The sequence below is a fragment of the Microbulbifer hydrolyticus genome (assembly GCF_009931115.1).
Classification (GTDB): domain Bacteria; phylum Pseudomonadota; class Gammaproteobacteria; order Pseudomonadales; family Cellvibrionaceae; genus Microbulbifer; species Microbulbifer hydrolyticus.
Window position 1 is genome coordinate 1,250,686 of the sequence record NZ_CP047491.1, and the last position, 115,343, is coordinate 1,366,028.

Annotated in this window: 99 protein-coding genes and 1 other RNA gene (2 of these 100 only partly in view); 71 read left to right on the forward strand and 29 right to left on the reverse strand. The window is 56.5% G+C overall.

Features of this window, described 5'->3' with window-relative positions; genetic code table 11:
- On the reverse strand, positions 1 to 1,512 hold the 5' portion of the coding sequence (locus GTQ55_RS05250) for a BCCT family transporter (protein WP_161857790.1). It extends 483 nt beyond the left edge of the window; only the first 1,512 of its 1,995 coding nucleotides appear in the window; the start codon lies at positions 1,510 to 1,512; the stop codon falls past the left edge of the window.
- A 115-nt stretch (positions 1,513 to 1,627) separates the two neighbouring features.
- On the opposite strand from GTQ55_RS05250, the gene arfB reads away from it, so the two are divergent.
- From arfB to GTQ55_RS05275, 5 genes are all read left to right on the forward strand, one after another.
- A complete protein-coding gene (gene arfB, locus GTQ55_RS05255; protein ID WP_161857791.1) occupies positions 1,628 to 2,044 on the forward strand; it encodes an alternative ribosome rescue aminoacyl-tRNA hydrolase ArfB in 417 nt (138 codons plus the stop codon).
- Positions 2,045 to 2,100: 56 nt separating this feature from the next.
- Positions 2,101 to 3,153 carry an Ldh family oxidoreductase gene (locus tag GTQ55_RS05260; RefSeq protein WP_161857792.1) on the forward strand — a complete coding sequence of 351 codons (1,053 nt, stop codon included), beginning with the start codon at positions 2,101 to 2,103 and terminating at the stop codon, positions 3,151 to 3,153.
- A 222-nt stretch (positions 3,154 to 3,375) separates the two neighbouring features.
- Positions 3,376 to 4,830, forward strand: coding sequence for an amidase (locus GTQ55_RS05265; RefSeq protein WP_161857793.1), 1,455 nt, complete (start codon positions 3,376 to 3,378; stop codon positions 4,828 to 4,830).
- Entirely contained in the window at positions 4,827 to 6,026 is a 1,200-nt protein-coding gene (locus GTQ55_RS05270) for a pyridoxal phosphate-dependent aminotransferase (RefSeq protein ID WP_161857794.1), read from the forward strand. Before GTQ55_RS05265 ends, GTQ55_RS05270 begins: the two co-directional genes overlap by 4 nt.
- Positions 6,027 to 6,366: 340 nt before the next feature.
- Entirely contained in the window at positions 6,367 to 8,970 is a 2,604-nt protein-coding gene (locus GTQ55_RS05275) for a TonB-dependent receptor plug domain-containing protein (RefSeq protein WP_161857795.1), read from the forward strand.
- A gap of 51 nt (positions 8,971 to 9,021) precedes the next feature.
- Here the strand turns inward: GTQ55_RS05275 and GTQ55_RS05280 are convergent, their stop codons facing one another.
- From GTQ55_RS05280 to imuA, 3 genes are read right to left on the reverse strand one after another with little or no spacing between them, the layout of a single operon-like run.
- Entirely contained in the window at positions 9,022 to 12,144 is a 3,123-nt protein-coding gene (locus tag GTQ55_RS05280; protein WP_161857796.1) for an error-prone DNA polymerase, read from the reverse strand.
- Between the two features lie 37 nt (positions 12,145 to 12,181).
- On the reverse strand, positions 12,182 to 13,702 hold the full coding sequence (locus GTQ55_RS05285) for a Y-family DNA polymerase (protein ID WP_161857797.1): 1,521 nt from the start codon (positions 13,700 to 13,702) through the stop codon (positions 12,182 to 12,184).
- A gap of 18 nt (positions 13,703 to 13,720) precedes the next feature.
- The gene (imuA, locus tag GTQ55_RS05290) at positions 13,721 to 14,479 is read right to left on the reverse strand and encodes a translesion DNA synthesis-associated protein ImuA (protein WP_221296345.1); all 759 of its coding nucleotides are present in this window, start codon (positions 14,477 to 14,479) and stop codon (positions 13,721 to 13,723) included.
- A gap of 156 nt (positions 14,480 to 14,635) precedes the next feature.
- Here imuA and dcd point away from each other — a divergent pair, with 156 nt between their 5' ends.
- The 3 genes from dcd to GTQ55_RS05305 are packed head-to-tail and all read left to right on the forward strand — an operon-like array spanning position 14,636 to position 16,634.
- Positions 14,636 to 15,205, forward strand: a complete 570-nt coding sequence (gene dcd, locus GTQ55_RS05295) for a dCTP deaminase (RefSeq protein WP_161857798.1) — start codon at positions 14,636 to 14,638, stop codon at positions 15,203 to 15,205.
- Between the two features lie 26 nt (positions 15,206 to 15,231).
- On the forward strand, positions 15,232 to 16,437 hold the full coding sequence (locus tag GTQ55_RS05300) for a BaiN/RdsA family NAD(P)/FAD-dependent oxidoreductase (protein ID WP_161857799.1): 1,206 nt from the start codon (positions 15,232 to 15,234) through the stop codon (positions 16,435 to 16,437).
- Between the two features lie 11 nt (positions 16,438 to 16,448).
- Positions 16,449 to 16,634, forward strand: a complete 186-nt coding sequence (locus tag GTQ55_RS05305; protein WP_161857800.1) for a hypothetical protein — start codon at positions 16,449 to 16,451, stop codon at positions 16,632 to 16,634.
- A gap of 91 nt (positions 16,635 to 16,725) precedes the next feature.
- Here GTQ55_RS05305 and GTQ55_RS05310 read toward each other — a convergent pair whose 3' ends face one another.
- Together GTQ55_RS05310 and GTQ55_RS05315 are read right to left on the reverse strand one after the other, a co-directional pair.
- On the reverse strand, positions 16,726 to 16,923 hold the full coding sequence (locus GTQ55_RS05310) for a hypothetical protein (protein WP_161857801.1): 198 nt from the start codon (positions 16,921 to 16,923) through the stop codon (positions 16,726 to 16,728).
- A gap of 257 nt (positions 16,924 to 17,180) precedes the next feature.
- On the reverse strand, positions 17,181 to 19,514 hold the full coding sequence (locus GTQ55_RS05315; protein WP_237567836.1) for a S46 family peptidase: 2,334 nt from the start codon (positions 19,512 to 19,514) through the stop codon (positions 17,181 to 17,183).
- Between the two features lie 248 nt (positions 19,515 to 19,762).
- Here GTQ55_RS05315 and GTQ55_RS05320 point away from each other — a divergent pair, with 248 nt between their 5' ends.
- Positions 19,763 to 19,981 (forward strand): DUF3820 family protein, encoded by a 219-nt coding sequence (locus tag GTQ55_RS05320; RefSeq protein ID WP_375791548.1) that lies wholly within the window; start codon positions 19,763 to 19,765, stop codon positions 19,979 to 19,981.
- A gap of 38 nt (positions 19,982 to 20,019) precedes the next feature.
- Here the strand turns inward: GTQ55_RS05320 and GTQ55_RS05325 are convergent, their stop codons facing one another.
- Positions 20,020 to 20,286, reverse strand: a complete 267-nt coding sequence (locus tag GTQ55_RS05325) for a hypothetical protein (protein WP_161857802.1) — start codon at positions 20,284 to 20,286, stop codon at positions 20,020 to 20,022.
- A 741-nt stretch (positions 20,287 to 21,027) separates the two neighbouring features.
- On the opposite strand from GTQ55_RS05325, the gene GTQ55_RS05330 reads away from it, so the two are divergent.
- Positions 21,028 to 23,901, forward strand: a complete 2,874-nt coding sequence (locus GTQ55_RS05330; protein ID WP_161857803.1) for a glycosyl hydrolase family 18 protein — start codon at positions 21,028 to 21,030, stop codon at positions 23,899 to 23,901.
- 281 nt (positions 23,902 to 24,182) lie between these two features.
- On the opposite strand, the gene GTQ55_RS17895 is transcribed toward GTQ55_RS05330, so the two are convergent.
- Positions 24,183 to 24,359, reverse strand: a complete 177-nt coding sequence (locus GTQ55_RS17895) for a hypothetical protein (RefSeq protein ID WP_237567837.1) — start codon at positions 24,357 to 24,359, stop codon at positions 24,183 to 24,185.
- Here GTQ55_RS17895 and GTQ55_RS05335 point away from each other — a divergent pair.
- A complete protein-coding gene (locus GTQ55_RS05335; protein WP_237567838.1) occupies positions 24,340 to 25,575 on the forward strand; it encodes a chitinase in 1,236 nt (411 codons plus the stop codon). The genes GTQ55_RS17895 and GTQ55_RS05335 overlap by 20 nt on opposite strands.
- A gap of 131 nt (positions 25,576 to 25,706) precedes the next feature.
- On the opposite strand, the gene gltA is transcribed toward GTQ55_RS05335, so the two are convergent.
- Positions 25,707 to 26,996, reverse strand: coding sequence for a citrate synthase (gene gltA, locus GTQ55_RS05340; protein ID WP_161857805.1), 1,290 nt, complete (start codon positions 26,994 to 26,996; stop codon positions 25,707 to 25,709).
- Between the two features lie 647 nt (positions 26,997 to 27,643).
- Here gltA and sdhC point away from each other — a divergent pair.
- The 10 genes from sdhC to GTQ55_RS05390 all read left to right on the forward strand — a co-directional run bounded on the left by sdhC (position 27,644) and on the right by GTQ55_RS05390 (position 39,962).
- A complete protein-coding gene (sdhC, locus tag GTQ55_RS05345) occupies positions 27,644 to 28,018 on the forward strand; it encodes a succinate dehydrogenase, cytochrome b556 subunit (protein WP_161860024.1) in 375 nt (124 codons plus the stop codon).
- Entirely contained in the window at positions 28,012 to 28,380 is a 369-nt protein-coding gene (sdhD, locus tag GTQ55_RS05350; protein ID WP_161857806.1) for a succinate dehydrogenase, hydrophobic membrane anchor protein, read from the forward strand. Before sdhC ends, sdhD begins: the two co-directional genes overlap by 7 nt.
- A gap of 3 nt (positions 28,381 to 28,383) precedes the next feature.
- Positions 28,384 to 30,156, forward strand: coding sequence for a succinate dehydrogenase flavoprotein subunit (sdhA, locus tag GTQ55_RS05355; RefSeq protein WP_161857807.1), 1,773 nt, complete (start codon positions 28,384 to 28,386; stop codon positions 30,154 to 30,156).
- Positions 30,157 to 30,174: 18 nt separating this feature from the next.
- Positions 30,175 to 30,879 carry a succinate dehydrogenase iron-sulfur subunit gene (locus GTQ55_RS05360; protein WP_161857808.1) on the forward strand — a complete coding sequence of 235 codons (705 nt, stop codon included), beginning with the start codon at positions 30,175 to 30,177 and terminating at the stop codon, positions 30,877 to 30,879.
- Between the two features lie 188 nt (positions 30,880 to 31,067).
- Positions 31,068 to 33,893, forward strand: a complete 2,826-nt coding sequence (locus GTQ55_RS05365) for a 2-oxoglutarate dehydrogenase E1 component (RefSeq protein ID WP_161857809.1) — start codon at positions 31,068 to 31,070, stop codon at positions 33,891 to 33,893.
- Between the two features lie 41 nt (positions 33,894 to 33,934).
- The gene (gene odhB, locus GTQ55_RS05370; protein ID WP_161857810.1) at positions 33,935 to 35,137 is read left to right on the forward strand and encodes a 2-oxoglutarate dehydrogenase complex dihydrolipoyllysine-residue succinyltransferase; all 1,203 of its coding nucleotides are present in this window, start codon (positions 33,935 to 33,937) and stop codon (positions 35,135 to 35,137) included.
- Positions 35,138 to 35,318: 181 nt separating this feature from the next.
- On the forward strand, positions 35,319 to 36,761 hold the full coding sequence (lpdA, locus tag GTQ55_RS05375) for a dihydrolipoyl dehydrogenase (protein ID WP_161857811.1): 1,443 nt from the start codon (positions 35,319 to 35,321) through the stop codon (positions 36,759 to 36,761).
- A gap of 152 nt (positions 36,762 to 36,913) precedes the next feature.
- Positions 36,914 to 38,080, forward strand: a complete 1,167-nt coding sequence (sucC, locus tag GTQ55_RS05380; protein WP_161857812.1) for an ADP-forming succinate--CoA ligase subunit beta — start codon at positions 36,914 to 36,916, stop codon at positions 38,078 to 38,080.
- Positions 38,081 to 38,082: 2 nt separating this feature from the next.
- A complete protein-coding gene (sucD, locus tag GTQ55_RS05385) occupies positions 38,083 to 38,955 on the forward strand; it encodes a succinate--CoA ligase subunit alpha (RefSeq protein WP_161857813.1) in 873 nt (290 codons plus the stop codon).
- Between the two features lie 368 nt (positions 38,956 to 39,323).
- Positions 39,324 to 39,962, forward strand: coding sequence for a sulfotransferase family protein (locus GTQ55_RS05390; protein WP_161857814.1), 639 nt, complete (start codon positions 39,324 to 39,326; stop codon positions 39,960 to 39,962).
- A gap of 102 nt (positions 39,963 to 40,064) precedes the next feature.
- Here the strand turns inward: GTQ55_RS05390 and GTQ55_RS05395 are convergent, their stop codons facing one another.
- Positions 40,065 to 41,066 (reverse strand): integron integrase, encoded by a 1,002-nt coding sequence (locus tag GTQ55_RS05395; RefSeq protein ID WP_161857815.1) that lies wholly within the window; start codon positions 41,064 to 41,066, stop codon positions 40,065 to 40,067.
- A 357-nt stretch (positions 41,067 to 41,423) separates the two neighbouring features.
- Between GTQ55_RS05395 and GTQ55_RS05400 the strand changes: the two genes are divergently transcribed.
- The 23 genes from GTQ55_RS05400 (at position 41,424) to GTQ55_RS18040 (ending at position 55,579) form a co-directional block, all read left to right on the forward strand.
- The gene (locus GTQ55_RS05400) at positions 41,424 to 41,735 is read left to right on the forward strand and encodes a hypothetical protein (RefSeq protein ID WP_161857816.1); all 312 of its coding nucleotides are present in this window, start codon (positions 41,424 to 41,426) and stop codon (positions 41,733 to 41,735) included.
- Between the two features lie 148 nt (positions 41,736 to 41,883).
- The gene (locus GTQ55_RS05405) at positions 41,884 to 42,336 is read left to right on the forward strand and encodes a hypothetical protein (RefSeq protein WP_161857817.1); all 453 of its coding nucleotides are present in this window, start codon (positions 41,884 to 41,886) and stop codon (positions 42,334 to 42,336) included.
- A gap of 125 nt (positions 42,337 to 42,461) precedes the next feature.
- Positions 42,462 to 42,884: a hypothetical protein gene (locus GTQ55_RS05410; protein WP_161857818.1), complete on the forward strand. Its 423-nt coding sequence runs from the start codon at positions 42,462 to 42,464 to the stop codon at positions 42,882 to 42,884.
- Positions 42,885 to 43,024: 140 nt separating this feature from the next.
- Entirely contained in the window at positions 43,025 to 43,435 is a 411-nt protein-coding gene (locus GTQ55_RS05415) for a hypothetical protein (RefSeq protein ID WP_161857819.1), read from the forward strand.
- A 145-nt stretch (positions 43,436 to 43,580) separates the two neighbouring features.
- On the forward strand, positions 43,581 to 43,997 hold the full coding sequence (locus tag GTQ55_RS05420) for a hypothetical protein (RefSeq protein WP_161857820.1): 417 nt from the start codon (positions 43,581 to 43,583) through the stop codon (positions 43,995 to 43,997).
- A gap of 961 nt (positions 43,998 to 44,958) precedes the next feature.
- Positions 44,959 to 45,303, forward strand: coding sequence for a hypothetical protein (locus GTQ55_RS05425; protein ID WP_161857821.1), 345 nt, complete (start codon positions 44,959 to 44,961; stop codon positions 45,301 to 45,303).
- Between the two features lie 206 nt (positions 45,304 to 45,509).
- A complete protein-coding gene (locus GTQ55_RS05430; protein ID WP_161857822.1) occupies positions 45,510 to 45,917 on the forward strand; it encodes a DMP19 family protein in 408 nt (135 codons plus the stop codon).
- Between the two features lie 64 nt (positions 45,918 to 45,981).
- Entirely contained in the window at positions 45,982 to 46,455 is a 474-nt protein-coding gene (locus tag GTQ55_RS05435) for a L,D-transpeptidase family protein (protein WP_161857823.1), read from the forward strand.
- A gap of 642 nt (positions 46,456 to 47,097) precedes the next feature.
- Entirely contained in the window at positions 47,098 to 47,508 is a 411-nt protein-coding gene (locus GTQ55_RS05440; RefSeq protein ID WP_161857824.1) for a hypothetical protein, read from the forward strand.
- Between the two features lie 146 nt (positions 47,509 to 47,654).
- Positions 47,655 to 48,137: a hypothetical protein gene (locus tag GTQ55_RS05445; protein ID WP_161857825.1), complete on the forward strand. Its 483-nt coding sequence runs from the start codon at positions 47,655 to 47,657 to the stop codon at positions 48,135 to 48,137.
- Positions 48,138 to 48,160: 23 nt separating this feature from the next.
- Positions 48,161 to 48,466: a hypothetical protein gene (locus GTQ55_RS05450; protein ID WP_161857826.1), complete on the forward strand. Its 306-nt coding sequence runs from the start codon at positions 48,161 to 48,163 to the stop codon at positions 48,464 to 48,466.
- Positions 48,467 to 48,616: 150 nt separating this feature from the next.
- Entirely contained in the window at positions 48,617 to 49,000 is a 384-nt protein-coding gene (locus GTQ55_RS05455) for a hypothetical protein (RefSeq protein ID WP_161857827.1), read from the forward strand.
- 82 nt (positions 49,001 to 49,082) lie between these two features.
- Entirely contained in the window at positions 49,083 to 49,604 is a 522-nt protein-coding gene (locus GTQ55_RS05460) for a hypothetical protein (protein WP_161857828.1), read from the forward strand.
- A gap of 560 nt (positions 49,605 to 50,164) precedes the next feature.
- Positions 50,165 to 50,524 (forward strand): DUF805 domain-containing protein, encoded by a 360-nt coding sequence (locus GTQ55_RS05465; RefSeq protein WP_161857829.1) that lies wholly within the window; start codon positions 50,165 to 50,167, stop codon positions 50,522 to 50,524.
- 164 nt (positions 50,525 to 50,688) lie between these two features.
- Positions 50,689 to 51,216, forward strand: coding sequence for a hypothetical protein (locus tag GTQ55_RS05470; protein ID WP_161857830.1), 528 nt, complete (start codon positions 50,689 to 50,691; stop codon positions 51,214 to 51,216).
- Positions 51,217 to 51,370: 154 nt separating this feature from the next.
- The gene (locus GTQ55_RS05475; RefSeq protein ID WP_161857831.1) at positions 51,371 to 51,793 is read left to right on the forward strand and encodes a hypothetical protein; all 423 of its coding nucleotides are present in this window, start codon (positions 51,371 to 51,373) and stop codon (positions 51,791 to 51,793) included.
- Between the two features lie 571 nt (positions 51,794 to 52,364).
- A complete protein-coding gene (locus GTQ55_RS05480; RefSeq protein ID WP_161857832.1) occupies positions 52,365 to 52,742 on the forward strand; it encodes a hypothetical protein in 378 nt (125 codons plus the stop codon).
- Positions 52,743 to 52,914: 172 nt separating this feature from the next.
- Positions 52,915 to 53,244 carry a hypothetical protein gene (locus GTQ55_RS05485; RefSeq protein ID WP_161857833.1) on the forward strand — a complete coding sequence of 110 codons (330 nt, stop codon included), beginning with the start codon at positions 52,915 to 52,917 and terminating at the stop codon, positions 53,242 to 53,244.
- A 125-nt stretch (positions 53,245 to 53,369) separates the two neighbouring features.
- Positions 53,370 to 53,660, forward strand: a complete 291-nt coding sequence (locus tag GTQ55_RS05490; RefSeq protein ID WP_237567839.1) for a hypothetical protein — start codon at positions 53,370 to 53,372, stop codon at positions 53,658 to 53,660.
- Between the two features lie 153 nt (positions 53,661 to 53,813).
- A complete protein-coding gene (locus GTQ55_RS05495; protein WP_161857834.1) occupies positions 53,814 to 54,239 on the forward strand; it encodes an SRPBCC domain-containing protein in 426 nt (141 codons plus the stop codon).
- An 89-nt stretch (positions 54,240 to 54,328) separates the two neighbouring features.
- Positions 54,329 to 54,688 carry a hypothetical protein gene (locus GTQ55_RS05500; protein WP_161857835.1) on the forward strand — a complete coding sequence of 120 codons (360 nt, stop codon included), beginning with the start codon at positions 54,329 to 54,331 and terminating at the stop codon, positions 54,686 to 54,688.
- Between the two features lie 165 nt (positions 54,689 to 54,853).
- Positions 54,854 to 55,354 (forward strand): DinB family protein, encoded by a 501-nt coding sequence (locus tag GTQ55_RS05505; protein ID WP_161857836.1) that lies wholly within the window; start codon positions 54,854 to 54,856, stop codon positions 55,352 to 55,354.
- Positions 55,355 to 55,447: 93 nt separating this feature from the next.
- Complete coding sequence (locus tag GTQ55_RS18040) at positions 55,448 to 55,579, forward strand: hypothetical protein (protein ID WP_260182314.1); 132 nt, start codon at positions 55,448 to 55,450, stop codon at positions 55,577 to 55,579.
- Between the two features lie 395 nt (positions 55,580 to 55,974).
- On the opposite strand, the gene phnE is transcribed toward GTQ55_RS18040, so the two are convergent.
- From phnE to selD, 6 genes are all read right to left on the reverse strand, one after another.
- On the reverse strand, positions 55,975 to 56,763 hold the full coding sequence (gene phnE, locus GTQ55_RS05510) for a phosphonate ABC transporter, permease protein PhnE (RefSeq protein WP_161857837.1): 789 nt from the start codon (positions 56,761 to 56,763) through the stop codon (positions 55,975 to 55,977).
- On the reverse strand, positions 56,760 to 57,620 hold the full coding sequence (locus GTQ55_RS05515) for a PhnE/PtxC family ABC transporter permease (RefSeq protein ID WP_161857838.1): 861 nt from the start codon (positions 57,618 to 57,620) through the stop codon (positions 56,760 to 56,762). Before GTQ55_RS05515 ends, phnE begins: the two co-directional genes overlap by 4 nt.
- Before the next feature lie 43 nt (positions 57,621 to 57,663).
- Entirely contained in the window at positions 57,664 to 58,485 is an 822-nt protein-coding gene (locus GTQ55_RS05520) for a phosphonate ABC transporter ATP-binding protein (RefSeq protein ID WP_161857839.1), read from the reverse strand.
- A 2-nt stretch (positions 58,486 to 58,487) separates the two neighbouring features.
- A complete protein-coding gene (locus GTQ55_RS05525; RefSeq protein ID WP_161857840.1) occupies positions 58,488 to 59,387 on the reverse strand; it encodes a putative selenate ABC transporter substrate-binding protein in 900 nt (299 codons plus the stop codon).
- Between the two features lie 112 nt (positions 59,388 to 59,499).
- Positions 59,500 to 60,609 carry a tRNA 2-selenouridine(34) synthase MnmH gene (gene mnmH / locus GTQ55_RS05530; RefSeq protein WP_161857841.1) on the reverse strand — a complete coding sequence of 370 codons (1,110 nt, stop codon included), beginning with the start codon at positions 60,607 to 60,609 and terminating at the stop codon, positions 59,500 to 59,502.
- Complete coding sequence (gene selD, locus GTQ55_RS05535; protein WP_161857842.1) at positions 60,606 to 61,670, reverse strand: selenide, water dikinase SelD; 1,065 nt, start codon at positions 61,668 to 61,670, stop codon at positions 60,606 to 60,608. The genes mnmH and selD overlap by 4 nt, the downstream gene beginning before the upstream one ends.
- A 152-nt stretch (positions 61,671 to 61,822) precedes the next feature.
- On the opposite strand from selD, the gene GTQ55_RS05540 reads away from it, so the two are divergent.
- The 3 genes from GTQ55_RS05540 to GTQ55_RS05550 all read left to right on the forward strand — a co-directional run bounded on the left by GTQ55_RS05540 (position 61,823) and on the right by GTQ55_RS05550 (position 66,210).
- Entirely contained in the window at positions 61,823 to 63,268 is a 1,446-nt protein-coding gene (locus GTQ55_RS05540) for a catalase (protein WP_161857843.1), read from the forward strand.
- Between the two features lie 200 nt (positions 63,269 to 63,468).
- On the forward strand, positions 63,469 to 65,547 hold the full coding sequence (locus GTQ55_RS05545; protein ID WP_161857844.1) for a protein-disulfide reductase DsbD family protein: 2,079 nt from the start codon (positions 63,469 to 63,471) through the stop codon (positions 65,545 to 65,547).
- 30 nt (positions 65,548 to 65,577) lie between these two features.
- Positions 65,578 to 66,210 carry a thioredoxin family protein gene (locus tag GTQ55_RS05550; RefSeq protein ID WP_237567840.1) on the forward strand — a complete coding sequence of 211 codons (633 nt, stop codon included), beginning with the start codon at positions 65,578 to 65,580 and terminating at the stop codon, positions 66,208 to 66,210.
- 79 nt (positions 66,211 to 66,289) lie between these two features.
- Here the strand turns inward: GTQ55_RS05550 and GTQ55_RS05555 are convergent, their stop codons facing one another.
- From GTQ55_RS05555 to GTQ55_RS05575, 5 genes are all read right to left on the reverse strand, one after another.
- Positions 66,290 to 66,526 carry a cellulose binding domain-containing protein gene (locus tag GTQ55_RS05555; protein WP_237567841.1) on the reverse strand — a complete coding sequence of 79 codons (237 nt, stop codon included), beginning with the start codon at positions 66,524 to 66,526 and terminating at the stop codon, positions 66,290 to 66,292.
- A 378-nt stretch (positions 66,527 to 66,904) separates the two neighbouring features.
- The gene (locus GTQ55_RS05560; RefSeq protein WP_161857846.1) at positions 66,905 to 69,730 is read right to left on the reverse strand and encodes a glycoside hydrolase family 9 protein; all 2,826 of its coding nucleotides are present in this window, start codon (positions 69,728 to 69,730) and stop codon (positions 66,905 to 66,907) included.
- A 146-nt stretch (positions 69,731 to 69,876) separates the two neighbouring features.
- On the reverse strand, positions 69,877 to 71,148 hold the full coding sequence (gene bioA, locus GTQ55_RS05565) for an adenosylmethionine--8-amino-7-oxononanoate transaminase (RefSeq protein ID WP_161857847.1): 1,272 nt from the start codon (positions 71,146 to 71,148) through the stop codon (positions 69,877 to 69,879).
- 245 nt (positions 71,149 to 71,393) lie between these two features.
- Positions 71,394 to 73,847, reverse strand: a complete 2,454-nt coding sequence (locus tag GTQ55_RS05570) for an ABC transporter permease (protein WP_161857848.1) — start codon at positions 73,845 to 73,847, stop codon at positions 71,394 to 71,396.
- Positions 73,847 to 74,575: an ABC transporter ATP-binding protein gene (locus GTQ55_RS05575; RefSeq protein ID WP_161857849.1), complete on the reverse strand. Its 729-nt coding sequence runs from the start codon at positions 74,573 to 74,575 to the stop codon at positions 73,847 to 73,849. The genes GTQ55_RS05570 and GTQ55_RS05575 overlap by 1 nt, the downstream gene beginning before the upstream one ends.
- 57 nt (positions 74,576 to 74,632) lie before the next feature.
- Here GTQ55_RS05575 and GTQ55_RS05580 point away from each other — a divergent pair, with 57 nt between their 5' ends.
- The 5 genes from GTQ55_RS05580 (at position 74,633) to GTQ55_RS05600 (ending at position 80,217) form a co-directional block, all read left to right on the forward strand.
- The gene (locus tag GTQ55_RS05580) at positions 74,633 to 75,355 is read left to right on the forward strand and encodes an arylesterase (RefSeq protein WP_161857850.1); all 723 of its coding nucleotides are present in this window, start codon (positions 74,633 to 74,635) and stop codon (positions 75,353 to 75,355) included.
- Positions 75,356 to 75,609: 254 nt separating this feature from the next.
- A complete protein-coding gene (gene ttcA, locus GTQ55_RS05585; RefSeq protein WP_161857851.1) occupies positions 75,610 to 76,542 on the forward strand; it encodes a tRNA 2-thiocytidine(32) synthetase TtcA in 933 nt (310 codons plus the stop codon).
- Positions 76,543 to 77,335: 793 nt separating this feature from the next.
- Positions 77,336 to 78,811 (forward strand): sodium/proline symporter PutP, encoded by a 1,476-nt coding sequence (gene putP, locus GTQ55_RS05590; protein ID WP_161857852.1) that lies wholly within the window; start codon positions 77,336 to 77,338, stop codon positions 78,809 to 78,811.
- Between the two features lie 65 nt (positions 78,812 to 78,876).
- Positions 78,877 to 79,389, forward strand: coding sequence for an O-acetyl-ADP-ribose deacetylase (locus tag GTQ55_RS05595; RefSeq protein ID WP_161857853.1), 513 nt, complete (start codon positions 78,877 to 78,879; stop codon positions 79,387 to 79,389).
- A 363-nt stretch (positions 79,390 to 79,752) separates the two neighbouring features.
- Complete coding sequence (locus GTQ55_RS05600; RefSeq protein WP_161857854.1) at positions 79,753 to 80,217, forward strand: Mpo1 family 2-hydroxy fatty acid dioxygenase; 465 nt, start codon at positions 79,753 to 79,755, stop codon at positions 80,215 to 80,217.
- Positions 80,218 to 80,272: 55 nt separating this feature from the next.
- Here the strand turns inward: GTQ55_RS05600 and GTQ55_RS05605 are convergent, their stop codons facing one another.
- The 3 genes from GTQ55_RS05605 to GTQ55_RS05615 form a co-directional block, all read right to left on the reverse strand.
- Entirely contained in the window at positions 80,273 to 83,449 is a 3,177-nt protein-coding gene (locus GTQ55_RS05605; protein WP_161857855.1) for an efflux RND transporter permease subunit, read from the reverse strand.
- Positions 83,450 to 83,465: 16 nt separating this feature from the next.
- The gene (locus GTQ55_RS05610) at positions 83,466 to 84,779 is read right to left on the reverse strand and encodes an efflux RND transporter periplasmic adaptor subunit (RefSeq protein WP_161857856.1); all 1,314 of its coding nucleotides are present in this window, start codon (positions 84,777 to 84,779) and stop codon (positions 83,466 to 83,468) included.
- Between the two features lie 116 nt (positions 84,780 to 84,895).
- Positions 84,896 to 85,381, reverse strand: coding sequence for an Lrp/AsnC ligand binding domain-containing protein (locus GTQ55_RS05615; RefSeq protein ID WP_078084911.1), 486 nt, complete (start codon positions 85,379 to 85,381; stop codon positions 84,896 to 84,898).
- Positions 85,382 to 85,669: 288 nt separating this feature from the next.
- Here GTQ55_RS05615 and ald point away from each other — a divergent pair, with 288 nt between their 5' ends.
- Positions 85,670 to 86,815, forward strand: a complete 1,146-nt coding sequence (gene ald / locus GTQ55_RS05620) for an alanine dehydrogenase (protein WP_161857857.1) — start codon at positions 85,670 to 85,672, stop codon at positions 86,813 to 86,815.
- Positions 86,816 to 86,980: 165 nt separating this feature from the next.
- Here ald and GTQ55_RS05625 read toward each other — a convergent pair whose 3' ends face one another.
- Both GTQ55_RS05625 and GTQ55_RS05630 read right to left on the reverse strand, forming a co-directional pair.
- A complete protein-coding gene (locus GTQ55_RS05625) occupies positions 86,981 to 87,724 on the reverse strand; it encodes a 16S rRNA (uracil(1498)-N(3))-methyltransferase (RefSeq protein WP_161857858.1) in 744 nt (247 codons plus the stop codon).
- A 6-nt stretch (positions 87,725 to 87,730) separates the two neighbouring features.
- Positions 87,731 to 88,573 (reverse strand): 6-carboxytetrahydropterin synthase, encoded by an 843-nt coding sequence (locus tag GTQ55_RS05630; protein ID WP_161857859.1) that lies wholly within the window; start codon positions 88,571 to 88,573, stop codon positions 87,731 to 87,733.
- A 300-nt stretch (positions 88,574 to 88,873) separates the two neighbouring features.
- On the opposite strand from GTQ55_RS05630, the gene ffs reads away from it, so the two are divergent.
- The 5 genes from ffs to GTQ55_RS05655 all read left to right on the forward strand — a co-directional run bounded on the left by ffs (position 88,874) and on the right by GTQ55_RS05655 (position 93,644).
- An RNA gene (gene ffs, locus GTQ55_RS05635) (signal recognition particle sRNA small type) lies at positions 88,874 to 88,970 on the forward strand.
- Between the two features lie 348 nt (positions 88,971 to 89,318).
- Entirely contained in the window at positions 89,319 to 91,262 is a 1,944-nt protein-coding gene (locus tag GTQ55_RS05640) for a M2 family metallopeptidase (RefSeq protein ID WP_183946721.1), read from the forward strand.
- A 290-nt stretch (positions 91,263 to 91,552) separates the two neighbouring features.
- Positions 91,553 to 92,023: a Dps family protein gene (locus GTQ55_RS05645; protein ID WP_161857860.1), complete on the forward strand. Its 471-nt coding sequence runs from the start codon at positions 91,553 to 91,555 to the stop codon at positions 92,021 to 92,023.
- A 278-nt stretch (positions 92,024 to 92,301) separates the two neighbouring features.
- On the forward strand, positions 92,302 to 92,634 hold the full coding sequence (locus tag GTQ55_RS05650; protein ID WP_161857861.1) for a PadR family transcriptional regulator: 333 nt from the start codon (positions 92,302 to 92,304) through the stop codon (positions 92,632 to 92,634).
- Between the two features lie 29 nt (positions 92,635 to 92,663).
- Positions 92,664 to 93,644, forward strand: coding sequence for a hypothetical protein (locus tag GTQ55_RS05655; RefSeq protein ID WP_161857862.1), 981 nt, complete (start codon positions 92,664 to 92,666; stop codon positions 93,642 to 93,644).
- A gap of 32 nt (positions 93,645 to 93,676) precedes the next feature.
- On the opposite strand, the gene GTQ55_RS05660 is transcribed toward GTQ55_RS05655, so the two are convergent.
- Positions 93,677 to 94,567: a LysR family transcriptional regulator gene (locus GTQ55_RS05660; protein ID WP_161857863.1), complete on the reverse strand. Its 891-nt coding sequence runs from the start codon at positions 94,565 to 94,567 to the stop codon at positions 93,677 to 93,679.
- A 365-nt stretch (positions 94,568 to 94,932) separates the two neighbouring features.
- Here GTQ55_RS05660 and GTQ55_RS05665 point away from each other — a divergent pair, with 365 nt between their 5' ends.
- Positions 94,933 to 96,846, forward strand: coding sequence for an acetoacetate--CoA ligase (locus tag GTQ55_RS05665; RefSeq protein WP_237567910.1), 1,914 nt, complete (start codon positions 94,933 to 94,935; stop codon positions 96,844 to 96,846).
- 132 nt (positions 96,847 to 96,978) lie between these two features.
- Here the strand turns inward: GTQ55_RS05665 and GTQ55_RS05670 are convergent, their stop codons facing one another.
- Positions 96,979 to 97,152, reverse strand: a complete 174-nt coding sequence (locus GTQ55_RS05670) for a DUF3149 domain-containing protein (protein WP_183946720.1) — start codon at positions 97,150 to 97,152, stop codon at positions 96,979 to 96,981.
- A 325-nt stretch (positions 97,153 to 97,477) separates the two neighbouring features.
- Between GTQ55_RS05670 and GTQ55_RS05675 the strand changes: the two genes are divergently transcribed.
- The 4 genes from GTQ55_RS05675 to GTQ55_RS05690 all read left to right on the forward strand — a co-directional run bounded on the left by GTQ55_RS05675 (position 97,478) and on the right by GTQ55_RS05690 (position 104,504).
- Positions 97,478 to 97,858 carry a hypothetical protein gene (locus tag GTQ55_RS05675; RefSeq protein ID WP_161857865.1) on the forward strand — a complete coding sequence of 127 codons (381 nt, stop codon included), beginning with the start codon at positions 97,478 to 97,480 and terminating at the stop codon, positions 97,856 to 97,858.
- A 177-nt stretch (positions 97,859 to 98,035) separates the two neighbouring features.
- Entirely contained in the window at positions 98,036 to 99,817 is a 1,782-nt protein-coding gene (locus tag GTQ55_RS05680; protein ID WP_161857866.1) for an autotransporter assembly complex protein TamA, read from the forward strand.
- 2 nt (positions 99,818 to 99,819) lie between these two features.
- On the forward strand, positions 99,820 to 103,791 hold the full coding sequence (locus GTQ55_RS05685) for a translocation/assembly module TamB domain-containing protein (RefSeq protein ID WP_161857867.1): 3,972 nt from the start codon (positions 99,820 to 99,822) through the stop codon (positions 103,789 to 103,791).
- A gap of 47 nt (positions 103,792 to 103,838) precedes the next feature.
- The gene (locus GTQ55_RS05690; protein WP_161857868.1) at positions 103,839 to 104,504 is read left to right on the forward strand and encodes a nucleotidyltransferase family protein; all 666 of its coding nucleotides are present in this window, start codon (positions 103,839 to 103,841) and stop codon (positions 104,502 to 104,504) included.
- Here the strand turns inward: GTQ55_RS05690 and GTQ55_RS05695 are convergent.
- A complete protein-coding gene (locus tag GTQ55_RS05695) occupies positions 104,395 to 105,282 on the reverse strand; it encodes a M90 family metallopeptidase (RefSeq protein ID WP_161857869.1) in 888 nt (295 codons plus the stop codon). The two genes, GTQ55_RS05690 and GTQ55_RS05695, sit on opposite strands and share 110 nt — an antisense overlap.
- 257 nt (positions 105,283 to 105,539) lie before the next feature.
- On the opposite strand from GTQ55_RS05695, the gene GTQ55_RS05700 reads away from it, so the two are divergent.
- The 8 genes from GTQ55_RS05700 to glpK all read left to right on the forward strand — a co-directional run.
- Positions 105,540 to 107,027 carry a metallophosphoesterase family protein gene (locus GTQ55_RS05700; RefSeq protein WP_161857870.1) on the forward strand — a complete coding sequence of 496 codons (1,488 nt, stop codon included), beginning with the start codon at positions 105,540 to 105,542 and terminating at the stop codon, positions 107,025 to 107,027.
- Positions 107,024 to 108,394: an SLC13 family permease gene (locus GTQ55_RS05705; RefSeq protein ID WP_221296393.1), complete on the forward strand. Its 1,371-nt coding sequence runs from the start codon at positions 107,024 to 107,026 to the stop codon at positions 108,392 to 108,394. Before GTQ55_RS05700 ends, GTQ55_RS05705 begins: the two co-directional genes overlap by 4 nt.
- A gap of 259 nt (positions 108,395 to 108,653) precedes the next feature.
- Positions 108,654 to 110,756 carry a prolyl oligopeptidase family serine peptidase gene (locus GTQ55_RS05710; protein WP_237567842.1) on the forward strand — a complete coding sequence of 701 codons (2,103 nt, stop codon included), beginning with the start codon at positions 108,654 to 108,656 and terminating at the stop codon, positions 110,754 to 110,756.
- A gap of 183 nt (positions 110,757 to 110,939) precedes the next feature.
- Positions 110,940 to 111,836 carry a MaoC family dehydratase gene (locus tag GTQ55_RS05715; RefSeq protein WP_161857872.1) on the forward strand — a complete coding sequence of 299 codons (897 nt, stop codon included), beginning with the start codon at positions 110,940 to 110,942 and terminating at the stop codon, positions 111,834 to 111,836.
- Between the two features lie 82 nt (positions 111,837 to 111,918).
- The gene (locus GTQ55_RS05720; protein WP_161857873.1) at positions 111,919 to 112,431 is read left to right on the forward strand and encodes a CinA family protein; all 513 of its coding nucleotides are present in this window, start codon (positions 111,919 to 111,921) and stop codon (positions 112,429 to 112,431) included.
- A gap of 149 nt (positions 112,432 to 112,580) precedes the next feature.
- Positions 112,581 to 113,624: a recombinase RecA gene (gene recA / locus GTQ55_RS05725; protein WP_161857874.1), complete on the forward strand. Its 1,044-nt coding sequence runs from the start codon at positions 112,581 to 112,583 to the stop codon at positions 113,622 to 113,624.
- A gap of 2 nt (positions 113,625 to 113,626) precedes the next feature.
- The gene (locus GTQ55_RS05730; protein ID WP_237567843.1) at positions 113,627 to 114,268 is read left to right on the forward strand and encodes a regulatory protein RecX; all 642 of its coding nucleotides are present in this window, start codon (positions 113,627 to 113,629) and stop codon (positions 114,266 to 114,268) included.
- Positions 114,269 to 114,331: 63 nt separating this feature from the next.
- On the forward strand, positions 114,332 to 115,343 hold the 5' portion of the coding sequence (gene glpK / locus GTQ55_RS05735) for a glycerol kinase GlpK (protein ID WP_161857875.1). It continues 476 nt past the right edge of the window; 1,012 of the gene's 1,488 nt are visible here — the first part of the coding sequence; it begins with the start codon at positions 114,332 to 114,334; its stop codon lies off the right edge, out of view.

Here is a 115,343-nt window from a genome sequence, read left to right on the forward strand (position 1 = left end):
GGTGGTATCCGTGCGCAACGCCTTGACCAGCCCGTACATGGAAATCAGCAAAATCGCAGAAAAGGGCAGCGCGCTGGCAATGACCGCGGTTTGCAATGAGCCGAGGCCACCGGCAAGCAACAGCGCAACGGCAACCGTGCCAATCAGGAAACACCAGAAGATCCGTTGCCATAATGGCGTGTCATCGCGGCCGTGGGACGAGAGCATGTTGACCACCAGGGCACCGGAATCCGCCGACGTCACAAAAAAGACAATCACCATGAGCACTGCCACAAAGGAGAACACTGACGAGAAGGGGAATTGCTCCAGAAACTGGAACAGAGCCACCGACTGGTCTTTGGCGACGATTTCACCGAGTTCCGTCAATCCCTGGTCGAGGATCATATGGATGGCGGAGTTTCCAAAAAATGTCATCCACAGCATGGTTACCAGCGCGGGAACCAGCATGGCGCCAACCACAAATTCCCGAATGGTTCTGCCGCGGGAAATTCTTGCAATAAACAGCCCCACAAACGGCGACCAGGACATCCACCAGCCCCAGTACAGAATGGTCCAGCCCCCCAGCCAGTCGGTAGGTGCGTAAGCGAAAAGGTCAAAGGTTTTGTCGACGATTTGGGAAAGGTAAGTCCCGAAGTTTTGCACAAAGGCCTGCAGCAGGTATATCGTACTTCCCAGTAGCAGCACCATGATCAGAAGGATCGCGGCGAGCGTCATGTTGAGCTGGGACAGACGCTTGATTCCCGCGTCCAGGCCCAGCACCACCGAAATCGTGGCAAGAATGGTGGTAACAATGATCAGGACAACCTGGACGGTCGGCCCCACCGGTAGTCCGAACAGGTGATTGAGCCCGGAGTTGATCTGCAATACGCCGTAGCCCAGCGTGGTTGCGACACCGCACACCGTGCCGACAATCGCAAATACATCGACGGCATGCCCGATCGGGCCATAAATTCGCTCGCCGATCATCGGGTAGAGTGCCGAGCGCAACGTCAGGGGCAACTTATGCCGGTAGCTGAAGTACGCGAGTATCAGTGCAACAATCGCGTAAATTGCCCAGGCATGAAACCCCCAGTGAAAAAATGTCAGTACCATAGCCTCTTCTGCGGCGTACACGGTCCCGGTTTCACCCACCGGTGGCTCGAGGTAGTGCATCACCGGTTCGGCTACACCAAAGAACAGCAGGCCGATGCCCATGCCGGCTGAAAACAACATGGCAAACCAGGATACAAAATCGTAGTCGGGCTCCGCGTGTTCCGGGCCCATTTTGATCTCGCCAAAGCTCGACATGGCGATGGCGATGGTGCCGATCAGGATGATTGCCACGGTCAGTACGTAGTACCAGCTCATGTGTGTAACGACCCATTCCTGTAGAGACTGGAACGTTGAAGTGGCATTGTCGGGAGCGAGCACCGCATAGGCGACCATCAATAACAGCACGGCTGTTGCCGAGTAAAAAACCGGGGGATTGAAATGCGCCGGCTGCTGGTTACTGTTGTCGCTAGAGTCAGTCATGTTCCGGGTACCCTGAGTGCTGTATTCGCTGAGGATGGTATGATTTTGCGCCTTTTGCTCAAAGCATAGACGAAAGTGCAACTTATAAACGCAGCAAATAAGGCTGCCCTTTAATATGTTGAAAATTTCTAGAAGTATCGAAATTCCTCTCGAAGAAATCGAAATGCACGCGATGCGCGCTGGCGGTGCTGGTGGCCAGAACGTCAACAAGGTGTCCACAGCGATTCACCTGCGTTTCGATATTCAGTCCTCCTGCCTCCCTCCGTATATAAAGGAGCGCCTGCTAGGCTTACGTGACCAGCGCATTACTGCTGACGGGGTAGTGGTAATCAAGGGACAGAGATTCCGCACCCAGGAAAAAAACCGCGCAGATGTGCTGGAGCGGTTACGAGAGTTGATTTCCAGTGTAGTGAAAACCCCGAAGGCGCGGGTCCCGACCAAACCCACCCGGGGTTCCAAAGAGCGCCGGCTTAAACACAAGACTCGTCGGGGGCAGATCAAGTCCCTGCGCGGAAAGGTTTCCGATCACTGACCGTATTTCTCGATATTCACACTGTCCCCCGCACCTCAATCAGGAAAGGAGTACCCATGCCGACCCGATATCGCGCCCAGGACCTCAAGCAATTTGCCAGCGATCTATTCGCTTCCTCTGGACTTGCCCGCGAGCGCGCGGACGTGATGGCCGAAACATTTCTGCAGGCGGACCTGATGGGGTTCACCACCCACGGCCTGCACCGCGTTGCCAGCAATCTGCACTGGCTGAAAAGCGGTGCTTCACGTATGTCCGGGGAGCACAATGTGCTGTCGGACCGGGAAAGCTGCTTTAACTGGGATGCTGATTTTCTACCCGGCCCCTGGGTCGTCAATCAGGCCATCGACCAGGCGCTGGCCCGCGTTGGCGAGCAGGGTGTGGTGACCGGTGTTATTCGTCGCAGCCAGCATATTGCGTGTCTTGCCGCCTACCTTCCCAAAATTGTGGAGCGCAACTGCGTGGGTATTCTCGCCTGTTCCACTCCCGCGGAGCGGACCGTTTCCCCTCAGGGATGCAAAACGCCCCTGTTCTCGGCCAACCCCATCGCCTTCTGTGCGCCCGCCGCAGATTATCCGCTGTTGTTTGATATCAGTATGTCGGTCACCGCCGGCGGTTATGTGGCGAGGGCCGAGCGCGAGGGCAAAAGACTGCCAGAGAAATATCTTAAAGACCGCGACGGCAACCTTTCCGACGACCCGGCAGCATTCGCTAATGGAGGCAGTATTCTGCCGGTCGGCGCTGCGGATCACGGCTACAAGGGCGCGGCTCTGTCGGCCATGCTGGAGGTGCTCTCCATGGGGCTCGGCGGTTACGGTCGTGCGGACCAGGTGGCGGAGGATGATGAGGCCAATTCGGTTTTCCTGCAGATCATCGACCCGAAAGCGTTCGGCAGTGAGCAGAACTTCCTGCGACAGACCGCCGCGCTCACTCACCTGTGGGAGTCCTGTGAAACGGACGATGGCGATTCGGTGCGGGTTCCCGGGAAGCGGGCATGGAATTTGCGTGAGGATCAAATGGCGAATGGTGTTTCCCTGTATCCGACCATTGTAGAAGACTTGAATCAGCTGGCTGAAGCTCATGCCAAGGCTTTTCCTGAGCCGATTGGTTGAGCTGCTGACTTGTTGAGTGAGGATGAATTCGGGGCGGGCTGTTCGACGCGTGTTTCACCGAATCGGCGCCAATTCGGTCTACATTAGGGGGTAGCGTCACAAAAGCACCGTAATTTAACACGACCTGATTTTCCCCAAGTCCCTGATCCCTCGATTCAGGGGCGTTCAGGGCCTTGGGACCACAGGACCTTAGTCGATCGCACAAAACGGAGAATAACGCCGATGAACGACTTTATTCGACTGTCTGCAATTGAATTGCTGAAAGGCTACCAGGACAAGCAGTTTTCGCCGGTCGAGGCGACAGAGGCCATGCTTGCGCAGATAGCACGATGTAACCCTGTGGTGAATGCGTACAATCTGGTGGATGAGGAAACCACACTGGCGTTTGCCCGGGAGTCAGAGCAGCGTTACCAGCAGGGCAATCCCAAAGGGTTGCTCGACGGTGTCCCGGTCGCCATCAAGGATGTCTTTCTTACACCCCAGTGGCCTACCATCAAGGGCTCCAAAACCATTGATCCCAAGTCCACTCTGGGCAAAGAAGCCCCCAGTGTTGCAGCACTCAACCGCAATGGCGCGGTGCCCCTGGGGAAAACCACCACGCCCGAGTTTGGCTGGAAAGGGGTGACCGACAACCCGGTAGACGGGGTTACCCGCAATCCGTGGAACCCGGACAAAACCGCAGGAGGCTCCAGCGGCGGCAGTGCCGCCGCGGTACCTCTCGGAATGGGCCCGCTGGCCCTGGGCACCGATGCCGGGGGGTCCATCCGTATTCCCGCGGGCTTCAGTGGCCTTGTGGGGCTGAAGCCCAGTTTTGGTGAAGTGCCACACTGGCCAGCGAGTCCTTTCGGTACACTGGCACATGCCGGACCAATGACCTGGACGGTGCCGGACTGCGCATTGTTGATGAATGTCCTCGCAGAGGCGGATAGTCGGGATACCAACGCCATTCCCCGCCGTAACATCGATTATCTCGCTGCACTGGAAGGCGAGCCGGAGGAGTTGTTGCGCGGAGTGCATATCGCCTTTAGCGCAACCCTTGGCTATGTGCAGGTCGAGCGCGAGGTGGAAGAATCGGTACGTGCTGCGGCCAAACTGCTGCAGTCGCTGGGTGCGGAAGTCACCGAAGTGGCGCCGGGGTTTGACGACCCGCTGGCGGCATTCGGACACCTGTTTTATGGGGGTGCCGCCAATGCGCTGCGCAATATCAGCAAAAAGCAGCGCATGCTTATGGACCCGCAGCTGGTGGCGGTTTCAGAAAAAGCCGCACAGCTTTCCATGCTGGATTATCTGGAGGCTGCCAACGAGCGCGCGGCACTGTGTGAGCGCATGGCGGCCTTCCACAAAAAGTACGACCTGCTGCTTACCCCGACGCTGCCGATTACTGCATTTACTGCTGGCCGCGAAGTACCGGAAGACTGGCCCAGCACTCGCTGGCCCTCGTGGACGCCATTTACCTATCCGTTCAACATGACCGGGCAACCGGCCATTTCCGTACCCTGTGGCTTTGACAGTGCCGGGCTGCCCATCGGCCTGCAGCTGGTGGGCGCGCGTTTTGACGACCGCGCGGTGTTGCGCGCGGCCCAGGCTTATCAGCTGGCGGCACCACTGACCGACAAGCGCCCGGATCTTTTTTTTGAAAGTTCGGATGAGGGCGCCACTGTGGGGGCGGGATTATGAGCCGGCTGGATTTTGATTTTTACGAATCCGAAGATCCGGTCTGGAATCCTGCACTGCTCACTATTCCGGTACCGGGTATCCGCAAGATGGTCAATATGGCCGCTTCCATGGAAGACGTTATTCATCTGTCCATCGGCCAGCCGGATGCGCCGACGCCACCCCATGTAGTGCAGGCGACCGTGGACGCGCTGAACGCCGGGCAGACCGGCTACACCATGGATGCGGGGCTGCCGGAATTGCTGGATGCACTGGCGGAGTATTACGGTGAGCGCTCCGGGCGCCCGATCAGCCCGGAGAATATCCTCATCACCACCGGCGCGACGGAAGCCATTTACCTGGCATTGACCGCGGTGTCGGCACCGGGGCGTGAATTTATTGTGCCCGACCCCTCGTTTATGTTGTACGCGCCGCTGATCCGGATGAATGGTGGCGAGGTAAAACATATCCCGACGCGGGCGGAAAACAATCATCAGCTGGATCCGCAGGAAGTCATCGACGCGATCGATACCAACACCCACGCGATCATTCTCAACTCGCCCAGCAATCCGACCGGCACTGTGTATCCGCGGGAAACCGTGGAGACCATTGTGCAGGAAGCGGCGTATCGCGGGATCTATGTGATCAGCGATGAGGTGTACGACCATCTGATTTATGACGACCGGGATTACGCCAGCGTATTGTCCTGCTGCTCGGACCTGGATCATGTGATGGTCATGAGCAGTTTTTCCAAAACCTTCAGCATGGCGGGTATGCGGGTTGGCTGGCTGATCGCGAGCCAGGGCGCGATTCGCAAGCTGCGCCGCTACCATATGTTCACCACCACCGTGGCGAATACCCCCTGCCAGTGGGGTGGGGTTGCCGCACTCAAGGGCGACCGCAGCTTTGTAAAGGATACGGTGGATATCTACCGGAAGCGCCGCAACCGCTTGGTACAGCTGGTGGACGAAACCCCGTTTCTGGAGGGCTACGTTCCGGAAGGTGCCTTCTATATGTTCCCCGCACTGCCGGAGGGCGTAAACGGCAACAATGTTGCGTTGCGGCTGTTGCGGGAAACCGGTGTGTGTACCATTGCCGGTGATACTTTCGGGGAAAGCAGCCGCAACGCCTTGCGGTTTAGCTACGCTACCTCTATCGAGAATATCGAGCGTGCTTTTGACCGCATCATCCCATGGATGAAAAAGCAGGACTTTGGCTGATTGTCCTGGGTTGATTGTCTTGCGACAGTTGATAGGTTCTTACTAACCCGGAAAGCAATCTTGTACAGTGCCCGCAGTTTGTAAGATGGTTGTTTTCCATTTCCGCCACTTTTCGACATCCTGTCTCCGCATCGCCGCTCTGTCGTGATCAACTTGGCTATTTTTTGGCGCGTAATTCATTTTGTGCGCTGTGTATTGCTGCTCCTTTCGAATTGCCCTAATCTGGTGCTGTTTCAATATCGCAAACAATAATGATAATTGGGTCACGATAGTCTTTCGTGACGGCGCCATATAGCGAGCTATCGTTCCCGATTTCATAAAAATAATAGGACGGGTAATTATGCGAGCATTCAAAATCAATGCATTGACTCTGGCCATCGCCGCCGCGACTGCGCTGCCAGCATCACTGGCATTCTCCCAGCAGGATACGGAAGCAGCGCCCGCCAGTGATCAAGGGGTGATGGAAGAGGTCATCACTACCGGCACCCGCAAAGAGGGCGTGTCGCCCACGGAAACCCTGTCTCCGGTTGATGTTCTCGGAGGGAGCAAGTTTTCCGACCAGGGCAGCTTCGATCTGACCGAGTCCCTGGCCAAGGTGGCTCCTTCGTTCAATACGCAGCGCTTTCCGATCGCGGACGGCACCGCATTTATCCGCCCGGTCACCCTGCGCAATCTGTCACCGGATCAGACCCTGGTTCTGGTCAACGGCACCCGGCGGCACCGTTCGGCGCTGGTAAACCTGCAGCTGGCACCTCTGGGGACCACCAACCAGGGGGCGCAAGCGGTGGACTTCGCGGCACTGCCTTCTCTGGCTATCGAGCGTGTTGAGGTGCTGCGTGACGGTGCTTCCGCACAGTACGGCTCCGATGCCATTGCGGGTGTGGTGAACGTGATCCTCAAAGACGATGCCGAGGGCTTCAGCCTGTCTGCCCAGACCGGCGAATACTTCGATGGCGACGGTGCCCGCACCACCCTGGCGGCGAATGGAGGCTTTGCCCTCGGTGATCAGGGTTTTGTTAACGCGACGGTGGAACATTCCTCCGCGGATAAAACCTGGCGCGGCGCAGCGCGTCCGGATGCGGAGTTTGTCGGCAGTGTCGTGGGCGAAGAGAATGTTCCACTCGATGGTCTCGGGCAGCGCTGGGGTGACCCGGAAGTGGAAGCGCTCAAGCTCTTCGTCAACACCGGCTACTCCCTGAATGACACTACTGAGCTGTACGGCAATCTGGGCTACTCGAAAAACGAAACCATTTCCGATTTCTTCTACCGCGGCCCGGTTCTGGATCCCTCCGCAGAGTTCACCGCCCGTGAAACCCTGCAGCAGGATGCGGATGGGGACTTTATGCCCGATGCGGCGCCCCAATCCCTGGTGGACGATATTCTTGCTCAGGGCCTTAACCCCGCCGATTACCTGATGGCCGATAGCAGCAGCGCCAGCGGTTTTGTTCTGCGCAACCCCATCTATACCCAGTTCCCCGGCGGCTACAATCCGGCCTTTGGTGCAGACATCACCGATTTTTCCGTAGTGGCCGGTGCCCGCGGTGAGTGGGCGAATGGCATCAGCTGGGACCTGCGCGCGCGCAGTGCGGAAAACGAAGTTACCTATGTGCTGCAAAATTCCATCAACCCGAGCCTGGGTATCAACTCGCCGCTGAGCTTCAATCCTGGCACGCTGACCCAGGCGGAAACCAGCATCAACGCGGACTTCGTCAAACCGATTGACGTTGCGGCATTCGCGACACCGCTGAACCTGGCATTCGGTATGGAGTGGCGGGATGAGACCTACAAGATCGGCGCGGGAGATGAGGCGTCTATCGCCGTTGGCCCTACCGCAGCGGTCTTCGGTGTGGGCTCGGACGGTTTCCAGGGCTTCCCGGTGGAAGCGGCCGGAGAGTACAGCAGTACAAGTACGGCCGCCTATGTGGACCTGGAGGCGGATGTAACCGACAAACTGTTGCTGGGAGCCGCGCTGCGTTTTGAAAACTTCGAAGAGTTCGGCTCAACGTTCGACTGGAAGCTTTCCGCTCGTTACGACTTCACCGAAAACTTTGCGCTGCGCGGTACCGCCAATACCGGTTTCCGGGCGCCAACGCCGGGGCAGGTCAACACGCTCAATGTCACCACCACTTCGGACTCCGATGGCAACCTGATCCCGAATGGCACCTACCCGGTGAATCATCCGGTGGCGATGGTATTGGGGGCACGGGAGCTGACGCCGGAAGAATCTACCAGCTTTACCCTGGGCGCGGTGTGGAATCCGCTGGATAACACCAGTGTAACCATCGATTACTACAACATCGAAATCAAAGACCGCCTGGCGCTGCGCAATAACACCATTGGCGCTGCGGAAGTTGCGCTGCTGGAGGATGCGGGTGTAGGCAATGCCGCATTGTTGGAGAACAGTAACGCCAACTACTTCGTCAATGCGTTTGACTCTGATGTGTCCGGTATTGATCTGGCCGTTACCAGCGATTTTGATGTTGCCGGTGGCCTGTTGACGATGGATCTACGCCACAACCACAATCAGCAGAAGGTGGATAAAGTTGCACCGAATACCATCAATGCATCCCGTGTATTTGATCTGGAAAACCAGGTGCCCAGCGATCGTACTACCCTGACCTTCGACTACGATTCCGGCGACCTGTTCAATGGCTATCTGCGCTTCAACCGCTATAGCGGCTGGGAGAGCACCTTCGGGCTGTTCGGTCCCGGGGATGCTACCGATGCTTCCGCCTACGGCAGTGAAATTCTGGTAGACATTGAAACCACGATCACGCTCAAGGAGAACTACAAGCTCTCTCTTGGCGGTGAGAACATTTTCGATGTTCGCCCGGATGATGAAGCTGACCCCACGCTGCAGTTCCTTGGGGTTCGCCAGTCACTGACGTCACCGTTTGGTTTCAATGGTGGTTTCTGGTATCTGCGCGCAAGTGCAGAGTTCTGATCGCTACCCACCGAATAAAAGGCCTCCTCCGGGAGGCCTTTTTTCTATGGGTTAGTGAAAACTCCTGACCGGCTGGATTTCCTTCCAGGTAATACCTTCGAGTCTTTTCCCGATCAGGTGGATTACGGCCAACGCCTGTTCTTTCGCATCGCGGCTAATCTGCAGGTTCCCCTCGATCAATAAAATTTTTCCGCTGAGGATTTCTTTGCGGTAGCGCTCCTGTACCTGTTTCCAGACCACCACATTGACCACCCCGGACTCATCCTCCAGCGTCAGAAACAGAACGCCGGCGGCGGTGCCCGGGCGCTGGCGGCAGGTCACCAGGCCGAGCACTCTGACCCTCTCGCCATCCCTGTGGTCTTGCAGGTCGCAGGCGCGGGTCAGGGCGGTAAAACGCCGTTGCTGCCGCAGTACACTCACCGGGTGTTCCTGCAGGGTCAGGCCGGTGCTCTGATAGTCGCTGAAGATGTTGTCTTCCTGGTTTACTTCCGGCTGGTGTTGCAGCGGGGTGGATTGCTCGAGCTGACTGTTCAATAGCTGCCAGGTGCTGTGGTAGCGGCTCTCCGCAATACTGTAAAAGCAGTTGGCGCGGGCGAGGGTGGCGCTTTGCCTGGAGGGTATGTCGACCCGCTGGCTGAAGTCTGTCAGTGACAGGAACCTGTCCTGCAGTCTTGCGGTCTCGACTGCTTCAACGGTTTCCTCCGCGAGCCCCTTGATCAGTCGCATACCGAGGCGGATGGCCGGAGCCTGCAGTTCACTCTTGAAGTCACTCTTCAGCTCAATCTGCTGGTGTGTATCCCCCGGGCGGTTGGGCAGTGCGAGGCTGTGGTGCCAGCTGCTGTGGTTGATATCCAGTGGCAGAATTTTCACATTGTGGCGCTGGGCGTCGTACACCAGTTGCGCGGGCGCGTAAAAACCCATGGGCTGGCTGTTGAGCAGACCGCAGTAAAAGGCGGCCGGGTGATGGCGCTTGATCCATGCAGAGAAGTACGCGAGCAGGCCGAAACTGGCGGAGTGGGACTCCGGGAAGCCATAGGAACCGAAGCCTTTCATCTGCTCGAAAAGCTGCTCCGCCAGGCTGTGCTGGTAACCGTTGGCAAGCATGCCGTTGATCAGCTTTTCGCGAAACTGTAACAGGTTGCCATTCTTCCCCCAGCTGGCCATTGCGCGGCGCAGGGCATCTGCCTCGCCGCCGCTGAAGCCTGCAGCCACCATCGACAGCTTGATGACCTGCTCCTGGAATATGGGCACGCCCAGGGTGCGCTCCAGCACCGGTCGCAGGTTTTCATGGGGATAGTTGACGGGTTCCAGCTTCTGCTTGCGGCGCAGGTAGGGGTGCACCATCCCCCCCTGGATCGGACCCGGGCGGACAATGGCGATTTCAATGACCAGTTCATAAAAATTGCGTGGTTGCAGGCGCGGCAGCATGCTCATCTGTGCGCGGGATTCAATCTGGAAAACCCCCACGGTATCCGCGCGGCTTATCATTTCATAGACGGCCGGGTCGTCCGCAGGGATATCCTGTAGCCGCATTCTCTTTCCATACAGGGCCATATAGGTGAGCGACTTGCGCAGCGCGGTGAGCATACCCAGGGCGAGAATATCGACCTTCATCAATTTCAGGTCTTCGATATCTTCCTTGTCCCATTGCACGATGGTGCGATCTTCCATCGCGGCGTTCTCAATGGGGACCAGCTGACTGAGCGGTAGCTCGGTAATAACAAATCCTCCCACGTGCTGTGAAAGGTGCCGGGGGAAGCCATAGATCTGCTCAAGCAGTGTGGGCAGTATTCTGCCGGCGATACTGTCGGTGGGGATGCCGGCTTGCTGCATTTGCTGTGGAAAGTCTTCCAGCGTATCCCACCAGGCGCGCCCGGCCTGAATACGCTCTATGGTGGCTGGCCCAAGGCCGAGCGCTTTTCCAATGTCCCGCAACGCGCTCTTGAAACGGTAAGTGATTTTGGTGGCGGCGAGGCCGGCCCGTTCGCGGCCGTATTTTCTGTATATGTACTGGATGATTTCCTCGCGCCGTTCATGCTCGAAGTCCACATCGATATCTGGTGGCTCGTTGCGCTCGCGGGAAATAAAACGCTCGAACAACAGGCCGATCTTGTGCGGGTCTATCTCGGTTATGAACAGGCAGTAGCACACAACAGAGTTGGCAGCGGAACCACGGCCCTGATACAGAATGTGTTGACTGCGTGCGAACTGCACGATGTCGTAAATAGTAAGAAAGTAGTACTCGTATTTCAGTTCGGCGATCAACGTCAGTTCGTATTCGATCTGCGCATGAATGCGTTGCTCCGGTCCATTGGGCCAGCGTATAGGGATGCCGGCTTCTACCAGTTCACGCAGGTGATCGCGGGCGGTTTTACCGGGCGCGAGGACTTCAGACGGGTACTGATACTGCAGTTCCTTCAGGCTGAAGCTACAGCGGTTGGCAATCCTGATTGTGTTCTCTACGGCACTCCGGGGATAGAGTGCTGCAATTTCCTCGCGTGTACGCAGGTAGCGCTCTGCGTTCTGTTCCAGGCGGTAGCCGAGTTGATCCAGCGTACAGTTGTGGTAATTCGCGTTGAGTACATCCTGCAGGGGCTTGCGGCTGCGGTTATGCATCAGCACGGCATTGGTAGCCACTACCGGCAGTTGCTGGGACTCGGCAAAGGCAAGCAGTTTCTGAAGCTGCAGGTTTTCACCGGGTAGCAGCCGGTGGTTGAGAGCGATGTAGAGGCGTTCATCGAATTGCTGCCTGAGCGCAGTGGGCAATTCCAACGATGCACCAGTAGGCAGCCACAGACACAGCACATGCTTGCAGAGGTCCAGGATGTCCTGAAGAAAGGTCTGGTAATGACCCTTTTCGGCGCGCAGGCGGGAGGTGGAAATCAGCTGGCATATTTCGCTGTAGGCGAGTTTGTCTGGTGCGAGTAAAACCAGCTCCTGTCGCTCTTCCGGCAGGCGGAAGAAACTGCCGCAAATCAGCTTCAGCTGGCGGCCTTCGGTATCGAGCTTTTCCACTTCGGTATAGGCACGTACCACGCCGGCCATGGAACACTCATCGGTAATCGCGATGGCGCTATAACCGAGCTTGTGGGCGGTCGCAATCAGTTCCTGCGGATGGGAGGCACCCTGAAGAAAGGAAAAGTTACTCTGACAGAAAAGTTCTGCGTACTGCATGCAAGATATGTGGAGTCAGGTATTTGTCGCGGTGAACTCAGGAGTACACGCCGTGTAGGAACCAGTTTTCCGAAGTCAGGTCCTGGAACACCCAGTACAGGCTGCCCTGTTCTCCGCGGGCAATGTAGTAGTCGCGGGCATGGCGGCGGTGTTGCCACCAGTAGCCGTCGATACGCTCCGGGCCCTGCAGCAGTTGCAGTTCACCGTCGTAAAACAGTTTGTGATCCCGCTGCTGGATTCTGTCCGGCCTGGGCAGCAGCCAGCTTGGGCGGGGGGCATTGATGGGGCTTAGCTGGTGGCCTTGGGGTTTGCTTTGCAGGCTGAGGCTATCTGCGCTGGTCCAGGCCTGTTCCGGCAGGTAGCTCTCCTTCAGCGTGACACCGGACAGGGCCTGGTGACCGAGACGGGCTTTAAGCTTGTCGATCAGCTGGTAGCTGTCGTGCAGTTTGCTGCCTTCATCAAAAAGGTCTTCGCGCAGGCTGTGCGCTTCCAGCGAGCGCAGCTGCTCGCATTTGAGCGTTAGTGCCTGTATGGGCTCCGGTAATTCCACCCGTTCCAGTTGCAGCTTGGTGAGGGCAATCAGCCGCTGCGGATCCAGCAGTGGACGGGAAATTTCCACGTTCACCTCCTGGCTGCCACGGCTGCCAAAATCGAGAATCCAGCACAGCCGCTGGCTGTAGAGCTGGCGACGCTGCAGCTGCCGGCAGAGCTCGCGCACCAGACGCCCGGCGGGAAACAGCAACTGCTCGCTGTTATCCAGGGGGCTGGGGAAAAAGAGCGCACTGTGGAACTCCGGGGGCGGCTCGTAGCTGGGAACCGGGTCCGGGCGGGTGCCATTGAGGCGCGCGAGATACTCGATAAAACCGCGGCCGAAACGGTTGCCGACTTCGGACAGCGGAATCGCCAGCAACTGGCTCACCCGTTTGATCCCACAGGCATAGAGCTTGGCAATGGCCTTGTTGCTGCAGTCCAGCAGCTTGCTGGGGGCGAAGCTGATCCACTGGCGCCACTGCTGTGGTGTGGGTGCAGCCTTGGCCTCCGCCAGCCACTGGCGATGTTCCGGCAGCTGGCTGAGCAGGTGCGCCGCGCTGGGGCTGTGGCCCAGCCCCATAACATGACCGATGCGCATTTTGTGCAGCTCTTTACGCAGTTGCTGCAGGAGCGGGGCCAGTCCACCGCTGGCCTTGAGGCTGCCACTCAGTTCCAGAAACAGGCAGGCGGTATCGTCATCCGGTGCCTGCCGGGTTTTGCTGCCCTTGCCGGGTACACTACTGCGGGGGGAGACGACCGGGGTAAAGCTGTAGCCCCACTGGGCCAGCTGTTGCAGCAGCTGGGCTTCCCGTTCCAGGTCCCGCTCGAGCAACGTCAGTGCCGGGCAGTAGGCACAGGCGGTGGGAATGGTGAGGCCCGCGCAGACATTGTGTGTGCGGGCGATGGCATTAGCGGCCTGTATCAGGTTGCCCTGGGAAACAGCAAGCGGGGTCTGGTCCCCGGCGCGGTGCGCGCGGGTCAGTGCTTCCAGGGGTAGCTGCGGGAACTGGATACAAAGCCAGAGCATAGCGGGCTCCTGTGGGGATCAGTGCAGCGGCTGGTCACGGCGGACCAGATCCGGGCTGCGGGCCAGGTGTAGGCGCTGGCCGGATTTGCCATTGAGCTGCTTGAGCAGCTGTAGCGCCAGCTGCTCGCCATCGCTCTGCAGTTTCAGCCGGAGACTGGCGGGGGAGGGGCTGTCGGCGACCGAACCGGGGCGGAAGTGGAAGTGCAGGCAGTCGCCGTCGCGGGCGGCAATCTGCAGCCGGCGCAGGTCCTTGTCTGCCGGCATTTCCCGTCCCTGCCAGTTCACCAGCGCTCCGCAGGCGCCGGATTGCAGAGACTGCTCCGCCGCCCATAACTGATCGCGCTGCCCCCTGGGGTGCAGGATCAGCAGTTTTTCCAGCTGTACACCGGCCTGTACCAGTGCCGGTGCGTAGGGGATATGGGGCGGATTGACCAGAATCACCATGCGGTTCTGGCGGGTCATTTCCGCGAGTGCGGTCAGGATCAGGGACATCTCCCCGATACCCGCCTTGTCGACCAGCAATTCTGTCGTGGCTCCCCGGGGCCAGCCGCGGCTGGCGAGCAGGGCATCGAAGCCGCGATAGCCGGTGGTGATACCGGTGCGGAGCTGACGCTGGCGATTGGCCAGTTGCCAGATGTCGGGCCGGGTCAGCAACTGTTGTAGCGGCTGGCTGTCGGCCTGTTCACTTAACTGCTTGTTTTGCATGAAGTTTTCGGCGCTGTTCACGATCGGCTTGCTCCGCACGGGCTTTTGAAACGGGTTTAACTGGATGTGCATACAGTATCTACTGTCAATTTATACAGTAGTCATCCAGTGGCGGCAAGCCCGTACCAGATAGAGTGGCACTTTTTTGCACAGGGCAAACCGGCTATGATTCGGCCTCTTTAAGTGACCGCCAGAATTGAACCGATACCAGGTAAGTGAGGAGACAGGGTGAGCATCAAATCCGATAAGTGGATTCGCCGTATGGCAGAGAGCGAGGGCATGATCGAGCCCTTCGAGCCGGGCCAGGTACGTCACGGTCTATCGGGCGATCGCCTGATTTCCTACGGCACTTCCAGTTACGGCTACGATGTGCGCTGTGCCAGTGAGTTCAAGATCTTCACCAACGTGCATTCCGCCACCGTGGACCCGAAGGCGTTCGATGAAGACAGCTTCGTGGATGTGCAGGGCGATTACTGCGTCATCCCCCCCAACTCCTTTGCCCTGGCGCGCACCGTGGAATATTTCCGCATCCCGCGCTCGGTTCTGACCATCTGCCTCGGCAAGTCCACCTACGCTCGCTGCGGTATCATCGTGAATGTGACGCCGCTGGAGCCGGAGTGGGAAGGGCACGTAACCCTGGAGTTCTCCAATACCACCAACCTGCCGGCGAAGATCTACGCGAATGAAGGTGTGGCACAGATGCTGTTCTTCGAATCCGATGAGATCTGCGATGTGTCCTACAAGGATCGCGGCGGCAAATACCAGGGCCAGCGCGGCGTCACCCTGCCCAAGACCTGATCGCCCAACCTGACAAATACACTGCCATGACAGACTTTCCCGCCCAGGCCGATGTACTGATCATCGGCGCCGGCGCCGCCGGCCTGATGTGCGCGGCGGTGGCGGGCAAGCGTGGCCGCAGTGTGCTGGTGCTGGACCACGCCAACAAGGTCGGCAAGAAAATCCTGATGTCCGGTGGCGGCCGCTGCAATTTCACCAATCTGTACACGGCGCCGGACAACTTCTACAGCGAAAACCCCCATTTCTGTAAATCCGCCCTGGCCCGCTACACCCAGTGGGACTTTATTGCCCTGGTGGAAAAGCACGGCATTCCCTACCACGAGAAAACCCTGGGCCAGCTGTTCTGCGACAACAAGTCCCGGGATATCGTCGATCTGCTACTGGCGGAATGCCGCGAGGCAAAGGTACAGATCCGCACCCGCTGCGAGATCCAGCGTATCGAGCCCATCGCGGGGGAAGGAAAAAAAGGGTTTGAGGTACATACCGCCCTCGGCCGGGTGGTCTGTGAATCCCTTGTGATCGCCACCGGAGGCCTGTCGATTCCCACCATGGGTGCGACCGGTTTTGGCTACGAAGTTGCCCGTCAATTTGGTCACAATATCATTCCTACCCGAGCGGCACTGGTGCCCTTTACCCTGAACAAGCGCGCACTGGCGCGGCAGCAGGAGTTGCCCGGGACTTCCCTGGCGGTAAACGCCAGCTGTGATCAGGGACACTTTCACGAACAGATGCTGTTTACCCACAAGGGGTTGAGTGGTCCTGCGGTGCTGCAGATTTCCAGTTACTGGCGCGAGGGAAAGCCGGTCGAATTTGACCTGGCCCCGGGGGTTGATCTGCCGGAGTGGCTCAGTGAGCAGCGCGGAAAAAAACCGGAAAGTTTCCTGCACACGGTGCTGGCGGAAATCTGGAGCAAAAAGCTGGTGCAGTTTTTTCTGCAGAGAAATGGACTGGAAAGCAAGCCCCTGAAACAGTACAGCGACAATGCCTTGCAGGATGTGGGGGCCAAACTTCAGACTTGGACACTGGTGCCCGAGGGCACCGAAGGCTACCGCACTGCGGAAGTGACTCTCGGTGGGGTGGATACCAATGAGGTTTCGTCCCGCAGTATGGAAAGCCAGAAACAGTCAGGGCTGTATTTCATCGGTGAAGTACTGGACGTGACCGGCTGGCTGGGTGGCTTCAATTTTCAGTGGGCTTGGGCTTCTGCCCATGCCGCCGGTGGTGAGGCCTGAAGGGGAAAAATATGGGTGATGTTCTGCCGTTCGAGCGCAAGACCGTGTGGGAAAAACACAAGGGTAGCAGCCTGTGCCGCGATGGGTTCCACAAGTGGGTGGTAGTGACAGAGCGCAAGTTTGATGTGAAGCAGGGAAAGCTGGTGACGGAGTACCGCTGTCAGCGCTGCGGAAAGATCAAAACCAAGTTGTTGTAATTGGTTGCATCAATGTCGTCGCGCTTTGTGGTCACCAGCTGACCCGGGTGAACATTCTGGTGCACCCGAACCAGCGATGACGCATTACGATTTAGCAGTCCTGATCCTCTGCACCGGCTTCTTCTTTCATCTCTTCACAGGTGTCTTCCACCGCATTGCCAACATCGGTGATGGTTTCATCAATGGTTTCGCCAACTTCTTCCGCTCCGGATTCTTGTTCACAGGCTGTGATCCCCGTTACCAACAGCGCGGCAAGTCCGACAATGCTTAATTTTTTCAAGGTTTCCATAAGGGAGCTCCTTTTTGGTCTGGTGGATTCTGTATTTCCTGCGACACAGGTCAGCAAGCTTCGTTCCCTATACGACATGCGAGCGTAATGTTTTATTTCAAGGTGTGCGCCGTTGGCTATGCCTGTTTTGTCGGTGAGAATCGTTAAGTTGGTCACATAATTAAAGTGATCCGGCGGTTTATTAGGCAAAATATGCCAGTAGAAATAAAAAAAGCCGGCGGATGCCGGCTTCTTTTTTACGGGTTGGAAACGGGCAGTCAGTCGTTGGTTTTGTCTGCCACGCCCATTTCTTTCAGCAGATTATCGGCGTGATCCACTTTCTCCATGACCCACAGCATATATTCCACATCCACGTGAATCGCGCGGGTATTGTCGTTGAAGTCCCAGTCGGCATTGATACTGTCATAGGTGCCGTCGAACACCAGACCGATGAATTCACCTTTACCGTTCATGGTGGCTGAGCCTGAATTACCGCCGGTGATATCCACGGTGGTCAGGAAGTTGACCGGAACGGAATCCAGCTTTTCATCGTAGAAGCGACCGTAGTCCTTGTTCTTGATGGCATCCAACAGTGCCTGAGGTGCATCGAACGGGTCTTCGCCGGTGTACTTGGCCTCGATACCACGCAGAGTGGTGAAGGGCACAAAGCCATCTTTACCGTCATTGCCATCGGCGGGACCTTTGATGGTACCGGCGGGCGGCGTGTAGCCTTTCACCAGGCCGTAGGTCAGGCGCAAGGAGCTGTTCGCATCCGGGTAAACGGGCTTGCCCTGTTCGTTGTAGTAGGCAATCAGCAGATCCATGTATTGCGGACGCAACTCGGCAAACTGGCCGGCCATGGCCTTATCATGTTGCTCAAGAGCGTAGCGGTCGTCGTAGGTGGCCACGGCCAGCTGGATGAAAGGATCTTCGCTGTTGCGGAAGTCTTCCGGGGTTTTATCCATCCACGCAAGGCGGGTTTCGGTTTTGGTGAGGCCGGTTTTGTCGTACATCGTGTCCAGCTTCTGCTGCAACGCATCACCACTCAGATTACCGCCAAAGAAGTTGTCGAAACTTTCCAGATGCTGGTCTTCCGGCAAGGCGTTGTAACGCTCGATGAAGTAAGTCCAGATGGCCTGGTCTACAGACGGCTCGAAGTTACGCTCGATACGCTTCATGCTCTCGGTGAAACGGGTCAGGTCGCGCTCCTGGTAGCCGGGCTCGCGCTCCATATTTGGTTTTTGTTTTTCCAGGCTCAGGCGGTAAAGGCGCTGTGCTGAACTGAGCATCGCGGAGCGGCCCATGTACCGCATTAGCATGTCACGCTCTTGGGTAGACTGCTGCTCGTTAATCAGCTGCTGTAGATCGCTGATTACAGAAGCGTATTTCTTCTTCGATTCCGGGTTGGCTTCGATCCACGCTTGCAGGTCTTCTTCCAGCTGCTGTTTGCGCTGAAGCAGGTCACTGCGGTTGTATCCCTCCATCATGCCGGTGAAGTTTTTCGAGTAGTTGTTCAGACCGGCTACCTGGCTTGCGTACTTGAGCGCGGCGTCCTTGTTGTTCTCGGTGGCTTTACCGATCACTTCCGACCACTCTGCAAGCACCTTCTGCATAGTGGGGTAGTACCAGGTGAAGTTGTTACTGACCTCTTCTGCAGTGCGGTAGCGGTTGGTGCGGCCGGGGTAACCGGCAACCATAACGTAGTCGCCCACTTCAGGGCCCTTGGTGGCGACCTTCAGGTGATGCTTGGGCTTGTAGGGAACATTGTCTTTGGAGAAGTCTGCAGGCTTGCCATCCGGGCCGACGTAGGCGCGCAGGAAAGAGTAGTCACCGGTGTGACGTGGCCACATCCAGTTGTCGATATCACCGCCGAATTTGCCGATGGAGGCGGCAGGGGCGTGTACCAGGCGCACGTCGCGAATCGCCAGTTGTTTGATCAGGTAGTAGCTGGCACCACCGTAGTAGCTGTAGACCTCGCAGCGGTGGCCGGGGTCGGATTCACAGTCTGCAACCAGCGTTTTTTCTGCGTCTTCAATCGCCTTGAAGCGGGTGGCACCGTCCATGTCATCGCTGAGCTTGCTTTTCACCTGATCGGTGACTTCCTGCATGTCCACGGTGACGTAGATACGTGAGCCGGGCGCTGCAGGCACTTCTTCATCCAGGGTCTTGGCGAGAAAACCGTTGGCTAGCAGGTCATTGTCTTCGGTGGAGTTGTAGGAAATAGAACCGTAGGCGCAGTGGTGGTTGGTGGCAACCAGCCCTTTGGGGGAGACAAAAGACGCCGAGCAACCACCGAGGCTGACCACGGCATTCATTGGGAACTGGGTCAGGTCGGTCATGGTTTTCGGGTCCAGTTCCAGGCCCAGGTCTTTCAGTTTGTTGCCGATTTCCGGCAGCTGGCGGGGCATCCACATCCCTTCGGTGGAGACACTGTCGGTCGTATTGCCTGCGGGTACGTCTTCTGCGGTTGCCACGGCGGCGCTGTCGTTGGCAGTCGGCGCGGGCCCTGCGGTGCGGTCATCTGCAGGTTTGCCGCAGGCGGTCAGCAGGGCAATCGCAAGGGAAAGACCCAGGGGTAACCCCAGGCTGTGGGGAAACTTCTTATCGTTCACTGTAAATCCTTATGCAGTCGCGTCGGAGTATGCGACGGTTGAAAAATAGACGGCCGCAGGAGCGGCCATGTGACCAGATGCTGCCATAGAATCCGTGGCGTCAGAATCTATTCTGCGGTCAGTGGTTCTGTGGCTGGGATAAGTTACCCACAGTGTAGAATGTGGGTTGGAAGTTGCTGACGACGCAGCTGTATCCACCCTCGCGACTCCAGGGCCATGGTGGAACCCCTGAAAGCAGTACAGGAAATATGATGTTGGAAAAACAGGATCTTGTAGATATTGCCCGCACCGAGATGCCATTCGGCAAGTACGCCGGTCGGCCATTGATCGACCTGCCGGAAGAGTACCTGCTCTGGTTCGCCAAGAAGGAGTTTCCCAAAGGGCGGCTGGGACACCTGATGGCGATTACCCTGGAAATAAAAATTGAAGGGCTGGAGGGGCTGGTTAAACCACTCAAAAAACAATGAGCCCCGTGAAGGGGCTCATGTTGTAGCGCATAGCTTACTTAGCGATAGACACGGCGACCATAGCGGTCGTAGCGATAGTGCCGTTTCTTGCTGCGGTCATACAGCCAGCCACTGGCACCACCTATGGCTGCACCAACAGCTGCACCACCTACATCGCCGGTTACCAGGGCGCCGGTGACCGCGCCGATACCGATACCGGTACCCACACGGCGGTCTGAATTACTCATATTGGCACAGCCTGCGGTGGCGAGAGTCAGTGCCAGAGCGGACACCATGCCGGTACGTTTGAGAGTTTGGAATCGCATATAAACTCCGCTTGCGTTTGCTAGGGACATCACGGCAGGAGTGTATGGTGGGCAGCCGGAGCTCCCAATAGCGCGTCACCTGGAAAGCCCGCGTGCGGAAAAAATGAGAAAAAAGTTTGGGGTAGGGCGACGCGACCCTACACTGGTAACAGTCCCGGGAAGACTCCCCCATCGCGAGACGAGGTGGAGTGCCAAGAAGAAGCGGTCCGTAACGGAGACTGAACATGACCGTAAATAGGCCCACAGCGGGTGACCACTGATCTGAAATTGATTGATTTCAGCGAGTGAACGAGCGGGAAGTTTCAGTCAGCTTGATTGGGTAAATGGGGCAGAGCGGTCGATATTTCATCGGCCGCTTTTCGTTTTTAAGCCCGGAACACCCGTACCGCTTGTCGCTTTTGGTTGTTTTAGGCGCCAAAAACTCATTATCCGGTGTGACTAACCTCTCAGGTCTGTCTCTGGGGGCTGGTCAAATCCTTAGCGACAAGAGTATTGTGAAAGCGTAATGACACCGCTGTCATATTCCCATTAAAAATGACAGCGGTGTCATTTGCCCGGGCCACAGACGGGCTCTCAGAGGTACCTGTTCGCAGTAGCAGACAAGAAGTACCGGCATAAAGATGTAGTTGAATGCCGTTCAATCGGGGGCAGCGTTGCCCGTTGAGGTATGACGGATACAGCACACCGCTGCTCTCATTGATAGATCCTGACCCATAAAAGATAACGACAAGGTGAAAATCAATGAAAGGGCTCACACCAAGCCACTGGCGTCGCGCATTGCTAGCGCTCGGCCTTGCCAGTTCCTCCGCCATCGCCGCACCCGGCGCTCCTACCATTGAATGGATGGAAACCAGTTTTGCCATCATCGAGGTGGATGAAGCGGCCACTGCCTACGAGCAGCTGGTTACCATCAATGACTATGCGGAAGTTCCGGTAGCCTGGTCCAAGTGGTCCGGCGATCCGGCCACCACCGCTCAGTACCTGCTGAATGGTGAAGTCGTACTGGAACAATCCGTTTCCGGGACCGGTACCCAGACCGGCACAGCAACACTACAGGTAGCCGAGGGCGGCCAGTACTCCCTGCAGGTTGCACTGTGCAACGACGATGGATGTGCAACCTCTGAGGCCAAAGACATCGTGGTGGCCGATACAGATGGCAGCCACCTGGATCCGATCACCGTAACCGCCGGTGAAAATAACCAGCCATACCAGAACACCAGTAACTCCGTGGTGGGCACTTACTTTGTGGAGTGGGGTGTTTACGGTCGTAAATTCTCCGTCGACATGATGCCCTCCTATAACCTGACCCACCTGATTTACGGGTTTATCCCCATCTGTGGTGGTGACGGCATCAACGACAGCCTGAAAGAAATCGAAGGCTCTTTCCAGGCCCTGCAGCGTTCCTGCTCCGGTCGTGAGGACTTCAAGGTTTCCCTGCACGATCCGTTTGCGGCCGTACAGAAATCCCAGGCAGACCAGACTTTCTCCGATCCCTACAAGGGCAACTTCGGCCAGTTGATGGCCCTGAAGCAGGCCTATCCGGACCTGAAAATCCTGCCCTCCATCGGCGGTTGGACCCTGTCCGATCCGTTCTACTTCTTTGACGATGCCGCCAAGCGCAAAACCTTCGTGGACTCGGTTGAAGAATTCATGCGCACCTGGAAGTTCTTTGACGGTGTGGATATCGACTGGGAATACCCAGGCGGGCAGGGTGCGAATGCCAGCCTCGGCGATCCGGCCATCGACGGTGAAACCTATCGCCTGCTGATGCGCGACCTGCGCGCCATGCTTGATGGCCTGGAGCAGGAAACCGGCCGCGAGTATCAACTCACTTCTGCGATTGGTGCCGGCGCCGACAAGATCGAAGATGTGGATTATCTCGATGTACAGCAGTACATGGATTACTTCTTCGTGATGACCTACGACTACTACGGTGGCTGGAGCAACGAGGTGCTGGGTCACCAGACCGCGCTGTATGCCCCGAGCTGGCGTCCGGACACCGATTACACCACCCACAATGGTATTCAGAACCTGTTGGGCCTGGGGGTTGATCCCGGCAAGCTGGTTGTCGGCGCTGCCATGTACGGCCGCGGTTGGACCGGTGTTTCCGGCTGGACTGGCAACGATCACATGACCGGTACTGCGACCGGTATGGTGAGCGGAACCTGGGAAGATGGCGTTGTCGATTACCGCGATATCGTCGGCCGTCTTGCCACCGGTGAGTGGGAAGAGTACTACGACGAGACCGCTGAAGCGCCGTACATCTTTAAGCCAAGCACCGGCGACCTGATCACCTATGACAACCATCGCTCCGTCATGGCTAAGGGCGCTTACGTACAGTCCAACAACCTGGCCGGTCTGTTCTCCTGGGAAATTGACGCAGACAACGGCGACATCATGAATGCCATGCATGAAAGCCTCGGTCACGGCGATGGTCTGGATAACCGTACCCCGACTGCCCGTGCCGGTGGTGATCAATCCGTGGACAGTGGTGCCAGTGTCACCCTCGACGGCAGCACTTCCAGTGACCTGGACAACGACCCGCTGACCTACAGCTGGATACAGGTTTCCGGACCCAGTGTCACCCTGCAAAATGCCAACAGCGTTTCTGCAAGCTTCACTGCACCGACCGTTAGTGCGGACGAAGAGCTGGTGTTTGAGTTGACGGTTACCGACGACAGCGATGCCAGCGGTTCCGATCAGGTGTCTGTCACCGTTCTCGCGGACCAGCCGAACCAGGCCCCCAGTGCCAATGCGGGTGCAGACCAGATCGTGGTTACCCCGGCCACCGTGTCCCTGAATGGCACCGGCTCCAGCGATCCCGATGGCGATGTACTGACTTACGCCTGGACTCAGGTTTCCGGTGCCAGCGTAAGTCTGAGCGATGCCACTGCTGCTAGCCCGAGCTTCTCCGCGGCGGAAGTCACTGCGGAACAGGAGCTGGTATTCGAGCTGACGGTCAGCGACGGCACCCTCAGCGACGACACACCGGATCAGGTCAGCATCTTCCTGCTGCCGCCGGATGCCAACACCGCGCCGGAAGTCTCCGCTCCATCTCAGGTCACCATTCAGGAAGGTGCCAGTGATTCCATCACCGCCACCGGTACCGATGCCGACGGTGATGCTCTGACTTATACCTGGAGTGGTATGGCCAACGGTTCCGGTGACACCATCACCATCACTGCACCGCAGGTAGAAGCCGATACCGAGTTCTCCCTCACTGTTACTGTCAGCGATGGTATCGACAGCGCAAGTGCGACGGTCACCGTGGTCGTGACAAACGCAGGTGGCGGCGGTAGCTGTGTCCTCACCGATCCGAATGCGGGTAATTTCCCGGCGTGGCAGTCTGGCAGCACCTACCTCGGTGGTGATCAGGTGAGCTTTGACCAGCTGGTATGGGAAGCCAAGTACTGGACCCAACAGCAGCCGGGCTTCAGTGCGGATGCGTGGAAGCTCATCAGCGATGTCGAGGTGCCCTGGAATTCCAGCACGGCCTACAACGGTGGTGATGAGGTGAACCACAACGGCCTGCGTTACCGGGCCAAGTGGTGGACCCAGAGCGAGCCGGGCGTTTCTTCCGACTGGGAAGAGATCGGCGAAGCGACGTGTAACTAAGTACTAAAGCACTAAACAGAGGGCGCCATCGCGCCCTCTGTTCTTTGTGTTGTTACAAAAAATTCAACAAGGTACACAAGCATGAAAAGGCTAATATTGAGCGTGATCGCTCTCGGGCTTTTTTCCGCCAATGCAGCGGCGGTGGATTGCAGTGCGCGTCCCACATGGGAAAGCAGCGCTATCTATCTCGGTGGTAATTCCGTACAGCACCTGGGAAACGCTTACACAGCGAATTACTGGACCCAGAACAATAACCCGGCTACCAATTCCGGCACCTGGGATTACTGGAAATACGACGGTGCCTGTGACGGCAGTTCCTCTTCAGGGGGCTCCAGCTCTTCGTCATCCAGCTCGAGCTCTTCCTCCTCGTCATCGAGTTCCTCGTCTTCCAGTTCTTCGTCCAGCTCGGGAGGCTCCGGCGGCGGTTCCTGTACCTCCATGCAGTATGTGGCGGGCACCAGCTATGCCGCGGGCGAGTTGGTGCAGAACGTGGGTCTGGAGTTCCAGTGCAATATTGCCGGCTGGTGTTCCTCCGCGGCAGCCTGGGCGTATGAGCCGGGTGTCGGCATGCACTGGGAGGATGCCTGGAGCCAGGCAGGGGATTGCGGCAGTTCGTCCTCCAGCAGCTCTTCCAGTGGCGGCTCCAGCTCTTCCTCAAGCAGCTCCGGTTCGTCGAGCTCTGGCGGCTCATCGGGTGGGAGCTCGTCCGGTGGTAATAGTGGCCTGTTGCCAAAACACGCGCTGGTCGGCTACTGGCACAACTTCGACAACGGTTCCGGCTTGTACCGTATCAGTGAGGTTTCCGATGTGTGGGATGTGATTGTGGTGGCCTTCGTGGATGACGCGGGCAACGGCAATATTGCGTTCAACCTGGACCCGGGCCTCGACAAGCAGCAGTTTATCGACGACATCGCTGCCAAGCGCGCCGCGGGTAAAATTGTGGTCGCTTCCTACGGTGGCGAGAAGGGCACGGTAACGCTGAACACCGAGGAGAACGTCACCAACTTCGTCAACAGTACCGCGGCAATGATCGACGAGTACGGGTTTGACGGGATCGATATCGACCTGGAGTCCGGCGCCGGCGTAATGCACGGTGCACCGGTGATCCAGAATATGGTGAATGCGGTCAAGCAGTTGAAGCAGCGCTACCCGGGCATGTACCTGTCGATGGCACCGGAGCACCCTTACGTACAGGGTGGCTACGTCTCCTATACCGGTATCTGGGGCGCCTACCTGCCGATGATCGACCAGCTGCGCGATGAGCTGGACCTGTTGCATGTGCAGCTCTACAACAATGGCGGCCTCGCCACGCCATACCAAGGGCCGGCATATGCAGCAGGCTCCGTGGACATGATGGTGTCTTCAGCCCTGATGCTGATTGAGGGCTTCCCGCTGGGTTACGGCAACGCAGGTTTCTTTGACGGGTTGCGCCCCGACCAGGTCGGTCTCGCACTGCCGTCTGGCCCCAGCGCCGCCGGCAGCGGCTTTGCCACTACCGCGGATATCAATCGCGCGCTGGACTGTCTCACGCAGCAGCTGAACTGTGACACGCTGACGCCGTCGCAGGCGTACCCGACGTTCAACGGCGTGATGACCTGGTCCATCAACTGGGACATGAACGACGGTGGTATTTTCTCCGGACCGGTAGGTAGCCATGTGCATAACCTGCCGTGATCTTCCGATGAGCACGTAAAATGAGAAGGGGCGCTGAAAAGCGCCCTTTTTTATGTCTGGAATAGATCCCGGATCTGCCACGCATAAAAAAACCCGGCGAAAGCCGGGTTTTTTGTTTTCGGAATCGCCGCTTAGCGGTCTTCCGCAGCGACGTAGTCGCGCGCAGTGTGGCCGGTGTACAGCTGACGCGGACGACCAATCTTGTACGGGTTGGAAATCATCTCGTTCCAGTGTGCGATCCAGCCGGCGGTACGGCCAGTAGCAAAGATCACGGTGAACATGTCGGTGGGGATGCCGATGGCCTTCATGATGATGCCGGAGTAGAAGTCCACGTTCGGGTAGAGTTTCTTCTCTACGAAGTACTCGTCTTCCAGGGCAATCTTTTCCAGCTTCTTGGCGATGCGCAGCAGCGGGTCGTTCTCGGCACCCATAGCGCCCAGAACCTCGTCACAGATGCCCTGCATGACGCGAGAGCGCGGGTCGAAGTTCTTGTATACGCGGTGGCCGAAGCCCATCAGGCGGAACGGATCGTTTTTGTCTTTGGCTTTTGCAACATACTCGTCGATACGGCTCTCGTCGCCGATCTCTTCCAGCATGTTCAGTACCGCTTCGTTGGCGCCACCGTGTGCCGGGCCCCACAGGGTCGCAATACCGGAGGAGATACAGGCGAAGGGGTTGGCACCGGAGGAGCCGGCCAGACGTACGGTAGAGGTCGAGGCATTCTGCTCATGGTCTGCGTGCAGCAGGAAGATCACGTCCATGGCCTTGGCCACAACCGGGTCGATCTTGCTCGGTTCACAGGGGTTGCCGAACATCATGTGCAGGAAGTTCTCGGAGTAGCTGAGGCTGTTGTCCGGATACATGAACGGCTGGCCCTTGCTGTGCTTGTAGCACATGGCAGCCAGGGTCGGCATCTTCGCGATCAGGCGATCAGCGGAGATCTTGCGGTGTTCGGGGTCGGTGATGTCGAGGGAGTCATGGTAGAAGGAGGCCAGGGCGCCCACAACGCCGCACATCATCGCCATCGGGTGGGCATCGTAGCGGAAGCCCTTGAAGAAGTTGACCAGAGACTCATGCACCATGGTGTGGTTCATGATGCTGTTGACGTATTCCTTCTTCTGCGCAACGGATGGCAATTCGCCATTCATCAGCAGGTAGCAGGTTTCCAGGTAGTCAGATTTCTCTGCCAGCTGCTCGATCGGGTAGCCGCGGTGCAGCAGTACACCCTTGGCACCATCGATATAGGTGATCTTGGATTCGCAGGAGGCGGTGGACATGAAGCCCGGGTCGTAGGTAAACAGGCCTTTGCTCGCCAGGCTGCTGACGTCTACAACGTCGGGGCCGGCAGTGCCGGAGTAGACCGGCAGGTCGAATGGGGCGTCGATACCGTCGACCGTGAGTTGAGCTTTCTTGTCGGACATTGTGGACTCCTAAAAACTATTCTTTTGCCAGCTTTCTTATTTCCACACAAATCACTGAATCGATTCAGCGATTCTACGGCCCAGGTAGGGGCGCGCTCCGCGCTCACCTGTGATCACCTTTTTATGGGAAAGGTTGATTCAGGCGGTTTTATGCACATGCGAAACCCGGGAAGTGCCGGATTCTGCGGGCTCGGAGGGCCTTCATTGGCTGCATCCGGACGCGGATATGGGGCTAGCGGGCTTTTGAGCGCGGCCAAACTTAAGTGCCGCGCCCCAAATTGTCAAACCAAATTGGAATGTCTGACCGGTTCTGTACCCGCAGGATCTTCCGTGTGGGGCGCGGGTGGCAGGGATTTTGCCTGTTGGAGTGGGGAATCTGGCGCGGAAATTTGGGTTGGTTGAAACAGGCGCTTCATACCTTGGTCTGGTATGTGGCGCGGTTTCCAACTGCTACAAAGCCGCCAACAACGGACTGCGGTTCGTTGTGTTTTGAAATTTGAATGCCTATAATCCGCGCGGCTTGCGCCTTGGTAAGGCCACTTTGTACAAGACCTCTACAGGTTGTGTGAATAGTGATCGGCAAGCTCGCCCGGGATACAGAAAATATTCGGGCGCCCCGTCTTTCAGGGCAACAAGGTGTTATTCCTGTGAACAAGAACAGACCTGTCAATTTAGACATTTCTACTATCAAGCTCCCTGCGCCAGCGTTGGTTTCCATTCTGCATCGGGTTTCCGGTGTGGTGCTCTTCGCCGTGGTTGCGCTTTTATTGTGTATGCTGGATTCCAGCCTGGAATCAGAGCAGGGTTTCCAAAAAGTAGCCGACTTTTTTACCAGTGTCCCGGCCAAGCTGGTCTTGTGGGCATCTCTGGCTGCGCTCATTTACCACTTGATCGCGGGTGTGCGTCACCTGCTGATGGATTTGGGCTTGGGTGAAAGTCTCGAAGGTGGTCGTCGCGGCGCCGTCATCGTACTGGTGCTTTCCGTTGTACTCATTCTGCTGGCGGGGGTTCTGGTATGGTAAAGGCAGTTACTGGTTTCGGTCGTAGCGGTCTGTACGACTGGTTCATTCAGCGGGTCAGTGCCGTAGTGCTGGTCGCTTACACCCTCTTTATAGTGGGTTTTATTTTTCTCTCCAAAGATTTTGGCTACGCCAGCTGGTCCGCGCTGTTTGAACAGCGTTGGGTGCGCGTATTCAGCCTGGTTGCCCTGTTCTCCACCATTGCTCATGCCTGGATCGGTCTCTGGTCTGTGGTGACCGACTACCTCACCAACCGAATGATGGGCGGCAAAGCGACCGTTCTGCGTATTCTGGTTGAAGTACTGCTGGGCGCAGTCGCCGTGTTCTACGCGGTGTGGGGCATTGAAATTCTGTGGGGTGTGTAAGTCATGTCGAATATGCGAACAATAACCTTTGACGGTATCGTAATTGGCGGCGGCGGCGCGGGTATGCGCGCGGCGCTGCAGATGGCCCAGTCCGGTTTCAAGACTGCGGTAATCACCAAAGTATTCCCGACCCGTTCGCACACGGTTTCCGCCCAGGGCGGTATCACCTGTGCGATTGCCAGCGATGACCCCAATGACGATTGGCGCTGGCACATGTACGACACCGTCAAAGGCTCCGACTATATCGGTGACCAGGACGCGATCGAGTACATGTGTTCCGTAGGTCCGGAAGCCGTGTTCGAACTGGAGCACATGGGGCTGCCGTTCTCCCGTACTAAAGAAGGACGCATCTATCAGCGTCCGTTTGGTGGCCAGTCCAAGGACTACGGCCGCGGTGGTCAGGCGGCGCGTACCTGTGCGGCAGCTGACCGTACCGGCCACGCCCTGCTGCACACGCTGTACCAGAACAACGTCAAGCACAATACCGTATTCCTGAACGAGTGGTTCGCGGTAGACCTGGTCAAGAACCAGGATGGCGCTGTTGTCGGTGTGATCGCGATCTGTATCGAAGACGGTGAAGTGGTTTTCATCAAGTCCAAGGCGACTGTATTTGCGACCGGTGGTGCCGGCCGTATCTTCGCTTCCACCACCAATGCGCACATCAACACCGGCGACGGTGTGGGTATGGCCCTGCGCGCCGGTATGCCGGTGCAGGACATCGAGATGTGGCAGTTCCACCCGACCGGTATTGCCGGCGCTGGGGTACTGGTTACTGAAGGCTGTCGTGGTGAGGGCGGCTACCTGATCAACAAGGACGGCGAGCGCTTTATGGAGCGTTACGCGCCCAACGCCAAAGACCTGGCTTCCCGCGATGTGGTGGCCCGCTCCATGGTACTGGAGATCCTCGACGGCCGTGGTGCCGGCGAGAATGGCGACCACGTATTCCTGAAGCTGGATCACCTGGGTGAAGAGCTGCTGCACAGCCGTTTGCCGGGTATCTGTGAACTGGCGAAGACCTTTGCCCACGCCGACCCGGTCAAAGAGCCGATCCCGGTTGTCCCGACCTGTCACTACATGATGGGCGGTATCCCGACCAACGTTCACGGCCAGGCCCTGACTCAGGACGCCTCCGGCAATGACCATGTGATCGACGGTTTCTACGCCTGTGGCGAGGTTGCCTGTGTATCCGTACACGGTGCCAACCGTCTCGGTGGCAACTCGCTGCTGGACCTGGTGGTATTCGGTCGCGCATCCGGCCTGTTCATCGAAAAAGCCCTGCGCGAAGGTATTGAGAACCGCGAAGCATCCGAGTCGGATATCGAAGCGGCCATGGCGCGCCTGAACCGCCTCGAAACCACCAACGACGGCGAATCAGCCGCGGACCTGCGCACCGAGCTGCAGGGTGTCATGCAGAACCACTTCGGTGTATTCCGTCGCGGCGATTACATGGCCGAAGGTGTCAAGAAGCTGGAAGGTCTACGCGAACGTATCGCGAACGTCCGTCTGGATGACAAGTCCCGCGCATTCAACACTGCACGTATCGAAGCGCTGGAGCTGCAAAACCTGCTGGAAGTAGCCGAAGCGACTGCCATCGCTGCGGAAGTCCGTACCGAGAGCCGTGGTGCTCATGCCCGCGAAGACTTCCAGGAGCGCGACGACGAGAACTGGCTGTGCCACTCCATGTACTTCCCTGCGGAAAAGCGTGTTGGCAAGCGTGCGGTTAACTTCACGCCCAGCACCGTGGAAGCTTTCGAGCCGAAAGCGCGTACTTATTAATTCGGGAGCGGAAAGACCATGTTGAAAGTAAGCATCTACCGTTACAACCCGGACACCGATTCTGCGCCGTACATGCAGGATTACGATCTCGATACCCAGGGCAAGGACCTGATGGTGTTGGACGTACTGGAACTGCTGAAGGCTCAGGACCCGAGCCTGGCGTTCCGCCGCTCCTGCCGTGAGGGCGTATGCGGCTCCGACGGCATGAATATTTCAGGCAAGAACGGTCTTGCCTGTATCATGCCGATCTCTGAAGCGGCGCCGAAAGGCAAGCTGGTACTGCGCCCGCTGCCCGGTCTGCCGGTCATTCGTGACCTGGTGGTGGACATGGAGCAGTTCTACACCCAGTACAAGAAAATCGAACCTTACCTGCAGAACGATTCACCGGCCCCGGCCATCGAACGCCTGCAGTCCCCGGAAGAGCGCGAAAAGCTGGATGGCCTCTACGAGTGTATTCTCTGTGCCTGTTGTTCCACCGCTTGCCCGTCCTTCTGGTGGAACCCCGACAAGTTCATCGGCCCGGCAGGCCTGCTGCAGGCATACCGCTTCCTGGCGGACAGCCGCGACGAAGCTACCGATGAGCGCCTCGGGAAACTGGACGACCCGTTCAGCGTATTCCGCTGCCACGGGATCCAGAACTGTGTGAACGTATGTCCCAAGGGCTTGAACCCCACTCGGGCCATCGGTCATATCCGCAATATGCTGATAACCCGCGCCGTGTAGGGAGTCCACTCCCGGGGGAACGCGGGTTCCCACCAAAAATAATCACAATTAGGCCGACAGCAAAGCAGGTGTCAGGCTTATACGAAAAAGGGGAGGTGTCTTTTTAGCGCCTCCCCTTTTGTGAGTGAAAGACAGGAAAGAGCGGCGTGAAATTCAAGGGTGCGCGCCGTCAACTGAGGTAGGCATTAATGCACGAAAGTACAATGGAGGAGCTCTGGCGTACTTCGCATATCTCTGGTGGCAACGCCGGATACGTGGAGGAGCTGTACGAGACCTATCTGCACGACCCAAGCGGTGTGCCGGAAGAATGGCGCAGTTATTTTGACAGCCTCCCGCGTGTCAATGGCGGTGATGTCTCACATGCCGCTATTCGTCAGCACTTCGAGCTGTTGGCGAAAAACCGTACCCGTCCTCTCGCCGCTCCCGGCGCCGGCTCTGTCAATGTGGAGCACGAGCGCAAGCAGATCAAAGTTCTGCAACTGATCAATTCCTACCGTCACCGCGGTCACAAAAAAGCCACCCTGGACCCGTTGGGTATCATGGCGCGCGAACAGGTGCCGGATCTGCAGCTAAACTACCATGGCCTCACGGAAGGGGATTTCGATACCACCTTCCAGACCGGCGATCTGTTTTTCGGCAACGGCGAAGCGACGCTGCGTGAAATTGTCGAAGGCCTCGAGAATACCTATTGCGGCAATCTCGGTGCAGAGATCATGCACCTGTCCAATCTGGACGAGCAGCAGTGGTTCCAGCAGCGCCTTGAGCGCAGCCAGTCGAAGCCTACCTTCGGCAACGATGTCCGCACCGAAATCCTGCAGCGTTTGTCTGCCGCTGAAGGTCTTGAGCGCCACCTGGATTCCAAATACCCGGGAACCAAACGCTTTGGCGTGGAAGGCGGCGAGAGCCTGATTCCGCTGATGGATGCACTGATCCGACGCTCCGGTACCTACAGCGTCAAAGAAATCGTGATCGGCATGGCGCACCGCGGCCGTCTGAACACGCTGGTCAACATCCTGGGTAAAAACCCGGCGGACCTGTTCGAAGAATTCGAGGGCAAGAAAACCCTGGATACTTCCGGCGACGTGAAATATCACCAGGGCTTCTCTTCCAACGTGATGACCCCCGGCGGCGAAGTGCATCTGGCACTGGCATTCAACCCCTCGCACCTCGAGATCTGTGCGCCGGTGGTTGTCGGTTCCGTGCGCGCTCGTCAGGACCGTCGTGGCGACAGCGCCGGCGAGAAAGTGATGCCGATCAATATCCACGGTGATGCGGCGTTCGCCGGCCAGGGCGTGGTGCAGGAAACCCTGCAGATGTCCCAGACCCGGGGCTACTACACCGGCGGCAGTATTCACCTGGTGCTGAACAACCAGGTGGGCTTCACTACCAGCAAACGCGAAGACGCCCGCTCCACCGAGTACTGTACCGATGTCGCGAAGATGATCGACGCTCCGGTACTGCACGTAAATGGTGATGATCCGGAAGCGGTTGTGCTCGCGGGCTTGCTCGCCGTGGACTACCGCTACGAGTTCAAGAAAGACATCGTCATCGACCTGGTGTGTTACCGCCGTCGCGGCCACAACGAGACCGATGATCCGTCTGGTACCCAGCCGCTGATGTACCAGACCATCCGCAAGCACAAGACCACGCGTACCCTCTATGCCGAAAAGCTGATCGCTGAGGGCGTGGTAAGCAAGGCGGAAGCCGACAAGCTGGCCAATGACTACCGGGACAAGCTGGACCGCGGTGAAGATGTGGCCACCGGTCTGGTGAAAAAGCCTGACGAGTCCATGTTCGTCGACTGGCGCCCCTACCTGAACCACGAGTGGACCGCGGAAGGCGACACCAGCTTCGAGCTGACAAAGCTGAAAGATGTGGCCACCCGTATGACGACCGTTCCCGACGGCATCGTGATGCAGCGTCAGGTGTCCAAGATTTATGAAGACCGCCGCAAGATGGCCGGTGGGGCGCTGCCCCTGAACTGGGGCATGGCGGAAACCCTGGCCTACGGAACGCTGCTGGAAGAGGGCTTTATGGTCCGCTTTGCCGGTGAGGACGTTGGTCGCGGTACCTTCTCCCACCGCCACGCGGTGATTCACAGCCAGAAAGATGGGCAGAGCTACGTACCCCTGCAGCATATGTTTGAAGGCCAGCCGCGTTTCGACATCTACGATTCGCTGCTGTCCGAGGAAGCGGTACTGGCCTTCGAATACGGCTACGCCACGACCACCCCGAAATCCCTGGTGGTGTGGGAAGCGCAGTTTGGTGACTTCGCCAACGGTGCCCAGGTCGTCATCGACCAGTTCATCACTTCCGGTGAGCACAAGTGGGGCCGCATGTGTGGCCTGGTGATGTTGCTGCCGCACGGCTATGAAGGTCAGGGACCAGAGCACTCCTCTGCGCGCCTTGAGCGCTTCATGCAGCTGTGCGCCGAGCACAATATCCAGGTGTGTAATGCCACCACCCCGGCACAGATTTTCCACCTGCTGCGCCGCCAGGCCGTGCGCCCGATGCGCCGTCCGCTGGTGATCATGAGCCCGAAGTGGATCCTGCGCCACAAACTGGCCACCTCCACCTTGGACGAGCTGGCCGAAGGACAATTCCACAACGTGATCGGCGACCAGGGCGTAGACCCGGCCAAGGTCAAGCGCCTGGTACTTTGCTCCGGGAAGGTTTACTACCACTTGCTGGAAGCGCGAATGGAGCGTGAGCAGGAAGATGTGGCACTGGTGCGCATCGAGCAGCTCTATCCGTTCCCGGACGACGAGTTCCTGGCTGCGGTATCCGCATTCAAGAACATCAAGAGCGTCGCCTGGTGTCAGGAAGAGCCGATGAACCAGGGGGCCTGGTACTCCAGTCAGCACCACCTGCGTCGTCTGCTGAACGAAGCACATCCAAAACTGGAGCTGGAATATGTCGGCCGCGCGGCTTCTGCTGCACCGGCGGCGGGCTATATGTCCACGCACCTGGAAGAACAGAATACGTTCATCAATGAGGCGCTGACTGTCAAATAAGGCAGCAGTACAACGAAGAGCAATCTCAGGAAACAGGAACAATGACCATCGAGATTAAAGCGCCAACTTTCCCGGAATCCGTTCAGGACGGCACTGTTGCCACCTGGCACAAACAACCGGGTGAAGCCGTGTCCCGCGATGAACTGATCGTGGATATTGAAACCGACAAAGTGGTGCTGGAAGTTGTTGCACCCGCAGACGGCGCCATCAGCGAAATTATCAAGGGAGAGGGCGACACCGTTCTCTCCAACGAAGTGATCGCCAAGTTCGAGGAAGGTGCCGGCGGCAGCGCTGGTGACTCTTCCGAAGCGGCACCTGCTGCAGAAGAAAAGGCGGAGGCTCCGGCTCCCGCTGGCGGCGAGAAAATCGCCATGCCTTCCGCGAAAAAAATGGCCGCGGAAAAGGGCGTCGACATTGCGGGTGTTGAAGGAACCGGCAAAGGTGGTCGCGTTCTGAAAGAAGACGTGATGAAAGCGGGCTCTGCACCGGCCGCCGCTGCTGCTCCGGCCGCTGCCGCCGAGGTCGCCGTTGCACCGGGTGAGCGCGTTGAGAAGCGTGTACCGATGACGCGCATGCGCAAGCGCATCGCCGAGCGCCTGCTGGATGCATCCCAGTCCACTGCCATGCTCACTACGTTCAACGAAGTGAACATGAAGCCGATCATGGACTTGCGTAAAAACTACAAAGACCTGTTCGAGAAGACCCACAATGGCACCCGCCTGGGCTTTATGGGCTTCTTCGTAAAAGCGGCCACTGAAGCGCTGAAGCGTTACACCGCCGTGAATGCCTCCATCGACGGCAACGATATCGTGTATCACGGTTACCAGGACATCGGTGTAGCGGTTTCCTCGCCGAAAGGCCTGGTGGTGCCGGTACTGCGCAATGCCGAGCACATGGGTCTTGCGGACATCGAAAACAACATCCGCGACATGGGCCTGCGCGCGCGTGACGGCAAGCTGACCATCGAAGAAATGACCGGCGGCACCTTTACCATCACCAACGGTGGTGTATTCGGTTCCCTGCTGTCCACCCCGATCCTGAACCCGCCGCAGACCGCAATTCTGGGCATGCACAAAATTCAGGAGCGCCCGATGGCGGTCGACGGAAAAGTAGAAATCCTGCCGATGATGTACCTGGCACTGTCTTACGATCACCGACTGATCGACGGCAAGGAAGCGGTTGGCTTCCTGGTTGCGATCAAGGAAATGATCGAAGATCCGGCGCGCATCCTGCTGGAAGTCTAAGCCGTCCGATTTTTGGAGATAGGGCGGTTAGCCGGTGTCCGGTGATCGCCCGAAACATATGAGCCTGTTTTTGATGCAGGCATCAGCGGCACCAAGACCGCCTCAGGGAATGCCGGGAAGATCCCCGGCCATGCGGATTCAAGTCCGCATACGTTGAATCCACACAAATTTGGAACAGACCATGTCAGAAAAATTTGACGTAATAGTAATCGGCTCTGGCCCCGGTGGTTATGTAGCCGCGATTCGCGCAGCGCAGTTGGGTCTGAAAACTGCCTGTGTTGAAAAATGGACCAATAAAGAAGGCAAGGTCGTCAACGGCGGTACCTGCCTGAACGTGGGTTGTATCCCTTCCAAGGCGCTGCTGGACAGCTCCTGGAAATACCACGAAGCGAAAGACGCTCTCGACGTACACGGCATCGATACCGGCAAGGTAAAGATTGACGTCAAGAAAATGATCGAGCGCAAAGCAGGTGTTGTGAAGCAGATGTCCGGTGGCATCTCCGGCCTGTTCATGGCCAACAAGGTCACTTCTATCCAGGGCACCGGCAAGCTGCTGTCTGGCAAGAAAGTGGAAGTTACCGACAAAGACGGTAAATCCACGACCTACGAAGCTGAAAACGTAATTCTGGCTTCCGGTTCTGTACCTGTGAACATTCCGCCGGCCCCGGTAGATGACAAGTTCATCGTTGACTCCACTGGTGCACTGGAATTCACCGAAGTACCCAAGCGTCTGGGCGTGATCGGTGCCGGTGTTATCGGTCTGGAGCTGGGCTCCGTATGGAGTCGTCTGGGTTCCGACGTTGTTGTTCTGGAAGCCCTCGACAGCTTCCTCGCCATCATGGATCAGCAGATCGCCAAAGAGTCGCAGAAGATCTTCAAGAAGCAGGGCCTGGACATTCGCCTGTCCTGCCGCGTGACGGGCAGTGAAGTAAAAGGCAAGGAAGTCGTTGTTACCTATGAAGACAAAGACGGCAAAGAGCACAAGGAAACCTTCGACAAGCTGATCGTGTGTGTGGGCCGTCGTCCGTACACCGAAGGCCTACTGTCTGAAGATGCCGGTGTGAAGATGGACGAGCGCGGTTTCATCTACGTCAACGACCTGTGCATGACTTCTGCGCCGGGCGTATGGGCTGTCGGTGACGTGGTGCGCGGACCTATGCTGGCGCACAAGGCATCTGAGGAAGGCGTTGTGGTTGCTGAGCGTATCGCCGGTCAGAAACCCATGATGAACTACGACGTGATCCCGAACGTGATCTACACTCACCCGGAAATCGCTGCGGTAGGTCGTACCGAAGAGCAGGTAAAAGCCGATGGTGAGCCCTACAATGTCGGTGTTTTCCCGTTTGTTGCTTCCGGCCGCGCCGTGGCCGCGAACGATACCAGCGGCATGGTAAAAATCATCGCCCACGCAGAGACTGATCGCGTACTCGGCGCCCACATTGTTGGCCCGTCTGCCGCCGATCTGGTGCAGCAGGTGGCGATTGCGATGGAGTTTGGCTCCAGCGCAGAAGACATCGGCATGACTGTATTCGGTCATCCGACCCTGTCTGAAACCGTGAAGGAAGCCGCGCTGGCGGTGAACGGCCACGCGATTCATATCGCCAACCGTAAAAAGCGCAAGTAAGCGACTCGCAGTTTCGGGGCGGTAACCCGGTTATCGTCCCGGTTTCATTTCAGAGTTCTGGTACTGCAAAGAAGCAAACCAGAAATTCTGTCTAAAGGTGCAGAGCAATCTGCAATTGGTAAACACATTTCAAATGTGAATTGGTATTGACTATGAACTTGCATGAGTATCAGGGCAAACAACTGTTTGCAGCATACGGATTGCCGGTTTCCAAAGGCATCGCAGCGGAAACCCCGGCAGCAGCAGCAGCGGCAGCAGACGAAATCGGCGGAGACAAGTGGGTTGTTAAAGCCCAGGTACACGCCGGCGGCCGCGGTAAAGCGGGCGGCGTGAAGCTGGTGGACTCCAAAGCGGAAATTGAAGAATTCGCCAAAAAGTGGCTGGGTAACAATCTGGTAACTTACCAGACAGACGAAAACGGCCAGCCGGTTTCCCGCATTCTGGTAGAAACCTGCACCGACATCGACCAGGAACTGTACCTGGGCGCGGTCGTTGACCGTTCCACCCGTCGCATCGTTTTTATGGCCTCCACCGAAGGCGGTGTTGAGATCGAGAAGGTTGCGGAAGAGACCCCGGAAAAAATCCTGAAAGCCACCATCGACCCGCTGGTAGGCGCTCAGCCTTACCAGGCGCGCGAGCTGGCATTCCAGCTGGGCCTGGAAGGCGACCAGATCAAGCAGTTCACCAAGATCTTCCTGGGCCTCGCCAAGATGTTCGAAGAGAAAGATCTGGCCCTGCTGGAAATCAACCCGCTGGTAATCACCCCAGAGAAAAACCTGCACTGCCTCGACGCCAAGATCGTGATCGACAGCAACGCGCTGTATCGTCACCCGGATCTGCGTGAAATGCACGACCCGTCTCAGGAAGACGAGCGTGAAGCACACGCTGCCAGGTGGGACCTGAACTACGTAGCGCTGGATGGCAACATCGGCTGCATGGTAAACGGTGCCGGCCTGGCCATGGGTACCATGGATATCGTGAACCTGCACGGCGGCAAGCCGGCCAACTTCCTGGACGTTGGTGGTGGTGCGACCAAAGAGCGCGTGGTTGAAGCGTTCAAGATCATCCTGTCTGACGAAAACGTGAAGGCAGTACTGATCAACATCTTCGGCGGCATCGTTCGCTGCGACATGATTGCAGAAGGCGTTATCGGCGCAGTTAAAGAGGTTGGCGTTAAGATTCCGGTTGTTGTTCGCCTTGAAGGTAACAACGCAGACCTGGGCGCCAAAGTACTGAGCGACAGCGGTCTGAATATTATCGCGGCCACCAGCCTGACCGACGCGGCAGAGCAAGTGGTTAAAGCTGCGGAGGGTAAATAATCATGTCAGTACTGATTAACAAAGATACCAAAGTAATCTGTCAGGGCTTCACTGGCTCCCAGGGTACTTTCCACTCCGAGCAAGCCATCGAGTACGGTACAAAAATGGTCGGCGGTGTAACCCCGGGCAAGGGCGGCCAGACTCACCTGGGCCTGCCGGTGTTCAACACCGTGAAAGAAGCTGTAGAAGCTACCGGCGCAGAAGCGTCTGTGATCTACGTACCGGCGCCGTTCTGTAAGGACTCCATCCTGGAAGCGGCGAACGGCGGTATCAAGCTGATCGTATGCATCACCGAAGGCATTCCTACCATGGATATGCTGGATGCCAAGGTTAAATGTGACGAGCTGGGCGTACGCCTGATCGGCCCGAACTGCCCGGGCGTGATTACTCCGGGTGAGTGCAAGATCGGCATCATGCCGGGTCACATCCACAAGCCGGGTAAAGTGGGCATCGTTTCCCGCTCTGGCACCCTGACCTATGAAGCGGTCAAGCAGACTACCGACCACGGCTTCGGCCAGTCCACCTGCGTGGGCATCGGTGGCGACCCCATCCCGGGCTCCAACTTCATCGACATTCTGGAAATGTTCCAGAACGACCCGCAGACCGAAGCGATCGTAATGATCGGCGAGATCGGTGGTTCTGCTGAAGAAGAAGCGGCTGCTTACATCAAGGCAAACGTCACCAAGCCGGTGGTTTCCTACATCGCTGGTGTAACCGCTCCTCCTGGCAAGCGCATGGGCCACGCTGGTGCGATCATCTCCGGTGGTAAAGGCACCGCGGACGAGAAGTTCGCAGCGCTGGAAGACGCTGGTGTTAAAACCGTCCGCTCCCTGGCGGAAATCGGTAATGCTCTGAAGGAAATCACTGGCTGGTAATCAGCTATTGCTTCTGATGCATAAAAAAAGCTGCCTTCGGGCAGCTTTTTTTATGCCTGTAGCTCGAATTCCTGGTTAATCCTGCTGTCTCTCCTGGTGGCGGGAATCCTTGCCTCCCAGGCAGTTTGTTGGTAACTTCGAAAGCCCAATGCGCCAATGTTTGCCACGCCAATTCAGGAACAATTACGTTTCAGGGCATTTCTGGGTAATCGTCGTAACGGCTGCTAGGCCGAGGAAGTGGCTTCACATAGCAAATTGGCAAGGCTATGTGGTCGACTTGAATGGAAAGTCAAAATATTCAAAAGGGAGTTTTAAGTGTGAGAACAGTGCCTGGTAAACCGACTCGGTTAGACGTCCAGAGTATCTCTATGCAACTTTTGTATAGAGGCTTTTCGAAGATGCCGTTGATACCGACGAGCGCGCGATACAACATTACTCTGTCTCATAGCCAGAAGTTTGTATGGTATCGCGTTGCGAAAGTTGGTACGCGAACTATTTTTAATCACCTGAAAGATAGTGGCGTTCCTCTTGATGTGGAGCACGCAAGTTGGCTCCATTACCCTGTGAAATCTTTTGAAGACTATTTCAAGTTTGCGTTCGTACGCAATCCCTGGGATAGGGTCGTCTCCTGTTGGCGCAACAAGGTTTCGAAGAGCGCCAACAAGAATTTCTTTCAGCTACCGGAGTCGAAGGCTAAAACTCTTCAAACCTTTGAAGGGTTTGTGGACTTCCTGTCTACCGTTGATATAAAAAACTGCGACCGTCATATACGCGCGCAGTCGGCACTGATTGATCTAAACTCGGTTGATTATATTGGCCGAATGGAGACGTTTAATGACGATGTTGATTATGTCTTCAAGAAGCTGAAGTTGCCTGAAAAGGAAATGGTCAGCCGAAATGTGACGTCGTCGGAAACATCCTACAAGCAATATTATTCGGACGACTTGGCCAGCAAGGTTGCCAAAATCTACCGCAAAGATATTCAGGTATTCGGGTACGAATTTTAACGTTGTTTTACTTTTGATTTTTTCTGCGTATACGTCCGCACTCAGAAGCTGCTCCCGGGCAGCTTTTTTGTGCCTACGCAAGCTTGCCTATCGCTGTTTTCACTAGCTAATGCCGTGTTCTGCGGCTAGCCGATCCAAAGGACTGAGAGTATCGTTTGCATGTTCTCCTATGACATGGGTATAGATCATCGTTGTCTTGACGTCACTGTGTCCCAGTAATTCCTGGATAGTACGAATATCCGTACCAGCAGCGAGCAAGTGCGTGGCAAATGAATGCCGAAAAGTATGGCAGCTGGCCGCCTTCCGGATCTCTGCCTTGCCAATCGCACGAGCCACGGCGCGCCGTACCTGTTGTTCGCGTATATGATGCCGGCGCATCACTTGCATGCTAGGGCAGAATGCAGGCCCATCAGCAGGGAAGACATACAGCAAGGCCGTTTTATCGTGCTTCGCACTAACAGAGTTGGCCTCTGGTCGATAAATAGCCCCAACCCCTTCTTCACAGTCCCTGCGATGCAATGCCATCGCCATCTCAACCTGAGCCTGCAGCGGCGCAACCAGTGCCGCAGGCAACAGCGTACGGCGTGCCTTATTACCCTTGGCCTCGTTCACTGTTATTGCTTGCTGCTCAAAATCAAAATCCTGTATTCGTAGACGTACGGCTTCCATTACACGCAATCCGGAGCCGTACATCAGCGATGCGACGAGCCAGCTTTCTCCCTTTAGGAAAGAAAGTATCCTCATCGCTTCATCTTGACTGAATACAACAGGCAGCTTTCTCCCTTTATTGGCACGGGTAAAATTCAAAGTTCCAATATCGAGGCGCAGAAACTGCCGATAGAGAAAGACCACAGCATTGAGCGCCGTTTTCTGGGTATTGATTGATACCGATCGATCACAAGCAAGGTGACGGAGCCAATCGTCGATGTGCTCTCCATTGAGGTGCTCCGGCCTCTGCATACCATGAAACCGGATGTAGCCTCGAATCCAACGGCAGTAAGTTTCTTCCGTCCTGAATGCTAGTCGCTTTGCGCGCATGAATGCTCGTAAGCGATCCATAAACTTAACTGGGGGAGAGGGTAGAGGGCGAGGTACGTCTTCCATGTTTGACCCCTTAGACAAATGAAATGTATGAATATACAGTATTTTGTCTATTTTCTGTCCCTCGTCAATTACAATCGATTACACTGCCCTATATCTACCGAGAGTTACCAGTCCCCAGAAAAAAATCTATATATATCAGAGAGTTAATTTAGCTTTGTGGAGTTGAGATAGTGGGCAGCATGATCAATTTTGTGCTCCCCAGTGGACCGGGCGAATGGCCGGAAACCTTGACGCCGCAAGGGCTAGCGCGCATTCTTGTCGTAAATAATCACGGTGGATAGCGGGCGGCAGAATATGGCGCACATCGCCCACGATATAACTGTTAACTGCAATTAGTCGGCAAAGTCCGGATAGATAATGAAAATAAGTATTATCAAAGATCATGTTATCGGCGGGGTATCGTACTTCGTTTTATGTATGGCGATAGCCATGCTTTTTCTGAATACTCTGTCCACTGATGATGAAATTATTCGCTTACTCGGCAAGAGCTTCCTATTGGCGTTGGGTTACTATGCCGCAGTTGCAGGTCCTTTAGTAGCGTATGGCAAGGGCTGTCAAAAGCAGGATGGTAAAGGCTGGCGAGCCACGTTTGCAGTCGTGTACGTAATTTACTCGCTTCTTTTCATCGGTATCGTCAGCTTGGTGGCCTACGTTGCATTCAGCAGTTAACAAAGCCAGGCAGGATGCTCCGGGCCTTCGGCCCTCCGCGGGACAGCTTACCTTGTGCACTTTTTGCGCGGGTCGCTGCGCTCCCATTTTCGCGCAAAACGCGCACAAGGTAAGCTGCCCCTGCTGGCGGCGTTATGCATAAAATCACATGAAGTTCGCAATTGAATACAAGCTTGAAGATCACGGATGGGCGACTGTCGTACTAACTGACGGGAAAAAATCATGCGACTCGGCAGTTTCATATCTGCATGATAGTCTCGGTGAACTTGCTCAAATGGCTGTTGACTTAAAAAACGGAGTTAAAGAATCGAAAGTTGTGTTTATGGATGAGCCAGGTGAATTACAGTTTTTAGTTTCGGTAGAAAACGAAGTGGCATCTTACGAAGCTCGTTGGTTTAGTGATTGGGCGAGCTGGAATATGCATCCGGAATCAGATTACAAATCGGTTCTATCTGGCAAATGCAAAACGCAGAGAATTATTCAACAAATATCAACGGTACTGTGGAATATTCATCAAAATATAGGTCCAGAACAATATAAGGAGCGTTGGGTGGAGCACGATTTTCCTTTAAAACAGTTTAGAGAGCTAGCAAATGCATAACAAACCGCTGCACTCTGACACATACTGCTACGCTCGTTTTTGTGTGTGTCGCTGCGCTCCATTTTCACACAAAAACGCTCTCCGCAGTATGTGCAGGTGAGCGGGGCGTTAGTGAGCAATTAGAGATGAGAGCATTATTCCTAATATTTTTTGCTTTTATAGTCGTCTCATGCTCTAGAGAAGTTTACCCTGCAATAGCCGGGTTTCATTTTTCAGCAGGAAACATAAGAAAAGCTGAGCTCTTGCCGGCTTTAGATGAGTACGCCAAAGAGCATGGCTTTAAAAAGCTGCAGGAAGGTGGCGGGAATATGAAGCCGGAGGTTAAAGAAAACTTCCTTTTCGCAATATACATAAATAGCCAAAGCTATGAGTTTTCTGTCAACAACGTTTTAGATAGATCTTGCTTTACAGTAGCAACATATGACAAAGCAAGAACAGGTGACGCACCTGCAATTGAACTGGCAGAATCACTTAAGAGCTGGCTATCCAAAAATTACCAGGGCTCATTTGTTGAGCACGGAGACCAGTACTGTGGTCAAACTCACTAACAAACGCAGGCAGTTTGCTACGGCCCTTCGGGCCTCCGCGGGACGGCTTACCTTGTGCACATTTTGCGCAGGTCGCTACACTCCCATTTTCGCGCCAAATGCGCACAAGATAAGCCGCCCCTGCTGCGGGCGTTAACGTCATGAAGCTTATAGAAGATCAGTCTCCGCCAGCTGCAACAACAAGGCAGTTTGTGGCTTGGGAAACTGCATACAAAGTAGAGATGCCGAGTGATTTGCTAGGATTGCTACAAATGGCAGATGGTCCATTGTATGAATGGCCAGATAAAAAATTTAGGATTAAAATTTTTGGTTGCCAACAGTCCTGCGGTATTGCAGATTCTTACCATGTTTCGGAGCGTTGCGAGGGAGGTATTCCTTTAGCTCAGGGAGATGGATACTTGGCAATTTATAAAAAGGAAAATGACCAAATTAGTGGGATCTATGTCGTTCCAGAAAATGACGTAACCTGGAGTAGCGCAGTTTACGCTTGCATGTCATTGAACGATTTATTAGCTGCCGGTAAAAGTCTTGGCGAATGGTATAAGCGTTAACAAAGCCGGGCAGTTTGCTACGGGCCTTTGGCCCTCCGCGGGACAGCTTACCTTGTGCACGTTTTGCGCAGGTCGCTTCGCTCACATTTTTGCGCAAAACGCGCACAAGGTAAGCTGCCCCTGCCGGCGGCGTTATGCATCATCTATGAAGAAGCTTTTAATCACCGCGATAGCTCTTGTGTTCTCAGGTTGTACGAGCCTGGTAGAGCATAGTAATGAAGATCATTTTTCCGAGGTATTGGGCACGCGGACTCTTACCAGAGATGCGCTACTTTGTAAAAGCAATAGGCGTAAGGTTTCCTCTAAAATTACAGACGAGATTGTTTGGCAGAAAGATAATGAATCTTGCTATTTTGGAGAAACTTCCGCGAAACTAAAAAAAGGTACAGAAGTTACTATTTTTGCCGTTCTAGAGCAGAAGCACCGAGGCATTTTTCATGCAGAAAGTTGGTATCTAGTCGGAAAAATAAGTGGAGACGAGCAGGAGTTTTACTACTTCTGGGGCAGCTCAACAACCTCGCCCGAGGCTCCTGAGTTTATATACGAACCAAAATGGCAATAATGCATAACAAACGCAAGCAGGATGCTACGGCCCTTCGGGCCTCCGCGGGACGCCCAACGCTATGCACGTTTTGTGCGGGTCGCTGCGCTCCCAGTTTCGCACAAAACGTGCATAGCATTGGTCGCCCCTGTTGCGGGCGTTAGCAATCTTTAGAGAGCAAGGATGTTCAAATTATTTAAAATCACTACGCTAACTATATTTTGCCTTGCCGGGATCTATATCTTGGGCTTTGAGTTGGGCAGGGGGCTTGGGAATCCCCAAGTGTTCGAGGAAAACTACCTACTTTTATTGGGTATTTTGTGTAGCGTAATCTTCGCGGTTTCTTTGCTTGTATCAGAGGTCCGTCGGGGCTCTAAAGCAGCTGAAATGTAAGCGCCAGCCTATGTACAGATATCCAATTGCTAACAAGGCCAGGCAGGATGCTCCGGGCCTTCGGCCCTCCGCGGGACAGCTTACCTTGTGCACGTTTTGCGCGGGTCGCTACGCTCCCATTTTTGCGCAAAAAGCGCACAAGGTAAGCTGCCCCTGCTGGCGGCGTTATGGCATGAGGCCATTTAGCTAGAAAGGAAAAATTGTGAAGGAATCCTTAAAAAGTTGGTGGTCTACGACTGAACCCCACGAGAAAAATGCATTAATTGTGCTAGGTGCAATATTTGCTGGAGTTCTCTTTCTTGTTTTAGGAATTTCGGTTGGTAAAGCCATCGCAGTACTTATATAGAAACTAGAAAAGTAGGCACCTGTCAGTGGTTTACCTACCCAGGCGCGCTCTGAATTACTGGTGTAGTACGTCGGCCATAACAAGGCCGGGCAATTTGCTACGGGCCTTCGGCCCTTCGCGGGACAGCTTACCTTGTGCACCTTTTGCGCAGGTCGCTTCTCTCCCATTTTTGCGCAAAACGCGCACAAGGTAAGCTGCCCCTGCCGGCGGCGTTATGCATTCGTTGACTAGAGGGATCTTCAAATGAGTGATAAAGGCTACATTGACAGCGATGCCGATGTTCGCGAACCTGGCCCTGAGAAGCCGAGTGCGTTTTTAATACTAAGCACCATACTTTTTACGGCGCTTAGTATGTGCGCAAATTTTGTTGGAAACCTGCTGAAAGCTGGCAGTTCTCCTGAGGTGTTTGGGTACGCAGTTGGGGGCGCAGTAGCTAGCTTGTTTTGGGGCTTTATCGTCCTATGTGTATTTCATTTCTTAACAGGATATAAAAGTCAGCGCGCTAAATTTAAGCAATTTTTAGGCTTTCAAGTTCTATATTTGTTAACCGGCATTCTTGGGATATACGATGCCGCTAGCATTGGGTAGTAATGCATAACAAACACAGGCAGTGAAGCTCCGGCCCTTCAGGCCTCCGCGGGACGTCTTACCTTATGCACGTTTTGCGCGATCGCTTCGCTCCCATTTTCGCGCAAAAAGCGCATAAGCTAAGCCGCCCCTGCTGTGGGCGTTATGTTTCCTGAAAGTTTATGCGAAGACTATTACTAATTCTCTCTTTACTAGCAGGGCTGGCAATGGCACAAAATTATCCAGATTCTTTCGATGCCGTTTCAGACAGAGTCGATTCTATTGGTTTTGATGCTCTAAGTGAAAAAGAGCAAGCGATCTATACGATTTGGTGGTTAGAAGCGGAAGTGAACAATGGTGGATTTCATCAATATTTCTGGAATTCAGCAGGTGATAATGCTGCAGTAGCTCTAAAATCCTTGAAAGATATTGGAGCAACTCAAACAGCTTCGTTGCTTCAGCAAGCTGTCAATATAGCATTCAATGGTAAGCTACCGGAATCTCGCGAAGACAGACAAATTCAATTGGAAATCGAAGAAGAGTCAAAATTTGAAAAGCTAGGAGAATTAGATTTTGAGTTCTACGAGTATTCTGAGAATTTTTACGAGCTATTGGACGACTATGTGGCAGAATAAACATAACAATCACAGGCAGTAGACGCGAAAAAGACCGCGCAACTGCTGCAAGCGTTACATGCATATGAAATACATCGTACTAATTCTGATAACTCTGACTAGCTCTGCATTTGCTGAGGTAGATTTGGTCAAGGTAGATAAATCTGAGAGCAGGCTCTATCTAATTGATGGAGAAAAAGTGGTGCGTGAGTATCATGTTGCTTTCGGCAAAAACCCAAAAGGCCATAAGCAGCAAGAGGGTGATGAAAGAACCCCTGAAGGTAGGTATATCCTAGATTACAAAAAAGAAGATTCGTCTTTCTATCGAGCTATGCATATCTCTTATCCAAATACTCAGGATAAAGATAATGCAGAAAGGATCGGCGTGTCTCCTGGCGGTTTCATAATGGTTCACGGCCAGAGAAATTGGCTGGGTTGGTTTGCACCAATCACTCAGCGTTTCAATTGGACTAATGGCTGCATAGCATTAACAAATAGAGAGATGGATGAGTTCATGAGCTTAGTGAAGGTCGGTACTCCGATCGAAATCCAGTGGTAAGTGGCATGTAACAAAGCGCTGCAGGCCGACGTCTAACTTTGTGCACTTTATGCACGGTCGCTTCGCTCCCATTATTGCGCATAAAGCGCCCAAAGTTAGCCGCGGCTGAGCGCGGCGTTATGTGAGTACAGACTGTTGAGCAAGATTTTTATCTACATCTCGACTTTAGTAATTTGTGGGTGTACGGGAATTCTTGATCACGCATATGTTGTGTTCGATGAGGATCTTCAAAGATTAAAGGGAAAGCCAATAGATGACGCTTATATCTTTAATCTTGGCTATTTGAAAGATGAGACTCCAAGTAGTACCGAGGGCCTGAGCAATGGTAATTTGCTAAATTTGTATAAAATCCAGTATGCGACTCGAGAAAGTATGCTCAGTTCAAAAAAGAAAGTGTGGCACTGCATCGTGAGTATTGAGTTTGAGCCGTTGAAGAAAACGGTAGTTCAAGCAAGTTCTTACGGAGAAGGGTGTTGGCGCAACTATTAGCCACACATAACAAGCAGCGGCAGAGCGACAGCCAACGCTACGCACCTTTTGTGTTACTCGCTGGCGCTCAAACATTAACACAAAATGCGCTCCGCGCTGGCTGCGCCTGCGCTGGGCGTTATGCGGTAGAGAGTATTAACCCAAGGATAATTTATGAGTTGTGTTTTTGAGTGTGATCATGTAGTTCAAAAATTTTCTGGTTCTACAAGGATTGAATCCAAGGAAAAAGAAGAGTTTATTACACAATACAGGTCTGCAATTGCAGAAACAAAAGGAGTCTCCGGGGTTGTCTATATTCTAAAAACAGAGAGGCCTATACCGAGAATAAAAGGTGAAAGTGAAATTTTATATATCGGTGAAACGAAGCATGATGTTTGGAGTAGATATTGTGCTGAAGAAGACGCCAACGAATTTTGGTCTGTATATAGCCACTCCTTAGCTAATTATGGTGCAATTTACGTGGATGTTTACCAAACATCCAATAATAAGAAAACTGAGAACATATTTCTCCGTCAGTACTATCAGTCGCACCTTGAACTCCCTCCAATAAACCGGAAGGGGTAGTTTCTGAGACCTCGCAGCGCATAACAAAGCGCTGCATCCGACAGCTTACTTTGCGCACCTTTTACGCAGTCGCTGTCGACTCCTATTTTCGCGCAAAAGGTGCGCAAAGTAAGCTGCGGCTGAGCGTGGCGTTATGAGCTAAATCGATGAGTACTGTTGAACAAATAAGGTCTCTTAATAGAGGCGAATACACAGCCATAGTAATAGGCTTTATTTCCACGCTCGCCCCTGGGGTTCTTATTCTGTGCTTATTCAGTCGCGAGTTATTTTTAGAAATATCATCATTGAAGTTAATTCTCTTAGCTTTTGCCATAAGCCTACCCTGGGTCTTAGCTAATTTTATCGTTGCTTTCATAGCTAACTTGCGAAATCCAAATGGCACTATCACGTCCATGATAGGTTCTTCAGTATTTTATGGTGCCATAAACGCGTCTTTGGTTCTTTACTTGTCTATTGCAGTTACGTTTTTGCTAAATAAAAATGCACTATTTCTAGTTGCTCTAGGCGTTGTAAGTAACGTTGTTTTGGCTGCTATTTATTTTTATGGTTATTCTGGGTACCTTAAACGGGCAAATGCTCATAACAAATCAAAGCAGTCGGACGCGCAAAAAACGCGCGCCTCTGTTTGAGGCGTTAGCAGCTAGATCTCGCGATGAAGAAAAAATTGGCATTGAGCTTTGTTTTAGGGTGCGGCTGCACACTATTGCTCTTTATTTTTATGGCAGGTCTCATTGAGGTTCAAGAAAGTGGAGCCGGTAGCGATATGAAATTTGTCGTTCTCGATGACGGCGTCATTTGCTCCTTTCCTTTACTGCCTGAAAGAAATTTAATTGATGAGCCATGTTCTTGCTGGTTTCTAGGGGAAGGCGAGGGCTTTAGAGGTTGGGGTAACGGATGCAATGCGCTTCACTTGAGTAGTGAAGAATTGGGTAAACTACCAAAGTGTGGTGCCAGGTAAGGCTGCTAACAAGGCCGGGCAATTTGCTACAGGCCTTCGGCCTTCCGCGGGACAGCTTACCTTGTGCACATTTTGCGCGGGTCGCTGCGCTCCCATTATCGCGCAAAATGCGCACAAGGTAAGCTGCCCCTGCCGGCGGCGTTATATTTCATGAAAGCAATTAGCGAAAATTTTAGGAAAATAATTCCGGCGCTATTTCTAGGACCGCTGGCCATAATTCCCGCGTTTATTTTTTATGCCATTTTCATGAGGCTAATTTCTGAGCCAAATTCAGAGATCGGAAGCGTAGCAGGCCTGTTCATTCTGGGAGGCCTGGTCATAGCTTACGTATCCACACTGATTTTAGGTGTGCCAGTAGCTTTGATATTGAGTAAGCTTGGCAAGTTCACCCTTCCAAACCTTTTAGTATATGGCTTTGTTTTGTCGATGATTTATAGTTTGTTTGTGGGGTGGTCGCTCGGCTTTTTCCTGTTTTTATTGTATTTTGTTGGTGCGGTAGTCTTAGGGTGTTGGCTCATATATCGTGCCATGTAAAATATAACAATCACAGGCAGTGAAGCTCCGGCTCTTCGGGCCTCCGCGGGACGTCTTACCTTATGCAATACGGAACTAGAATATGTACTTTCAGTATTTGCAGTATCTCTACATCTTTGTATGGCTGGTTTGTGCTTATCTAGCATACAAAATAGTTAAAGTAGAATACCTTCTATTTCGTATAAATTTCGCGCGCAGTGAGAATAAAGCAGCATTTTTAGGGTATTGGCTAGCGCGCATTCTGGTTGTGGTTGGCGTCATAGCTGGCGCCGTATACGCTAGCAAGTTGTTTAGCAACTATACGGCTGAACTACAGAGCCGCGCAAAATCGGAGCTTACTTCTAGCAGCTCACCAAACAGAATGTATTGCATTAAAAAGGTTGCAGGATACTTTCAAGAAAATATTTTGGTGCAAAAGTATTTTGTTCCTTCTTACTACCAAACCTGCTTAGAAGTTACGCCCCATTTTTCGGTTAAAAATTTCTGCGGTTCAGTAAGAGATGAATATAGTTATCGCGAAAAATGCCATGAATCAGGCTTAAGCAGAGAGCAGTGTGACGTACTCTATAAAATCGCTTGGAGGCACTGTGCGGTCAATGCATAACAAAGCGCTGCAGGCCGACAGCTTACTTTGCGCACCTTTTGCGCGGTCGCTATCGCTCCCATTTTCGCGCAAAATGCGCACAAAGTAAGCTGCGGCTGAGCGCGGCGTTATGTGCTCCGTAACTGATAGGCTTCTCGCTAATCTATGACATATATTTTTGAAATTCTGGCGGGCGCTCTACTAGTTCATCTAGCACTTTGTGTTTTTTATACAAAAGAGCTGATCGAGTATCCAATTTTAAATCGCCTTGGAAAGGTGGTGAAAGGATCTATATTGTGGCTCTTTCCACTGTTAGGGCCGATTTACATTTGGCATTACTTAAGTCTAGGTCCGGTAGCCAACAATCAATCTGATAATAGATTCCAGCTTGAAGATTCGCATGCTGAACACCCATGAAGCACATAACAAGCGCAAGCAGTATGCTACGGCCCTTTGGGCCTCCGCGGGACGCCCAACGCTATGCACATTGTGTGCGGGTCGCTGCGCTCCCAGTTTCGCACAAAATGTGCATAGCATTGGTCGCCCCTGTTGCGGGCGTTAGAGTTTCATGGAGTGCTTTTATGGATTCACCCTACTTTAGTCTTAAGGGTAAAATAAATCGTAGGTCCTATGCTTTATTCGGGGTCGTTGTTCCAAGTATATTTTTTTTCGCATCGTATACTTCAACCCTGCTTGTGAATAATCACCTATTTTCCCTGAGTGCCGGAATTGGAGAAATTGCAGATTATTTGATTCTTTTTTTAACTGCTGGTTTAGTTTTGGCGCCAACTGTAAAAAGACTTCATGATGTTGGACTAAGCGGTTGGTTTTGTGTGTCCGTCTTCATCCCGAATCTCGGGTTAATTCCAATGGTGCTTTTAGTTTTTTGGCCCGGTAAGTCAACGGAGTGTTCGGAAAGTGCGGAGGGCGGTAAACTCTAACAATCGCAGGCAGTTTGCTACGGCCCCTGACGGGGCCTCCGCGGGACGCCCAACGCTATGCACATTTTGTGCGGGTCGCTGCGCTCCCAATTTCGCACAAAATGTGCATAGCATTGGTCGCCCCTGCTGCGGGCGTTAAATTCCTATTAGAAGAGATAATAAGTATGAAAAGAGTAATCTTTTTAATTTTCGCATTGATTACAGCTAGTGCTACAGCTCAAGAGTTTGTATACACGCACGAAAAATCTGGATTATCGATCAAGAACATTTCAGGGGTAAACAGCATTGAATCCAGCGGAGATCGGATCTCATTCCAGCTCGAGGATAATCGTTTCATGGTCACAGGATTGCTGCTTCCTGCATCAAAAAATAGTGCGTTTCCTATGGCGGAAAAAATGAATGAGTTGCTGTCTAAATCCATTAAGAAGCGTTATCCAGATTTAGAAGTAACTGATAGGTCCGATGTAAATGTTAATTTTGCAAATAAGCCAATTATGGGGTCGCTCTATCAGTCTCGATATAATTCGGGCACCATGGATCTATGCGATCTCAATGTGGTCCATCCAGTTGAGAACAATTATTACTTAATTATCACGTTAACAACGGCTGATATCGGCTGCGCCGATCATTACGATACTCTTATGAGCAATCTAAGATCTATATACCAGCAGGTTCACACGACAAAAATTTAACAAACGCAAGCAGTATGCTCCGGCCCTTCGGGCCTCCGCGGGACGCCCAACGCTATGCACATTTTGCGCGGTCGCTACGCTCCCATTATCGCGCAAATGGCGCACAACGTTGGGCGCCCCTGTTGCGGGCGTTATGTGCAGTAAGGAAAATAATTTGAAGTCATCAGAGAAGAGACCAGTTTTAGTCTGGCTAATATTTTTATGGTTCGTAGTGACTGGGATATTTGCTCTTTATCAGTTGTACGCACTTTATTCTGGAAATATAGAAATTCCTGCAGGCATGGAGAAACCCGAGGGCGTACTTTACTACTTCAAAGGAATTTTTGGCGTAGTTCTTGCTGTGCTCGCTGCAACTCTGCTGTTTCTAAGAAAGTCAGCGTCACGCTGGTTGTTTCTAGGGCTGTTTATTTTCACTGTGGTATCAGGAGTATTCACGCTTTTCACTCATGAATTTCCAGAAAATCAATTCACTCTGATAAAGTATATCTCCGTAACTACTTGGATAATTTACGGCCTTATTGTGTGGTATGTGTTCACGCTTGAGGAAAAGGATTACTTCGTAGAGAGGCGCACATAACAATCAGCGGCAGAGCGACAGCCAACGCTACGCGCCTTTTGTGTTACTCGCTGTCGCTCAAACATTAACACAAAAGGCGCTCCGCGCTGGCTGCGCCTGCGCTGGGCGTTATGTGAGGTAGAAACAAAATGAATGTTTGGCGGAAAGAATTTGGAAGTCTGGCTATTAAGTATCCATATCGAGTAGGAATGTTGCTGTTTTTTAGTCAGACGGGAGCAGTTCTTCTAACCTTATTTCTCGTTTCTCTGTATATGAAGCATGCCATAGACTCTTTAGTCGTTGGGGCAATGGTATTATCTCAATTGTTAATTGCTCCATTGCAAGTATCGAGTTTTAGAAAGTTCGGAAGGCAAGAAAATTAACTTTCTCAGAAATGGCCACATAACAATCGCAGGCAGTAAAGCTCCGGCCCTCCGTGGGACGGCTTACCTGCGCTTCAGCCGCCCCTGCTGCGGGCGTTGGCAGTAGTACCATGAATCGGCGAATTCGATTAATCGGAATTTTTTGCCTTATATTTCAGGTCAGTGGATGCACCTACTATGTCGTCTCATTTAAGGATGTCAGTGATGACGTGCCGTTTTCTAAAGCTGTTGGAATTACTGTAGAGACGACACAAGATCTAATAATTTATGGCTACAATCTTGATTCAATTCCCGGAAAGAAAATTCATGAGTATTCAATAACAAATTTTCCAGGACCAAGAAATAGATACGTTCTATATCGAGACCGTGTGCCTTCGGGTTCAAAGCTCAACGTTGTCGCAGTACGGCGTTGCAGTGATTGTTTTTTAGATTCTTCACCAAGAGTTAAGATAGAAATTCAATCTTCCTATTTTGGTGAAGTTTATCAAGTGCCTATATATGTAGATGAAAAATTTCTCGTTAAGAGTTGGTCCAGCGAAAGTAAGCCAGTAGAAATAAATAGTGAGTACTTTTCACGTGTTGATTAAAGTCTTTGGAAACTGATGCAGGCCGCTCCTAAAAATGGCTGCAGGCTTACGGCTAAATTTGTGCGCTTTATGTGCAGTCGTTTCGCTCCCATTACCACGCAAAAAACGCCCAATGGTATCCGTATCTGATCGCGGCGTATTGCGCAAATATTTTTCAATGGAGTAGGTTGGAATGACAATCTTAGTGCTTGGATGTATTGTGTTTCTAATTGGATTGGGACTGATGAGAAATGAAAAAATGAATGTTCTCTTAAAGTCTAGAGACTATGAAATATGGAATACAGTGATGCAGCCTCAGCCAAGTGGCTATGTCGACTCATTTGGGACTATTCAGCTGTTCACATGGATTCTCTCACGCGGCTATGAAAAATCCTCCAGCGAGGAAGTAAGAGCCTTGGGCCATAAAGCCATACGTCGAGCAAGGTTGTCTAAATACTTTATGCTTACCGGTATTGTATTTGTAGTGGTGGGATTTTTTGTTGCACTAATGTATTCAGGTTAATTTCACGCGTATAGCAAGGGTATCCTTATGTAGCATTTTCTGTTGCGGATTTTGTGTTTGTTAACGCAAAAATCCTCACTCCAAATGTACAGTGAAACACAGCGTTATCTGTTCATGCCGCGTCAATGAAGAAAATGAAAAATATAGCAATCTTTATGGCGCTTGGCTTATGTCTATTTATGGTTAATGCCAGTGGGCAAAGTCAGGTGTCGCCGAATCCCAATGCAAGCTCCAACATGAATATGCTTGTACCAATCATCAAGGCACAGCTAGAAGCATTAGGTAATCCTGAGCTGTTGAAGGCGCAGGCAAAGTACTTCAGAGAGTTGTATCTATCTCTCAAAAAGCAAGGGTTTACTGAAGAACAGGCAATGCAAATAGTGGTGGCTCTAGCTTCATCACGGACTACAACGTGATTGCCGCATCAGTACATAGCAATCGGAGGCAGTAAAGCTACGCACGTTTCCGTACGAGTCGCTGTGCTCCCAATTTCGCACAGGACGTGCATAGTATTGGTCGTCCCTGTTGTGGGCGTTAGTTGGAAAAATTCTCAACGTCATGAGATTGATATGAAGATATGCATTGAAACTGAAGTAAAAGCACCGCTAGGCACCGTCTGGGACGCATGGGTAACACCAAAAGATATAACAAGCTGGAACTTTGCTGTAGACGAGTGGTGGTGTCCTAGAGTAGAGCTAACTTTAGAGGTGGGTGGCAAATTTAATTACCGAATGGAAGCAAGAGATGGTTCAACCGGGTTCGATTTTGAAGGAACGTTTACCAAGCTAGAGCCCAGAAAATATGTTCATTTTCAGCTTGACGACAGTCGGGTCGTAAAAGTTGAATTCATAGAAGCTGAAAATGGTGTCAGAATCCTGGAAACATTTGATGCAGAAGACGAGAATTCTGCTGACCAGCAAAAGCAAGGGTGGCAGAGTATTCTTAACAATTTCAAAAAGCACGTTGAAAAAACTGCTACTGACAAGCGGTTGTAGTCGCCGCGGAAGACGCGGCCGGGACGGCCTTCCCTACGCTGCAGTCGCTCCTAAATCGACTGCTATCTTTAATACGGAATCATTTTCCTGTGAAATATTTAATACTCTTGTTTCTCCTCATTCCTTTACATGGGTATAGTTCGGGCAAGAGTATCCCAGAAGCATATTGGGGTACTTGGGATAGGCATTGTAAGCATGGAATAGCGGCTACTGACTCTATTGTACATATCCGAGAAGATGTCATTTATGGGTATGAAGAAAAGAAAGATATATTGAGCGTTGCCTTTTCAGACGAAAACAAAATTGAAGTTGAATATATCTTTATCTACGATGGGGTTGAGAACACTGGGTCTTATAAATGGGAGCTTCGTGGTCAGTCTCTAGTTAGTATTCATCCAAAAACAGGTAATGAGTGGGTGATCCATAAATGCGAAGCTTATGAGCCCTAAACAAAAAATAGTAAGGCCTGGCAATAGCTGCGGGTCGGAGGCCCTCCGCGGGAAAGCTTACTTCGTGCGAATTTTGCGCAGGTTACTAGGCTCCCACTTTTGCGCAAAATGCGCACAAGGTAAGCTGCCCCTACTGGCGGCGTTAAGTGCGATGGGAGTAATTTCATGAAAGAGACGCAGGTCCTTACACGCTACAAGGCTTGGGCAGACGACCTGTTCCTGTCAGCATTATCTAAGCTTCCCGATACGGAGCTTATCGCACCGCGTCCAATCGTCTTTGGTAGCTTGGTTCGCACGCTCAACCACACCTACCAAATGGATCATGTCTGGAAATGTCACCTGCTAGGCAAACCTCACGGCTTAACCACTCGCAACCCCGAAGATTGTCCGGATTTGGAGGAGTTGATTGTAAAGCAGCGCAGTATAGATGAATGGTATGTTAACTACGCCGACACAATCGCAGAGAGGGAATTGGAAGAGATTGTAGAATTCGAGTTTATTGGCGGTGGGGCAGGACAAATGGATCGTCGGAATATCCTACTGCACGTCGTAAACCATACTACCTACCACCGTGGTCACGCTGCTGGCATTCTCTATCAGCTCGATGTTTCGCCACCAGTTACTGACTTCCCGGTGTTCCTGCGGGAGACTTCAGATGTCACTTAACAAGTCGGTCAAGTTCGTTCCTGCCTTAGGCCTCCACCGGACGTCCCCGATGGTCCGTCGCTTAGCTTGGCGTTAGTTGTAGAAGGACATCATATGAACAAGCCGGAGAAGAAGAAAATTAAATCTGAAGATAAAATCGGTTTTGGAATCGCTATTGGCGTTGCTATTGGTGCTGCCATAGGAATAAGTCTACAGGAAAAAAACAAGAATGATTCTGGTAGATAGAATATATCCCAAGCAAGTAACAACTAGCCATCGCAGTTAGCTTGCTCTGAACCCAGCCCGCTTTTGTTCGTTTAGCACGGTCGCTTGGTTCCAGGTTCCGCGCAACATGCGCATATGTTTAGCTGTCCCTGATTCGAGCTTTGTTACAGAGCGAACCCGGTGTCATTCTCTTAGAACGCGCGTTTTATCATTTCGCCTGACTGAACTCTTCGCTCTTAAATCGACGTCGGCCTCTGCCCATTTGTTCCTTAAAAAAGCGTTCGAAAACTTGGAAGCCAACTCCGATTTTAATGCACTCTTTTTCGGGTTTGGCAGATAAACGAATGTTTTGAGCGGGGAGTAGAAAGCGATTGGGAAAAGTGACGCAGCTGGATATGATCGCGCTGGGCTTCTGCCTAGCCGGCGGCCAAATAGCGTTGTCGCAGCCACAGGCTAAAACTGTCCACTGCGAGAACCAGTAGAATAATCGTGAGGATGACGCTTGCCGCCTGCGCCTGCTGGAACAGGCTGAGGTGTATATAGAGCATCTGCCCCAGGCCGCCAGCGCCCACAAAACCGAGGACACTGGAAATGCGAATATTGTTTTCCCAGCGGTAGAGGGCATACGCGGCCCACTGCGGCCAGAGGGTCGGCAGGGTCCCGTATAGGAAAGCGACAGCGTGCCCACCTCCAGCATGGCGTACCGCGTCTGCCGCCGTGTCCGGGGTGTTCTCGAGCGCTTCAGCAAACAGGCGGCCGAGTACCCCGGTGGTATGCAATGCCAGCGCTAGTGTGCCCGCATTGGGCCCGAGGCCTGCAACGAGTACCACCAGAGCTGCCCATACGAGCTCGGGTATCGCCCGCAGGGCGTTAAGCAGTCCCCGCACCGTATGCTTTAACAACCCTCCAAAATATCCCGCAGCAGGCAGCGCCAGGAAGGCAGCAATGATGGCGGCCAGCAGAGTGCCTATGGCGGACATGCCGAGGGTTTCCAGCGCGGCGGTAGCAAGCGACGCCAGATGCGCTGGCGACATGTCCGGTTGCAGAAACTCTGCAAAATAGTTGTACATCTGCCGCAGGTTTGAGCGCTCGAACAGCGCGGAGAAGTCGACGGCCAGAAATCGAAATGCAGCGAAGACGGCGCCGGCGATCATAAACAGCAGAAGAAGATTGCCGAGACGATGCGGGTATTTAGCCGATGTCATAACAGCCGCACCCGTAATACTCTGCTGATCTGGTCTGCCAGCAGTACCAGCACCAGGAATACCAGAAGGATCGCTACAACCTCATTGCCGGCGAACATTCGTAACGAAAGCTCCAGCTGCTGCCCGAGCCCACCGGCGCCAACAAATCCCATCACCACCGAGGCCCGCAGGGCACATTCCCAGCGATATACCGTATACGAAAGCATTTCTCCCGCGGCGTTGGGCAGAATGCCATACAGGAATGCCGTAACACGCGAAGCGCCCGCACCAATAAGGGCTTCTGCCGCCTGCCTGTCTACCGACTCAAAAATTTCTGCATAGACCTTGCCGAGCATACCCGTGTAAGTAATGGCAATGGCGAATACGCCGGCGCTGGGGCCCAGCCCCACGGCGCGGACAAAAAGTAGCGCCCAGACGATCTCCGGAATACTGCGCAGCACAATCAATAACGACCGTAGGGGCCAGCGAAGACACCGCCCCAGCCGTGAGGGCTTTCCGCTGCGCGGGATTCCCGAGCGCGACAGGGCGCGCGTTATCAGCAGGGCAGCGATCAAGGCCGGTGGTAGGGCCAGTGTTATACCGGCCACGGCGATGGCCAGGGTTTCCAGCGTGGAGCGCCACAGCAGTTGAAGAAAATCGCTATCCTGCGCTGGTGGCCAGGCGTTATGAAGCAGCGACCCCATCGCTTGTGCACCGCCATGGTCAAACAGCACGCCCAGATCGAGTTCGCTGAAATGCAGCCCCGGCCACAACAACAGAAATACGACGAACATGATCAGCAGGCGTGGAGCCAGTGCCGGATCACGCTGCTGCGCCGGTGGGTGATTCGATGCGCTGTGAATGCTGTTGTGCGTCATTGCTATTGCCGGAGTGTTTCTGCCGGAGTGTTTCTGCCGGGCATCAGCAGCGCGGTAGAGTGGATGGCCGGGAAGAATTTATCGGTTGCCCGGACTGTTCGGTGGCAGCGGGCAGCTGATCATTGATGTAGAGCTTCTCCAGCTCGGTATCGGAAATTTCGCTGGCCGGTTTATCGAATTGTATTTTTCCCCCGCGCAGACCGATCACCCGTGGGAAATGTCGCAGGGCGAGCGCCAGGTTATGGAGGCTAACCACTAGTGTTGCACCATGCTGCCGAGTTTCCCGGCTCAATAGCGCCAGGGTATGCTCGGCCAGTACCGGGTCCATGGCGGAGACCGGCTCGTCCGCGAGCAGGATTTCCGGCTGCTGGTACAGGGCGCGGGCGATGGCCACCCGCTGCAGTTGCCCCCCGGAGAGCTGGTCACAGCGCTGGAACATCTTGTCGGCCAGATCCAGCTTGGCGAGAGTGTTACGTATGTTGTCGATATCCAGCGGATAGAGCAGGTTGACTGCGCTCTTTAACCGCGACCACTTGCCCGCGCGTCCTGCCGCGACCGCCGTTACCACGCGTTGCCGGGGTGGCAGTGGCGGCGATTGCTGAACCAGGCCGATACGCGCACGCAGTTGCTGTAGAGCATTGCCACTTAGCGCCCAGGGCTGGGTATCGAGGATCTGCAATTCACCGGTATGTGGCTGCTCTGCGGTGGCCAGCAGGCGGAGCAGGGTGGTTTTGCCCGCACCAGAGGGACCGATGATGGCCACCTGCTCCCCAGTGTTAATGGTCAGTGCAATCTGGTGCAGCGCATGAGTCTGTGTTGCATCCGCGGGCTGTTTGAACGCGATGCTTGCATCGCGCAGTGTCATGTTCACTTGAGCAGGCCCACAGAGCGTGCCGCGTCTTCAATGGATCGATAATTCTCGGGCGATGTTTCGATAAAGCGATCGGCGGCCTGCAGGTCGAGGATCGTTTTGTGTTGCGGGTTGGCAGGGTCCAGTGCGAGGAAGGACTGTTTGATTTTGGCCACGAGTGCGGTGTCCAGGCCACCGCGCACGGTCCAGTTATAGTCGAAGTAGGGTGGCGTCGTGGCAAGAACGCGTACTTTGTCGGTGTCGACCTTGCCGGCAGCAACGAGTTTTTCCCACACCGAGGCGTTCAGCACACCCGCATCGGCCTTGCCCGCCTGTACCCAGGCGGCGGTGGCATCGTGGGCGCCGGAATACGCGACGCGACTGAAAAAATCTTCCGGCACAATCTTATCCTGCGCCAAAAAGTAGCGCGGCATCAGGCTGCCGGAGGTGGAGGAGATGGAGCCAAACACAAAGCTTTTACCCTTCAGGTCCTGCAGCGACTGTATCGCGGGATCGGCGGTAATGAATTTACTGGTAAAGCGCCGGTCCTGTTCCCGCTGTACCAGAGGGATCGCATCGCCAGTTCGCAGGCGCGCTTGCACGAAAGTAAAGCCACCGAGCCACGCGAGGTCCACGCGGTCTGCCGCAAGGCTCTCCACTACCGCGGCATAATCGGTTACCGGTATAAACTGCACCTTCAAGCCAAGCTGCTGTTCCAGGTAGCTGCCGAGGGGCTTGAATTTGCGCAGCAGCTCGGTGGGGGCTTCGTCAGGAATAGCGGAAACCCGGAGTACTTTGGGGGAGGGGTCTTCTGCGGTAGCGTCATTGGCAACGGCAACAACACTGGACAGAAAAATAACAGGCAGCAGGCACAGGGCGGCAAGCGCCCTTGTGCCCGAAATGGCACGATGAATCATGCGAGTTCTCCAGTTCAATAGTGGAAAAAACGGTTAACGGATTGTGTGTTCTTATACCAACATGTTATCGGAAAACGCTATTGGTGATTGTTGGCCTGTTCACGTGGGTAGGTTACGTAGATAAGTCACGTAGATAGGCCACGACCTCTTCCTGGTTGCCACGGAAGATGATGCGTCCGGCCTTCTGTTCCAGCTGGTGTTTATACATGGGGTCGTAGTAGTCCCCCAGCAGCGCAGCGATCCAGTCGCGGTGGCGGTCTACCGTGCCATCCGCGAGTTGCCGTTCCAATGCCTCCCGCATGATCGCATCCAGCTCCTGATAGCGCGCACCGCCAAGCCGCTTGGTAATGTTGGCCAGGTTCTGGCGCAGTGCACCGGCGAATACCTGCGGTCCTTCTTCCGCGCCGTGCACGGCGACAAAATCGGCGCACAGGTCGATCACGTAATCCTTCAGGATCCGCTCCACGCGTCCTTCCAGGGTGTCGTCCAGCCAAACCAGCGGATAGGTGCGCATACCCTGGTGCAGTGGCAGCGGTACCGAGCAGCGGCCGATCAGCCGACTCTCGTCTTCGAGTACAAAGTGGCTTTGCCCGCTGGCGCGGCGTTTGAGAAAGTCGATCGCCAGCGCATTTTCAAACGCGATCTGAGGCGGCTGGGGTGTGGCGCGCTTGCCGAAACTGGAACCACGGTGATTGGCGTGGCCTTCCAGGTCGACGGCGTTGTCCAGTTGCATCAGCACTTCAGTTTTGCCGGTGCCGGTCATGCCACCGACCAGGGTGAACTGGCAATCGCGCACCGCACTTTCGATTTCCTCGACCAGGAAGCTGCGCATGGCCTTGTAGCCACCGGTAACTCGCGGATACGGGACGCCGGCTTCGCGCAGCCACTGCTGGCTGATCTGCGAGCGCAGGCCACCGCGAAAACAGAACAGGTAGCCTTCGGGGTGGGCTTCGGCAAAGGTCGCCCAGGCTTTTACACGTGCCTCCTTGACCTTACCGCCGACCAGCTCGTGCCCAAGGGCAATGGCGGCCTGCTGCCCTTTCTGTTTGTAGCAGGTGCCGACTTTCTGGCGTTCGCTATCGGTCATCAGTGGCAGGTTGACCGCGTTCGGGAAGGAGCCCTTGCTGAATTCCACTGGTGCGCGGGTATCGATCAGCGGTAGATCGTGCAGGAATATTTCCCGGAAATCGGCACTGTCCGGGCGAACTTCGTTCTTGCTCATCGAACCATCACTGCCAGTTCATGACCGGCGTCTTCCCGGGCAACCAGTGTGCCGATGGGGGCGAGTTGCAGATCCAGTTCCTTCGCCGTCGCGAGAAACGCCTCTTCACCCTCCGGGGCAACCGCGATCAGCAGGCCACCGCTGGTTTGCGGATCGCACAGCAGCTGATGCTGGCTGTCCTCGGCGAGGCGTACCCGGTGGCCGTAGCTTTCAAAGTTGCGGCCGGTGCCTCCGGGAATGCAACCCTGCTCAAGGTAGTGGGGCACACTGGCAATACGGGGCACCGCGGTAAACTCCAGCTCCGCGCAGAGGCCGCTGCCATCGGCCATTTCCACCAGATGGCCGAGCAGACCGAAGCCGGTGACATCGGTCATTGCCTTGACCGCGGGAAGCCGGGCGAAGCGGCTGCCGGGACGGTTCAGGGTACACATCAGGTCGCGGGCAACACCCGCATCTTCGGGCCGCAGTTTGCCCTGCTTTTCCGCCGTGGTGAGTACACCGATGCCGAGTGGCTTGGTCAGATACAGTTTGCAGCCGGCGGTGGCGGTGTCGTTGCGCTTGAGCACCTGCTTTTCCACCACGCCGGTGACCGCGAGGCCAAAGATGGGTTCGGGTGCGTCGATGGAGTGGCCACCGGCCAGCGGGATACCGGCTTCTGCGCAAACGGCGCGGCCACCACGGATCACCTCCCGGGCCACTTCCGGCGGCAGCACGTTTACCGGCCAGCCGAGAATGGCGATGGCCATCAGTGGGTCGGCGCCCATGGCGTAGATGTCACTGATGGCATTGGTGGCGGCGATGCGGCCAAAGTCGTAGGGGTCGTCCACGATCGGCATGAAAAAGTCGGTGGTGGAAACCACACCGCGTTCGTCGTCCAGCGCATACACGGCGGCGTCGTCGCGGGAGGCATTGCCCACCCACAGGTTCGGGTCCTGCAGTGGAGCGCCACTGTCCGCCAGAATCCGGTCGAGCACCGCGGGGGAAATCTTGCAGCCGCAGCCCGCGCCATGGCTGTACTGGGTGAGTCGGACTGGGTCGCTTGGGCCTGAGGTCTCGGTCATGGAATCTCGCGATTTGGGATGGGATGAAAGGGCTGAATATTAGCAGCTGGCGGCGGCTGTTTTCACCCATGTGAATGGCTGGTGCACTATGGTTTTGACTGATTTTACCCGGGGTCTGCCGAGTACCCCGCATAATCAGAGGAAAAGCCCCCGTGAGCAAGGACGATAGCAACCGCACCACTACCGATGGCGGTATCCCGGTCGCCAGCGATGAATACTCCCTGACGGTAGGCCCGGATGGCCCCATTATCCTGCAGGATCACTACCTGATCGAGCAGATGGCGAACTTCAACCGCGAGCACATTCCCGAGCGCCAGCCCCATGCCAAGGGGTCCGGCGCCTTCGGCCATTTCAAGGTCACCCAGGATGTCAGCGCCTATACCAAGGCCGCGGTGTTTCAGCCGGGTACAAAAACCGACACCCTGATGCGTTTTTCCACCGTGGCCGGTGAGAAAGGCAGCCCGGATACCTGGCGCGACCCGCGGGGCTTTGCGCTCAAGTTCTATACCAGCGAGGGCAATTACGACCTGGTGGGTAACAACACGCCGGTGTTCTTTATCCGCGACCCGATGAAGTTCCAGCACTTTATCCGCTCGCAGAAGCGCCGGGCGGACAATGGCCTGCGGGATCACGACATGCAGTGGGATTTCTGGACCCTGTCGCCGGAATCGGCGCACCAGGTGACCTGGCTGATGGGCGACCGCGGCATTCCCAAGAGCTACCGCCATATGAACGGCTACTCCAGCCATACCTATATGTGGGTGAATGCCAACGGCGAGCGCTTCTGGGTGAAGTACCACTTCAAATGTGACCAGGGTGTCGAGTGCCTGACCCAGGAAGAGGCGGATCGTATCGCCGGGCAGGACTCCGATGCCCATCGCCGCGACCTGTTTGAGTCTATCGCTAAGGGCGATCACCCCAGCTGGACATTGCATGTGCAGATAATGCCCTATGAAGAGGCGAAGGATTACCGCTTCAATCCCTTTGACCTGACCAAGGTCTGGCCCCACGGCGACTACCCGCTGCACGAAGTGGGCAAGCTGGTGCTGGATCGCAACCCCACGGATTTCCATACCGAGATCGAGCAGGCGGCATTTGAGCCCAACAACGTGGTGCCAGGCATCGGCTTCAGCCCGGACAAGATGCTCCAGGCGCGGGTATTCGCTTACGCCGACGCACACCGTGCGCGTATGGGCGTGAACTACAAGCAGATACCGGTGAACCGCCCCAGATGCCCGGTACACAGCTACAGCAAAGACGGTGCCCTGCGGGTGGATAATGTGTCAGACCCGGTGTATGCACCCAATTCAAAAGGTGGACCAGCAGCCAATCACACCTATACCGAGAAGTGGGAGGCCAGTGGTGAATTTGTGCACGCTGCCTATACCTCTCACAAGGAAGACGACGACTTTGTGCAGGCGGGCACCCTGGTGCGCGAGGTGATGGACGAGGATGCCCGTGCACGTCTGGTATCCAATGCGGTGGGGCACCTTTCCGCCGGGGTTTCCGGTGAAATCCTGAAACGTGCGTTCGAATACTGGCGCAAGGTGGACAAAGACATTGGCGACCGCATTGAAAAGGGGGTCAAAGGCAATTGATGACAGGGCCCGCAGCGCGGGCCCTTTTTATTTGGAGGCGGTTTGCCGCGCTATTTCGCACTTCACCGAGTACAGCACCAGGCGCTCTTGCAAGGTCACGGGCAATCCAATTGAATGGCAGATGAGTATAAGAATAACGCCGGTCCACAGGGCGATGACGGCGTGTCGCAAGTTTTCATTATTATCGGGTGGGGTACCTTTTGTCGCTTACGATTCTGAACCGCGCTTTACTGTTGCGTTTTTTCCGGGGACTCCTGCTGGTTGCGGCCTGTGTGAGTGGTATCGCCGCCGCACAGGAAAGCGCCAGCGGTGATCACGTCAAGGTGCGCTGGCTGGCGCCGGATACCTTTGGTCCGGGTGAAGAAACCGTCGGCTTCTATTTTGAGGTGGACCCGGGCTGGCACGTGTACTGGCGCAATGCCGGAGATTCCGGGGCCGCACCACGCTTTGATTTTGCCGGTGCCAGCGGCGAGCTGGGAGAAATCCAGTGGCCATTTCCCGTGCGCCTGCCGATCGAACATCTCACCAACCTCGGCTACGAGGGCGATGTAGCCTATCTGTTTTCCGCCAAGCCCGATGCGTCGCGGATGGAGATCGTGGTGAGCCTGGAGTGGCTGGTGTGCAAGGTGGACTGCATCCCTGGCTACGGCAACATGACTCTGTCGCGGCCGGTGGCGGAGAGCGCCCAGTGGCAGCCGGAAGACAAGGCGCTGCGGGACAAGTTTGCGGCGCGGGTGCCCAGCTCAGCCAATGTCGGAGATTTTCCGTGGACACTGCGCACCGTATCCGCCGAGCCGCAAGCGGATTCCCTGCAACTGGTACTGGAAACCGAGGGCGGCTCCAATCGCCCGGCGCCGGATGTGTTTCCCCTCGACGGCGGATTGCTTACTGCCAGGGCACCCGAGGTTGAGCAGTCCGGAGACACCGTCCGCTACACCTTCCAGCGGGTGCCGGGTGCGGCCGTGACACCGACCACCGGCTTCGTGATCAGTGACGGAACGCGGGCCTGGCAACTGGATGACGTCGAAGTCCAGGCGGCTGCCACCAGCGCGCCCGATGGCCGCCCCGTTCCCGTCGACAGCGGCCAGCCGCTGTGGCTACTGGTGCTCGCCGCGATTGCCGGCGGTGCCATTCTCAACCTCATGCCCTGCGTGTTTCCGGTGCTGTCGATCAAGCTGTTTGGGCTGGTGGGCCCGGAGGCCGAGGCTTCCGGCCGCCTGAAGGAAGGGTTGCGCTACGCCGCCGGTGTACTGGTGACCTTTGCCGCACTGGGCGCGCTTTTGCTTGTTCTGCGCGCCGGCGGCGCGGCCATCGGCTGGGGCTTCCAGCTGCAGTCTGCGCCGGTGGTACTGGGATTGATTTTGCTGTTCTGGGTAATGGCGCTGTCCTTCAGCGGGCTGTACGAGTTCGGCCACCACCTGATGAACCTCGCCGGCAATAGCCGCGGTGGCGCCTTTGTCACCGGGGTACTGGCGGTATTTGTGGCCGCTCCCTGTACCGGGCCGTTTATGGGTGCAGCCCTCGGTGCGGCGACCCTGCTACCGGCCTGGGGTGCCATGGCGATTTTTCTCGGCCTCGGTATTGGGCTGGCGTTGCCATTTGTCCTGCTGTGCGCATTTCCGGCGTTGCTCAATCGTCTGCCTGCACCGGGGCCATGGATGGAAACCCTGCGGCAGTTTCTCGCATTCCCGCTGTATGCCACCGTAATCTGGCTTCTGTGGGTGCTGGGTCGCCTGGTGGGCGAAAGCGGCTGGGTCATCGGTGCCATGCTGATGCTGACGGTGGTGTTCGCATTCTGGCTGGGGCGCCACCAGTTCCGCGGTAGTCGCTGGATCGCGTGGGGCCTGGTGCTCGCAGCGCTGGTGATGAGTTTTGGTGCGGCCAACAAACTTCAGCAGAATGGCAACGCAGCGAAGGGCGTGCAGTTGCAGTCGGAAACCGGCTGGCAGCCCTACGATCGCAATGCGATCTCGCAGGCGCTGGCGCGCAAACAGGCGGTGTTTATCGACTACACCGCGGCCTGGTGTATCACCTGCCAGGTGAACAAAAAGCTGGTGCTGGAGTCCGAGGAAGTCGAGGCGATGTTCCAGAAAAATAATGTGTATCTGGTGCGCGCCGACTGGACCGATCAGGACCGGGAGATTACCCGTGCACTGGGGGAATTGGGGCGTAACTCGGTACCGGTATACGCCTGGTATGCACCGGGAGAAAGGGAACCGGTACTGTTACCGCAGATTCTGAAGGCGGACATGATCGAAGCGCTTTTCACCGACGAATAATTGTTTTTCAACCAAAGAGGGTACGCAATCGTGAATACACAAGGTATGAGTGGTAAACGTTCTTTCCGTCGTTTTCTGGGCGGGGTCGCCCTGTTCGCATTGCCAGCGCTGGCTATGGCGGTCGCGGTGCCCGGAGAAAAAGCACCGGATTTCAGTGAGGTGGATGCCAAAGGCGAGACTCGCAGCCTGCAGGACTACAAAGGTCAGTGGCTGGTGCTGGAGTGGTTCAACAAAGACTGCCCCTATGTAAAAAAACACTACGGCAGTGGCAATATGCAGGCACTGCAGAAAAAGTACACTGACCAGGATATCAACTGGCTGACGGTCATCTCCTCCGCAAAGGGCAAGCAGGGATATCTGGAACCGGCACAGGCGCTGCAAGTGGCGGAGAACCACAACCTGAGCGCCAGCGCTCCTTTCCTGCTGGATGCGGACGGAAGTATGGGGCGCGCCTATGGCGCCAAGACCACCCCGCACATGTTTATCATCAACCCGCAGGGTGAAGTAGTTTATGCCGGTGCGATTGATGACAACGACTCCGCCAACCCCGCAGTGATCCCCAAGTCCAGCAACTACGTCGCTGCTGTATTTGATGCTGCCTTGAAAGGGAAAGAGGTGGCCGTCGCCTCGACCCGCGCATACGGCTGTAGTGTGAAATACTAAAGCTGCTGTATCGCGAATACTAAAAAAGGCACCCGGGGTTTTCCCGGGTGTCTTTTTCGTTGAGCGTCCTGTTTTACGATCAGTTTACGGAGCACATCGGTTCTACATAGTTACCGCTGTGCGTCCCTTGCAAACCGAAGCTGGCGCTGGCACCCGGTTGCAGGTTGCCATTCCATTCCAGGTTGCTGAGGGTTACCCGTGAGCCATTACCGGATACGTCAAAATTACCACCCCAGCCACTGTCAAACGCAGTGTCAGCACTGAAGTCCAACGTTACTTTCCAGCCACTCACTGCCGCGGTGCCATCGTTGGTCACAGTAATCGTGTTGATAACGAATCCATCTGCCCAACGATTAGCTTCACCCAGTTGGCAGGTGAGGTCTGATTTCAGCTCGGGTTCTGGCTCGGGGTCTATTCAATTTGCCACAGTAAAAGTGACGGAATCGGTGGTGGGGAGTTCAATCTCGTTGGTGTCCAGCGCCCCCAGCTGTAGTTGATAAATGCCGGTTTATACCGGTGCGGTCACTGAAGCGGGGCTGGTTACGTTACCGGCCACCAGGCCGCCGTCGATGTAGATATTGGCCTCGCTACTTTTGCGAGGGTAGATTTAATGGATAGAGTTTTATTGCCAGGTGTAAGCGGCCGATAGAAAACTCCCCAGCCGAAGCTGGAGAGTTTTTCAATAGCGGAAAGATCAGTTGGCACTACAGGTTGGCAGGCTGAAGTTGCCGCTGTGGCCACCCTGGAATCCAAGCACTGTGGAGCCACCGGGCTGCAGGCTGCCATTCCAGGCCGCGTTGGAAACGGTCACCACACGGCCGTCCGCGGAGAGACTGAACTCGCCGCTCCAGCCGTTGACCAGGGTGATCGGCTCGGCAAAGGTGAGCTCGATTTCCCATCCCTGGATTGCCTCGCTGCCGTCGTTGGTCACGGTGAGATTGTTCAGCACAAAACCGTTATTCCAGGTGTCTGCGGTCAGTGCTTCACAGCTAACGCCGTCACCGCCACCGGTGGATTGCGGTTCCACGGTAATGGAAATACTGTCCGTGGCAGACAGCTCGTCACCGTTATCGACTGCACGTACTTCAATCTGGTGATTGCCGACGGCCGGTGCGGGTATGGTCACATCCGTGGTGCCGCTGGCGCTGGAAGTCAGCACGCCGTCAAAGTAAAGATTCACACCGTCTGCGTACTGCAATGTGTACTGCACGGTGATGTCTTCGCCCTCGTCGAAGGTGCTGCCGCTGGCGGGGGCGGTGATGCTCACCGCGGGTATTGGCGGCGATTCCACATCGATGGTAACGGTCGCCGCCGAGGATACGGCACCGGCATTGTCGGTGACGGTATAGGTGAAGCTGTCGCTGCCAAAGAAGCCCGCATCCGGGGTGTACAGCAACTCTGCGCCAGTGCCGCTGAGGCTGCCGTTGTTGGGGCTGGTGTCCACGTTGTACGCAGTGATACTGCCGTCGCTGTCGCTACCGGAGAGTGTCACCATCACCTGGGATTCGAAACCGGTCTGCACGTTCACGTCGTTCGCGGTGGGTGCACAGTTGATGCCGGAATCGCCACCGCAGCCCTCACCGGGCTCCTGACCCCAGATGAGCTCGCCATCGTCGTACAGCGCGATCAATGGTGCTTGTTCGCGGCTGCTACCGTAGTTGTCCCAGGATGGATCATTGGCCGGATCCCAGGGCAGCCCCTCCGGTACCGCGACGCGGAACTGGGTTTCCTTTTTGCTCTCGGACTGGCCGCCCGGATAGATGTCTACGCCGGCGAAGGAGACCTCCACGTAGTAAATATTGTCTGCCGGATCGCCCCAGGGGTACGGGCCGGTGAAGCCGCTGCCCTGGCTGTAGGCGCTGGAGAGCTGCAGGTCACTGGCGGAGTAGCCCGCGTCAACCAGTTCGGAAATATCGATCCAGTAGCGCAGGCTCAGATTGTCGGTGAGCCGTGCCGGCCAGGCGCTGCGGTTGTGCGGTCGCGCGCTGATCTCCGTGTGGCGGGGGCCGCTGGAATTCAGTTTGGCGTCCACAAAAAATTCGGTATCGCGGGTTTCGGGGGCGGGGAAGCTGTCTTCCGGAATCGGGTTGCCACCGAAGTCCATCCACAGCCGTGCCAGGGCACCGGTGAAGCCGGCGTTGTAGTCCGTGGCCACCTCGTTCAGCACGTAATCGCCGCGGTCGTTCTCGAAGCTGTCCGAGGTATCCGGGCCGCCGACCAGCGCGCCGACCAGTGTGTGGCGGTTGTCGATAGGACTGGAAAGACTGTCGTTCCAGGAACCGTGTGCGGTGCGGTGGTGTGGTGAGGTGGGGTACACCGAGCCGTAGCCGATCTGGTAGCTCATATTCATCGGGTTATCGCCGAGCAGGTACTCCATCTGACCCGCGGCAAAATCGTAATAGGTCTGCGCCCTGGGATTACCCGGGTCCACCTGGTTCAGATAATCTGCATACACCAGCGCGATAAACGAGGTATTGGATGTGTAGCGCGCAGCGCCCCACTGATCCAGATGCGCGAGGCCGCCGGGGGTGTAGGTCACGCGACTACCGTTGTAACCGGTGGTCCAGAAATCCAGCCAGCGCTCCGCATCGGCGCGGTATTGTGGATTGTCGGTAAGCTGCGACATCAGCACATAGCTGCCGTAGCTCTTGTCGTCCCAGGCGTGGGTCCACTTGTACGAGCGGGTTGTGGACTGGGGTTCGGTGGAAAGGTTGGCGTAATAGCTGTTGGCCTTGTCCAGATAGGACTGGTCGCCGGTGGCGCGATACAGCCAGGCCGCACCCCACACCAGCTCATCGTTGTAACCGCTCCAGGAGTTGTAATAGCTGGTGGCATCGGTAATGCAGTCGCTGTAGGCGCCGCGATAATTATCCGCAAAGCTGTACAGCTGCTCCGCGTGCTGTAGCAGGTTGGCGGCATAGCTGGCATCGCTGGACTCGAACACCATGGAGATCGCGGCCAGTGCCGCGGCGGTTTCCCCGGCGATATCGGAACCGGGGCAGCTGGCATCGACCTTGTAGGACGGACGTGCCATCGGCATTACTTCCGCGGAACCCCACCAGGCGTGGTCCGCACCGCCGTTGCCGACCTGGCCCCACAATTCATTGGGGGCGGTGTGCGCTTTGACAAAGTAGTCCGCAACGAAGCGCAGGTTGTTCAGCATGTGTGGCAACTGCCCGGTCTGCGTGTAGGCCTCGCGGTTTTCCACTACGCCCCAGGCCAGCATGGTGGCACTGGCGGCCATGGGGAAGCCGAACTTCACATGGTCACCGGCATCGTACCAGCCGCCGGTCAGGTCCACATTCTGGTCGGCGCCGTCCTGCATGCCGGAATCGCCCCGCCACTCGTTGCGGTTCCAGGCGGGAATCGGGCCGGACTGCTGGGCCTCATAGAAGTAGATGGATTTCTGTAGCGCCTCGCCATAGTTGGCGGCGAGGGCGCCGGAAGAAAACAGTGCGGAACCGGCTAGCGTCGCGGCAATTGCGGCGCTGAGCGGCTTGGTAGCTCTGATCAATCGCATTGTGGAGATTCCTTCTTGTAAATTATTGTTTTCAGGCAGGCGCGCTGCCCGGCGAGCCTGTGAACTCGCACAAGAAGGACGTGTAGCAATTTATCCCGGGAAGGATTTCTCCGTCAGCTTTTGCGTTTTGTGATGGAATACTATTTTCAAAGTGCGGACAAAGTTTCGTTCATGGCACTTGTGAGCGTTGTCAGATCTGACGGCGAAATGACATAGGGCGGCATGGTGTAAACCAGTTTACCGAACGGGCGCAGCCACACCCCGCGCTTGATCAGGCTCTCCTGTAGTGTGCGGTTGTCCACCGGCTGTTTCATTTCCACTACACCGATCGCACCGAGTACCCGCACATCGGCGACACCGGCGGCACTTTTCAGCGGTGCCAGTTCTTCTTCCAGTTGGGTCTGAATATTCTGAACCTGTTGCTGCCAGTCGCGCTGCAGCAGTAATTCAATACTGGCATTGGCCACTGCACACGCCATGGGGTTACCCATAAACGTGGGCCCGTGCATGAATACGCCGGCCTCGCCATTGCAGATACCGTTGGCGACCTTGTCGGTGCAGAGGGTGGCGGCCATGGTCATGGTGCCGCCGGTGAGGGCTTTGCCGAGGGAAAGGATATCCGGGCTGATGCCTGCGTGTTCGCAGGCGAACATCTTGCCGCTGCGGCCGAAGCCGGTGGCGATTTCGTCGGCGATCAGTAGCAGGTCGTATTGATCGCAGAGTTGGCGTACGCGTTTTAAATATTCCGGGGAATAAAAACGCATGCCGCCGGCGCCCTGGACGATGGGCTCCAATATGACGGCGGCCAGTTGCTGGTGATTCTGTTCGATCAGTTGCTGCAGTTCGGCGATGTCTTCGTCAGAACAGGGTTCGTCAAACTTGGGCTTTGGCGCGGGCGCAAACAGGTGCTGGGTGAGCTGGCTGGCGAACAGGTGGTGCATGCCGTTGACGGGGTCGCAGGTGGCCATGGCGCCGAAGGTGTCGCCGTGGTAGCCATTGCGCAGTGCGAGCAGGCGATTTTTTTCTGGTTTGCCCTGGGACTGCCAGTATTGCAGGGCCATTTTGATGGCGACCTCGACGGAGACGGAGCCGGAGTCGGCGAGGAAGACTTTCTGCAGTGGCTCGGGGGTGAGTGCGACGAGTTTTTTGCACAGTTCGATGGCGGGTTCGTGGGTGAGGCCGCCGAACATGACGTGGCTCATTTTTTCCATCTGTGTCTGCATGGCGGCGTTCAGTTCGGGGACGTTGTAGCCGTGCAGGGTGCTCCACCAGGAACTCATGCCGTCGATCAATCCGCGGCCGTCTTCCAGATAAATCCGTACGCCTTCTGCTCGGGCGATGGGGTAAACCGGGGGCGGGTTAATCAGGGAGGAGTAGGGGTGCCAGATGTGGTTTTTGTCGAAATCGAGATCCATCATGGGGTTTGGTGCTTTGTCTTTGTTCGGTGGCGGTGAAGCACCGGGTATTTGTTTTCGGAACCGCTGTGAATACATCCATGTACGCTGCGTCGGCGACGTCCCTGTCGCCGACGCTTCCGAAAACAAATACCCGGCACTTCACCTTCGCGTCTGATTTCCTTGCTTCGTTAGCCTTTCGTCATTCCGGCGTATGCCGGAATTCAGCGCCACGAAGTCCGGAGTCAAGCCATGGTCTGGGGCAAGGATTAAGCCAGCTCTCTCAAAACTTTTAACGGCGGCTGACTAACCGCACTGCGACACGCCAGGGTGCCGGCAGTACCGACAAGCAGCGCGCCGACCAGCGGCCCAAGTATCCACAGCCCCGGGTGGAAGTTGAACGGCAACTCAAACACCCGCTGCGAAAGTACGGCCAGTGTCGCTTCCGTGCCGAAGGCTGCGAGCAAGCCCGCGGCAATGCCCAACAATCCAAACTCGATTATCAGGCTGCGGATCAGCAGCTGCCGGCGGCCGCCCAGTGTGCGGATGACGGCGGCTTCCTGCAAGCGTTCGGAAATACTCGCGCGGACGCCGGCGATGAGCACGAGCACACCGGCGATCAGCATGAGGGCGAGGACGGATTCGATGGCGATGGCGACCTGGCCGATGGTTTCGCGGATGTTGTCGAGGATTTTGTCCAGCTCGATGATGCTGACGCTGGGGAAGTTTTTCACCAGTTCGTTGACGAACAGTTTGTCTTCCGGCGGCAGGTAGAAACTCTGGATGTAGGTGGCCGGGAAGTTGTCGAGGCTGCCGGGGGCGAACAGCATGAAGAAGTTGGGGCGCATGCTGTTCCAGTCGAGGGTGCGCAGGCTGGTGATAGTGGATTCGGTCTCAAGTCCACCGATGGAGAAGCGCAGTACGTCGCCCATTTCCAGGCCGAGACGGGCGGCGACCTCGACTTCTACGGAAACGCCTTCGGTGAGATTTTCATTCCACCAGTCGCCGGCGACGATTTTGTTGTCGGCGGGCAGGGTGTCGGTCCAGCTTAGATTGAGTTCGCGGCGGATGGCGCCGTCCTTGTTCTCGCGCTCGGTGACCGGGGTGCCGTTCACGGCGATAAGGCGGCCGCGCACCATTGGGTAGAACTCGGTGCCTTCGAGGTTTTTGCCTTCCACTTTCTGTTTTACGCCGTCCAGTTCGTAGGGAGCGATGTTGACGAGGAAGTGGTTGGGGGCATTTTCCGGCAGCTGCATTTGCCACTCGTCGATCAGCGCGGTGCGTGCGTAGAACATCGCGAGCATGGCGAGCAGGCCGGTACCGAAGGCGGCGATCAGCAGGGTGTTGAAGCCGGCGCGGCGTTGCAGGCTGCCGAGCGCGATGCGCCAGCTGCCGCCGAGGGACGCGAGTTTGCCGCGCACCAGCAGCCGGTTTACCAGTGCGCTGCCGGCAACCAGCAGGCCGAGGCCAGCGAGCAGGGCGACGGTGGTGGCGAGGCTGCCGGACAGCCACCAGATCAGCAACAGCATGGAAAGGGGACCGGGGATCAGGCCGAACCATTCCCGTTTGTCCGGGTTGCTCCAGTCCTGGCGCAGGGTCTGCATGGGGTCGGTCTGGGCGAGGCGGAACAGGGGCGGCAGGGCGAAGCCGATTACGCAGGCGAGGCCGGTGGCGATGCCGACCAGCAGGGGCTGCCAGCTGCTCGCTGGAGGTGTGACCGGGAAGAAGCCGGCGAGCAGGTTGACCGCCTGGGATTGCACAAAGGATCCGATGGCGAGGCCGATGGTGGTGGAAATGATCGCCAGTGCCGCCATCTGACCAAGATAGATACCGAGAATCTTGTTCTTGCCGGCGCCGAGGCTTTTCATCACCGCCACGTAGTTGGCGTGGCGCAGGCCATAGCGGCGCGCGGCGAGGCCCACGGCAACGCTGGCGAGCAGTACCGCGAGGCTGGCGGCCAGATACAGGAAACTCTCAGCGCGGTCGAGGGCCTTGGCGACCCGCGGCTGGCCTTCTTTCAGGTCGGCGATATGTTCGTGCAGGGTGAGTTTGGGCCGCAGCCACTTGAGATAGTTTTCCAGCGCGGCGTCGTCGCCGGCGAGCAGGTAGCGGTAATTGACGCGGCTGCCGGGCTGCAGGATGTTGGTGGCGGCGAGGTCACTGGTGTGCATCATCACCCGCGCGCCCATGGAGAAGAGGTTGGCGCCGCGGTCCGGTTCGTGGTCGATGATACCGTCGATGGTGAAACTGCCGTCGCCCAGTTGTAGCTGGTCACCGATCTCCAGTTGCATCAGCGGCAGCAGGCGAGCCTCGAGCCAGACATTTCCGGGGGCCGGGCCCTGCTGCACGACTTTTGACGGGCTTTCGGCCTGGGTGCGCATTTCCAGGTGGCCTACCAGGGGGTAGCCGTCGCTGACCGCTTTGACCGAGGCGAACTGGAACTCGTCGCCGGCGGAGAGCATGGAGGCGAAGGTGACGGTTTTGGCTCTTTCCAGACCCAGCTCATCGGCCTTGTCGAGCCATGCCTGAGGTACTTCCTTGCTGCTTTTCAGCACGCGCTCGGCCGCCAGAAAACTCTGGGACTGGATATGCATGGCGCGAGTGAGGCGGTCGGAGAAGTGGGCGATGGCAGTGACGCAGCTCACTGCCAGGACCAGGGCTGTGGCGATCAGGGCGAGCTCGCCGCCGCGCCAGTCGCGGCTCAGTAGTCGCAGTGGCAGCATCAGGCGGACACCTCGGCGAAGTTGTCGGGAATGTCGGCGGTGGTAATCTCGCCCGCAGCCATGCGCAGGTGGGCGCCGCAGCGCTCGGCGAGGCGCTGTTCGTGGGTGACCAGCACCAGGGTGGTGCCGGTTTCCGCATTGAGATTGAACAGCAGGTCGATCACCTTTTCGCCGTTGTGGGCGTCGAGGCTGCCGGTGGGTTCATCAGCGAACAGAATGCCGTTTTGGTTGTCTTTATCGTGGCTGGCGATACTGCAAAATGCGCGCGCGATGGCGACCCGCTGCTGCTCGCCACCGGAGAGCTGGCGCGGGTAGTGGTGCAGGCGGTGTCCGAGGCCGACGCGCTCGAGAAATTCCTCGGCGCGGTTGCCGGCGTTGCGCTCGCCGCGCAGTTCGCTCGGCAACATGACGTTTTCCCGCGCGGTGAGGCCGGGCAGCAGCTGGAAGGTCTGGAACACGAAGCCCACACAGCGGGCGCGCACGGCGGCGCGTTGCTCCTCGTCCATGGCAGTGATCTCTTCGCCGGCGAGCCAGATTTTTCCCTCGGTGGGTCGGTCGAGGCCGGCGAGGAGGCCGAGCAGAGTGGATTTGCCGGAGCCGGAGGCGCCGGTGATAGCGAGGCTCTGGCCGGCGGGAAGTTGCAGGGAGATGTCGCTCAGCAAGGTGAGTGGACCTTCACTGGTACTGACGCGGTGGTGGAGGTTTTCGGCTTTGAGCATCAATGACATGGCAAGTCCCTGAAAATTCGGCAAAATGCGCTTTAGATTAGTAGTGGAGAGTATGACATGGCGGCAGTTTTTTTCCGGGCTTTTGCGGCCGATTTGGTCCCGCGTGGCCTGCTGTTCGTCGCGCTGGTCACGTCTTTGTACGCTGGTTCTCTGCGGGCGGATGGGCCGGAGCAAGCGGCAGATGCGTCTGGTACGAAGACGCTGGTGATTCTAGGGGACAGTATCAGTGCGGCCTACGGTCTGGATGAGCGCGAGGGCTGGGTGCAGCTGTTGCGTAAGCGGCTGGCGGACCAGAGTCTGGCGGTGGAGGTAGTGAATGCGAGTATCAGCGGTGAGACGTCCGCCGGTGGTCTGGCGCGCCTGCCGCGGTTGCTGTCTGAGCACTCTCCGGACTGGCTGGTGGTGGAGCTGGGCGGCAACGACGGGCTGCGGGGGTATCCGCCGCGAGCGTTGCAGAACAATCTTCAGCAGATGGTGAAGCTGGCCCGGGAGAGCGGGGCTGAGGTACTGCTGCTGGGTATGCAGATGCCGCCGAATTACGGCAAGGCGTATACGCGGGCCTTTGCGGCGGTGTACCCGAAGGTGGCTGAGGCGGAGCAGGTGCCGCTGGTGCCGTTCTTCCTGGAGCCGGTGGCGCTGCAGGAGGGCGCGATGCAGACGGACGGAATCCACCCCACGGCCAAGGCGCAGCCGGCACTGCTGGAGCATGTGTGGCCCTGCCTGGAGACCATATTGAAAGGCAATGAGGACACTCGGTCCGATAGCCTGTGCACTTCTTGATCGGAAAGCGTACAATCGCGCCCTGATTTTCGCCGGACCCTTCTATGGCTTCGTAGTTGGTGGCGGTGGCGGCGCTGCCGCCGGGTGTACCTTTGCGAAACACGCCGTGAACCCATCCATGGGGGCTCTTCCGCGAGGTCCCTCTCGCGGAAGGTTTCGCAAAGGTACACCCGGCGTCAACGCCTTCGGTTCTGAGATTTTTACTTCGTAGCTGGCAACGGACCTCTGTTGTCTGTGAGTTTGAGATTTACCCCATGTCTGATCTGGAAAACCGCCGCGAGCGGCTGGAATTCAACAAGCTGCAAAAGCGCCTGCGCCGCAATGTGGGCAAGGCGATTGCTGACTTCAATATGATTGAAGAGGGCGACAAGGTGATGGTGTGCCTGTCCGGTGGCAAGGATTCCTATGCGATGCTGGAAATCCTGATGAACCTGCAGAAGACCGCGCCGGTGCACTTTGAGCTGGTGGCGGTGAATATGGATCAGAAGCAGCCCGGTTTTCCCGAGCACATTTTGCCGGAGTACCTGCAGTCCGTGGGGGTGCCTTATCACATCGTGAACAAGGACACCTACAGTGTGGTGAAAGAGGTGGTGCCGGAGGGTAAGACAACCTGCGGACTCTGTTCCCGCCTGCGTCGCGGTACGCTCTACGGGTTTGCCGAAGAGATCGGCGCGACCAAGGTGGCGCTTGGGCACCACAAGGACGATATCGTCGAGACACTGTTCCTGAATATGTTTTACGGCGGCCGTCTGAAGGCGATGCCACCGAAGCTGCGGGCGGATGACGGGCGCAATATCGTGATTCGTCCACTGGCCTATTGCCGTGAAACGGATCTTGTCGATTTTGCCGAGTACAAACAGTTTCCGATCATTCCCTGCAACCTGTGCGGTAGTCAGGAGAACCTGCAGCGCCAGGCGATCAAGGGCATGCTGAATGATTGGGACAGGAAGTTCCCGGGGCGCAGCGACAATATTTTTGCCGCGCTCACCCGGGTCTCGCCGTCACAGCTGGCGGACCGGGATTTGTACGATTTTGAGAGCCTGGAGCTGGACCGCTCTAAACCCGCGCCTGCGGTCGACGCGCGTTCGATCGAGCAGTCGGTGGACTCGTGGATTCCCGACGATGCCCGCGAGGAGGAGACGGCTGAGCCTGCGCAGCCGATGTATATCGAGGCGCGGAACCTTTAACCGGGGCGAGTTCCTCTTCCTCGATCAGTAAGGTATCACTTTTTGCAGCCGTGGCATTTGCCGCGGCTGTTTCGTTTTCAGGCAGGGCGTTTTTTTCGGGTTTGATCAGCTTGCTGTAGCTGTTAACAAAATCCCGCAGGCTGGCGCTGGGCCCGTGGTGGAAGTGTTTTTTCCACAGTTTGGCCATCTTCGGAAGATCGCCGCTCTCCACTTTTTCTACTCCGGCGGCTCGGTATACCAGCCAGGCGATTGCGGTGGCGTAACGCAAGTTGGTGGCTAGTTCCGCGTGGGGGTGCTGTAGGAAGTCGCGCTGGCTGGCCAGCCCACGTACTTTGGAGGCGAGTGCGGGGAAGTTGATCAGGTATTTGTCCCAGATCTGGCGATGGGTACTGGGCAGTATCTGAAAAATGCCCATACCGTGGCGAGTGCCCAGCTTGAGGTGAAACCCGAGCTCGGACTCCTGTGCGGCGGTGCCCAGAAGCAGGGCTTCCATCCCGGGTGACCAGGCGCGCAACTGCTTCAGAGTGGGACGAACGACGAGCAAGCGTAGTTCGTCTAGACAAATACCCATAGTGCTTTTGATATTCCCTTACTGCCTTGTCTGAAAATGCCGCTCCGTGACGTTTTCAAAGGTATGCTTTAACGCAACTTACACCCTTGGTTTAGTTTGTGGATTGAGCAAACGCCAGCGAATGGGTAGATTTACGCGCAATAAAGACCGATAACGACGGATTCAGCTTATTCTTCTGCGAAGTGCGGCTTAATCTGCCAAATCTGACGGGGAACCCCAAAAATGTCCGGACAGTGGCTTGTCGCCTTAACGTTCATCGCTTACCTGGCTCTCATTCTCGCGATCGGTGTTTACGCCTATCAGCGCACCAAGGATGCGAGCGATTACTTTCTTGGTGGTCGCTCACTGCCGCCGGCGGTTGCGGCGCTCAGCGCCGGGGCATCCGATATGAGTGGCTGGTTGCTGCTGGGGCTACCCGGCGCCGCCTATGCCAGTGGGCTTTCCTCCGCGTGGATCGCCATCGGCCTGTTTACCGGTATCGTGCTGAGCTGGACCACCATGGCACGACGACTGCGCATCTACACCTATGCGCTGGACGACTCGCTCACGGTACCGGCCTATCTGCACCGCCGTTTTAATATGGGGCACCCCTATCTGCGCACCCTTTGCGCAGTATTCATCCTGCTGTTTTTTCTGTTTTATGTGGCCTCAGGACTGATTGCTGGCGGGAAATTATTCGAAACGGTTTTTGGCTGGGATTACCAGTGGGCCGTGGTGATCGGCGCAATTGCGGTGATTTCCTACACGTTGTTCGGCGGCTTTCTCGCGGTGAGCTGGACGGATGTATTCCAGGGGCTGCTGATGAGCCTCGCGCTGGTGATCGTGCCGGTGATGGTGATCTCGGATGAGGGTGGCCTGGGCAATGCGGTGGGGTTGATGCGTGAGCAGCACCCGGAGCTCATGCACTGGATGACCGACAACACCGGCACTGCGCTCGGTATGGCGGCCATTTTGAGCTCGCTCGCCTGGGGATTGGGGTATTTCGGGCAGCCGCATATCCTGGCTCGCTTCAAGGCCCTGCGCCATCCGGACGATATGCCGGTAGCCGCAACAGTAGCGGCGGTGTGGTCGCTGGCCGGTTTCCTCGGCGCCATGTGTGTCGGCCTTTTCGGGCATCTCGAATTGAGCCAGGCGCTGCCGGATGGCGAGCGTATCTTTATGGCGCTGGTGGAATCCCTGTTCCATCCCCTGGTTGCGGGTATTCTCCTCGCCGCGATTCTGTCGGCCATCATGAGTACTGCGGATTCGCAGCTACTGGTCTCTTCCGCGGCGCTGGCGGAGGACATCTACCATGTCTGGTTTGGCAAGAAGGCTTCCTCTGAAAGCATTGTGCAGGTTGGCCGCTGGGCGGTTGTTGCGCTGTCGCTGATTGCGGTGGGTGTGGCCATGGACCCGGACTCCAAGGTACTGGACGTGGTGGCCTATGCCTGGGCAGGGCTCGGTGCGGCTTTTGGCCCCACGATACTGATCAGCCTGTACTGGTCGCGGATGACCGGAACTGGTGCGATTGCGGGGGTGCTCGTGGGTGGTATAACCGTTGTTGTATGGAAACAGCTGTCTGGTGGCATCTTTGATATATACGAGCTATTACCGGGCTTTGTGCTCTCCGCAGCTGCTATTGTTTTAGTAAGTGCTGTGACGCATTGCCCTGAGGAAATATCAACGCGCCACCGTCAGTTGCTGGGGCAAAAGCAGTAGCCTGATCACAGTACACGTGCAGGATTGCGCATTTGATCGGTGGTGCCGCGGCTGGAGTATGTAGAGTGATCGAAGTACACCTAGGTGATATCACTCGGTTGCATGTGGATGTGATCGTCAATGCAGCCAACCAGAGGCTCCTTGGCGGTGGAGGCGTGGATGGCGCCATACACCGCGCTGCCGGTCCAGAACTGCTCGAAGCCTGTCGCCAGATCGGTGGCTGCCCCGCCGGGGAGGTGCGCGGAACTCCCGGCTTCCGCCTACCGGTAAAACGCATTTACCACACCGTCGGTCCCGTATGGCGAGGGGGCAACCTAGGTGAGCCGGAGTTGCTGGCCGCCTGTTATCGCCAGTGCCTGGCGCTCGCTCGCCGGGAAAACATCCATTCCATTGCCTTCCCCGCCATTAGCTGTGGTGTTTACGACTACCCGCCGGAGCTCGCCGTAGAGATCGCCGTAGAGCAGGTGCAAAACCATCTCGACCGCGATGACGGGCCTCGCCATGTTATTTTCTGTTGTATCGATGACGACATGGCCGAATTGTATCGAATGCAGTTGGATGCCTGTGTGCGACGCTGATGCTGCTGATACTTTAGGAACGCATTAAGCGGGCACGAACGTAGTAATCATTGCTGTTGTTAAATTTTTTCTCTCAAAACTCCGCAATTATCGCCATTCATCTCAGCGCCCGGCTACGCCGGGCTGTGCTCTTCTTTTCGAATTCTTCCCCTACGGATTGACTCAGAAAGAGCGGTCCAACGCCTGCGTCCAGAAAGGAAATTCCCGGAAGAACTTGAGCCGGAAGCCATCTGGTCGTGGTTTCGGTTATCAGGCAACGCAACTAACCACTGTCGATCGAATAGCGTGACCGTTTGGTCGGTCTGGGTTCTGCTGTACCATTCCCCAAAGCCAATCGAATAACAACCAAGGCGAGGAATAGCCATGCGTACAGCAGAGCAGTGGTTTAGCGAATACGGTGAGAGCCACCAGAATGCCACCAACAAGGCGATTCACTGGGTCGCGGTTCCGTTGATCTACCTGACCGTAGTGGGGCTGTTCTGGTCCATTCCGCAGCCCGAGTGGATGGCGTCGCTGCCCTGGTTGAACTGGGCGATAGTCGCGTTGATTCCCTCAATGCTCTTTTACATGGTGATGTCATTCCCCCTGGCGCTGGGAATGATTGCGCTCTCGCTACTTTGCCTCGGTGCGTGCAGTGCGCTGGAAAGGGCGGGGCAGAGTGTATTTTGGTGGTCCCTGGGGGTGTTTGTGGTGATGTGGATCTTCCAGTTTGTAGGGCACCATATCGAGGGCAAGAAACCCTCATTCTTCAAGGACCTCCAGTTCCTGCTGATCGGCCCGGCCTGGGTGATCGGTTTCCTCTATCGCAAGCTCGGGATTTCCTACTGAGCGATGCCCACAGGTAGCAGCGCGCTGCTACCTGCATGACTTTCCTTTCAAAAGCTTAGTGCTGTGGGGGCTGCTCAGGCTCACCCGCGGAGCCTGCCTGCTTTTTGCGTTCTTGGCCGTGAATCTTTTCGCGAGCTCCCTGCACAATCTTGAAGAAGATTGGTACCAGCAGGGTGCCTGCAATACATGCCATGATGGTACCCCCCATCACTGCGGTGCCGAGGGACACCCGGCTGGCCGCACCGGCACCCGAGGCGATTACCAGTGGAATGGTACCTACCACAAATGAAAGGGTGGTCATGATGACGGGACGAAAGCGCAATTTGGCGGCGGTAATGGTCGAATCGTGCAGGGACAGATGTTCCACTTCCCGCTGCGATTTACCAAACTCCACAATCAGGATGGCGGTCTTCGCGGCGAGCGCGACCAGTAGAACCAGGCCAATCTGCCCATACAGGCTGAGTGGCTCTCCGGCAATCATCAGCGCGGCGATGGCGCCGACAATGGCGATGGGAACCGACAGGATGATCGCGAATGGCGTCATGAAGGATTCATACAGCGCGGCCAGGAAAAGGAAAGTGAAAATCAGCGAAAGCACCAGGGCGATGGTGGTGGCGTTTCCTGCTTTGCGCTCCTCGAAGCTGGAGTCGGACCAGTCGTACTTGAAGCCGCTGGGCAGTGTCTCTTGTGCCACACGTTCGAGCGCATTCATCGCATCGCCAGAGCTGTAACCTCCCGCAACATTGGGGCCTCCACTGATTTTGACCGCGTCATAGGTGTTGTAGCGCTTGAGTGTCACCGCACCGAGAATCGGCTCGGTACTCAGAATAGCCGGTAACGGAACCGGCTCGCCTTTGCTGTTGTTTATATAGATCTTCTCCAGATCTCTCTCCTGCTGCCGGAACCTGGAATCGGCCTGCACCATGACCTTGAAGGTTTTGTTGTACAGGTTGAAGTCATTGACATAGATGGCCCCGAGCTGGGTTTGCAGCGTCAGGAAAATATCGCTGATTTTTATCCCCAGTGTCTTTGCTTTCACTCGGTCAATATCCAGGCGGATCTGGGGCGAACCGGCCTTGAAGATAGAGAAGGCGCGGGCGATTTCCGGTTGTTCGGTGGCCGCGGCGGAGAAGTCCTGCACCACTTTGAACAGCTCCTGGGCACCGACTCCCTGTGTATCTTCCAGCATAAATGAAAAACCGGCCATGGCGCCGAGCCCTGGAATCGCAGGGGCGCCAAATACCAGCACCTCGGCCTCGGGCAGCTGGGCAAACTGGGCCAGGTACTTCTTCTGCAGCGCCTGCTGGGATTCTTCCCGGGATGTGCGTTCATCCCAGGGTTTCAATTTGGCAATGATCATGCCCGCGTTGGATGCCAACATGGCATTCAACAGGCTGAAACCGTTTACCGACAGCACTTTGTCGATCGCGGGGTCCTGCATGAGGACCTCATTGATCTCATCGATGACCGCAGCCGTGCGGTCCAGTGCGGCGGCTTCGGGCAGTTGCACGTCGACCATGAAGAAGCCTTTATCCTCATCCGGGATAAAGCTTTTTGGTACGGACTGGAACATCAGAAACAGGCAGGCGAACAGCCCGGCAATGATGACAAGGCTCAGTAATATATGGCGGGCGAGCCAATCCACAATTTTTAGATAGCCGCTGGCGACTTTTTCAAAGCCCCAGTTGAAGCCGCGGATTACTGCGTTGGGCTTGTGGTGTCCCTCTTTCAGTACGGTCGAGCACAATGCCGGGCTCAGTGTCAGCGCATTGATCATGGAGATCAGTACCGATACCGTAATGGTGGTGCCGAACTGCCCAAACATGCGCCCGGTCATCCCCGGTAGCAGCATGGTTGGCCCGAACACCGCGAGCAGAACCATGGAGGTGGCGACAATGGGGCCGGACACCTCACTCATGGCCTTGGCCGTGGCCGCGCGTTTGTCGAGACCTTCCTCGTGCATAATGCGCTCGACGTTTTCGACCACAATGATGGCGTCGTCCACCACCACCCCGATGGCGAGGATCAAACCGAACAGTGTTACGGTGTTGATGGTCATGCCGAGGGCGTAGAGGACGCCGAGCGTGCCGATAATGGATACCGGCACTGCCAGGGTCGGTACCAGTGCGGCGCGCACGTTCCCGAGGAACAGGTAGGTCACGATAATGACCAGGATCACTGTCATGATCAGGGTCATGACGGTTTCTTCCAGGGATACGGCAATAAACTCGGTGGTGTCGTGGCCGATGACAGCTTCAACGCCCTCCGGGAAATACTGGGAAAGCTCTTCAACTTTGGCTTTTACATTTTCGGCCACTTCCAGCGCATTGGCGTCCGACAACTTGTAGATGGCCAACAGGACGCCAGGACCGTTGTTGTACTCGCCATATCCCTTGTAGACCTGCGCGCCGAGCTCCACCCGCGCAATATCCTTGACGCGCACGACGCCGCCCCTTTCATCGGCGCGCAGTACGATGTCGCCGAACTCTTCCTCCGAGTTCAGCCGGCCCTTGGTGGTGAGTACGTACTGAAACTGGGTGGATTCGGGCGAAGGTGGTGTGCCGAGCTGGCCCACTGCGGCCTGGATATTCTGTTCCCGGATCGCCCCGAGCACCTCCGGTACAGATATTTCCAGGTTCGCCATCTTGACCGGGTCGAGCCAGATACGCATGCCGTAGTCGAGTGGGCCGATGATTTTCGCCTCGCCAACACCCGGTACCCGCGCCAGTTCATTGAGCAGGTTGAGGGAGGCGAAGTTGGAGAGGAAGACCCCGTCAAACCGCTCGTCCGGAGAAAACAGGTTGACCACCATCAGCATGTCGGAGGAGCGCTTGCGCACCTTGATGCCGCGCTTCAATACTTCCGGAGGCAGGGAGGGTTCTGCCAGTGCGACCCGGTTCTGCACATCCACCTGCGCCATATCGGCATCTGTGCCCATATCGAACGTCATGAACAGCGTGTAGGTGCCATCGCTGCCCGAGTTCGAGGTCATGTACACCATGCCCTCGGCGCCGTTTACCTGCTCTTCGATCGGTATCGCAACGGCATTTTTCACTGTCTCGGCATCGGCACCGGGATAAACGGCTACCACTGAAATTTTCGGCGCGGCAATGTCTGGATACTGGTCCACCGGCATCACGATCGCCGCGAGTGCCCCCATGAAGGTGATCAATATGGCGATCACAAAGGCAAAGCGCGGTCGTTTGATAAAGAGGTGGGTATTTTCGCTCACAGATCAATATCCCGCGCTACTTGCCAGTTTCGTAGGGTGTGTAGACATCGCCCGGCTGGTTGCGCTGTCTCGCCTCCATGTTCGACCTCTGGTATTCCCGAAATGCCTCCTGCTCCTTGCGCAGCTGCTCGCGCAGGGAGTAGGGTGGAGGTCGCAGATTGGCTGGCGCCGGATCCTCGAGCTGCTTGATGTCTACTGCGGTCACCTCTACCGCGTCGCCAGGACTGACCTTCTGCAGGCCCTCAACGAGTACCTGGTCTCCCACTTTGAGCCCTTTGCGCACCGCCCAGTTTGGCCCTATGCGCAAACCCACTTCGATATTCGCCCGCTTGACCTTTTTTTCTCGATCCAGCAGGTAGACGTAGTGCCCCTGCTGATCCTGAGAGACTGCTTTCTGAGGAATGACAATGCGTTCGACCTCTTCCAGCAGCTTGCCATGCAAGGTCACATTCTCTTCGGGAAGTAGCATGCCGTCGGGGTTGTAAAACAGGACCCGGGCGGCAACAGTCCCCCGCGTGGCGGCAGCAGTGGAATCCCAGGAAAAGAACTCCCCCTTGTACGGGTACACGGTATCCCCCGGTAGCACGATATAGAGTTCCATATTGGGAATGGCGCGCCCCTGCAGCCTCAGTTTTTCCACCGCCGCGTAAAACTCGTTGTAGGCCTTTTGGCCCACATGAGCGAGTACATAAACCGGGTCAATCTTGACCAGTTCGGTAATTGGCACTGAGTTGGGGAGAATGAAAAAGTCACCCACCGCGTAATTCGGGTGTCCCACGCGCCCGGAAAATGGTGCGACGATCGAGGTGTGCGAGAGGTCCTCCCTTGCCTGATTCAGTGCCGTCTGGGCAGTATTCAGCTGTGCCTCCGCTGCCTGTACAGCGGCTTTTGCCGTATCGAAGTCTTTCGCTGAAATGTACCCCTGTGGACGCAGGTTGCGCGCGCGGTCGAAGTTGGCTTTTGCTTGCTCGTAATTGGACATGGCCTCTGCAATGCTGGCCTCCGCAGTGGCTACTGCGGTCTCGAAAGGGTAGGGGTCGAGCCTCACGAGTTCTTCGCCCTGTTCGAAATATTTTCCGGGCTCGATGTTCTGGTAGAGGATTCTCGAGGCGACGATGGGAAATATCTGCGCCGTCTCCACGGCTTCCACCACCGCCGGTACTTCAAAGCTGGGTCTGAAGCTGACGCGCTTGGCTTCCACAACTTCGACTTTTTTCGACGGCACCGTAGGTTTGGCGGCCTCTTTGTCGCCGCAGCCAACCGTCAACAGGAAGACAACGAAAACAAGGTTCCGCCAGTGAGGGTTGCTACGCAGAGATTGGTACATCATTTCCCGCAACTTGAGTGAATAGACCTATATCTATCAATCCTAGTGGGCGGGACGTCGGGTGGTGAACGGTGGCCCAATAGTTGGCGCGATATTGGTTTATATCTTCGCTTTAAACGTCAGCGGTTGTAGTGCACGGGTACTTCCAGGGTTTCTTTCACCTGCTCCATTACCACGTAACTGGTGCACTCCTGCACCTCCGGCAGGGTGAGCAGGGTCTCACCGTAAAACTTCCGGTAGGCGCTCATATCTGCCACCCGCGCCTTGATCAGATAGTCAAAGTTTCCCGATACCAGATAGCACTCCTGTACTTCCGGGAGCGCTGAGACCGCGTTGCGGAATTCTTCGAAGGCGTCCTGGGCAGACCGGTTAAGCCGGATCTGGACGAACACCACCAGCGCGGCGTCCAGATACTCCGGGTTGATCAGTGCGGTGTAACCCTGGATCACACCGTCCGACTCCATCTTTTTTACCCGCTCGACACAGGGAGTGGCGGTAAGGCCTACCTGACGCGCCAGCTCGGCATAACTGGTACGGCCGTTTTTTTGCAGTACGCGCAGGATATTGCGGTCGATGGTGCTGAGTTCACTGGCGCGGCGTTTCATCGGTTCCTTCTCTTTTCTCGATGTAAATGACTGTTTGGTATCGCTGAGTTGCGAGCGGCGTATGGCACCGCAGTTTCCGGGGGAATCTGCGGCTTGACTTGGCTACAGCGCAATTATCAGTTCTGTATGGCTAAAAAGTGGCCTTTTGCGCCAGTTAACCAGTTGATTCCACTAATGATATTTGAAAATGTGCAGAAATCCACTCGAAAGTGGCGCCTATACTGCGGAAATCCAACAAAAGAAGGGGCGCGCGTGATTGCGCTCACAGAGTAATCGAGGAGATACGTTATGTTGATCGGTGTACCAAAAGAGATCAAAAACCACGAGTACCGTATCGGTCTGACTCCGGCCAGCGTACGTGAGCTGGTTGGCCACGGCCACGACGTAATCGTGCAAAAAGACGGCGGTTCAGCCATCGGCTTTACCGACGAAATGTATGAGCAGGCGGGTGCCAAGATCATCGACAGTGCGGAAGAGATCTTCGCGACTGCAGAGATGATCGTTAAGGTGAAAGAACCTCAGCCGCACGAGTGCGAAATGCTGCGCCCCGGCCAGCTGCTGTACACCTACCTGCACCTCGCGCCAGATCCCAAGCAGACTGAGCTGCTGGTTAAGTCCGGTGCGACCTGTATCGCTTATGAAACCGTAACCGACCGCTTTGGCGGCCTGCCGCTGCTGGCGCCGATGTCTGAAGTTGCCGGCCGTATGTCCGTACAGTGTGGCGCGCATCATCTGGAAAAAGCCCAGGGTGGCCTCGGTGTACTGCTGGGCGGCGTGCCCGGTGTAGCGCCGGCGAAAGTGCTGATTATCGGTGGCGGTGTTGTGGGTACGCAGGCGGCCAAGATGGCTCTGGGTATGGGCGCCGATGTGACCATCCTCGATCGCTCCCTGCCGCGTCTGCGTCAGCTGGACGATATCTTTGGTGGCGCTGTGCGCACTGAATACTCCACCAACGACGCAATCGAGAAGCACGCGCTGGAAGCGGACCTGGTTGTCGGCGCGGTGCTGATCCCGGGCGCTGCAGCACCCAAGCTGCTGACTCGCGACCATATCAGCCGCATGAAGAAAGGCGCTGTTGTAGTGGACGTGGCGATCGACCAGGGCGGTTGTTTCGAAACCTCCAAGGCGACCACCCACCAGGAGCCGACCTACGTGGTAGACGGCGTGGTGCACTACTGTGTAGCGAACATGCCGGGCGGTGTTGCCCGTACCTCCACCATGGCCCTGAACAACGCCACCCTGCCATTCGCAGTGGCACTGGCGAACAAGGGCGCCAAGCAGGCACTGCTCGACGACGCCAACCTGCTGGAAGGCCTGAACGTGCACGCCGGTATGGTGACCTACAAGGCAGTGGCGGATGTACTGGGTTACGAATATGTAGATCCGAAACTGGCGCTGCAGAAATCCGCAGTAGATTCTGACGTGGCCGCTTGAGGCTGCGCAAAGAACGGAACAATTAATTTTCAGTTCTCTTTGGGGCGTCCCCACGCCCCGCTCTGTGAGACCCGGCAGTGTCTGTAACTGCCATTGCAGCCGCGCTTTTTAGCGCGGCTTTTTTATTGCTGCAAAAAAAAGTTCGGGAAGGGGAGAGAGGGTTGGTTACCGGCCGGGAAACAGGCGTGCCAGCAGCACCGGCAGCGCAGTTTCCACCCGCAGGATTCTCGGCCCCAGATGCACGGACTCGAAGCCGGCTTCCTGAAGCCTCTCCACCTCATAGGGTATGAATCCGCCTTCCGGTCCCACCGCCAGCGTGGTCTGATCCGGGATGTCGACCGGGCAGGGGGTGTCGGTAACCGGGTGCGCCACCAGCTTGCGGGATCCGGCGGCAATTTCGGGCAGCTCGTCCTCTACAAAAGGCTTGAAGCGCTTGCGTAATTCAATTTGTGGCATTGCGGTATCCACCGCCTGCTCCAGCCCCAGCACACACTGTTCCCGCAACTTGCCCTCGGCCAGCCAGGGACTTTGCCAGTAGGATTTTTCTACCCGGTAGGCATTGATCAGATACAGCTTCTTTACCCCGAGCGCGGTGGCATGCTGGATGGTGCGCTTGAGCATCTTGGGGCGGGGTAGTGCAAGGATCAGCGTGAGAGGCAGCGGAGGTGGCGGCGCACGATGCAGTGAGACTTCGAGGGTGATGTGCGTGTCGCTACGCTCGACGACCAGGCCTTCACCGATCTGTCCGTCGAGCAGGCCAACCTTCAGTGTGTCGCCCACATTAGCGCGGTGCACCTCGGCAATATGCTGGAAGCGACGTTCGCGGAGGGTGGCGACGGCCGGTGCGCCTGCCTCACCCGATGGACCGGCTTCAGGAAAATCGCCGGGCTCTAGAAGGATCAGGTTCACGACGGTTCAGCGCTTCGCGGAGGCGACGGCCCCCTTGCCGATACCCTCAAAGGCGCGGACGCGAACCTCCTGCCCTGGGTGTTCAGCGGCAAGCTGATCGGCGATGTACTGCGCCAGCTGCTCGACGGTGGTATCGCAGTCGAGGACTTCACAGCGTTCCACGGGGATGGTGAGGGTGAACGCCCCCTGATGCGCGCGGTAGGCAAAGTGCAGAATTCCTCCGGCTTCCTTCTCCAGGTCTTCGCGTGTACCCAGGTAGATATCTTTCCAGCGCTTGGCCCATTGCGCTTCCAGCTGCGGGCTGCGCTGTCCGTCCACATCAATGCGGATGCGTGAGCGGTGGCCATGGGCGATACGTTGGCAGTTGCCGTCGTGCTTTTTCAGACCGTGGCTGTAGTGGTAAAAGGGGGTGTCGATGGGTTCGCTGGTGAAATCCAGCTGCAACTGGTCAACGCTGGTCGGAAAAATACCGTCCAGTTCGCCAACGCACCAGGCCGCCACCGAGTCAGGCGTTATCGACTCTACCGCTACCAGGGCAAACGCCTGTGCGGGCCCGCTCACCGAAATAATGTCGCCACCGTCCAGCTTCCAGTCCAGGTGGATACCTTCCTCGTTCTGCTTCAGTGCCAACAGGGGTGACAGGGTTGGTACCAGCAGGCGGTGATCCAGCTCCGTATCCAGCCAGGTTCGCAGGGTCTTTTTGACGATGCCGAAATCGCACACCATGCCCTGGTGATCCAGTGCGCCGTCGAGTGCGGCATTGGCCAACCAGGTTTCACCAACAATGCCGCGGCTGCGGTGGAGATAACTGAAGTCCACGTTAGTAAGGCTGTCGACGAACAGGTGCATAGGCTTTCCGGCTAGAAACTGGTAGAGACGTGGTTGAACAGCCCGGATTCAGGCGCGGCACAGTATAGCTTTTTGCCATGGTGATTTGGCGCTTTCACAGGAGGATTTTCCAGCGGGAGTCCGCTGCTGGAAGCGGAGTGCAAATTGGGGCTGGATACTGGCGCCACGAGTCTCTATAATCGCGCCCTCTTCGAGCGCAGGTCCCTCAAGCCATGTAGGCAGGCAGCAATGTCGGGGCGGCGGTGTTGGCGATCGCATCTTTGCGGTGCTAGCCTGAGTGCTCGAGCGTGATGGCGGCCCTTCCGGTCTCCTCGCAATGATCAGCTGTGAACCCCGCCAGGCCCGGAAGGGAGCAACGGTAGCAGTGACATCATGTGCCGGGGGTGTGCTGGTTGGGCTGCCTCCAATTTCTTCAGGACATCTCGTCCCCGCCCATCCTTCCTGTATCTCTCTTTCTACGTTTTTCTCCGTGTATATCGGCAGTCGTCGGTTTCGCTTTCGCGGGGCTGTGTACTTTCTGTTCATTTATTGTTGTGGCGAATTTGCCGCTTGGCGCTCTTTGCGAAATTTTTCTCCAAAATGTGGGTTATGTGGGGAATTTTATGCCGATGTGCTACCGCGATCCGTGGCCTCATCCCGCTATTTGAGGACCGTGTGCTATAAATCGCGACAGTAAACGTTTTTCTCTTCGCCCGTTCCCGGGCCGTCCCAGCAGATATTTCAATAATTCCACCAGAGGATGCCGATGAAAAAATTAGCCTTGGTTATCGCCGTTGCCGTTGCCGTTGCCGCTGCGGCTGGCTGTGATAACGGAAACGACAGATCTGAAGCCCAATCGCCCGCGCCATCTTCCGCCGCAGAAGTTTCCTCCGGCGCGGATAGCACCGAAGCGAGCGCTGCCGCCGAGGCCGGTAGTACCAGTGATGCTCTGGACGCCGAGGGTGCCAAGGCCTTTTTACAGAGCGCGCAGGATCGGCTGGAGAAGGTGGCAGAAGAGGTCAGTCACGCGAGTTGGCTGGCCTCCACCTATATCAACGTCGATTCTCAGTTCACCGAGGCGTTGGCCGTGGAGCGCTATACCGGTCTCGCGGTAGAGCTGGCGCAAGAGGCGGCAAAGTTCGATGACGTGCAGCTGGACCCGGAAACCCGCCGCATGCTCACCATGCTGAAGCAGGGGCTGGTATTTCCTGCGCCGAACGATCCCAAGCTGACGGCGGAGCTGGCGCAGATTGGCTCGAAAATGCAGGGAATGTACGGGGCCGGCAAATACTGCCCGGATGAGAGCGCCGGCGAAGACAGTGCTACGGGTGAAGATAAAGGTAAGTGCTACACCCTGACGGAGATGGGCCAGATGATGGCCAACAGCCGCGATCCCGAGCTGCTCAAAGATCTGTGGGTTGGTTGGCGCAAGGTATCGCCGCCGATGAAGCCGTTGTACGAGCGTCAGGTGGAAATCGGCAATGCCGGTGCGAAAGAGCTGGGGTATGACAACCTCAGCGTAATGTGGCGCTCCAAGTACGATATGCCGGCGGACGAGTTTGCGGCCGATATGGATAACCAGTGGGGCAAGGTAAAGCCGCTGTATGAAGCCCTTCATTGCCATGTTCGAGCCAAACTGAATGAACATTACGGCGACGAAGTCGCCCCGGCCAGTGGCAAAATTCCGGCGCATCTGTTGGGCAACATGTGGGCGCAGCAGTGGGGCAATGTGTACGAGATCGTCAAAGACGATGATATGGAAGCGCCTTACGATCTCACCAAGCTGGTTGTGGATTCCGGCATGAGTGAAAAAGACATGGTAAAGGCGGGCGAGACCTTCTTTACCTCTCTTGGATTCAAGCCTCTGCCAGAAACTTTCTGGGAGCGTTCCCAGTTTGTGCAGCCCCGCGACCGCGATGTGGTGTGCCACGCAAGTGCGTGGAACCTGGATGGCCAGGATGATATCCGTATCAAGATGTGCATCAATAAAACCGGCGAAGACCTGGTAACCATTCACCACGAGCTGGGGCACAACTTTTACCAGCGGATCTACAACCAGCAGCCTTTCCTTTACAAGGAGGGGGCTAATGATGGCTTCCACGAAGCGGTCGGGGATACCATTGCCCTTTCCATTACGCCGAAATACCTGAAACAAATCGGTTTGCTCGATGAGATTCCCGGTGAAGAAAAAGATATCGGATACCTGATGCAGCAGGCGCTGGACAAGATTGCCTTCCTGCCATTTGGCCTGCTTGTGGACAAGTGGCGCTGGCAGGTATTCAACGGCGAGGTGGCGCCGGGGGATTACAACAAGGCCTGGTGGAAGCTGCGTGAAGAATATCAGGGCATCGAAGCGCCGGTGCAGCGCAGTGAGGCAAACTTTGATCCCGGTGCGAAGTATCACATTCCGGGCAATACGCCATATTCCCGTTACTTCCTCGCGCATATCCAGCAGTATCAGTTCCATCGTGCGCTGTGTGAGGCAGCGGGTGAAACTGGCCCGCTGCACCGCTGCTCCATTTTCAAAAATGATGCGGCAGGTAAAAAATTACGCAATATGCTCGCGATGGGTGCCAGCAAGCCCTGGCCGGATGCGATGGAAGCACTCACCGGGCAGCGTGAGCTGGACGCGTCAGCCATTGTCGACTATTTCCAGCCGCTGATGGCCTACCTGCAGGAGCAGAACAAAGACCGTCAATGCGGCTGGTAACGGCGGCAAGTGTGTGGGTGGCCCGCGCGATTCGAGTAATTCACTAGCCACAAGGCGTGCTCATTGATTGAGGCTATTGACTGTATATTCACAGCCAATGGCCTCTGGGGTTTGAAAAGGATTCTTTGACCATAGTATTGAGAGTGACTTGATATGAATCAGGTGAACTGCCCTTTGGGGTTTGATCATCTGCATGAATTATCCGGGGATCGCCAATCGGCGCAGTACTGGCCAGGCACATAGCAAGCCCCGATCAACGGAATAAACTCGAGCCAAAAAAGAGGTTGCTAATGAGCAATATTGATATCGGTATTGGTGAAAAAGATCGCGAACAGGTTGCAGAGGGACTGAAGCGTCTGCTTGCTGATTCCTACACGCTGTACCTGCAGACCCATAACTTCCACTGGAACGTTACCGGTCGCCTGTTCCGCGAGCTGCACCTGATGTTCGAAGAGCATTACACCGAATTGGCTGTGGCTGTAGACGACATCGCCGAACGCATTCGTACCCTGGATGTCGTCGCTCCGGGCACCTACAAGGCGTTTGCCGAACTCAGTTCGATCAAGGAAGTGGAGGATGTGCCCGCTGCCGAGGAAATGGTGCGCATCCTGACGCAGGGTCATGAGCAGGTCGTGAAGACGTGTCGTGAAGTGCTGAAAGCGGCGCAGGACGCGGACGATGAATCCACTGCGGCACTCGTCGGCGACCGCATGCGGGTGCATGAAAAAACAGCGTGGATGTTGCGCGCTACCGCCGAGTGATTATTCGCGCTGTCGATACGAAAAAACCGGCCAAAGGCCGGTTTTTTCGTATCTGACTGGTTGATTATTCCGGTCAGCTTTCCGGCTTCTTCGTCCGTCTCTTTCGCCTCTCTCCTTCGCCTCTCCTCTATCCCATCCTGTTCCTCAGGCTTGTTTCAGCCCCGCTTTTAAGCGTAGTGATTCACGCCACATTGCGACTTTCTCCAAATCTCCCCTTGCATACCATTACTGTGTGGTGCACAGTATTTACTGTGTGGCACACAGTATGGGGGTGACAGATGGGACAGGCACCGGAAAAACTCGACAGGTTGGTGATGGAAGTGCGGCGGGGTGCGCTCACCCTGGCGGTGCTGCTGGCGCTGCGCGAGCCGCACTATGGCTACTCCCTGCGTAAAAGCCTGGGGGCAAAGGGGCTGGACATCGACGAGGGCACACTCTATCCGCTGCTGCGCCGTCTGGAAGACCAGGGGTTGTTGCGTAGCCACTGGCAGCAGCAGGAGGGGCGCAAGCGACGTTTCTACCAGATCGACGAGGGGGGAGAGGTTGCGCTCGCACAAATGCGCGCGGAGTGGCGGGGACTGAACCATGTGATTGGCCAGCTGGGTGGATAGCCGACGGCGCCTGGATGACGGAATACGAAATGATGGAAAAGCAATTCGAGGAACACAGCATGGACTGGTTGCAGCGCTATGTAGATAACGTACGCACATACTTGCCGGCGCGGTTGCGCGAAGACGTGGGCAATGAGCTTTATTCGGGGCTGCAGGACCAGTGCGACGAACTGCAAGAGTCCCTTGGCCGTGCACCTACGGAAGACGAAGTTTTGGTGCTCCTGAAAGAAAAGGGACACCCCATGGCTGTTGCTGCAGGTTACCAGTCCCGTCGGACTCTGGTCAGTGAGTCATTGTTTCCGGTGTATCTACAGGTGTTGAAGTGGACTCTGATGGTGATTGCAGTAGTGAGTGCCATCGACGTAGTTGCTTCGTTTGCTTCCAGTGCGGAGCCCAATCTTATTGGCGCAGCCATAAGCTGGCTGGCCGGGCTGTATGAAAGCGGTATCCACTCTTTTGCCTGGGTTACACTGGTCTTTTATCTTGTCGGGGAAAGCCAGAATTACCGCAAAGTATTCGCGAACTGGAACCCGCGCTCGTTACCCCGCATTGCCGATGGTGGCCGCCGCATCCAGCGTTTTGATTCCGCTGTGGAGTTTGTTGTCACCCTGTTGGCGCTGGCCTGGCTCAACGATATATGGCTGTTACCGGGGCCGAGCGTTGGTGCTGCGCTGACGTTTTCCGGTGCGTTTGGCGCCTTGCTACCATGGCTGAATATCGCCCTCGCAGGCAGCGTATTGATGTCGCTGGTGACGCTGCTGTCTCCCTATTGGACACAACCGCGGCTACTGATTGATATCGGGCTGAATATATACTGGCTCGTTTTACTGGCTCTACTCATCAATATTTTTCCACCCTTTTCCATCACCTGGAATGGTGGGGAAAACTGGCAGCCGAATCAGGCCAGTTGGCAGGTGGGCGTTGGTATTGTCACCGCTATTACCGCATGGGATCTGTTGAAAAATCTGCGGGTATTGATGCGCGTATGGGCAGAGCAACGAGCGCTTTAATTTCCCTCTCGTTGTAATCTGGTTCCTCCGGGTTAATCTCCGGTGGCGGTCGCTTTAAATGCGGCCGCCGCGGTGGAGAGGCCGCCGCTACTGCGGGTCAGGATGCCGACCTGGTGCACCACTTCCGGTGTGGTCAGACGTTTACACTCCAGCCCGTAGTCGCGCATCTGCTTCTCACACAGGCTGGGGACGGCGCTGACACCGAGTCCGGACTGCACCAGTCTGCCAATCGTGCTGAGCTGGTTGGCTTCGCACAGGAGGCGGGGAGGGTGTTCCCCGGAATTGGCTTGTGCGAAGGCGGCATCCGTCCATCGCCGCACCGCAGATCCCCGATTCATGGCAATGAATGGTTCTTGCGCAAGATCCTGCCAGCGCACACGTTCCTTCTTGCCGTACCGGTGCCCCGGTGGCAGTACGGCGATAAAGCGGTCGTCGGCGATGGGGGTAAACGCGAGGTTGCCGAGATCGTCCGGGCGGAAACTGATCCCCAGTTCGGCGCGCCCGTCCTGCACCGCGCTCACCACCCGCTCCATCACAATGTCCTCCAGCACGATATTGATATCCGGGTGTCGCCGATGAAATCTTTCCAGCAGAGCGGGTAACTGATTCAGGGCAAATGCCGGAATGGCAGCAATCGACAGCTGGCCCTGCTGTAGCCGGAAGCGCTGTTGCACCGCGTCCAGGGTACTGTCCCAGTTGTGGAGCAGCTGTTGGGCGCGCTCTACAAACTGGGCGCCCTCTGGCGTCAGCACCAGTTGCCGTCCGTCGCGGCTGAACAGATGGCCGCCCAGGGACTCCTCAAGGCTGCGGATGGCAATGGAAATGGCCGGCTGTGAGACATGCAGCTGTGCACTCGCCTCGGCCAGGCTGCGGGTACGGGCCACGGCAGCGAAGGCCCGTAGCTGTTTGATGGTCGCGCTCACTGTTTGTTCGCCTCGGCTGGCTCTGTGCCCGGCTGGGGTGCGATCTCCCCCCCTCGCCTGGACCTGTTAAAGAAAACTTAATAGATGTTAATAAGTTTAAAATAGTCTTAACTGTTAGACCAAGGCATGATTGCTCTGATGGCGAGAGCGCGAATAATGGTCAGCCTGTATCGCGCCACCGAGCGCACCGAAGCGTGGGGGCTAATCCCGCCAGCGGCGCTTCCTAAACCAATAACAAACGCCATACTTGCGGAGTGTATCCGCCTGCAGGTTCCGTTGAGTAAACATCAGAGAGTTTTGTCCCGATGAGCAATCCAGTAGCGCCTCTTTGGCAGCCCACCCCTGAAGCCGTAGCCGCCACCCAGATGGATCAGTTTCGCCGCCGGGTGAATGAGAGCCATCAGCAGTCCCTGCCGGATTACAGTGCCCTGTATCAGTGGTCAGTGGACAACCGGGAGACTTTCTGGGGCGAGCTGTGGGATTTCGGTGAAGTTGTCGCCAGCGCGCGCGGCGAGCGGGTGCTGGGGAAAGACGCCATGCCGGGCGCAGAGTGGTTTCCCGATGCACGACTGAATTTTGCAGAAAACCTGCTGCGTTTCCGCGATGACCGCGTTGCGCTGATCGAGCGTCTGGAAAACGGCGGCCGCCGCCAGCTCACCTACGCGCAGCTGTTCGAGGAGGTGGAGCGCCTCGCATCGGCACTGGTTGGTGCCGGTGTCGGTAAGGGCGACCGCGTCGCGGGATTCATGCCGAATATCATGGACACCGTAGTGGCGATGCTGGCGACCACCAGCCTCGGCGCCATCTGGACCTCCTGCTCGCCGGATTTCGGTATTAATGGCGTACTGGACCGGTTTGGCCAGGTCGAGCCGAAGGTCCTGTTCGCCTGTGAAGGCTACTACTACAACGGCAAAACCATCGACTCCCTGCCGCGCCTGGCGCAGATCGTGGAGCAGATCGAGTCCATCCAGCAGCTGGTGGTGGTCCCGGTTGCGCGCGATGCCGTGCAGACTGCCGAGGCCATAGACGGCCTTGATCGGGCTATCACGCTGGGTGCCTTTACTGAAGCAGCGCCGGCGCGTGCGTTGACCTTCGAGCAGACGGAGTTCAACCACCCGCTGTACATCATGTATTCCTCCGGTACCACCGGCGTGCCCAAGTGCATTGTGCACGGGGTTGGTGGCACCTTGCTGCAGCATATTAAAGAGCACCGCCTGCACACGGACATCTCCCGCGACGACACACTGTTTTACTTCACTACCTGCGGCTGGATGATGTGGAACTGGCTGGTAAGCGGACTGGCCTGTGGCGCCACTCTGGTATTGTACGATGGCTCCCCGTTCTATCCCGCGGCCCAGTGCCTGTGGGATATGGCCGATGAAGAAAACATCAGTGTGTTCGGTACCAGCGCCAAATATATCGCCGCACTGGAGAAGGCGGGCTGCAAACCGCGAGAAACCCACAAGCTCGAGCGCTTGCGTGCAGTGCTCTCTACCGGCTCCCCGCTGGCGCATGAGGGCTTCCGCTACGTGTATCGGGATATCAAATCAGATGTGTGCCTGTCGTCCATCTCCGGTGGTACCGACATCGTCTCCTGCTTTGCCCTGGGTAATCCGGCGCTGCCGGTGTACCCCGGTGAACTTCAGTGCCGGGGGCTCGGCATGGCGGTCGAGGTATGGAATGACGATGGGAAATCAGTGCTGGAAGACAAGGGCGAGCTGGTGTGCGCCAGCTCCTTCCCGTGCATGCCCATCGGGTTCTGGAACGACCCGGATGGCAGCAAGTACCACGGCGCCTATTTTGAAAACTGGCCCGGCGTCTGGGCACACGGCGACTACGCGGAAATTACCGAGCACGGTGGCGTAATCATTTACGGTCGTTCCGATGCGGTTCTGAATCCCGGTGGTGTGCGTATTGGCACCGCGGAAATCTACCGACAGGTGGAAAAGGTGGAAGAGGTGCTGGACAGCATCTGCATCGGCCAGGAGTGGCGGGACGATGTGCGTGTGGTGCTGTTTGTAGTGCTGCGCGAAGGCCTGAGTCTGGATGACGACCTTATCCAGAAAATACGAACCACCATCCGAGCCAATACCACGCCGAGGCATGTACCCGCGAAAGTGATCCAGGTGACGGATATCCCGCGTACTATCAGTGGCAAAATCGTCGAGCTGGCGGTGCGCAATGTGGTGCACGGGAAGCCGGTAAAGAACCAGGAAGCGCTGGCCAACCCGGAGGCGCTCAAGCTGTTCGAAAACCTCCCGGAGCTCGCTGGCGAGTGATCGCCTCGGCGCCGAGGTTATACAGATAAACGCAGCAAGCCGGGTTCAGTAGCGCTGACCCGGCTTTTTGTTGCTTGTGACGCGTTTGTTCGGCATGGCGGCGCGATGGGGCTCCGAACTCGAGCCGACGGTTTATGCCGCTTTCAATGGGCGTTTAGCGTTGGCCTGACACATCTTTTCCTGCTCTTCTCTCATCTTCCTCAGGGCCATGCGGGTGAAATATCCGCCCATCACGCATACAAATGCGATTATGCCCAGGCTCAATAAGCCGGAAAAACTGGTGAAAAGGTCGATCATTGCGTCCATGGTTGCCTCCGGGGTTCATGGGCTCTTGCCTGATTGGCACAGCGGCTGGTCTTCCAGGCCACTTGTCTTTAACTCGGTCCAGTGTAAAGTGGCGCCCGCTGTCTCCCTTGATCCAGATCAACTCGATGTTGCTTTCCCGGGGGCGGTATGCTGCGGATGACGTTGGTGCCCGACATGCGCGAATGGTTCGCGACGATCCGTTGGCTCTCCAGGCTGGAATGTGCTGGCGTGCTATCCCATATCGAGGATTCTGCGCTAGTCTTGCGCTAAGCTGTTGATAATTGATTCCAGTGCCCATAAACCAATAATTTCACGGAAGATAAGTATGATTACCTACCTGTACTGGGCCGCCGTTATTGCTTTGGTCGTTCTCGCTCTGTTTGCCGGCAGCCGGTTTGGTAGCCTGGGCAAGGGGGCGATTGTCGGTGCGATCATCTTTCTGGCCGGTTGGCTCGCCTACTACTTCCACTTTGAACAGGTTTTCGTCAAACGCTTTGGCGGTGTGATGCGTATCAGTGTGCCGGAAGGTCAGAGGCACCTCGGTGCTACCTGGAAGGACGATAACCTCTGGGTGGAAAACTACGATCCGAAAACCAACGAGTGCATCTTTGCTGAGTATTCGAAAGGGAACCTGCTGGAAGGCCGGGTCGTCATTCGCAACTGCAACCCGCTGATGGAGCGCACCGGCTCCGCACCGGCACGCTGATTCGGGCTGAGTCCGGCCGGCTCCACCGGGGCCGGTGATTCACTGATGTAAAGGCCGGTAAAGTTGCGCCGTCCACCGCAACTTTTACTCGTGTTTGGCGTCGCAGTGGTGGTAGTTGGCAAACGGAACCTTGTCTTGCGCGTTTCTTGTTTCGCTCCCCGAGCTTCAGTTTTTCTAATGGCGACCTGTGTGTTGCTTGGCGCTCTATTTCTGGTGGCGCCGCAGCAGGGGCACGCCCTGCCATTTTTCGACAACCTGCCGAAGTTCAAGGTGCGGGTATCCGAGAACCGTGAACTGCAGGATTGGTTGAAAGACCAGCTGAAAGAGCAGCGCAAATCCAGCAGCGTACTCAAATCCTACGAAGATCCTTTAGATGTGGCCCGTTTTGAGCGCGGCACACTGGAAAAGCTCCTGCGCTCGCGCGGCTATTACGATGGCCGCGTGCGTCAGTCGGTTAGTGACGGTGAAATTCTTTACCGGGTGGTGCCCGGGCGGATCTACCGTATCAGCAGCCTCGACCTCCGCATGCCGGCACGACTCAAAGCCGGTTTTCCCGGCGTCGGCCTGAGTGAAGGCGATCCGCTGGAGGCGGAGAAGGTTACCGAAGGCGTCAAGCGTATCGAAACTTATCTGGCAGAGAACGCCTGCCTGCTGAATGTGGACGTAAGCTACCAGGCCACGGTCGTGCACAGCGAGCACGCCGCCAGGCTCGAGTACCGCGTGGCCAAGAGCCCGGAGGTGAATGTCGGGCAGATCTATGTGGAGGGTTTGACCACCGTCGACGAGGACTTCCTGCGCAAGCGTCTGAAGCTGGAGGAGGGTGACTGTTTCTCCCGCGGTAAAATGGATGCTGCCAAGCTTCGTCTGCTGCGCACCAACCTGATTGCTGGGGTAAATGCCGAGGTATCCGAACCGAATGCGGGCATTGTGGATATCACCTTCCTGGTTATCGAACGCAAGCACCGAACCATCCGTCTGGGGGTAGGGTATTCGTCTGATGATGGTGGTGGCGCATCGGCCGGCTGGGAACATCGTAATATTCTCGGTCGCGGTGAAAAAATTGAAGTAGAAACCCGGGCTTATGAGGTCACTCAATCGCTTAAGACCGAGTTACTGGTACCGCGATTTTTTCGCGATGACCAGGACTTCGCCGCAAAGGCAGAGGCTGAGAACGAAGACCGGGATTCTTACCAGGCAGAATCGATCACCATTGGCGGTACGATCTCTCGCCGCCAAACCAAACATCGCACCTTCAGTGTCGGTAGTGCGCTCAAGTTCAGCCGGGTGCAGGAAGAGGGTGAAGAGAGTGAAAATTACAATCTCCTGTCTTTCCCGCTCGGTGTCAAAATCGACACCACTGATAACCTGCTCGACGCCCACCGGGGCGCGACGATCGCACTGGAAGTGAAACCCTACTTCGATCTCAGGAGTAGCGGGACGCAATTTACCAAAAACACCCTGGTGATGACCGGTTACCACACGTTTGAAGAAACCCGGTTTGATCCGACGGTAGCACTGCGTATCAAGGCCGGTGTCATTAGCGGGGCCGACAACCTGGAAATTCCCGCGGATGAGCGCTTTTATGCTGGTGGTGGCGGATCCGTTCGCGGTTATGCCTACCAGGCGCTCGGGCCGCGGCGTCTGATCCCGCCAACGGAGCCGGGTGAACTCCCGAAACTCTCTGACCCGATCGGCGGGCGAGGGTTGAGCGAAATATCGCTGGAAGGGCGCTTTCGTTTTACCAAAAGCTGGGGCGGCGTTTTTTTTGTTGATGGCGGTAACGCCTATGCGGACCCACAGCCCAGTTTTGATGATCTTTACTGGGGCGCAGGCTTCGGTGTGCGCTATATGACGTCGTTTGCACCCCTGCGGTTTGACATCGCTTTCCCGCTGGATCGGCGGGAAGGTCTGGACGATAGCCGCTATCAGGTTTATGTCAGTCTCGGACAGGCGTTCTGATCATGGCTGACGTTTCCACACGCAAGAAATCTCATCACATACGCTGGCCACGGGCGCCGCGGCTGACCCTGTTTGTCACGACGCTGGTGATGCCATTGTTGATGGCAATTTTTCTTGTCGGCTCAGACTCAGGGCGCGAGGCGCTGACCCGCGGCGGTCTGGCGATTGCCCGCTATTACCTGCCGGATCTGGAAATCAACGCCGACGGGGTGCGCAGCGAGGAGCTGGGGCACTGGTATTTCGAGTCATTGCGGGTGCGCTATAAAGAGCGGCCGATGGTCGATGCACACCAGCTGGGCCTGCATCTCGATATGCAGAAACTGTGGCGAAACCAGATTCATATCCGGGAGTTAAGCGCCCGCTCTTTCCTGTTCGACAACACATTGCTGGGTGAGTACTTACAGGCCCATGTCAGCGAGGAGGAGGTCGAGGATGCCGCCGAGAAGGTGGATGACCCCTATATGCCTGCAATCTGGCTGGAGCGCCTGGCGGTGGAGCGGCTGACGGTAATCGATACGGCGCTGAAGGATTTTCCGGTAGTAGCGATCAAAGGGAGTGGCAGTTATCGCTGGCCCGATCGTGAATCGGCACTGACACTGGACGTGGCAGAGATACAAGGGAAGGGACTGCACCTGCAGCTGGATGGCAAAATGCAGAGTGAAACCGTTTACGTGCTGTCGCTGACGGCGGGTGAGCGGCCCGACGGTTTTCTCGGCCGCCTGCTTCAGTTACCCGAGGGTGAGGCGCTGGACGCTGATGGCCGATTCCTGTTGGAGCTCACCGGGGAAAACCAGTTGAAGGTGGATGTGGAGCGATTCTCCCTGCCATTGGTCGATCACCGTTTTGGCCTTTCCGGGGGCGCAGACGTGGCACTGTCGCCATGGGGTGTCACCACCGACGAACTCTCTCTCACGGTTGACGAAACCCGTCACAGCATCCGCGGCACGATTGATAGTGAGGCCGTGGATTTGAACGTGCAGCTTAATCGTCTGCCGGTGGCGATATCCCAGCCTTGGCAGGATTTCCTGCAGGGAGGTTGGGTCTCCGCGGATCTGGCGGTCAAGGGGCCGCTCAGGCTACCGAATGCGGACGGCACGCTGGAATTACGGTCCAGCTACCAGCAGCAGCCGGTGCATCTCACCAGTGAGGTGGAGACGGTTGAAGATGTTATTTACATTCGCACCGCGCATCTGGCGTTTGTCGAAGCGGAACTCGACGCCAGTGGCAGCGTGGATATCGGTGGCGAGTCCATTGATCTAGAGGGGGTCATTGAGCAACTGCCGGTGGCGGAGATCCGTCGAATCCTGGCCGCATTGAAAGAAACACGCGACGTTGAAATTCCCCCCGAGCTGGACGGCACCATCAAACGCTTGAAGCTAACGGCGAACGGTCCCTGGACCAACCCGCAGCTTACTGTGGAGCTTGACAGTGCAGTGCAATACAAGGAGTTGGACGCGTCTTTACAGGGGCTAGCGACCGGTGACCTGAAAAAAATCGCCATCAGCGACCTGCTGCTGGAGGGCGACGGCATCCGGGCCGGGGGCAGCGGCGAAGTCAACCTCGAGGACAAGGCGTTGCAGTTCCAGCTGGATGTGGCCGCGCGCGGTTTACAGCCAGCGGAGCGGTTCGGGCTGCCGGTGGACCCGGGCACCGAGGTGGACCTGGATGCCGTGGTATCCATTGCCGGGCCCTTTAGTAACCCGAAAATGTCGGCGCGCCTTTCTTCGGACGGCCAGTACCGCGAATATCGCTACCGCCTGCGCGGCGGTGCCGCGGGCAATGCCGAGAAACTGACGTTCGATCGACTGCGCCTGGATCTCTATTCAGGCGCTGCCGCGCCTTCCAGTGAAAATGGCGCCCATTCCCTGATGCCGGATCAGGTAACGGATCCGGGACAGGACTACCCCCTGCTGCAATCCCGCGAGCATGTCAACGGCACCGCCGCGCTCGCTGCCGACTCTGAGCTGGCGCGCCAGCGCGGCAATGCCTGGCTCGAGCTCAATGGCGTCGTGGAGCCGAAAGCACAGCGCGCGAATGGCAGTGTCGCCGGGCGCAACATCCCGCTTGGATTGGCCGAGCTTGCCGGCGTGCAACTGCCTCTGTCCCTGCGCGGCGAGTTGAGTATTGACGGTCAATTTTCAGGTCCGTTTTCCTCACCCGAGGCCACCGCCAATATCCTCGGGCTCGGCGAGTTTCGCGGCGAGCCCTGGCATATTCAGGGAGATGTCAGTTACGGCAAGGCGCAAATAATGCTTTCAGAGGTGAGGTTGCTGTGGGCCGGGCGCAACCAGCTGACCGCCGATGGCAGCCTCAGCCAGCAGGCGATGGACCTGGAAGTACGTGCTCAGGCAGTACTGATGGACTTTGAGGAGTGGATACGCGCGGATATTGCCGATAGTGGTGAGCTGTCCCTGTGGGCGACTGCCAGGGGGACACCAAAAAAACCGGATCTTGCGGGTGAACTCAAAATCAGTGGTCGCGCACCGGCGCTGCGGGATGATGCACTGGTGGAGTCGCCGCTCACCCTGTTACTGGAATGGCAGACGCAGTCGGGCAACCTGAACATGAACCTCGATGCGAGCCACGGTAACCGCAAGGCAGCCAACGCCAGCGCCACGCTGGCCATTGCGCCGATTCTTGATCAGCTATTCCGCGAAAAGCCGGAGGGGGAATCGCCACCACTGCCAGTTGATTTGCGTGCCAGTGGCCAGGCGGACCTGGCAGCCCTGGGTGCTTTCTTCGACCCGGAAATCCACACCATGCGTGGGCAGCTGGATTTCAATCTCACCGCCGATGGCACCAGCGCCGCACCCAATGCCCGTGGCAAGATCAACCTGCGTGACGGTTACTACGAGCACCGCCCGAGTAATACGCGCCTGCGTAAAATCGTGTTTGTAGCGGAACTCACCCCGGAGGCCTGGCGGATAGTGGAGGCGAGCGCACGCGACGCCGATCGCGGGCGCGTGGACCTCCAGGGTGCGGTCCGATTCAGTGCGCCGGAACCGCCCGCCCTGAATTTTTCTGTTACGGCACGCAATGCCCACCTGCTCAATATGCCCGGCGCCAAGGGTGCCTTTAGTGGTGAGCTGCGGTTGACCGGCACTACCGAAGACGCGCTGTTGGCGGGCACCCTCAACCTGCGCCCACTGGCGGTGCAGGTGGAGCATTTTATCGGTAGCAGCGTACCTGAGATAGATGTGGTTGAAGTGGAGGTGTATGGCGGGGAAAGCGACCAGGGACCCTCGTTGATGGAAAACATCGCGCTGCAACTGAAGGTGGTGCTGGACCAGCAATCCTTTGTTCGCGGGCTTGGCCTGGATTCCGAGCTCAAGGGCAATATTGATATCGCCGGTACCGCCGCGGATCCACAGGCGTCTGGCACTTTGAACATTGTGCGCGGCAAGTTCGACCTCCTGGGCAAAAAGTTCGAACTCCAGGAAGGGCAGGTTCAGTTCGAAAACAATGTCGCCGCCCTCTACGTGAAAGGAGTACATACCTATCCCGAGGGCGAGATCACCGCGGAGATTTCCGGCACCACCGATGACCCGAAGATCGAATTCAGCTCCAATCCCGCAGCGGCCCAGGATGAAATCTTCGCCCAGCTGCTGTTTGGCAAGTCTCTCACGGATATTTCTCCGTTACAGGCTGTGCGCCTGGTGGGTGTGGTTCGCTCCTTGCAGACCGGTAACGCCGGTTTCGACCCCCTGGCCAGTACCCGTGATCTGGTGGGGCTGGATACGCTGGATTTCGAATCCGAGGCCACGGATGAGGGGGACCAGTACTCACTCAGCCTCGGTAAATACATCACCAGCCGTATCTATCTCGAGCTTCAGCGCAGTACGGACCCACTAAACCCATGGCAGGCAGAGATGCAGATTGAGCTGCGTAAAAATCTGCGCCTTGATATCAAATCGTCCGATAACAACGAAAGCGGTGCCGGAAGTGTGGAACTGCAGTGGAAGAAGGATTACTGAGCAACTATAAAAATTGAATCTAATTAAAAACGATGGGAGAAAACGAAATGGAATATTCACTCGTTGTACTGGCCGCCGGATACTCCCATCGTTTTGGCAGTGACAAACGTCTCGCCAGCATTCAGGGCGAACCGATGCTGTTGCGTACCCTGCAGACCGTACTGGAAGCCTCTGCTGAGGTGAGAGACTCCGCGGTGCAGGTGATCCTGCGTGCTCGCGACCCGGTTATGGCCAATGGTCTCAAAAAAATGCCGGTTCAGGTGTTACACGCACCGGTGTGGCCAGTCAGTATGGGGGCAAGTCTCGCCTTTGCCGTTGAGAGCCTGCAGCGCGCCGGCGCCAACCCCAAGACTGTTCTGGTATGCATGGGCGACATGCCTTTCGTCGAGCCGGAAACTCTGGTTGCTATCCTCCGGGCCGCCCGCGAAGATCGCATTCACGTTCCGGTTTGTGCCGGTACCCGTGGCTACCCGATCGCGATCGGCCGCAAATACCTCTCCGCCCTGTCCCGCCTGCGCAACACCAGCATGGAAAAGGTGTTGCGAATTTTTGACGATGCCGTAGTGGATGTTGAAGTAAACGACCCCGCAATCAACTGTGACATCAATCGCCCGGACGATTTCCACGCAGCAGTGCGGCAGGATCTGTTCGGTAAAATTTTTGCATCTCCCGATAAAGTCGAGGGTGAGCTGCTTCCATCGCCAACGGAATAATAAAATAGGCCTCTGTGGCTACTGCAAAAAACTCCGCCGGGGACTGGGCCCCGTAGGTATCCAGCACGGAACCAGACTGGGTCGAAGGTGCTACAAGCGCTTCCCGCTCGACTGACTGTGCCATTGTATGTAGCTCATGGAGGCGCTGGCGCAATTGGGCAAATGCCTCTTGCATCACCGGCGCCCAGGTCTTGCTATCGGCGCTGCGTTCAAAGGGCGGGCGCCCATCCACGTGGCCATCCTCCTCATCCAGCTTGTGCGCGAACTCGTGAATCGCCACATTGTGTCCCTGTTCCGGATGCGCCAGCCCTTGTTGAAGATCATCCCATGACAGTACCACCGGCCCGCGGTAATGGGCTTCGCCGGCGCGCGCACTCAGGTGTGTGGACCGCACGTGGCCCTGGTGGCGGGTCTCTTCCGCCACGTAGGCATCCGGGTAGACCAGAATGGTACGTAGCGCCGGATAGCAGTTGTTGTCTCGCTCCAGTAGCAGCAGGCAGGCGTGGGCGGCGATCACCACGCGCATATCCTCGGTCACCTCAAGCCCATCGCACCCTACAAACTCCTTGTCGCGTAAAAACAGGCTGACGTTCTGCTGCAGTTCCTGTTGCCTGGCGATGGGCAGCTCAGGATAGAGTGCCAGCCGGCTGCGCAAAATCGCTTCCTGTCTGGCGCTTAGCGGTCGCGAGCGAAGATAGCCGCGGCGCAAACGCTGCCACGCCATAGGCACCACCCAGATCAAAACCGCAAACACAATGACCGCTAAAAATGTCGTCAAACCCAGGCTCCCTGCGCGCTGATTCTGCGCCAGTATATCTTCTGCGCATGTACATCTCACAAGCATGAATATTGACCTCTGGTGATATTCTGCGACCATGTCCGCCGCGCGCAAGCACGCGCCAGGAAAGCAACCACGATAAGAAGTAATAAGTAAAAAGGCAGGATTGTCAGGGTATGGATACAGCGTATGTGGGTTCGCCAGTTGCACGGGCCAGTCAACCAACTCGTACGGAACCACTAGCTGCGGGCGACTTTATGCTGGTTCCCCACGGCTATGGCACCGACGCCAGTACACAGGTCTGGGTAGGCTCGCATAACGTTCAGGTACTGGATCGCTTATGGTTGCGCTGTGAGCCGGTTCCGGCTGCTGATGGCGCCATGGCGCCCGCCTATGAGTCCAGCTGCCGGGATATTCCCCTGCGCCTGGATCGCCAGGCTGAAGGGCTTAACTTTGCCTTTTTATCCATACCCACGGTACCCGGTTGCCGCTACCGTTTGACGCTCTGGCAGTGGGACCGGGGCGAAGCTGTTGTGCGGGCGCGGGCGGAGTGCCGTGGCAAGCCCGACGGATTACGGAATCGCTTCAACCTCTGGTACGGAACCTGTTTTTATCGCCACGGGGATAATGGCGCACTCGCGGAAGCATTTTCTGGCCTGCCTGAGGACTACCGCCCGGATGTTTCCTTTCTCGGTGGCGACCAGGTTTATCTGGATACAGCGTTTTCCAATCGGGGATTTGTCTTTACCCCGGGTTTCAGCACCGCCAACTTTTCCCCGCTGGCCCTCCGTCCGGCGGCCAGTATCCGTCAGCGCCTGAACAGAATTTTTACCCGCGAGTATCAAGCGAACTGGGGCGGTGGCCTGCGCGAATTATTGAGCTACGGAAACCACTATTTTCTCGCCGGCGACCATGAGTTCTGGAATGATTACCCCAATCCTCCCGGCTTTCTGCCAGCGCTCTGGTCCGGAAAAGTCCGCCGTATCTGGGCGGAGTGTGCCCGGACACTGTTCAATGCCTATCAGCTACCGCACGGAAATGCCGCTTGCGCGTTCGAAGTTGGGGAAGACCTGAGCTTCTTTGTGCTCGATACGAGGCTACAGCGTGGCCGGGGAACAGATGGCCAGTTTACCGACCCCGCTACCTTGCGGCGGCTGGAGGACTGGCTGACGGGGTTGACGGGCCCGGGAGTGCTGGTGCTGCCGGCCCCGATATTGACGCCCTGGCAATTCCGGGGTGCGGGAATCGGCCGCGCGCTGATGGTAAAACTGGGGTTCGGCGATCATTCGCTGGCGGACACCGGGCAGTACGAGGCCCTGGTGCGTGCGCTGAATGCCTGTCCCCAGGATGTGCTGATTATGGCCGGTGATGTGCACTTCAGCCGTCTTGCCCGCTTCGAACTGAATGGCAAGCAGGTCGTGGAGGTTGTCTCTTCACCGCTGTCCTGCCTGCCCAGTGCCGCGGCGGTAGCGGATCAGCGGCCGAATGTTTTCCCGGACAGGCCGGCAGACGGTATCCGTGCGGAGGTGGAATACCTCAAGGCTGGCACGACGCGTGCACACAAACGGGCAGAGATCAGCAATAACAACTTTGTCACCCTGAGCTTTACCCGGGCCGATGCCGGCGTTCGTGTGGAGGTCGTGTGCTGGAACATTAGTGCGCGAAATGAGCGGGGCGAGCCGGTCGTCGACTGGGATAGCCGAGAATTGCTTTTGCGGGCACACAATAACGAAAAATCATCATGACCAGACAAGTATTTATACTGCTCGGCCCGATTTTGGCGGCCGTATTTTATTTTCTGCTGAAAGCGGTGGGGATGTCCTATTTGCCGGCGGTAACCGCGGCGATAACCCTGCTCACTGTGATCTGGTGGATCACCGAAGCGCTACCCATTCCCGCGACATCCATCGTACCGTTTGTGTTGCTGCCATTGTTTGGGGTGGCGGACCACAAGCTGGTGGCGTCCTCTCTCGGAAGTCATGTCATCCTGCTGTTGATGGGCGCTTTCATGTTGTCGAAAGCCCTTGAAAAAAGCGGCGCGCATGAGCGCCTGGCGCTCTATATGCTCAAGCTGGTGGGTATCTCCAGCGGCCGGCGGTTGGTGCTTGGGTTCATGCTGGCGGCCGGCCTGTTGAGCATGTGGATATCCAATACCGCTACCACGCTGATGATGCTGCCTATTGCCCTGGCAATTCTCGCGCGGGCGGATAACCACCGCCTGACCATTGCATTGATTCTGGGAATTGCCTACGCCGCCAGCCTTGGTGGAGTGGGGAGCCCGCTGGGTACGCCGCCGAATGTCATTTTCATGGGGATCTATGAAGAGGTTACCGGACGAGAATTCAGCTTTCTGAGCTGGATGAAGATCGGGTTGCCGGTGGTACTGGTCACGCTGCCCATTATGGCACTGTGGCTGACGCGGGGTATTAAGCTGGAGAAAGCGCTCGAACCGCCCGTGGTAGGCGCTTGGCGGGCGGAGGAGGTGCGCACGCTGCTGGTATTCGGGGTGGCCATCCTGTTCTGGGTAACCCGCAATGAACCGTTCGGCGGCTGGAGTGACCTGCTGGGTGTCTCCGATGCTGGCGACAGCACCGTCGCACTGGGTGCCGTGGTGCTGATGTTTCTGGTTCCCAATGGCAAGGGTGGTCGTCTGCTGGACTGGGCAACCGCCGAGAGTATTCCCTGGGGGATGCTGTTGCTGTTTGCCGGCGGTATCGCCATTGCCAAGGGATTCACCGCGTCGGGGCTCAGCGAAATGATGGGGCAGGGGCTCAATTTCCTTACTGCGATGCCGCTGTGGCTGATGCTCATACTGCTGTGTCTGTCGGTCACATTCCTCACGGAAATCACCAGCAATACCGCCACCGCCACGCTGTTGATGCCGATTCTCGCGGTCGTCGCGACCAGTGCCGGCTTTGACCCCATGGTGTTGATGATCCCGGCGGCGATGTGTGCCAGTTGTGCCTTTATGCTGCCCGTTGCCACGGCGCCGAATGCCATTGCGTATGGTACCGGGAAGGTACGGATTCAGGAGATGGTCCGTGAGGGGGCGGTGTTGAGTGTGCTGGCATCTCTGATCATTGCAGGTGTCTGCTGGGTGATGCTGGTTTAGCGCGACAGTACGCAAGTTTTTTATACTGTGCAGCGGATTTTTTGCGCGTTTTTTTTCTGTATATCTTGGCGCCGACCGGTCATTGTTCGGCACAATTTAAGTGGACGCTAAATGGTTGATCTGGCCCGATGAATTGGGTTTCCTAGGCGGTTTCGGATCAACCTGGAAGGCACACTTAATAATGAGAAAACTATCCATACTGGCTGTGGCTGGCGTACTGGCCGCTTGCTCGGGCGAATCTCCGGAGGCACCCCAAACGATGAGTACCGCCGAGGCAGAAACTCATAGCGCGGTTACCGAGTCGTCTGCGCTGATTTACCCTCAGACCCGAAAAGACGACGTTGTCGACAGCTACTTCGGCACTCAGGTGGCTGACCCTTACCGCTGGCTGGAAGACGACCGCAGCGAAGAAACCGAGGCCTGGGTCAAGGCGCAGAACCAGGTTACCTTCAGCTACCTGGAGCAGATTCCTTACCGCGACAGTCTGAAAGAGCGCCTGGAAACCCTGTGGAACTACGAAAAAGTGGGTTCTCCGTTCAAAGAGGGTGGCTACACCTATTTCTACCGCAATGACGGCCTGCAGAATCAGTATGTGGTGTGGCGCAAGAAAGGGGATGGTGAAGCGGAAGTTTTCCTCGACCCCAACACCTTCAGTGTGGACGGTACCACTTCCCTGTCGACCCTGAAATTCTCCAAAGACGGTTCCATTGCCGCGTACTCTGTTTCTGAGGGTGGCAGTGACTGGCGCAAAATTTACATTATCGATGCCGAAACCAAAGAAGTGCTGGAGGAGCCGCTGGTTGATGTGAAGTTCTCGGGCATCTCCTGGAAAGGCAATGAAGGTTTCTACTACTCCAGCTACGACAAGCCCGAGGGCAGTGAGCTTTCGGCCAAGACCGACCAGCACAAGTTGTACTACCACAAACTGGGACAGGCGCAGGCCGAAGACGCGCTGGTATTTGGTGGTAACGATGAGCAGAAGCGCCGCTACGTCTCCGGTTATGTGACCGAAGATGACCGCTATCTGGTTATTTCCGGATCCGTCTCCACTTCCGGCAATGACCTGTTTATCCGCGATCTGAGTGTGGCCGATGCGCCGCTGGTGCCTGTATTGACCGACTTCGATTCCGATACCTACGTGATTGAGAACCAGGGCAGCAAACTGTTCCTGGTCACCAACCGGGATGCGCCGAATAAAAAGATCGTTACCGTCGATGCCGCCAAGCCTGCACCGGAAAACTGGCAGGACTTTATTCCGGAAACCGACAACGTACTAACCGCGTCCACCGGTGGTGGCTACTTCTTCGCGGAATACATGGTGGACGCGCTGTCGCGTGTGTACCAGTACGACTACAACGGTAAGCGCGTGCGCGAAATTGCACTGCCGGGCCCGGGTAGCGTTTCTTCACCCAGTGGTAAGCGCGAGGATAAAACCCTCTATTACTCCTTCACCAACTACAAAACCCCGTCCACCATTTTTGCCTTTGATGTGGAAAAGGGGGTATCCGATATCTACCGTGAATCCGGTGCCAAGTTTGACCCTGCCGGCTACGAGTCCAAGCAGGTATTCTTCACCTCCAAAGATGGCACCAAGGTGCCGATGATGATTACCTACAAGAAAGGCCTGGAACTGAATGGCAAGAACCCCACCATTCTCTATGGTTACGGCGGCTTCAACGTCAGCCTGACACCGTCGTTCAGTATTGCCAATGCGGTGTGGCTGGAACTGGGCGGGGTATACGCAGTTCCAAATCTGCGCGGTGGCGGTGAGTACGGCAAGCGCTGGCACAATGCGGGCACCAAACTGCAGAAGCAGAACGTGTTCGATGACTTTATCGCGGCCGGTGAATATCTGATCGAGCAGGGATACACCTCCAGCGATTACCTGGCGATTCGCGGCGGTTCCAATGGCGGCCTGCTGGTGGGTGCGGTAATGACCCAGCGCCCGGACCTGGTTAAAGTGGCCTTGCCCGCTGTCGGCGTGATGGACATGCTGCGTTACCATACCTTTACCGCCGGTGCCGGCTGGGCATACGACTACGGTACTGCCGAGCAGAGCGAGGAAATGTTTGAGTACCTGAAAGGTTATTCGCCGGTACATAATGTGAAAACTGGTGTGAACTACCCAGCGACACTGGTCACAACTGCGGATCACGACGACCGCGTGGTGCCGGCACACTCGTTCAAATTTGCCGCCGAGCTGCAGGACAAGCAGCAGGGTGTGGCGCCGACGCTGATTCGTATCGAGACCAATGCCGGCCACGGTGCGGGCACGCCGGTGTCCAAAACCATCGAACAGTACGCGGATATCTTTGGGTTTACCCTGTTTAATATGGGGGTCACTGAGCTGCCCGGCAGCTGAATCCTCAGACAGTGAATGATTCACGCAAAACCCGGCAACCGCCGGGTTTTGTCATTTTTACGGCACCACTCTTTGGCAGAATGGAGCGCGGGGTACCTCTCAACCCCTGATTCGACTTATGATGCGGAGTCAACCCAGATCATGCCCAGAATGACGACTGCGCTTGGCGCAGAAAGCAGGCCCATGCCATTACAGATTCAACTCAGCGCACGTCCTTCGGTATTGCCGCTCTATTTTCGCGCCCTCACCGCGCGTAAGCCGGGACAGTTGACCGGCGGCAGTGAGGCGGTGCTCGCCACCGTCAGCCTGCAAAAGCAGAGACTGGATACCGGACACCTCCGGGACTACCGGGCTGTTTGCGGTTTTGAGTCCGGGGCCTCTGTGCCGGCGACCTATCCATTTGTTCTCGCCATGCCCTTGCAGTTGAACCTGCTGGTGTCGGAGGCGTTTCCATTTCCGGTATTGGGGGTGGTACATGTGCGCAATCGCATCCGTCAGTTCCGGCGACTGGCCGAGCACGAGCTGCTGGATATACAGTGCGAGCTGATGGCGCCGGTGGCGGTAAAGCGGGGCTATGAGTTTGACCTGGTGACCCGGGTACATGTGGCCGGCGAACTGGTATGGGAGTGCATGAGTACGCTGTTGAGCCGATCGAAACAGCAGCGCAAACCAGACGAAGTGGCCAACCGTCGTCGGCGAAACCTTGAGGCTGTTGAAGTGGCGGAGGGCCATTCGCTGAAGTGGCATCTGCCCGCGGATACAGGGCGACGCTATGCACGGGTTTCCGGCGACCGCAACCCGATCCATCTTTTCGCCTCCACGGCGAAGCTGTTTGGTTTCCCTCGCGCAATCGCGCACGGTATGTGGCTGAAGGCGCATTGCCTGGCGTCACTGGAGGCCGCAGTGGCCGATACCTCGCTGTGGGATAGCGTCGATTTCAGCGTCGAGTTCAAAAAGCCGGTGTTGCTGCCATCTTCGGTCACATTGCAGTATATGCGGGTGGAGTCGGGCCTGCGGTTTAGCCTGGTGGACGCGCATGGAAAGCGGGCGCATTTGTGCGGTCGAATCGAGCAGATCTGATTTTCCCGCTGGATGTGGTTCGGTCGTTCTGGTCCGGTCCGATGGCGGCCCGGAATATTGGCCTAGGTATTAAGGAGAGGGTGTGGATTCGCAGATTCTGCAGCTGGCGGAAAGCCTTGGTGAGAAACTTCAGCGTCTAGGGTGGAAGGTGACCGCCGCGGAGTCCTGCACTGGCGGCGCCATTGCGGCAGCGATTACCTCTGCCGCGGGCGCTTCCGCCTGGTTCGAAGGTTCCGTGGTGTCTTACGCGGATCGTATCAAGCGCGATTTCCTCGGCGTTGACCGGAAAGACCTTGAGGAGTTTGGTGCGGTCAGCGAGGCTGTAGTGCGGCAGATGGCAGTCGGCGTGCTCAACCGGCTGGACGCGAACCTCGCGGTGGCAGTGAGTGGCATCGCGGGGCCAGATGGCGGTAGCGAAGAAAAACCTGTCGGCACGGTATGGATTGGTTGGGCCCACGGTGAGGGGCAGGAACCTGTCCAGGCCGATGCGCGCCTGTTGCACTTTGAAGGAAACCGTGCCCAGATCCAGTCCCAGACGGTGATCGAAGCCCTCAGGGGAATGCTCGAAATTGCCGAGTTACACTGCAAGCGCTGATCGCAATCGCTGAATGGCGTGCTTCCCGGATCGGGTCGCAGAGGCCCCCCGCGGGTGGCGACCATCAATTCCGGATTACTGGTTGCTTATACAGTAATTTTTCTCTAAGCTCCCTCCCATAAGCAAACTTCAAGTACATGGGAAGGGTCATGGATTCCAACAAAGACAAGGCTTTACAGGCGGCGCTGTCACAGATCGAGCGTCAGTTCGGCAAGGGCACCGTCATGCGCATGGGGGATAAAGAGCGTGTGCGTATCCCCGCGATCTCCACCGGCTCCCTGGGCCTGGATGTGGCGCTGGGTATTGGCGGTCTGCCCCGCGGGCGTATTGTTGAGATCTACGGTCCGGAATCCTCCGGTAAAACCACCCTGACCCTTCAGGTTATCGCGGAGGCCCAGCGCAAGGGCGGCACCTGTGCCTTTGTGGACGCGGAGCACGCACTGGACCCGATTTACGCCGAGAAGCTCGGCGTAAATGTTGATGAACTGATTGTGTCCCAGCCGGATACCGGTGAGCAGGCACTGGAAGTGGCCGATATGCTGGTGCGCTCCGGTGCCGTGGATGTGCTGGTTGTGGACTCCGTGGCGGCACTGACGCCGCGTGCGGAGATTGAAGGCGAGATGGGCGATTCCCACGTGGGCCTGCAGGCCCGCCTGATGTCCCAGGCGCTGCGCAAGCTGACCGGTAACATCAAGAACACCAACACCCTCTGCGTATTCATCAACCAGATCCGTATGAAGATCGGCGTGATGTTTGGTTCGCCCGAAACCACCACCGGCGGTAACGCGCTGAAGTTCTACTCCTCCGTACGCCTGGATATCCGTCGTATCGGCGCGGTGAAAGAGGGTGACGAAGTGGTTGGTAACGAAACGCGTGTCAAGGTCGTCAAGAACAAGGTGGCGCCGCCGTTCAAACAGACCGAATTCCAGATCCTGTACGGTGAAGGCATCAATATGCTGGGTGAAATCATCGACTACGGCGTGAAGATGGGGCTGGTGGACAAAGCCGGAGCCTGGTACAGCTACAAGGGCGACAAGATCGGCCAGGGCAAGGCCAACGCGGTCAAGTTCCTGAAGGAAAATACCGATATCCGCAACGACATTGAGTCCCAGCTGCGGGCCCAGCTTCTGGGTGATGTGACGGACGCAAAGCCGGACGCACAGCCGGAAGCGCTGGAAGCTGCGGAAGACTGATCTTGTCTTTTCCCGACGATAACTCCGGTGGCCAGCCCTCCTGGCTGCCGGATATTTCTGAACCCGATTCCCTAGATACTCCCCACTCCCCCGATACTCACAAAACCGCCGGCTCCGCCGAAGTCTCGCGGGAATCCGCTGACGCGTTCCAGGCCCTGTTCAACAGCGCACTGGAGCTACTATCTCGCCGCGAGCACTCCTGCCACGAGCTGCGCCAGAAACTGGGCAAAAAGTACCCGCTTGGTGATTTTGACGCTCTGTTGCTGAGGCTGCAGGAGCTTAATTACCAGTCTGACCAGCGCTTTGCGGAAGTATTTTGCCGTTCCCGTGTCCAGCGCGGGCAGGGGCCGCTGAGGATTCGTCAGGAGCTGCAGTTACGGGGGATTCATTCGTCGCTGGCCCAGGCGGCGATGGACCAGTTACAGGAGGATGTGGACTGGTTCGAGCTGGCGCTGGAGCAATTGCAGCGCAAGTTCCGGCGCCCAATCGACCCCTCCCTCGAGCGACAGCAGGAGATGAAAGAGCGCGCCCGCCGGCAACGCTACCTTGCCTACCGTGGTTTTCTCAGCGATGCCATTCAGTACGCAATCGCCGAGCTGGATGCCGCTGGCGACTCCGGACACGGGGCTGAGACGGGGTTGTAGGGAGCGTATATACTGGCTGGAGAGTAAACGGTCTACACAATCAATAATGAAAAGTGAGCCGCGATGATTCTCTCTATTGACCAGGGTACAACGGGTACCACGGCGTTTGTCTTTGATGCTGACGGCCAGCTGCGCGGCCGCAGTTATTCCGAATTCCCCCAGTATTATCCGCGTCCCGGTTGGGTCGAACACGACGCCGAGGAAATCTGGCAGGTCACGCTCAGGGTCTGTGCCGCGGCCCTTCAGCGCTCAGGTGTGGATGCGCGTGAGCTGACGGCACTGGGGATCACCAATCAGCGGGAAACCACCATTCTGTGGGATCGCCACACTGGCGAGCCGGTGCATCGCGCCATCGTCTGGCAGTGCCGGCGTTCCGCCGAAATCTGCAGTGAGTTACGGGAGGCTGGTGCCGAGTCCATGGTGCGGGCCAAAACCGGGCTGTTGCTGGATGCCTACTTTTCCGCCAGCAAGCTGCGCTGGATTTTCCAGCACTCGCCCGACCTGTATCGCCGTGCGGTGGCAGGTGAGCTCTGCTTCGGCACGGTCGACAGCTGGCTGATCTGGCGTCTCACCGGTGGCCGGTCCCATCTTACCGATCACACCAACGCCAGCAGAACCCTGCTCTACGATCTGGACCGCCGCCAGTGGGACAGTGAGTTGCTGAAACTGTTCGGCTGCCCGCCCTCGATCCTTCCGGAAATTCGTCCCTCTGCCGGGATGTTTGCCACCACCGACCCGGCCGCGTTTCTCGGTGCCGAGGTTCCCATCACCGGCGTTGCGGGAGATCAGCAGGCCGCTTTATACGGGCAGGGCTGTGTCGAACCCGGTAGCCTGAAGAACACCTACGGCACCGGATGCTTCATGCTCGCCTGCGCTGGTAACACGCGGCCGCTCGTTCCCGAGGGGCTGCTCACCACCATCGCTTGTGACCTGGCTGGCCAGCCCCAGTTTGCGATCGAGGGATCGGTGTTCAACGGTGGCGCGGCAGTGCAGTGGTTGCGGGATGACCTGGGTGTGATTCAGCAGGCTGCGGAGACCGAGCAGATTGCCCTGGGAATCCCGGATACCCGAGGGG

What these genes read in the sequence shown, in the direction of transcription:
- GTQ55_RS05300 (WP_161857799.1), top strand. Translation starts at nt 15,232, where the DNA reads ATGACAGACTTTCCCGCCCAGGCCGATGTACTGATCATCGGCGCCGGC.
- GTQ55_RS05365 (WP_161857809.1), top strand. Translation starts at nt 31,068, where the DNA reads ATGCACGAAAGTACAATGGAGGAGCTCTGGCGTACTTCGCATATCTCT.
- GTQ55_RS05700 (WP_161857870.1), top strand. Translation starts at nt 105,540, where the DNA reads ATGCTGGTTCCCCACGGCTATGGCACCGACGCCAGTACACAGGTCTGG.
- GTQ55_RS05615 (WP_078084911.1), bottom strand. Translation starts at nt 85,381, where the DNA reads ATGAAACGCCGCGCCAGTGAACTCAGCACCATCGACCGCAATATCCTG.
- GTQ55_RS05560 (WP_161857846.1), bottom strand. Translation starts at nt 69,730, where the DNA reads ATGCGATTGATCAGAGCTACCAAGCCGCTCAGCGCCGCAATTGCCGCG.
- GTQ55_RS05440 (WP_161857824.1), top strand. Translation starts at nt 47,098, where the DNA reads ATGAGTTGTGTTTTTGAGTGTGATCATGTAGTTCAAAAATTTTCTGGT.
- GTQ55_RS05415 (WP_161857819.1), top strand. Translation starts at nt 43,025, where the DNA reads ATGAAGCTTATAGAAGATCAGTCTCCGCCAGCTGCAACAACAAGGCAG.
- imuA (WP_221296345.1), bottom strand. Translation starts at nt 14,479, where the DNA reads ATGCACATCCAGTTAAACCCGTTTCAAAAGCCCGTGCGGAGCAAGCCG.
- GTQ55_RS05360 (WP_161857808.1), top strand. Translation starts at nt 30,175, where the DNA reads ATGTTGAAAGTAAGCATCTACCGTTACAACCCGGACACCGATTCTGCG.
- GTQ55_RS05505 (WP_161857836.1), top strand. Translation starts at nt 54,854, where the DNA reads ATGAAAGAGACGCAGGTCCTTACACGCTACAAGGCTTGGGCAGACGAC.
- GTQ55_RS05405 (WP_161857817.1), top strand. Translation starts at nt 41,884, where the DNA reads ATGAAGTTCGCAATTGAATACAAGCTTGAAGATCACGGATGGGCGACT.
- GTQ55_RS05400 (WP_161857816.1), top strand. Translation starts at nt 41,424, where the DNA reads ATGAAAATAAGTATTATCAAAGATCATGTTATCGGCGGGGTATCGTAC.
- GTQ55_RS05520 (WP_161857839.1), bottom strand. Translation starts at nt 58,485, where the DNA reads ATGACACTGCGCGATGCAAGCATCGCGTTCAAACAGCCCGCGGATGCA.
- putP (WP_161857852.1), top strand. Translation starts at nt 77,336, where the DNA reads ATGTCCGGACAGTGGCTTGTCGCCTTAACGTTCATCGCTTACCTGGCT.
- GTQ55_RS05515 (WP_161857838.1), bottom strand. Translation starts at nt 57,620, where the DNA reads ATGACGCACAACAGCATTCACAGCGCATCGAATCACCCACCGGCGCAG.
- GTQ55_RS05455 (WP_161857827.1), top strand. Translation starts at nt 48,617, where the DNA reads ATGAAAGCAATTAGCGAAAATTTTAGGAAAATAATTCCGGCGCTATTT.
- GTQ55_RS05425 (WP_161857821.1), top strand. Translation starts at nt 44,959, where the DNA reads ATGAGTGATAAAGGCTACATTGACAGCGATGCCGATGTTCGCGAACCT.
- GTQ55_RS05610 (WP_161857856.1), bottom strand. Translation starts at nt 84,779, where the DNA reads ATGATGTACCAATCTCTGCGTAGCAACCCTCACTGGCGGAACCTTGTT.
- GTQ55_RS05420 (WP_161857820.1), top strand. Translation starts at nt 43,581, where the DNA reads ATGAAGAAGCTTTTAATCACCGCGATAGCTCTTGTGTTCTCAGGTTGT.
- GTQ55_RS05580 (WP_161857850.1), top strand. Translation starts at nt 74,633, where the DNA reads ATGGCGGCAGTTTTTTTCCGGGCTTTTGCGGCCGATTTGGTCCCGCGT.
- GTQ55_RS05525 (WP_161857840.1), bottom strand. Translation starts at nt 59,387, where the DNA reads ATGATTCATCGTGCCATTTCGGGCACAAGGGCGCTTGCCGCCCTGTGC.
- GTQ55_RS05645 (WP_161857860.1), top strand. Translation starts at nt 91,553, where the DNA reads ATGAGCAATATTGATATCGGTATTGGTGAAAAAGATCGCGAACAGGTT.
- GTQ55_RS05335 (WP_237567838.1), top strand. Translation starts at nt 24,340, where the DNA reads ATGCAGTATGTGGCGGGCACCAGCTATGCCGCGGGCGAGTTGGTGCAG.
- bioA (WP_161857847.1), bottom strand. Translation starts at nt 71,148, where the DNA reads ATGATGGATCTCGATTTCGACAAAAACCACATCTGGCACCCCTACTCC.
- GTQ55_RS05395 (WP_161857815.1), bottom strand. Translation starts at nt 41,066, where the DNA reads ATGGAAGACGTACCTCGCCCTCTACCCTCTCCCCCAGTTAAGTTTATG.
- GTQ55_RS05485 (WP_161857833.1), top strand. Translation starts at nt 52,915, where the DNA reads ATGACAATCTTAGTGCTTGGATGTATTGTGTTTCTAATTGGATTGGGA.
- GTQ55_RS05670 (WP_183946720.1), bottom strand. Translation starts at nt 97,152, where the DNA reads ATGGACGCAATGATCGACCTTTTCACCAGTTTTTCCGGCTTATTGAGC.
- GTQ55_RS05495 (WP_161857834.1), top strand. Translation starts at nt 53,814, where the DNA reads ATGAAGATATGCATTGAAACTGAAGTAAAAGCACCGCTAGGCACCGTC.
- GTQ55_RS05705 (WP_221296393.1), top strand. Translation starts at nt 107,024, where the DNA reads ATGACCAGACAAGTATTTATACTGCTCGGCCCGATTTTGGCGGCCGTA.
- GTQ55_RS05430 (WP_161857822.1), top strand. Translation starts at nt 45,510, where the DNA reads ATGGCACAAAATTATCCAGATTCTTTCGATGCCGTTTCAGACAGAGTC.
- phnE (WP_161857837.1), bottom strand. Translation starts at nt 56,763, where the DNA reads ATGACATCGGCTAAATACCCGCATCGTCTCGGCAATCTTCTTCTGCTG.
- GTQ55_RS05390 (WP_161857814.1), top strand. Translation starts at nt 39,324, where the DNA reads ATGCAACTTTTGTATAGAGGCTTTTCGAAGATGCCGTTGATACCGACG.
- sdhD (WP_161857806.1), top strand. Translation starts at nt 28,012, where the DNA reads ATGGTAAAGGCAGTTACTGGTTTCGGTCGTAGCGGTCTGTACGACTGG.
- GTQ55_RS05410 (WP_161857818.1), top strand. Translation starts at nt 42,462, where the DNA reads ATGAGAGCATTATTCCTAATATTTTTTGCTTTTATAGTCGTCTCATGC.
- ald (WP_161857857.1), top strand. Translation starts at nt 85,670, where the DNA reads ATGTTGATCGGTGTACCAAAAGAGATCAAAAACCACGAGTACCGTATC.
- GTQ55_RS05490 (WP_237567839.1), top strand. Translation starts at nt 53,370, where the DNA reads ATGAAGAAAATGAAAAATATAGCAATCTTTATGGCGCTTGGCTTATGT.
- sucC (WP_161857812.1), top strand. Translation starts at nt 36,914, where the DNA reads ATGAACTTGCATGAGTATCAGGGCAAACAACTGTTTGCAGCATACGGA.
- lpdA (WP_161857811.1), top strand. Translation starts at nt 35,319, where the DNA reads ATGTCAGAAAAATTTGACGTAATAGTAATCGGCTCTGGCCCCGGTGGT.
- mnmH (WP_161857841.1), bottom strand. Translation starts at nt 60,609, where the DNA reads ATGAGCAAGAACGAAGTTCGCCCGGACAGTGCCGATTTCCGGGAAATA.
- GTQ55_RS05305 (WP_161857800.1), top strand. Translation starts at nt 16,449, where the DNA reads ATGGGTGATGTTCTGCCGTTCGAGCGCAAGACCGTGTGGGAAAAACAC.
- GTQ55_RS05465 (WP_161857829.1), top strand. Translation starts at nt 50,165, where the DNA reads ATGGATTCACCCTACTTTAGTCTTAAGGGTAAAATAAATCGTAGGTCC.
- GTQ55_RS05310 (WP_161857801.1), bottom strand. Translation starts at nt 16,923, where the DNA reads ATGGAAACCTTGAAAAAATTAAGCATTGTCGGACTTGCCGCGCTGTTG.
- GTQ55_RS05320 (WP_375791548.1), top strand. Translation starts at nt 19,763, where the DNA reads ATGATGTTGGAAAAACAGGATCTTGTAGATATTGCCCGCACCGAGATG.
- GTQ55_RS05285 (WP_161857797.1), bottom strand. Translation starts at nt 13,702, where the DNA reads ATGCTCTGGCTTTGTATCCAGTTCCCGCAGCTACCCCTGGAAGCACTG.
- gltA (WP_161857805.1), bottom strand. Translation starts at nt 26,996, where the DNA reads ATGTCCGACAAGAAAGCTCAACTCACGGTCGACGGTATCGACGCCCCA.
- GTQ55_RS05680 (WP_161857866.1), top strand. Translation starts at nt 98,036, where the DNA reads ATGGCGACCTGTGTGTTGCTTGGCGCTCTATTTCTGGTGGCGCCGCAG.
- GTQ55_RS05270 (WP_161857794.1), top strand. Translation starts at nt 4,827, where the DNA reads ATGAGCCGGCTGGATTTTGATTTTTACGAATCCGAAGATCCGGTCTGG.
- GTQ55_RS05460 (WP_161857828.1), top strand. Translation starts at nt 49,083, where the DNA reads ATGTACTTTCAGTATTTGCAGTATCTCTACATCTTTGTATGGCTGGTT.
- GTQ55_RS05450 (WP_161857826.1), top strand. Translation starts at nt 48,161, where the DNA reads ATGAAGAAAAAATTGGCATTGAGCTTTGTTTTAGGGTGCGGCTGCACA.
- GTQ55_RS05570 (WP_161857848.1), bottom strand. Translation starts at nt 73,847, where the DNA reads ATGCTGCCACTGCGACTACTGAGCCGCGACTGGCGCGGCGGCGAGCTC.
- GTQ55_RS05630 (WP_161857859.1), bottom strand. Translation starts at nt 88,573, where the DNA reads ATGCACCTGTTCGTCGACAGCCTTACTAACGTGGACTTCAGTTATCTC.
- selD (WP_161857842.1), bottom strand. Translation starts at nt 61,670, where the DNA reads ATGACCGAGACCTCAGGCCCAAGCGACCCAGTCCGACTCACCCAGTAC.
- GTQ55_RS18040 (WP_260182314.1), top strand. Translation starts at nt 55,448, where the DNA reads ATGAACAAGCCGGAGAAGAAGAAAATTAAATCTGAAGATAAAATCGGT.
- GTQ55_RS05715 (WP_161857872.1), top strand. Translation starts at nt 110,940, where the DNA reads ATGCCATTACAGATTCAACTCAGCGCACGTCCTTCGGTATTGCCGCTC.
- GTQ55_RS05650 (WP_161857861.1), top strand. Translation starts at nt 92,302, where the DNA reads ATGGGACAGGCACCGGAAAAACTCGACAGGTTGGTGATGGAAGTGCGG.
- ttcA (WP_161857851.1), top strand. Translation starts at nt 75,610, where the DNA reads ATGTCTGATCTGGAAAACCGCCGCGAGCGGCTGGAATTCAACAAGCTG.
- odhB (WP_161857810.1), top strand. Translation starts at nt 33,935, where the DNA reads ATGACCATCGAGATTAAAGCGCCAACTTTCCCGGAATCCGTTCAGGAC.
- GTQ55_RS05600 (WP_161857854.1), top strand. Translation starts at nt 79,753, where the DNA reads ATGCGTACAGCAGAGCAGTGGTTTAGCGAATACGGTGAGAGCCACCAG.
- GTQ55_RS05445 (WP_161857825.1), top strand. Translation starts at nt 47,655, where the DNA reads ATGAGTACTGTTGAACAAATAAGGTCTCTTAATAGAGGCGAATACACA.
- sucD (WP_161857813.1), top strand. Translation starts at nt 38,083, where the DNA reads ATGTCAGTACTGATTAACAAAGATACCAAAGTAATCTGTCAGGGCTTC.
- GTQ55_RS05665 (WP_237567910.1), top strand. Translation starts at nt 94,933, where the DNA reads ATGGATCAGTTTCGCCGCCGGGTGAATGAGAGCCATCAGCAGTCCCTG.
- GTQ55_RS05260 (WP_161857792.1), top strand. Translation starts at nt 2,101, where the DNA reads ATGCCGACCCGATATCGCGCCCAGGACCTCAAGCAATTTGCCAGCGAT.
- GTQ55_RS05275 (WP_161857795.1), top strand. Translation starts at nt 6,367, where the DNA reads ATGCGAGCATTCAAAATCAATGCATTGACTCTGGCCATCGCCGCCGCG.
- GTQ55_RS05435 (WP_161857823.1), top strand. Translation starts at nt 45,982, where the DNA reads ATGAAATACATCGTACTAATTCTGATAACTCTGACTAGCTCTGCATTT.
- GTQ55_RS05575 (WP_161857849.1), bottom strand. Translation starts at nt 74,575, where the DNA reads ATGTCATTGATGCTCAAAGCCGAAAACCTCCACCACCGCGTCAGTACC.
- GTQ55_RS05640 (WP_183946721.1), top strand. Translation starts at nt 89,319, where the DNA reads ATGAAAAAATTAGCCTTGGTTATCGCCGTTGCCGTTGCCGTTGCCGCT.
- GTQ55_RS05265 (WP_161857793.1), top strand. Translation starts at nt 3,376, where the DNA reads ATGAACGACTTTATTCGACTGTCTGCAATTGAATTGCTGAAAGGCTAC.
- GTQ55_RS05710 (WP_237567842.1), top strand. Translation starts at nt 108,654, where the DNA reads ATGAGTACCGCCGAGGCAGAAACTCATAGCGCGGTTACCGAGTCGTCT.
- GTQ55_RS05675 (WP_161857865.1), top strand. Translation starts at nt 97,478, where the DNA reads ATGATTACCTACCTGTACTGGGCCGCCGTTATTGCTTTGGTCGTTCTC.
- arfB (WP_161857791.1), top strand. Translation starts at nt 1,628, where the DNA reads ATGTTGAAAATTTCTAGAAGTATCGAAATTCCTCTCGAAGAAATCGAA.
- GTQ55_RS05655 (WP_161857862.1), top strand. Translation starts at nt 92,664, where the DNA reads ATGATGGAAAAGCAATTCGAGGAACACAGCATGGACTGGTTGCAGCGC.
- sdhA (WP_161857807.1), top strand. Translation starts at nt 28,384, where the DNA reads ATGTCGAATATGCGAACAATAACCTTTGACGGTATCGTAATTGGCGGC.
- GTQ55_RS05330 (WP_161857803.1), top strand. Translation starts at nt 21,028, where the DNA reads ATGAAAGGGCTCACACCAAGCCACTGGCGTCGCGCATTGCTAGCGCTC.
- GTQ55_RS05690 (WP_161857868.1), top strand. Translation starts at nt 103,839, where the DNA reads ATGGAATATTCACTCGTTGTACTGGCCGCCGGATACTCCCATCGTTTT.
- GTQ55_RS05470 (WP_161857830.1), top strand. Translation starts at nt 50,689, where the DNA reads ATGAAAAGAGTAATCTTTTTAATTTTCGCATTGATTACAGCTAGTGCT.
- GTQ55_RS05685 (WP_161857867.1), top strand. Translation starts at nt 99,820, where the DNA reads ATGGCTGACGTTTCCACACGCAAGAAATCTCATCACATACGCTGGCCA.
- GTQ55_RS05325 (WP_161857802.1), bottom strand. Translation starts at nt 20,286, where the DNA reads ATGCGATTCCAAACTCTCAAACGTACCGGCATGGTGTCCGCTCTGGCA.
- recA (WP_161857874.1), top strand. Translation starts at nt 112,581, where the DNA reads ATGGATTCCAACAAAGACAAGGCTTTACAGGCGGCGCTGTCACAGATC.
- GTQ55_RS05280 (WP_161857796.1), bottom strand. Translation starts at nt 12,144, where the DNA reads ATGCAGTACGCAGAACTTTTCTGTCAGAGTAACTTTTCCTTTCTTCAG.